Consider the following 115,343-nt stretch of genomic DNA (forward strand, 5'->3'; position numbering starts at 1 on the left):
TACTAACAAGCTTTCTTTCGCTATCTGACTTGGCAATATAGTCTTTTATGTTTTCAATAAAGTCTTCACAACCCAAAACCGACAATAACTTTTTAGCACTATAAAAAGCACTTATTTCTTTATTATTTTCAAATTCAACAAACTGTTGATAAGCAGCATATTTACGCTTTTTACCTTGCAGCGAAAATATAAAGTCTCGGACGAGCCATTTAGGTATCGCTACCCTTTTAATGAAAGCTGAATAGCTAGACCATGTATACTTAGCAAGGTCATCTACCATCGGGGTGCTCGTTTCAATTGGGTTACGGTGAATGTACCGACTAACATGCAATAAATAGTTACCTGCATCCACCAGCACCGCTTTGTAGCGCCCTCTAAACAGTGCACCATCTGTGTTATGTGCTCTATTAAAGTATTGAGTATAAAGGCCATTAATATGCTTCATGGCTCGGCCTAAATTTGCATCCGGGTTTTGATTAGTCGGTGGTAATGATTGGTCATTAAACAATAAGAATGCACTTCAATATTAAAGCGAAGGCTTGCTTGCTCAATACAATATAAAAAATACTTAAAGTCGCCATCGCTCAAAAAGGTATTTTCACGCCCTCTTCCACGATTCATCACATGGTAAAACGCATCCTCATACTCTATTCGCAGCGGCCTAGACATAGCAATTCACTCAATAAGCAGTAAACTATAAATCTAGACTCTTGATGTCTAAAGTCAAGACTTGATAATCATATAGAAAGCTCCTCGAGTTTTTCGATACAGTTGTGGAAATGGTGGGAAATGGGGTCAAATCTTGACTTCAGACATCAAACAATCTCGAAGTTTTTCCAATTGTAATTTAACCTTTTCATCTTCAACCATTAATTTATTCAACCTACCTACAGATTTCGATATCGCCGAATAATGCTCAACATTAAAAACAGCTGCTAATGCCTGCAAATTTAACCCCGTTAAATCTTGGCATAATTTAATAGCAAACCAGCGTGGTAAATTTTTCTCTTTTCGCCCCTTTTTAACCGTTATAATCTCATTAACCTCAACATTAAAGTATTGAGCTAAGTAAGCTATAACTTCATCTGCTGAGTGATTTTTACTAACAAGCTTTCTTTCGCTATCAGGCTTGGCAATGTAGTCTTTTATACTTTCAATAAAGTCCTCACAACCTAAAACCGACAATAACTTTTTAGCACTATAAAAAGCGCTTATTTCTTTATTATTTTCATATTCAACAAACTGTTTGTACGCAGCATATTTACGCTTTTTTCCTTGAAGCGAAAATATAAAGTCTCGAACTAACCATTTCGGTGTCGCCGCTTTTTTGATGAAGGCTGAGTAGCTAGACCATTTATAGTCAATGAGTTCATCGACTAGCTGTGTACTTGCTTCTATAGGGTTACGATGTATATAACGGCTAACATGGAGTAAGTAATTATCAGCATCCACCAACACCGCTTTGTAGCGACCTCTAAACAGTGCACCATCTGTATTATGGGTTCGGTTAAAGTATTGAGTATAAAGGCCATTAATATGCTTCATGGCTCGGCCTAAATTTGCATCAGGGGTTTTGATTAGCAGGTGGTAATGATTGGTCATTAAACAATAAGAATGCACTTCAATATTAAAGCGAAGGCTTGCTTGCTCAATACAATATAAAAAATACTTAAAGTCGTCATCGCTCAAAAAGGTATTTTCACGCCCTCTTCCCCGATTCATTACATGATAAAACGCATTCTCATACTCTATTCGCAGCGGTCTAGACATAGTAATTCACTCAATGAGTAGTAATCTATAAATCTAGACTCTTGATGTCTAAAGTCAAGACTTGATAATCATATAGAAAGCTCCTCGAGTTTTTCGATACAGTTGTGTTGGCCAAAACATAAACAGTATCACGAGGAGCTTGGTATGAAACTATATGGTGGAATTGACTTGCATTCAAATAATAGTGTCATTGCTATCATTAATGAACACGGTGAAACGCTTAACTGCAAGCGTTTAAATAATGATATGTCTGTCATTTTATCTTTTCTAACCCCTTATAAAGACAAGTTAACAGGGCTTGTTGTCGAATCAACATTTAATTGGTATTGGTTAGTCGATGCTTTAATGGATGAAGGGTTTACACTTCACTTAGCAAACCCCGCTGCAATTCAACAATATTCAGGCTTAAAATATGCAGACGATCATAGTGATGCACGCTGGTTGGCTGAAATGTTACGTCTAAAAATTCTGCCAGAAGGCTACATTTATCCTCGTGAGCTCAGAGCTGTTCGCGACTTAATGCGTAAACGAATGGACATTGTTCAACAGTCCACTAAAAACTTATTATCAGTGCAAAGTTGTTACATGCGTCATCTTGGATATAAGCCCAGTAGCAACAAAATCAAACAAATGGCCGCTATCAGAAAAGGCGTCAATGTTGAGCAAGTACACACCGACTTTAGCTCAACGAATACAGCATTGTCAGTCATTTCTAACCTCTCATTAATACGCTGTGCTCAACAGCAAATCAATGCAATAGAGAGCGCTATATTACAACAAACATCGCTCTCCCCTGAGTTTATAAACCTAACCAGTATCGATGGGATTGGGAATACGTTAGCACTGACCATTATGTTAGAGACAGGCACTATTAAACGTTTTGATAGCCCAGGTAATTTCTCCTCCTATTGCCGCTGCGTTAAAGGTGCAAAATACAGCAATGGGAAGAAGAAAGGCGCTACAAATCAAAAGAATGGTAATCGTTACTTAGCGTGGGCGTTTACTGAGGCCGCTAACTTTGCTATTCGGTATAACCCAACAATTAAAAAGTATTATCAACGCAAGTTAGCTAAAACAAACCAAGTTATCGCGATTAAAACCGTTGCACATAAACTGGCAAGAGCGTGTTACCACGTGCTAAAAGACAACGTCCCATTTGATGAACACAAGGCGTTTGCTTAGCGTCTATAAAACAAATTAGGTTAACGTGTTGAGCTAGTAATGGGGTTGGTAAAACCATTAGATTTGATTAAGCCTACACGTTAACCGCTCATATTTTAAATACTGGATATGCCCAATATTTGAGCCACAAAGGGTTGGTTATGTGTAAGCATAAACCACAGACTTGTTACAGCGCAGTGTGTAAACACAGCCAGAAACTGGACTGACATTGGTACTAAACGATGACTGAGGCGAAAGCCAAGGGCCTTAATTAATCATCAATAATGCTTAATTAAACTGCCTAAATTCATATGGGTGACTGGTGCATATTCACACCAATCGACGTCATTACTAGGTGCGTAGTCATATTTAAATTGAGTTAAATAATAAAAACACTTGGTTTTTTGAATAAAAAGATCAAGAAAACGCAGCTGCCTGCTTGACCGGAACTTTCTAATAGGTGACCCCTTTGGCTTTTTAAATAATTAAACGCAGTAATGAAGCTCAATGCAGTGTAAAAGTGCCTAAAGTCGTCATCGCTTAAAAAGGTGTTTTACATTCCTTTGTGCGGTTAACCACATGATAAAACGCATTTTAATACTCTATTCGCAGTAGCCTAGACATAGAAATTAACTCAATAAGCAGTAAACTATTAATCTGAATTCTTGATGCCTAAAGTCAAGACTTGACCCCTTTGGCTCACTCTATCCGCAGCGGTCTAGACATAATAATAAACTCAATGAGCAATAAACTATAAATCTAGACCATTGATGTATGAAGTCAAGATTTGACCCCTTTGTTTTTTTTGATGTATGAAGTCAAGATTTGACCCCTTTGTTTTTTAAGTTCGTACTAAATTAGCATAGAGTTTCTTAATTTTTTTGTCTGTTAAGCTGGCTACGTAGTCTTTAGCAAGAACAATGTCATAAACGTTGATATCCTGAACAGAGTTCGCAAAATTGATAGTTTTTTCTTCTCCAATTACACGATCCATTGGCATAAATTTAAAAATATCAGTATTAACTTTAATTTGTTTATTTTTACCACTCCCATATGAGTTATAGAACTTCATGTATGCTGAATCTTGACTACTTAATCTTATGTGCTCTTTTCTGAATTCATTATCGATTAAGCTAGGAAATGCGATGTACAAAATAGTGAGTTCTGAAACCATTCTGGAAGCATTTAAATTGGCTGATAAAACTCGTGGATCTTTATGTAATTTTGCTACTTGAATTTTCGTCCATACTTCATCCATATCTGCATCAATAGTTGGACTATGGAATATGGCGTAATCCCCTAATGAAAAAACGTCTTTTCTACTTTTAATTTTGGATAACCTCTTAGAAGACTCAAGAATAACGTCTTCCATTAATAGTTTTATAATGGAACCACGCTGCTCGATGAATTTTAAATATAGAGACTCACCTTCTCGAAGGCGAAAATCGACAGGACTTCGATGAAATAGTCTGCAGGAAATCAAATCTGTATATGTTATCGCGTTCAGTTTAATACCATCTTCTATATCTGATAATAGATAAGATATTTTGTCCGCAGCTCGGACTGCTTGACCTTCTAAGTGAGAGTAACCACCCTTAATTATGTCTTGATGCTTGGAATTGGCGTATATACTGTCTTTGTCTTCACTACCATGATGGCAATATGTGTGTTTCAAAATGCAATCACAGACTTCTGGTGTTAAATCAAGCCCTGCGTGAGAATCAAACCCTCTGTTTTGATAAGGGCCTTCAAGGTATCGAACGACATCTACACCGTGCTCATAATGATTAAAACCACAGTCAATACTTAGATGATTTTTAAGTAAAATATCTAATGCATGCTCTCCTGCATGCCCGAAGGGGGTGTGACCTATATCGTGTGCTAATGCACCCGCTTCAACCAAATCTTTATCTAGTCCAAAGCTTGCAGCAATAGTTGAAGCCAACTGAGAAACTTCAATACTATGAGCTAGTCTTTGTCTAAGGTGCTCATCTTCATCTAATGGGAATAGTTGTGTTTTATCGGACAACTTACGAAAGCCTGATGACCAGATTATTCTATCTCTATCCCTTTGAAACTCGATTCGGTAGCCGTCACTGGAATTTAGATGTTCTCTTTCAGATGGTGGGGAAGCAAAGTTATCGTCATTAATTGATAAAGTTAATTCTTTAATTTTTTCATCTGTACGCCTTATATCACCTTCTGAGTTTTGATTCCAAAGATCTAATTTTGACTCGTACTCATCAAAAAGCTCTTGCGCTTCTGCTTGGGAATTAACATTTCCTAATGACGCTAATTCCCCGATAGTTTTTACTTTCGTTTTACCGAATGCCCAACACTCTAGTATCTTTTCACCTACATCTATATCGCTGATGTAAAATGCTTTTTTATTTGATGTCCATAGGTTAAAGTTATCAACGACATCTCTTTTACTTACAGTCTCTGAATACTTGGTGATTTCCTTTATGGCATTAACGGATGAAATATCATTGTTAGAAGTATCTAAAAATACTCTGAATAATGCTTGAGACTTTTGTCTAGAAAATAGCTTAACACGTGATTCCGATATATCGGTGTATTTAGACTCTAATTCAAGTTGATTTCCATTGTTTACCTTAATAGCTATTAAATCAGAGCTTCTCCAGGGTTTTATTTCGAACTCGTCATCGATGCTACTTAAAGCTTCTTCTTCAAATTTTGGAACAATATACTTGATAGTGCCTTTTTGAATAAATAAAAGTTCATGTCCTGCTCTTGATAGAGAAATAATTAGCTCTTCTCTTTGTTTTTGTACATTATCCCTCGTTAAAACTTTTGGTATCGAACAGAAAATAATTCCATTATTTTTTAGTGAAGTGATAGCTCGGTTGATGAACTTTATAAAATAAGGTTGATACCAAGGCGGATCGATTACAACATAGTCAAACACATGTTCAAACTGACTTTCAATTTCATGGTAAACATCGTATTCATAGGCTAAAATGGTTTGATCATTGTTAATTTTCGACATTACTTGTTTGTAACAAGTAATAATATCACTATCAATATCCAATAATGTTGTATCTACATTCATAGAGTGCAAATAGGCTGCTATTGTTGGGGTACCTAGGCATAAACCTTTCATAGCTCTGATATCTAAATGTTCGGAAATAATGCTCGCAAGTTTTTCTTGTGATTCAAGTGTGTACCACCATTGAAAGAACTCGGGGTTAGCTGCAGGAAGTCTAAAAAAGAAATTGGATTGAGCTTTGAAATCGATTTTTCTAACACCTGATTCCAACTCTTTTTCTGATATCTTCTCAAGTATTTTAGAAATGTCTTTTGGGCTTGCTCCTTCACAGTATTCAGCAAGTGCACTAGGTGATAGAGTCCCGATAGAATGGTATGCGCTAATAATTCTAGTTTTTAATTTTTCTTCCCAAGTTCCAAGCTCTGACATAGTTTCGTCTCCCTATGATATTTTTGCCAATTATTATGTTTTATACTTATTTGTCAAATATATAATGGCTTTATCGAAGCCTTTTGCTATTTAATTATTTTCTAGAGCTTTACGGAAGTAGTAACTTGATTGCGTGGTAGGAAATTTATATCTACTTTAAGTGCCTAAACTTACCCTATTTATACCGAACAACTGATATGCAATCCGTTGCTGCCCTTGATAAAAAAGGCTATAAAGCCATAAGCAATATGATCTGAGCCCGATAAAGTAGACACGGGGTTTTAATTCATTGATTCATATTGTATGAGGCTAATATTTCCAATGTTAGCCCACGTATTCTCACTGAGTTGTAGTAATTTTCAGTAACAATAAATTATTATTGGACAAGAACGAGGACAGGTCTTGTTTCTTGCCAAGAGCAAACACTAATCTCACGTTTAACACCCTCCCCCGTCATCGCGCCCTGAAAATAGCAATTGATGAGTAATGTCGCGCATGGATGCGCGATAAGGTGAAACTACGCCATGGATGGCCTATCTTCGCCGTTTACGTTCACATCAATTGTGATTTGAAGGAAACAGCGTGATGCTCGGGGCGCCGTGGGATTCCAAGGGGCGGTCGGCGGTAGCCGCCCCTTGGTTGCCGCCAGCAATCTAGCAAAAACCTTGAATAAGGTTTCTAATCTTTAAAAAAGTGCGAAACGTATTCGCGCTATCTGTAATAGTAATTCCAAGTACCTATTCAAATACTTATTCGGGCTGCCGCCCGCGCGTCAGCAAGCTAAACGCCTACAACTAATAACACATACTCTTGGCTTTTGAGCGAGTAAGTATATTTGGGTTTCGTATCACTCTACCCAACCTACGTTCATATAATTTATGGCGAATCACCACACACAAAAAAGCCGCTGCATTGCTGCAACGGCTTTTATAATTTTGATAAATTTTCAAACTATAATGGAGCTTACTCCCCATTAAAGGTCAAAAAATTAGTCTCTGCTCTTAATCACGGTATGTCTCAACCGCTGGGCATGAACATACCAAGTTACGGTCGCCGTATACGTCATCTATTCGTGTAACGGTTGGCCAGAACTTGTCTTTTGCTACTGAAGGCACTGGGAATGCAGCGTAAAAACGGTCGTACGCGCGGTCCCATTCGTTACCTAACACGTCAGCTTGTGTATGCGGTGCAAATACAAGTGGGTTGTTTTCAATTGACCATTCGCCAGAGATTACTTTGTCGATTTCGCCTTTAATTGACACCATAGCTTCGATAAAGCGGTCTATCTCGCCTTTTGACTCAGATTCAGTTGGCTCAATCATTAACGTGCCCGCTACAGGGAACGACATGGTTGGTGAATGGAAGCCGTAATCTTGCAAGCGCTTAGCTACGTCCATTTCGGTAATGCCTGATTGCTCTTTAAGTGGGCGTAGGTCAACAATACATTCGTGCGCAACGCGGTTGTTACGGCCACGGTATAAAATTGGGAAGTGCTGGCTTAACTCGTGCGTTAAGTAGTTAGCATTCACTATCGCCATTTCAGTAGCTTGTTTTAAGCCCTCTGAGCCCATCATGGTAATGTAAGCCCATGAAATAGGTAAAATAGCGGCTGAGCCGTAAGGCGCTGCTGATACTGCACCGTTGTTAATGTTTGTACCCGGTACGTTAATTACGCTGTGGTTTGGCATAAATGGCGCAAGGTGCGATTTAACACCAATTGGGCCTACACCTGGGCCGCCACCGCCGTGCGGAATACAAAACGTTTTGTGCAAGTTTAAGTGCGATACGTCTGAGCCAATAAAGCCTGGGCTTGTTACGCCTACTTGCGCGTTCATGTTTGCGCCATCCATGTAAACTTGGCCGCCGTGCTCGTGCACAATGTCACAAATTTCACGAATGGTTTCTTCGTAAACGCCGTGTGTAGATGGGTATGTGATCATAATACACGATAAGTTTTCAGACACTTCTTCGGCTTTCGCTTTTAGATCGCCCATGTCTACGTTACCGTTTTTATCGCAATCAACCACTACAATTTTCATGCTGGCCATTTGCGCAGATGCAGGGTTAGTACCGTGCGCTGAGCTTGGAATTAAACATACGTTACGGTGCGCATCGCCGCGTGACTCGTGGTATTTACGAATAGCAATTAAGCCTGCGTATTCACCTTGTGCGCCAGAGTTTGGCTGTAGTGAAACTGCATCGTATCCAGTAATATTAACTAGCCAGTCGTGCAGCTCGTTAATCATTATTTGGTAACCTTCGGCCTGATCGAGCGGGCAGAATGGGTGCAAGTTTGCAAATTCAGGCCATGTAATTGGGATCATCTCAGCGGTCGCGTTTAGTTTCATGGTACATGAACCTAACGAGATCATTGAGTGGTTAAGCGCTAAATCTTTGTTTTCTAGGCGCTTAATGTAGCGAAGCATGTCTGTTTCGCTGTGGTAGCTGTTAAAGTTTGGATGCGTTAATACTTCGTCATCACGTACTAAACTAGCTGGAATAGAGTCGCTACCGTTTGCTTCAATATCGGCTGCAATACCATCTACGCTTAGGCCATGGCCTTCACCTAGTACAATATCAAATAGCTCAGCTACATCGGCGCGTGTGGTAGTTTCTGAAACCGAAATAGAGTATTCGCCGTCGTGGTTTGTGGCAAAGTTAACGCCTTTGGCAAGTGCACGCGCTATTACGTCGTCTTTGCTGTCGCTCACTACTGTTAGCGTATCAAACCAGGTGCTGTGTTTAAGTGCTACACCTTTAGCTTTTAGGCCAGTTGCTAAAATATCAGCAAAGCGATGTATACGCTGCGCGATAGTTTTTAAGCCTTGTGGGCCGTGGTACACCGCGTAAAACGCGGCCATGTTGGCAAGTAGTACCTGCGCTGTACAAATGTTTGAGTTGGCTTTGTCGCGGCGAATGTGTTGTTCGCGCGTTTGCATGGCCATACGCAGTGCATCGTTACCTAAACGGTCTTTAGATACACCAATAATACGCCCTGGTAATGAGCGTTTGTATGCGTCACGCGTTGCAAAAAATGCAGCGTGTGGTCCGCCGTAACCCATAGGTACACCAAAACGCTGAGCCGAACCAAGTACTACGTCGGCACCTAATTTACCCGGTGCTTTTAATAGTAATAAGCTCATAATGTCGGCAGCAACACAGGCAATGGCCTTTTTGCTTTGTACGCCAGCAATTAGGTCGGTTATATCGACTACTTCACCTGATGTAGTTGGGTATTGGAAAAGTGCGCCAAAAATGTCGTGGTTAACGGCATCTTCTGCTTTACCTACAATGATTTCAAAACCAAACTGCTCAGCACGGGTGCTTACTACGTCGATTGTTTGTGTGTGTACGTCATCGGCAATAAAAAAGGCATTGGCTTTTTTAGCTTTAGATACGCGTTTTGCAAGGCCCATAGCCTCAGCAGCAGCGGTTGATTCGTCAAGCAACGAGGCACTTGCTAAATCTAGGCCTGTTAAATCTAGGGTCATAGTTTGAAAATTTAATAACGACTCTAAACGCCCTTGCGCAATTTCTGGCTGGTACGGCGTGTACGCAGTATACCAACCTGGGTTTTCTAGTACGTTACGTAAAATTACGTGCGGTACGTGCGTTGGGTGGTAGCCTTGGCCAATGTACGATTTGAAAACTTTATTTTTGCTTGCTACCGATTTTAAGTAGCTTAGTGTTTCAACTTCAGTACGGCTTTCGCCAACTGTTAATGGCTGCGCTAAGCGAATGCTTGCAGGTACAGTTTGGTCGATCAGCTCTTGCACACTTGATACTTCTAAAGCACTTAGCATATCGCTTACTTGTGCTGGGCTTGGCCCAATGTGGCGGCGAATAAAATCTTGCTTTTGCTCTAACTGTTCAAGAGATTTGGCGTTTGACATGCGTCTAGATTCCTATGATCCTAAATACTAACGGGTAATTAGTATTGATTAAAATATGTGATGATTTAATAACGTACTGTGTATGGGAAGTAGGCCGTTAAATCATAAAAGCCCCAAAAACAGTGAATGGGGCTTTTGTCATCTACTTAGAGTATTACTCTTCGTCGATTGTGTTAGCGTAGTCTTCTGCGCTAAGTAGGTTTTCAAGCTCTGACTCGTCAGTTGCTTTAATGCGGAATAACCAGCCGTCACCGTATGGGTCGTTGTTAACCGTTTCTGGTGCGTCTTCTAGCTCTTCGTTAATCGCTACAATTTCGCCGCCAACTGGTGCGTAAATGTCTGATGCAGCTTTAACCGACTCTGCTACTGCACAGTCTTCGCCTGCATCTACTGCATCGCCTACTTCTGGTAGTTCTACAAATACCATGTCGCCAAGCAGCTCTTGCGCATGCTCAGAAATACCCACAGTAAATGTACCGTCACCTTCGTTGCGAACCCACTCGTGAGAAGAGGCGTATTTTAAATCGCTAGGGATATTGCTCATTATTTTGTTCCTTTGGTTTAGATTGGGAGGATACCAATCACAATAATTATTGTGATTGGTATAACCAAATTTTTAAATGATTGATTTGCCGTTACGTACAAAGCTAGGCTTTACTACTTTAACGTTAACTAATTTTTTGCGCATTTCTACTTGGGCTGTATCCCCTGTTGAACGCGGTACACGTGCAAGGGCTACACTAAAACCAAGTGTTGGTGAGAAAGTACCTGAGGTAATTACCCCTTCACCACCTTCAACAATTACTTTTGAGCCGCTACGCAATACGCCTTTTTCTTCAAGCACTAAACCAACAAGTTTATGGGTGCTTTTTTCGGCGCGTTGCTTAACAAGTACGTCACGACCAATAAAGTCACGATCTTCTGGTTCCCATGCAATAGTCCATGCCATGTTAGCTGCAAGTGGCGATACGCTTTCGTCCATATCTAGGCCGTAAAGGTTCATACCTGCTTCTAAGCGTAGCGTGTCACGTGCACCTAAACCGGCTGGCGCTACACCTGCATCTAGCAGTTGTTGCCATAAATCGGCTGTTTGCTCGTTCGGTACTACTATTTCGTAACCGTCTTCGCCAGTATAACCCGTTGTGGCAATAAATAAATCACCTACTTGTACACCAAAAAATGGCTTCATGCCTTCAACGGCTGCTTGTTGCTCGGCATTTAAAAGAGTGGCTGTTTTTGCTTTAGCGTTAGGGCCTTGTACTGCAATCATTGCAAACTCTGGGCGCTCAGTTACGGTTACTGTAAAGTCGGCAGATACTTTAGCTAAGTGAGCTAAATCTTTTTCGCGGGTGGCAGAATTTACCACTAAGCGATAAAACGTTTCGCTAAAGTAGTAAATAATTAAATCGTCGATTACGCCGCCTTGCTCGTTAAGCATGCCAGTGTAAAGCGCTTTACCTGGTACGGTTAATTTTGCTACGTCGTTTGCTACTAATTTACGTAAAAATGCTTTTGCTTGTTCGCCTTCAATATCAACAATGGTCATGTGTGATACGTCAAACATACCTGCATCGGTACGCACTGCATTGTGTTCTTCTATTTGTGAGCCGTAGTTGATTGGCATTTCCCAGCCATGAAAATCAACCATTTTTGCGCCTGCTTCAAGGTGCTTAGCATGTAGTACAGTTTTAGAAGTCATAACATTCCTTCACTTTTAAATTAACCCTGTGCGGGCGTGGCTTAAATAGATTTAACTCAACAGGTAAACACGGTTATGTTTACCGGTTATTTTATGTATTAGGCAGCTTCGTTTTGCATTAGGGCAAAACCTTGTGCTTGTAAGTGCTGTTGCCATTTTTGTAGTTCTTGTTGCTTGGCTACTAACACAAAGTGCTGTTCGTCGTTTTTATCTATGGCGGTAATAAATACTTCACCGCTTTGCGCGCCATAACATAGTAGTGGGTTAGATAAACGCAGCCCTGGCGTTAATTTAAACGCGCTAATTAAGGTATCAAATGCGTTTGCTCCACACAGCGCAAGAGTTGCAAGGTCGCTACGTAGTACATAATCAATATCAAAACGAAGTTGCTGCTCGTTTATCAGTGCTTGTAATTGCAAGCTTGCGCTGTGCGGTAATACAAATCTAAATGCGGTTTCGCTAAAGTAATAAACGGCAAAGCTGTAATCAGAATTTAAATCGCCATCAAGCGTGCCTTTTAGGCCTAAGCCGCTGGCTGTAAGCTTTGTGAGATCTAACCCTAAAATAGTGCTTAAAAATACACTGGTTTCACTGCCACTAAAATCCATTACAACGAGGTTGTTATTTGCTTGCACGGCATTGGTAACTGCACTTGCAGCATTGCTGTGGCGGGCAAACATTATTGGGTTAAAAGTCATAACAAACACCTGTGTATTTTTGATACCAAAAGTATATTGCGCCACTGTGACAACAACAAATTGTAATTATTTATCAATTGATAAATAATACTTATATATATAGCTATATAAATTGTAATTTTAAATATGAAAAACATATCAACCGACAGTTTGCGTACCTTTGTAATGGTTGTTGAGGTAGGTGGATTTGCAAAAGCCGGCGACCTACTGGGGTTATCGCAACCTGCGGTAAGCTTGCAAATTAAACGCCTTGAAGATTTACTCGGTTATAAATTATTTAAAAAGCAGGGCCAGCGCCAGGTGCTTAATCAGTACGGTGAGCTACTTTTGCCTATGGCAAAACAAATGATGCAGTATAACGATGCTATTTTGCAGCAGTTCACCTCAGAAAGCATAACCGGTAAAGTGCGCTTGGGTATTCCTAGCGAATTTGCAGCACGTATTTTACCCTCTATTATTGGTGATTTTGTCTCGCTTTATCCTGAGGTATCGCTGGAGGTTAAATCGCGCTTAAGTAAACATTTACTGTCAGCCTCAAGGCAAGATCAATTTGATCTTGTTTTAGCACTTAACGAGCGCCTTAATTCAGACAAGTTCCCTATTTTTATGCAAGACGAGCTAGTATGGGTGGGCGACCTAGCACAGGCAAAAAATGAGGTAGTAACCTTAGTCACCGCGCCCGAGGGCTGTATTTATAGGCGCCGCGCTACAGATGCACTTAAAAGTGCCAATATAAAATACCGAATTGTTTACAGCAATGCCGATTTAACCGGCCTTATTGCCGCTTTAAAAGAAGGCTTGGGTATTACTGTACTGGCTAAAAGTACGGTGCCAAGCGATCTTAATTTTCAGGCGCAAAGTAAATATTTACCAGCTCTTGGTAGCATAGGTATTAGCTTAATAAAAAGCGGTGGGGAGTCGGAGCATGCAGTAGACAAACTTGCTGAGTTTATCGCATTACGTTTAGGCTATTAGTGCGCGTTGGCGATTTGCTTAACCTGTAAAATTACCAACTACGCTACATAAAAAACGCCGAGGTTAAAATAACCTCGGCGTTTTGTAAGCTAAACCTGGCGCTAACTAAAACCCTCATTTAAACGATTAAATAACGAGTTTTTGTCTATCGACACGCTTAGCTGCCTAATAATAAAAATATTAATTAAGCAAATGGATATTAGTTATTTACGTTACGTTGGCGTAGCACTTCAAATAAACAAATACCGGTGGCTACCGATACATTTAAGCTAGAAACACTTCCTGCCATCGGAATTTTAACTAACACGTCGCAATGCTCACGCGTTAAACGGCGCATGCCCTCGCCCTCTGCTCCCATTACTATTGCCATTGGCCCAGTAAGGTTTGCATCAAACACATGGGTGTCTGTTTCGCCAGCGGTGCCCACAACCCAAACACCTGCGTCTTTAATTTCGCGAAGCGTACGCGCCAGGTTTGTTACCTGAATAAGCGGTACGGTTTCGGCTGCGCCACAGGCTACTTTACGTGCTGTGCCGTTAAGCTTGGCCGACTTATCTTTAGGTACAATTATAGCGTGTACACCTGCTGCATCTGCGCTACGTAGGCAGGCACCTAAATTATGTGGATCGGTTATGCCATCTAGTACTAATAAAAACGGCGTATCTTCGCGAGCAATGATCTCATCTAAATCTTTTTCGTTGTAAACACGCGCAGCTTTTACATTGGCAATAATGCCTTGATGCTGCTCATCGTTTGCTTTGTTATCTAGCGCTTTTCGCTGCATAAATTGTACAGAAATACCAAATTTACGTGCTTCATTAATAATCGGGGATAAGCGCTTATCATCACGACCTTTTAGGGCATAAATTTCTAAAAAACGCTCTGGCTCTTTTGCTAAAATTGCTTCAACAGAGTGAAAGCCAAAAATTAATTCATTACTCACGTATTGTTTGCTCCTGGGCTATTACGTTTACGGGCATTTTTGCCTGGTCTTTTAGGCTTTTTAACTGCCTTTTTTTTCGGTTTTTTCTTAGCGGTGGTTTCAGCGGCTTTTTTACCGGCTGGTTTTGCGCCAGACTTACCCGCTGGTTTGCCTTTGCTTTTACTGGCTGGTTTTTTGCCAGCTTTGGGTTTTTCATCGCCTGATGTGTTTTTTCCAGGGATTTTACCCGCTTTAAGCTGCGATCTTACACTTGCTGGTGCATGGCTTGATTTACCGCGCCCTGCTCCTTTAGCTGAGCCACGGCGACGCGCGTATCTATCTTGAGCCACATCACCACTGAGCGTTAAATTTATACGGCGCTCATCTAAACTTACCGAAGCAACTTGTACCGTTACTTTATCGCCAAGGCGGTAAACGGTATGTGTATGCTCGCCAATTAGGGTGTGTTTTGCACCATCATGATGGAAGTATTCATCACCTAAATTAGTAACATGGATCAGGCCATCAATTTGTAAGTCGTCTAGGCGTATAAATAAGCCAAAGTTAGTAACGGATGAAATAACCCCGTTAAACTCATCACCCACGTGATCTTGCATAAACTCACATTTAAGCCAGTCGGCAACTTCACGCGTTGCGTCGTCTGCGCGGCGCTCGGTGGTTGAACATTGCTCGCCTAGTTGGTCTACTTCATCATCGGTGTACGCGTATGCGCCCGATGTTTGCTGACCTTGTGCTTTTATTACCGCTTTAATTGCACGGTGTACCACTAAATCAGGGTAACGACGAATCGGTGAGGTAAAGTGTGCGTACGCAGGCAGCGCTAAGCCAAAGTGGCCTATGTTGTCTGGCTGATAAACCGCTTGCTTCATTGAACGAAGTAGCATGGTTTGAATAAGCTCGGCCTCAGGGCGGTCGCCTAAACGGGCTAACACTTGGGTAATTTCTTTCGGTGTTGGCTCATCGCTTAATGTGCTTTGAATGCCAAGCTCACTTAAAAACTGAGTAAAGTTACCTAGTTTTTCTTGATCTGGCTCATCGTGCACACGGTAAAGCGCGCTGGCTTCGTGTTTTTCTAATAATTTAGCCGCCGATACGTTGGCTAAAATCATACATTCTTCAATCAGTTTGTGCGCGTCGTTACGAACAACCGGCACAATTGACTCTATTTTACGGTGTGCGTTAAATACAAAACGCGTTTCGAGCGTTTCAAACTCAATAGCACCACGGGTTTGGCGCGCCGATTTAAGCGCCATATACATTTGCTGTAAGTCAGTTAAATGTGGCACTACGGGTGCGTATTCTTCGCGTAGCTTTTCATCACCTTGTAAAATGGCATTTACTTTGGTGTAGGTTAAACGCGCATGCGAGTTCATCACCGCTTCGTAAAACTTATAACCCGAAAGCTTACCTGCGTCTGATACCGTCATTTCGGCCACCATACACAGGCGGTCTACTTTAGGGTTAAGCGAACATAAACCGTTCGACAACACTTTTGGCAGCATTGGAATTACTTGCTCAGGAAAATACACTGAGTTACCGCGAGCAATCGCTTCTTTATTTAGCGGCGTGTTCATACCTACATAATGCGATACATCGGCAATGGCTACCCATAAGCGCCAGCCGCCAGATTTTTTACGCTCACAATATACGGCATCATCAAAGTCGCGGGCGTCTTCACCATCTATGGTGACCAGTGGCAGGTCGCGTAAATCTACACGGCCTTGTTTGTCGGCTTCATCAACAAACTCACCTAAATGAGCAACTTGTTCTTCCACTTCTTCTGGCCAAACATGAGGAATATCGTGATTGCGCAGTGCCACCTCTATTTCCATACCTGGCGCTAAATGCTCGCCCAGTACGTCAATAATTTTACCTACCGCGTTCATGTTACGGCTAGGGTTTTGAGTGATTTGCACTTGCACCATTTGGTTATGGCGCGCGCCGTTTTCACTGCCTGGCAGAATAATAATATCTTGGGTAATACGTGGGTCTTCGGCTACCACAACTGCAATACCATGCTCAACAAAATAACGCCCTACAATAGGTGCGCGCTCGTTGGTGAGTACTTTAATTATGCGGGCATCACATTTTGAGCCTGAGCCACGTTTTGTGCCTTTAGCAAGTACGATGTCGCCGTGCAGCACCATGTTCATTTGATGCTTGGCTATAAACCAATCTTTGCTCTCGCCTTCAACTTCTAAAAAGCCAAAACCGTCTCTGTGGCCAATTACTTTGCCTTTGGTTAAACCGGCTTCGTCAATTAGGGCGTAACATTTAAACTTATTAAAATACAATTGGCCATCGCGCTCCATGGCACGAAGGCGGCGCTTAAATGCAATTTGGCGTTCGGTATCGTTTACAGCTAATTCATCACAAAGTTGCGTGAAGTTAGCAGGTTTTGAACGCTCTTGAAGGTGAGTAAGTATAAACTCACGACTAGGGACTGGGTTTTCGTACTTTTCTTGTTCTCGGCTGAGATTTGGATCTTGGTTTGACATTCACTATCTTGTTAGTTGGTTATGTAGGTATTTTAACCCATATACGTAAAATGAGACAGGTAAAAGCGTATGAAACTTTTAATAAACCGCTTTAATAAGTAAAACATACGCTTAATGGCCTTAATCATCACTTAATATAAGCGCGATTATAACCAGCCTTTTTGCTTTGCAATACGCGCTGCATCTACGCGGTTAGTGGCATTGAGTTTTGCGATAGCATCGGATAAATAATTACGTGTTGTGCCTTCGCTTATAAACAGCTGTTTGGCTATCTCGCTTGTTTTTAAGCCATCGCTTGCAAGCTTAAGTGCTTTGCGCTCTTTATCGGTGAGCGGGTCGGCATCGTCAAGCGCGTTAATGGCAAGCTCTGGATCTATAACTTTTTGCCCTTGCATTACTTTTTTAAGTGCATTGATAAGCTCATCACTTGGCGCTTCTTTTAAAATGAAACCTTTAACGCCTAGGGCGAGCGAGCGCCTAATATAACCAGCTCGCGAAAACGTGGTCATAATAACCATTTTAATGGTTGGGAACGTGGCCGCTATTTGCTCACTTAGCTCTATACCGCTCATGTGTGGCATTTCAATATCGGTTAAAATTATGTCTGGCAATGCCTCATCGGCCAGTGCTTTTATTGCATTAAGGGCATCTTGGCCGTTACTGGCTTGGCCTATCACTTCAATATTAAAATCAAGGCTTAACAATGCCCCTACTGCGTCACGCACGAGTGCTTGATCTTCCACTAAATATACTTTGATCATTGTTAATCCTTAGCTGAAATTGGCAGCATTACGTTTAAAGTAAACTTATCGCCACAGGTAAACGCGGCATGGCCATTAAGTTGCTCTGCACGCTCTTTAATACCATTTAAACCGTTACCTGCGTTTAACGTGCTGCAAGGTGCGTTATCAACCACACTTATATGCAGCTGATGCTGTGTTTGCTCTATACTTATTTCGGCGTTTTTATTACTACTATGGCGTAATAAGTTAGTTACCGCTTCTTTAATTATAAGCCCTGCGATCCCTTCTACTTTAGGAGGCAAAGTATTTAATACAACATTAAAGTTAACGTTAAAGTCTTGCTCTATTAGCCTTTGTTTAAGCTGGGCTATTTGGCTTATTAAATTAAGTTGTTTTAAATCGCTTACGGCGTTTCTTACATCGCTAAGTAACTGCCTTGCCAGATCTGCTACTTGTGCTATTTCGTTATTGGCTTGTTCGTAGCGCTCTCCTTGATTTAGCTTATTAGCAAGCTCAGCTTTTAAAGCAATAGATGATAGTGAGTGGCCTAAAATATCGTGTAGGTCGCGCGCTATACGTTCGCGCTCAGCAATAGCAGCTAATTGCTCTAATTGGTTAGCGCTTTCTTGTTCGCGCTTTTTATGCAGGCGCTCTTTTTGGGTTGCAATGCCAAAAGCCAGCAGCGCTCCTGAAATTAATAAAGTGCCGGCTAAAAAGTATTTTATGTTTGCTATATCTGCCAAATAGGCGCTTAACGCCACCGTAAATATAAGGCTAAAAACGGCATATAATCTGCTTTTTTTAGCGTATGACTCACCAGCTATAAACGCGATAAAACCAAATAATGTAGAGGTCCCGGTGGTATAAAATGTGGCGCTAAAACACACCACTAACATAATAACAAACAGCGTTGTTATACGCTTTGTTTCACAGTGCATGGCTTTTATGTAAAGCAAAATAAATACAATATAAAACGCCACGCTCATTACAATGGTATTGACTGGCAAGTTAGATAGATTAAAAAGAGTCGGAAGCAAATAAAACCCAGTAAAAATTAAAGGTGCGTATTCCCAAAATTTTTTATTACTGGGCTTTGAAAGCGTATTTGTTGTACTCATGCCACTGCCCCTAGTTCATTGTTATTGCTTATAACATTATTTTTATTAATAAATATAAATAACACAAAAATACTAATGAGTATAAAGTAATCATTTATTGAAACACTAAAGCTAAGTGATTCTAAAAACTCGCTAATAGCGAGACTTATTAAAATTAACGTATTCATAGCCACCTCCCATTAAGATAAGTTAACTATGCCAAAGCCAAAAAATAATAAGAGTGTGAAATGTCATTAACTTTGCTGACATTTGTCATGTTTTAAAAATTTCATCCTGTGAGTTCGCACCCAGTGATAAGATAATAAAAAAAGGAGTTCTCATTTAAATGCAGCCACAACAGCAAAGCCTGATTTACTTACATATTGCCGTGTTACTTTTTGGGGGCACCGCCCTTTTTGCAAAGTTAATAGGGTTAAATGCAATTGATATTACGGTGTACCGTACCGCTATTGCTGGCATGGCAATTTTGGCTATGCTGTATTTTCAAAAAAAACAAATTAAGTTAAACAAACCAAAAGATTACCTCATTGCGTTATTTTTAGGTGTGGCAGTAGGCATGCATTGGGTTACTTACTTTGCAGGCATGCAAATGGCGGGCGTAACTGTGGGTATGCTGGCTTTTTTTAGCTACCCAGTAATGACGGTGTTTTTAGAGCCCTTGTTTAATAAAAGCAGGCCCCAAGCAAAAGATATTATAAGCGCAGCTGTGGTTGTATTTGGTATATATTTACTCGTACCCAGCGCAAATTTAGGCGACGATGTAACCTTAGGGGTTATTATGGGTGTGGTTTCGGCTTTGTTTTTTTCGATTAGAAATATTACCCATAAGCGCTTTTTTAGCCAGTATGGCGGTCCACAAACCATGTTTTATCAAACCTTAGTGGCAAGTGTTATGCTTTTCGCATTTATTAAGGTCCCTGTGTATGAGGTGAGTAACCACGACCTTATTTTAATTGCTGTGGCGGGTATTATTTTTACCGCTACACCGCACTCGCTATTTGCAGCGAGTTTAAAGCACTTATCAGCAGCTACTGCGGGGTTAATTTCGTGCTTGCAGCCGCTTTACGGCACTTTGTTGGCTATTGTTATTATTCATGAGCGCCCAACGCTACTAACACTTATTGGCGGTGCACTTATAGTCAGTGCAGCCTGTTTTGAAACGTGGTCTATTACTCAAAAGGCTAGAAAATGAAAATATTTGCGCACCGCGGGGCAAGCGGCAATTACCCAGAAAACACTAAAAGCGCTATTTTAGAAGCGTTAAATGTAGGGGTGGATGGCATTGAAGTTGATATTCAAAGTGCGCTTGATGACTATATGCTCATACACGACTCGTGGCTAGATAGAACCACCAGCGGGCACGGTAAAGTAAGCGACTTTACCGCGCAGCAACTTAGTCTGTTGGATGCCGGTAACGGCGAGCAAATCCCCACTCTACAGCAATTACTTGATTGGAATAACAATAAAACATTACTCAATATAGAGCTTAAACATACCTTTGAGCTGGAAAAGTTTGCCACTATTTTAAACAACAATATTGCTAAAGGTGTTATTACTAAAGGTAATATTTTAGTGTCGTCGTTTGATCACCATCAAATTCACTGGCTTAAAAATAGGTTACCGTGGTTACAAATTGGCGCGTTAACCTCATCAATTCCGTTAAATTATGCACAGTTTGCTCAACAGTTAAATGCGTATAGTGTTCATGTAGACAAAAGCTTTGTAAATAAAGCTTTTGTAGATGATGCCATAGCACGAGGCCTGCAAGTTTATGCCTACACCGTAGATAGGCCAGAAGACATGGATTTTATGATAAAAATTGGGGTGCATGGTATTTTTACTAATTACCCCGCTCGTTCTAAAAAATATTTAGCAAACATTATTACTTGAGTTAACGGTAACTTAGTCGATAATCTAGCTAGGGCGTGATGATCTTTGCGGATTGAAATTTGTTCAATCTAGGGGCGATTAAATCGCGGCGCGAGGCTTGTAACCTAGTGGGCTAAGTAAAAACCGAGTAAAGCTTCCGCGTCCTGCTCACGCCCCTTACCTACATCCATGTAGGCAACAAAGAGTTTATCGCCCTTAGGCAGAACCCAAAGGGCAGCGCATGTTTGGCATTTATGCAAGCGTTATCGCCTATTTATGGGGAATAACCACACTTCATAGGCTCTGCCTTGCCTAAAAGCCAAACATATTGCTGCAAATTCAACCATCAAAGGTCAACACGCCCTAGATGGGTAAGCAAAAAATGAGTGGTGTAATGCAATTTTATAATTATATTGAGCGAACATTTTTTTATACGCTTACGCGTAAAATAGTGGGTAATTTAAGCTTTGTTTTTTTGTTTCAGGCCATTACCTTATTTTGGTTATATCAAAGCTTAAGCGAGCAGCACAGTACTAGCGCATTTTGGTTGTTAACCTTGGTTATTGTAGCGGGCTTTGCCTTTACTATTTTTTATATGCGCTATTTAATAGTGCGCCCTGTAAAAGCTATGTGCGACACTTTAGTAAACATAAACCAGCAAGAGGCTAATTTAGCCGCCAACTTACCGCAATTTTCTTTTGACGAATTTAAAGAACTAAGTACGCAATATAACTTATTTACTAACCACTTAAGTGATTTACTAAGTACAACTCACGCCAGCGCTAAAGCCAGCGAGCAAAGTAATCTTGATGTAAATACCGCTATGCAAAATACACAGCAGTTAAGTGAGCAGCAAACTCAGCTAAGCCACAATATTATTAATGCGAGTAACCAAATAGTGCAAAGCTTAGAGGGCATAGTGAGCAATACCGACAGCGTGCATAGCGTTAACAGCGAGCACTTAGACTTTGTTAAGCTTTCGTCGCAAGAGCTTGCAAGCTTAGTCGATAAGGTGTCGCTTATTGGTACCTTGCTGCAAAGATTTTCTAAAACGGTGTCTGGCCTTAAAGAAAACAGCGAAAATATTCGCAGCATTTTAAAAATGGTTGAGGAGTTTTCGGATCAAACTAATTTACTGGCACTAAACGCTGCCATTGAAGCGGCACGCGCTGGTGAAGCTGGCAGAGGATTTGCTGTTGTTGCTGATGAAGTACGTACATTATCGGTAAAAGTAAGTGGTGCAACCCGACAAATAAGCGACTTTATTAACCAAATGAATGAGCTGGTTAACGAAACCAATCAAGAAAGTGAGCAGTTAATTAGCCACTCAAGTACCGCACAAAGCGCCATTAGTAATACCTCTGAAGGGTTTAAAACAATGCTAGGTGAGTTTGAACAAAACCAACAGCAGCTACAGCAAATAGCGGATGCGGTGCATACGCTAGAGCAAGCGCAGCAGCACACTCACCAATCGGTAGAGCAAATTGTTACCTTAGGCGAGCAAGCTAAAAGCGCTATTGATCATGCACTAAGTAATAGCCAGCAATCACATGCACTTAGCCAACAAACACAACAGCAATTAAAGCGTTTTGTGCAATAAGCAATTACAAAACAAAAGCCGAGCGGTATATTGCCTTAATATTTTAACTGGCAACATTCAACAGCGCTTTATAAATATGGTAAATTACGCAGCTAATTATTTAAGTGTGTAATGTGTGTGAGTAACTCAACCCCTAACTATCAACAGCTAGCCAAAAATATTAAAGCCTGGGGCCAAGAACTCGGCTTTAGTGAGGTGGGTATTACCGATATAGACCTATCTAAACACGAAGCACAATTACAGCGCTGGTTAGATGCGGGCTACCATGGCTCTATGGATTATATGGCAGCCCACGGCATGAAACGCGCACGCCCTGCTGAACTAGTCCCTGGCACCCAGCGGGTTATTTCGGTAAAAATGAACTACCTGCCCCCTGATGCTAGTTTTGCCAAAACACTAAAAAACACTGAAAAAGCCTACATTAGCCGCTACGCATTAGGGCGTGACTATCACAAATTAATGCGCAACCGACTAAAAAAGCTGGGCCAAAAAATAGAGCAAGAAATTGGCGATTACGGTTTTAGGCCATTTGTAGACTCTGCGCCTGTGCTTGAGCGCCAGCTTGCTGAAAAAGCGGGATTGGGCTGGCGAGGTAAACACTCTTTATTAATAAACCAAGAAGCTGGGTCGTGGTTTTTTTTAGGTGAGCTTTTTGTTGATTTACCGCTGCCAATAGATAATGAAAACACGTTTGAAGGCTGCGGAAAATGTGTAGCTTGCATTACGCTTTGCCCAACAGGCGCAATTGTAGAGCCGTATGTGGTAGATGCTCGCAAATGTATTTCGTACTTAACCATTGAGCACCAAGGCCCTATACCTGAGCAATACCGTGCATTATTGGGGAACCGAGTTTATGGCTGCGACGATTGCCAATTGGTTTGCCCATGGAACCGTTATGGTCAAATTACCGATGAGCAAGACTTTCATCCCCGTACGCAATTAAAAAACAAAGACTTACTTGAGCTATTTACCTGGGACGAACCTACATTTTTAAAAAATACCGAAGGCAGCCCAATTCGCCGTATTGGACACGAACGTTGGTTGCGTAATTTAGCGGTGGGTTTAGGCAATGCCGATTTTAGCCCTAGCATTATTAACGCTTTAGAAAGCAAACATGAGTCTAGCTCGCAGCTAGTAAAAGAGCATATAGAGTGGGCGCTTGAGCAACAAAATAATAAACAACGAGAACAACTTCGTAAAACACAGCGCCTAATTAGAATTGTCGAAAAAGGCTTACCTCGTGATGCGTAAATCACTCAGGTGAGCCTTATTGTGAAAGGTTTATTTTTTAAGTAACAAAGATAAATCTTGTTCAATTTCAGCAAAGGCGGCTTTAACTTGTTTAACCGACTCTTCTCTGGCAATTGAATTTTGAATAGTTTCGTCCACTTTTTTATAAATAAATACCTCTTGGTCTTCATCTAACCCCATTGTGGGTATGCGTACTTCTAAGTCTTCTTGTAATTGCTTGAATACCTTTTCGTTACTTTCGCGGTTTTCGTTTAGTAACCCAATCAAGCCATGAAACTTACTATGCACTGTGCTGGCTACATCATTTAGCTTTTGCTGCTGCGACTCAAGCATTTGCTTGGTCATAATTGCACGTAACTGCTGTTCAGTCACACTGACAATAAAGCAAACGTGGTCACGAATACGCCCGTGTTTATCTGGGTCGTGATCTGGCATATTCAGAATTAATAAGCTTATCATCTCGTAGTTAACTAATATTCGGTGAGAAAACTCATGTAAGCGACCTTTGTTTTTAAGCATATCAAACAGCTCAATTACAATAGGCGAACACACTCCGCTAAGAGCAAAGTGCTCTATTGTATCGCCATGTCTAAATTCAACATTACTTTGTAGGTCAAACGTTTGTAAGCAGTCTATTAAGGCTTTACCTAAATCTTGCGGATTATTAATAAAACCAATGTTTTCAATGTAATTAACTATTTGCCCCATTTCGCTACTGTTTGCCATAGCGTTAAATGCCGTAGATGTTGCATCTTCTACTTGTTTTTCAAGGCTTTGTTTTTCTATTAATACTTGGTTTAAGTTTTTAAGTTTTGATTTAAGCTCATCATGCCCAAACGGTTTTACAATGTAATCCTCAGCACCGACTGAGTAACCTTCCATACGCTCTTCAACCGTTCCTCTGGCGGAAACAAACATAACAATTATATGCGCGGTATTCGGATTCGCCTTTAATGCTTTACACACTTCGTAGCCATTCATTTGCGGCATACTTACATCAAGTAAAATAACTTGGGGCATGTAGCCTTCAACCATGGCTAAACACTCAGGGCCGCTTGTGGCAACTTGTAATTCGAAATCAAGATCTTCTAAAATTTCTTCAATAATTTCAAGGTTGAAAGGTTCATCATCTACAGCAAGAATTTTAGTTAAGGCCATATTTTCATCATCCAATTAAATATCATTTAAACATTACTTACACATATAATTAGCTATCTTGCACTGCTAGCTTATCATCGGCTAAATGCTCATCTAAATCTATTTCTAGGGGTACCTGAATCCTAATTGTTGCACCACCATCGCTATTATTACTTGCCGTAATTTCGCCTTGATGAAGTGCTACAAACTCTCTACAAAGCGCAAGCCCTAAACCAGTACCACCAGCGCCACTGTTCGTTTTGCTGCTTTGTACAAATTTAGTAAACACGTGCTCTAATTCATCCTCAGGTATACCTATTCCATTGTCTACTACATCAATAATGGCGCTATCTTGATCAGCCATTAAGTTCACTTCAATACGACTTTTAGGTTCGCTAAATTTAAGTGCGTTACCTAACACATTGCGCAATAGCTGATTAATTTGCTCTTCATCACACTGCACAACCACTGGCCCGGGTTTTGAAAAAACAATTTCAATTTCTTTTTCCATAGCCGTACCAGAGACATCATCAATACTGGTTTTTATAATGCTTTCTATATTGTATGGACGTGGGTTAAATGGAAATTTCCCTACATCCAATTTAGATAAATCAAGTAAGTTGTTTAATAACGACAGTAAACGCTCGCCGCTGCTTTCAATACGGGATAAATATTTTAAGAGTTTATCTTTAGCAAAATCGCCCGCTTCTAACTTACTCAAACCAAATCGAGAAAAGCTTAATATAGAGTGCATAGGGGTGCGTAACTCGTGCGACATGTTAGCCAAAAATTCCGATTTGCTTAAATTGGCAGCTTCGGCCACATTTTTAGCATGCTCTAGCTGCGAAGTACGAGCTCGCACTTGCTCCTCAAGTAGGTCTTTGGCTTCAAGGAGTAATTCTTCTTTTTGTTTTAAGTGAGTTACATTTTTAAATATAACCGCTAACGCAATTTCGCCATGGTGGTCTATTTCGTTAAACGAGCCAACCAGCGGAATATACCCGCCGTCTGTTTTTTGCAAACGTAGGTCGCTACTAAATTGGCGGTTACGATTGAGTGTGCTGATTTTATTTTTTATTTCAGCACTTGATTCCTCATCTAAAAATTCAAATACCGAAAAACCCGCGAGTTTGTCAAAGGGCAGCTTAAACAGCCTTAAGCAGGCATCGTTTGCTTCTATTACTTTGCCGCTGCGCTCAAATAACATAATGGCGTCAGGCGTATTTTTATAAATAACTTGTAGTAGGCTGTCTTTTTCGATTAATGCATCAACGGTATCTTGCAAACGCTCAACTAGCTCAGCGTTACGGCGTTTTAAAAGCTCTGTTTGCCACAATTTATGTACCGATTGCAGCAGTACGCTATCGGTTAGAGGCTTTATTAAAACATCTTCGACCCCTTTACGAATTGCCTCAATCATTGAAACTTGCTCAGGGCGTGCGGTAAACAATAAGCATCGGCAATCTGGCTGAGACATTTTAATAGCAGAAAAAATATTTAAACCGGTGCCATCTTCAAAGCTAAAATCGCTAATTAAAATATCTATACTGTTTTTATTAGCCACTGCCACCGCTTCGGTAGCACTAGTTGCGGTTAGCGTTTTGATATGCGCCCCGACTAAATTACTTTTCATTTTTTCAAGGCGCTCAGGCATATGATCAACAAGTAAAATAGTGGGGAGTTTTAGAACGTGACTAGAGCCAAGCTCTAAGAGGTTTTCGAGTAATGAGGTAATTTCTTTATTTGAAAAAAACGGATAAATAACCGTTGCATCAGGGACTAACTTATTAAGCTCGCTAAAGGCGCTAAGTTGCTCACCGCTTTCGGCTTTAGGGGCAAGTAATACACATCGGTCTTGTGAGATTTTTTGAGCTAACGACTTTATTACTTCACACGGCACTCCGTAAGCACCAATTACCAAGTCATACTGGCTGGTGTTAGAGTATAAATCAATCATAGAGTAATGAACGAGCTCAGCCTCACAACCTATCAATTCTAGTAAAACTTTCACTCTCATTGCGATAACACTGCTGCTATCTACAATTAAAATTTTTCGACTCATTAAGCCACACTATCGTAAACACTTTATATGTTAATAGCGTAGCCTATAATTTCTTAGTTGGTATAGGTTGTTAGACTTAATTTTGATTTTTTTACCGATAAGCTCCACAACTATTTTGGTAGATGCTTACCGAATATTGTTAAACTGTAGCGCGTGTTATCCATTACCGCGATATGAGGCAACTCACCCCATACGCTAAAACCAAAGTGCTTGAATAACTTAATACTTGGTAAGTTGTGGCTAAATATAAAACCAAGCAATACATCAATTTCGAGCTGTTTAGCCTCTATTTGGGCAAACTCCATCAGCTTTTTGCCAAGTCCTTTACCTTGCGCCGCTTTGGTAATATAAATGCTCATTTCGACGGTGCCATCGTATGCGGGGCGCCCATAAAACGATTTATAACTTAGCCAGGCAAGTACTTGGTCATTTTCGCAATAAACATAAATAGGCCGTTTATCGGTGTGGCTATTAAACCACTCACGTTTGCTCTGTACCGATACTTCTTCGGTATCGGCGGTCACCATACGCGAGGCGATCGTTTCGTTGTATATTGCGACAATGGCAGGTAAATCTTCTATAGTGGCTAAACGTGTAGTCATAACAGCTTAATATTGTTGATCACTTTTGTGCATATTAGCGTAAGATAGACTAGTCAAACAATTATAAATTTAGGCGTTGAGTATGTTAAAAAAAACGATACTAGGGCTCAGTATTTTTATTACGAGCTTAGCTGCCCATGCAAATGACACGTTACCCAGCAAACAACAGCAGCAACAATGTGAAGACTTTACAAATGTAGAGATACTTAAGCTGCGCTCAAAAGAATCCTTAAACTTATGCCAATTTAAAAACCGCCCTTTGCTCATTGTAAATACGGCTAGCAATTGTGGTTTTACATCTCAATTTGAAGGTCTTGAAAAAGTACACCAACAATACAAAGACAAAGGTTTAGTGGTATTAGGTTTTCCATCTGATGATTTTTTTCAAGAAGAAAACGATGAAAAAGACATAGCAAAAGTGTGTTTTATTAATTACGGCGTTACTTTTACTATGTTTACTACCAGCAAAGTTCGCGGCAGTGATGCAAATCCAATATTTAAACACTTAAACGCGCAAACCAGCTCACCTAACTGGAACTTTTATAAATATTTAGTTTCAGCTGATCGCAAAACAATTAAACGCTTTAACAGTAAAGTAGCTCCTAATTCAAAAGAATTAATTGATGCAATTGAAAATACGCTACTCATCAATTAAGTTTATACTGGTACTGCGAGTTAAAACTAACTAGACTGGCTTTAATGGTTAAATACACCAACTTTAAACAGGAGATTTTATGGCAGTGGCAAGTGCAAGGCACATTTTAGTAGACAGCGAAGCAGAGTGCTTAGATTTAAAAGCTAAGATTGAACAAGGCGAAGACTTTGCAGAGCTTGCAAAAACATATTCAAACTGTCCTTCTGGTCAAGACGGCGGAGCACTTGGCGAGTTTGGCCCAGGTATGATGGTACCTGAGTTTGATAAAGTTGTATTTTCAGCGCCAATTAATCAAGTACAAGGCCCTGTACAAACACAGTTTGGCTATCACTTACTAGAAGTGACAAGCCGCTCAGAATAACGTTGACTTATCGCAACGCAAAAAGCCGCTTATGCGGCTTTTTTTAGGAGCAATTATGAAACTTATAGGATCTAACCCTTCTCCATTTGCGCGCAGAGTAAGAATGTGGGCAGCACAAAACAATGTTGACTTAGCGCTAGTAAACCTAGATATTTTTTCTGAGCAAGACCGCCCTACCTTAGCCAGTAACAACCCTGGAAGAAAAATACCGGTTTTAATTGATGGTGATTTAACGCTAAGCGATTCAACCATTATTTTACGTTACCTTATCGCCAAGGCTGGTAAAACACCACTAAGCTGGTCGCAAGAGCACCTACTTAATATTATTAACGCCTGTAACGACTCGTTAGTAGAATTAGCACTTAGCAGACGCTCAGGATTTGATACTAGCGACGATAAATTATTTTTTAATCTGCAAAACGAACGAATTGCTGAAACATTAAGCTATTTAAATAGTCATTTAAACGATGATGAATTTAAAGGCTGTGAATGCCTTAACATCAGTTTATACTGCCTACTTGATTGGATTTGCTTTCGTGAATTAACAGACTTTAGCCAACACGCTGCTTTAGTCAGTTTTTATAACGACTATGGCACGCGTCAAGCTGCAGTAAGCACCGATCCCAGACTCTAAACAAATAAGGTAAACACATGAGCGATATTGAAATTGAATCACAACTAGTTAGCTTTGTAGAAAAAGTACGTTTAAGCGAGCAAGTGTGGGCGTTAGGTGGCGACGACGGCGGCTTTGTAGTGTGCGAATCTAACCAGTTTGCCGAAACGGATGTACTGCTTTTATGGGAAAGCGAAGACGCAGCAAAAGCCCAGTGTAAAGAAGAGTGGCAAGAATTTACGCCTGTAGAAATTAATTTAGATGAATTTTTAGATGAGTGGGTAGAAGATTTAAACGAAGACAGCGCATTAGTTGGTTTAAATTGGAATGACGACCAAGTGTGTGTAGAAATAGAGCCTGTTGGCTTAGCACGCGCACTTAGCGAATAACTGCCACTATAAATTAAATAGTGAATACAACACCTGCTTTTTAAGTGGGTGTTTTTGTTTTGTAGCTAAAAACATAAATACTAAAATCGATACTCGCATGTTTATCTGTTTTAAGTATAAAATATAACATGTCATTAATTTCAAGGGATTACGTTGAAAACCCATCTTGGCCGCCGCCCTTTTTCAGCAATGGAACTGCATACGCTTTATAACGGCTATATTTATGGCGATTTTAAAGTAGCAAGAGAGCAAGCAAAGCACTGGCATTTTTGGTTGCCTTTAATTGCCTATTACAGTGGCGCATATAGCGATGAAATTGGCTGCTTAACGCTTGACGATCTTGAGCTTAAAAATGGCATTTTATGTTTTAATTTTCATACTAATGGAAAAATAAAAGCGCGTTTGGTTCCGGTGCATCAAGCCTTAGTTGATGCAGGGCTTAACGACTTTATTGCCTTTGTTAAAGCACATAATCACACACGTTTGTTGTTTGATTTACCGGCTAAGTCTGGCCGTTACAGCGAAAAAGTACGCATTTGGTTTACTGGTGAAGGTGAGCGTGCGGGTTATTTGCAAAAATGTGCCATTCCCACTGTTGATCAACTTGGTATGAAAACCGCCATAAGTAGCCTACGACTTAATTTTGAGCAACAAGTACGTATTTACGCATTACAGGCTAATTCAAAAGACGCCTTTAATTATTTAATGGGGTTTAACGAATACCCCAATGATAAATTTGACGATACCGCCTTACTAAACAACGTAATACAGCAAATTCGCACCATTAACCCACAGCTGCATTGGCAGCGCTTTAAGCAGCGCCAGAGCCACTGACACTATTTGTTACTATTTTAAATCCAAGCAGCCACTTTATTAAATTACTCTCATAAAAAAAACTGCTAGGATATCTAAATCTCAATTTTTAAGGGCATAGAAATGCCTGTTTGAGTCAGTTTCTAACAACAACAATCTAGGGATCACTATGTTTTTAAAAAGCCTATTAACAGTAAGTGTTGCTTTAGCAATGACTACTGCCAACGCTAACGAGTTCGTTATCGAAAAGCTTGCTAAACCAAGTTCACAAAAGGTGTCGTTAACACTCGACCCAAGCCAAGACACCTTTACAGGGATGACAGAAATAGCCCTAGAAGTGTTAAAACCCACTCATTACATTGAACTTAACGGCGTGGCTTACGCTGTTAAAATGGCGCAGTTACTAGGCGATGAAAACTGCGACTTAAATAACGAAATGCTAAAAACAGAAAAAGTAAAATTTAGCTGTGATGAGCAAATTCAGCCGGGTAAGTACACCCTAAAAATAGATTTTTCTGCGCCGTATAATCGCCAAAGTGTGGGCTTATACAAAACAATTGATCAGGGCACACCTTATTTATTTACTCAGTTTGAAATGAATGATGCACGCCGTGCATTTCCAGTATTTGATGAGCCAAGTTATAAAATACCGTTTCAGTTAACAATTACAGCGCCAACGTCTCAAAAGGTTTATGCCAATACGCCAGAGCTTAAAACCGCAGTTAACGGCGAGATGACAACGCATTACTTTGATAAAACGCCACCTATTCCTTCTTATTTAGTGGCTATGGCCGTGGGCCCTTTTGAAGAACTTGAAATACAAGATATGCCAATTCCAGGGCGTGTTATTACCCCGCAGGGTAAAATTCATTTAGCTGATTACGCAAAAGAGAACATGCCAAAAGTACTTGCTGCACTTGAGGCATATTTTGGTATTCCTTATATTTATAAAAAGCTCGACTCGGTAGCAGTACCCGAGTTTCCTTTTGGCGCAATGGAAAACTCAGGCCTAGTAACCTACCGCGAAGATATATTACTGGTTGATTTAGCAGCCGCTACACGCAGTAAAAAACAGCGTAATGTGTCGATTATTGCTCACGAGCTTGCCCATCAATGGTACGGTAACTTAGTTACCATGAAGTGGTGGAACGACTTATGGTTAAACGAAGCATTTGCCAGCTGGATGGCGGCAAAAATTACTAAGCAGCTTAATCCAGAATTTGAATCTCACCTCGATTTACCACAAAACAACGTAATGGCATTAGATGCTCGCTTAAGCACTAAGCCGATTCGTAAACCAATTAAAACCGAAGCCGATATTATGGATGGTTTAGGGCTTGCCTACAGTAAAGGCAGCGCAGTACTGGCTATGGTTGAAAACTGGATTGGTGAAGACGCATTCCAAAAAGGGATTCAAAGTTACTTAAAAAAATTCTCGTATAAAAACGCCGAAGCAGCCGATTTATGGGAAGCACTAGGGAAAGCTTCTAATAAAGATGTTGCGAGTGTTTTAAAATCATTTATTGAACAGTCTTCTTTTCCGCTTGTAGATGTAAAACAAGACGGTAAAAAAATTACTATATCGCAAAGCCGCTTTGCTAATGCCGGTGTAGATGCACCCGCACAGCTTTGGAATGTCCCTGTTGGGATAAAATATGGCGCTGGTGATAAAGTAAAAACAGCCAGTATTTTACTCAATAAGCAAAGCCAAACCTTAACACTTGATTTTGAGCCGCAGTGGATTTATCCCGATGAAGGGGCGCTAGGTTATTACCGCTGGGTAATGGACGATGCGCAGTTTGATTCACTTATAAAACATGCTCCGCAAGCACTTAATGATCGTGAGCGCTTAGCGCTGCTCTCTGCCACTGATGCACTACTTGATGCGGGTGTAATATCGGCGGCTAAGTTAATGCAAACCTTAGAAGTATTTGTGAGCGATGATCACCCTCGTGTTGCAAATACAGCGCTGGGCTACTTGGTATCGCAAAAAAATACCTTTAAAGATGAAAGCAACGAAGCGTTATGGCCTGAGTTTATTCGCAGTGCAGTAATGCCTGCAGCTAAAAAATACTCACTTGAAGCACAAGCTGGCGAAGACGGTGCAGTATCGCAACTACGTGCGGGTGTTGTGTCCTTACTAGGTTTTGATGGCGAAGATCAACGTGTGATCAGCAAAGCAAAAGAGCAAACGCAAGTGTACTTAAACGATCCGCAAAAAGTGGATCCGTATTTAGCAGCTACCTATTTAAAACTTGCCGCCTATAATGGGGATAAAGCCTTACTTGATCAATTTATGGCAACCTTTAAAACCACTAAAGATCCACAAGTACGCACAAACATGCTGGCTGCAATGGGCTTTATGGGTAAAGCGCAGTTACAAAAGCAAGTATTAGCGTACACCTTAACCGACGAAGTAACCGCGTCTGATATGCGCACTATTTTAGCAGGTCAAAGTTATAGCGAGCCACGCCAAGCATTATTTATTGAGTGGATATACAACAATTACGACAAGGTAACACAAAGCTTACCGCCGTTTTTTGTGCCTAACTTACCGTACTTTACAACCGCGCGTTGTGATGAACAAAGTTTAGCAACCACGCAAGCATTCTTTAAAGATAAAATTGAAGAAACACCGGGCTACGCGCGTACGCTAAGCAAGCTTGAAGAAAGTACCCATGATTGTATTGCGCTTAAAGAGCGTGAACTGGCATCAGTTAATGAATTTTTAAAAAGCAAATAAGTATAATTAAAAATAAATATGCATAATTAAAAAAGCCGCTGAGTTACTCACTCAGCGGCTTTTATTTACCCATTAATAATCTGTGTTAGCTTGGCAATAAAGTCTTTTGCTGCTTGCTCTGAGTTAATTTTAAAGGCCACACCATAGTGAATCGGCTGCGCACTTTTGTGAATACGTGTAGGAAAGCGTGTCATCTCGCTACTATGAAAATAACCTTGTACTCGTGTTACCTCATCAATTGTTGCAAAATCATCGCTAAACACCTCAAAGGCTGGGCGAATAATTATTTTGCCTTTACCCGCTTCGCTGTGGGTATAAATTGCTTCTTTAGAATTTGCTAACATGTACTCAGCAATGTTTTTAATTTTAAAGTTGCTTCTGCACTTTAACTGAATGAGCTGCTCTGTTAACTCATCTGCACTATAAGCCACGTGGTGATCCCTTTAATGTTTAATTGTGCATTACATTAGCCTATACGCGCTGCAAAGTCCGAATTATTTTACATCGCATACAAAGGCAAGTTTGTCGTTTTTATAACTCATTCGCGTTATGTTTGTCTCGCAATATGGGCTTAAGTTAAGCCATTGAGAAACCTCATCGGTGCCACTTAAATTACGCATATATACACGGTTTTTAACCGCATAAGCCACTGTATTAGCATCTTTTAAAATAAAGTCTTGTACTTGCTCTGGCAATCTAAGTAAATCTTCTACCTGTTTAGATTGCGGGTTAAAACTTGCTAAAATATGCTGATCATTTTTTGTGTAACTAAATAAAAATGTTGCGGTTTTACTGTTATAAATAAGCGTACGCCCTATGTTACTTGCTACCACCTCGCCTTTTGCCGCAGCAACCGAAGTATATTGCAATGTATGTGGCTCACCTAAAATAAACATCACTAAATCGCTTTGAGCGCCCCATGCGTGGTAGCCAACAGGTTCAATCCAATCAAAAATACGGCTCGGCGCTTGCTCAGTATCGAGTGGGTATTGCCACAACTTTTGTTTGCTATCTTGCTCTACCACAATGGCCGATAAACTTTGTTTTGAAGGCATAACAGTGGGCGAATATTCGCTCACTGGCGTATTTGTTATGTTGCTTACTTGCTTGGTTGCTAAATCATAATAGGCAATATCGGTTTGACTTTGCTCGCTTGAAATAACTTCATGGGTGAAATAAATACCCTTGTTTGTTAAATAAGGTTGGTTGTTATAGCTATTTTTGTCGCTCACTATACTCACTTGCATACCGTAGGGTGTATTTAAATCAGCAAGTAATATTTGGCTTTTAGGCATGCTAGCCTGCGCTGTAGCAAGGCTTAGCGCCGCTAAAGAGACTAGCCCAAGCCATGGTTTAATAAGTTTCATGCTTTCTCTCGTTTTATTTTTAAGCACCTCATGATAACGTTATTTGCCGATGGCGTCACTTGACCTAAGTCAGTCAACTCTTTATAACTAACTTGGTCCTAAAAAAGAGAAAATACATGTCAGCTAAACATCCTATCATTGCTATTACAGGTTCGTCGGGTGCGGGAACTACCACTACCACCAATGCAATTAAACATATTTTTCGTAGCCTCAACATTGATGCGGCTTTTATCGAAGGAGATAGCTTTCATCGTTACACGCGCCCAGAAATGGATAAAAAAGTACGCGAAGCACAACAAGAAGGTAAACACATAAGTTATTTTGGCCGTGAAGCCAATGACTTTGGCGCATTAGAAACCTTATTTGGTACCTACGGCGAAACAGGCCAAGGCAAGTTACGCCGATACTTACATACCTTTGATGAAGCTGTACCTTATAATCAATTACCGGGGACGTTTACCCCTTGGCAAGATCTTGAAACAAACACTGATTTAATGTTTTACGAAGGCTTGCACGGGGGCGTGGTTGATCAGGATCATGATGTAGCTAAGCACGTGGATCTGCTTATAGGCATGGTGCCTATTATTAACCTTGAATGGATCCAAAAATTGATCCGCGATACGCAAGACCGCGGCCACTCTCGCGAAAAAGTAATGGACTCCATTGTACGCAGTATGGATGACTACATTAACCACATCACACCGCAGTTTTCGCGCACCCATATTAATTTTCAACGTGTGCCAACGGTTGATACGTCAAACCCATTTAGCGCAAAAGATATTCCTTCGCTAGATGAAAGCTTTGTGGTTATTCGCTTTAGAGGAATTGATGACGTTGATTTTCCGTATTATTTACAGATGATTGAAGGCAGCTTTATGTCGCGTATAAATACCCTTGTGGTGCCAGGCGGTAAAATGGGTTTAGCAATGGAGCTGGTGCTTACTCCGCTAATTAAAGACATTATTGTTAAAAAGCGTGCTCTTGAAAACCTAGCCCCTTTAGATATACCCATTTAGCCCCTCTTTTATGATTTACACTTCTGACGTACACTGCTGCTTTTGCTAACAGTGAGGGAAAACGTGTCGCACTCATTAAAAATTATTGTGGGCTCTAAAAACCCAGTAAAAATTAACGCTGCAAAACATATTTTTGCAATGTACTTTCCTAGTTACGAAATTGATTGCCAAGGCGTTGATGCTCCCTCAAATGTTCCCGATCAACCAATTGGCGAGGAACAAACCCGTATAGGCGCACAAAACCGAGTTACTTACTGTAAAAGCATGTACCAAGCAGATTACTACTGTGCAATGGAAGGCGGTGCAGAGCAATTTAGCTATGGTGCTGCAACCTTTGCCTATGTTGTTATTAATAATGGCTCTGAGCAAGCGATAGGACGCAGCAGTAACCTGCCGTTACCGCAAGTGTTATATAACGCGCTGCTAAGCGGAGAAGAGCTTGGCAATGTAATGGATAAAGCATTTAACACCCATAATGTTAAGCAAAAAGGCGGCGCGATAGGGCTTCTCACAAACAATCATGCCACTCGCCAAAGCACCTACACCCAAGCGCTTACCTTAGCTATGGCTCCTTTTTTACACCCTAGCCTTTATCAGGAAAATTAATGAAATACAGTTATGTACTGTTTGATGCAGACGAAACACTATTCAGGTTTGATATTTTAGCGGGAATGACCCGCATGTTTAAAGCGTACAACATTGAGTTTACCCAAGCCGATTACATCCATTACCAAAAAACTAATAAGCAGCTGTGGATAGATTATCAAGATGGAAAAATTAGCGCCGATTACTTACAAGTAACCCGCTTTAACGAGTGGGCTGTAAAATTAGGGGTACCCGCTAAAGAGCTAAACGACGCATTTTTAGATGCTATGGCACAAATTTGTGAACCACTCCCTGGCGCAATCGATTTACTAAATGCACTCAAACCGCATGCACAATTGGGTATTATTACTAATGGCTTTGCCCGTTTGCAAGCCCTGCGCCTAGCGCATACCGGCCTTGAAAATATGTTTGATTGGCTGGTTATTTCGGAACTGGTAGGCATTGCTAAGCCTAACAAGGCTATTTTTGAGCACACATTTGAGCTTATGGGTAACCCAGACAAAAGCAGAATATTAATGGTGGGCGACACTGCCTCTAGCGACATTTTAGGAGGCAATAATGCCGGTATTGATACCTGTTGGCTACAGCACCCAGGCGAGCAGTTACCAGCAGGCATAAGCCCAACCTACACCATAACTGAACTGGCACAGTTACCAACAATTTTAGCGCTTTAAGCTGCGCGTTAATTATTAAAAATTAATAGTAATTAGCTGCAACTCGCTAATTTAAGGCAAAAAAAATGACGCTATTAAGCGTCATTTTTTATAACTGTTTGTGAGCGTGTATTTTTAAAAAATACTAAATTAGGCCGTCGCTAATTCAAGGCCGGGTGCAGGCATCGTAACAGGCGTTTCAAATGTTGCCCACTCCCATGCTGACTCTGTTGCCATAATTTTGCGAAGTAACTTATTATTTAAATCGTGACCCGATTTATAAGCCGTTACTTTACCTAGTAGGTTATGACCTGTCATAAACATGTCGCCCACACAGTCTAATATTTTGTGTTTTACAAATTCATCGCTGTAGCGCAAACCATTTGGGTTTAGTACTTTAAAGTCATCAAGTACTACTGCGCTGTCCATGCTGCCACCAAGTGCTAGGTTATTAGCATGCATGTATTCAATGTCTTTCATAAAGCCAAACGTACGTGCACGGCTAATTTCTTCAGTAAAGCTTTGCGCAGTAATATCTAAACCAATGCGCTGGCGGCTTTCATTAATGGCCGGGTGATCGAAGGCAATTTCAAAGTCGATATGAAAACCATCATATGGTTCTACTTCGGCCCATTTATCACCTTCTTCAATACGTACTTTTTCTTTTATACGAATAAAGCGTTTCGCAACATTTTGCTCTTCAATGCCGCCTTTTTGTAACAAATAAATGAACGGTAATGCACTACCATCCATAATCGGCACTTCTGAGCTGTCTAATTCAACAATTAAATTATCGATACCCATTGCAGCAACCGCTGCGATTAGGTGCTCAGTCGTAGATAAGCGAACGCCATCTTTGTTAATTAAACAGGTACACAGCTGCGTATCACCAACGGCTTCAGGTGTTGTTTCAAAATCAACAACCGGATCAAGGTCGACACGACGAAATACAATCCCGGTATTTGCGCTCGCAGGTCGGAGAGTTATTGTGACCTTCTCACCTTTATGAAGTCCAATTCCTATGGCTTTGACTACTTGTGCAATCGTACGCTGTTTAATCATAGGTTCGCTCACTTTTAAATCAGTTACAGTTAGACGGCGGAGTTTAACATAAATCCTTTTGCCTTTCAATATTTGTACATATTTCAAACAAAAGCATTAGTAAATGTTAATCAGCCTGCTTACGTAAAAAAGCCGGAATATCAAAATAATCTCCGCCTTCTGATTTATCCGCTTTTTTACTGTTTTGCGCTGATGAACTTGCCGTGTTGCTTGAGCTTGTAGATGGCGCTTGTTCTTTGCTTTCTACTTGCGTGCTTGGCGTCGTTTCTTCAGTGCTTGTGCCTTGGCTTGCAAAGCTTGGTACGTACATGCTGCTAGATTGGTTTGATGAACTTGCTACATCAGAACCTGATGCCTTTTTAAAGCCGTTATCAACAATACCAAACTGCGGACGACGATCGCCGCCTAAACCCGTAGCAACAACAGTTACACGTAACTCGTCGCTCATTTCTGGGTCAATAACCGCACCTACAACCACAGTTGCATTTTCAGACGCTAGCGCTTTAACGTGGTTACCCACAATTTCAAATTCTTCAATCGCAATGTCCATACCCGCGGTAATATTAACCAAAATACCTTTAGCACCGGTTAAATCAACGTCTTCTAGTAATGGGCTTGAGATAGCCGCTTCTGCAGCTTCTTGAGCACGATCTGGGCCTGATGCAGAGGCTGTGCCCATCATGGCAGTACCCATTGCTGACATTACGGTACGTACGTCGGCGAAATCCACGTTAATTAAACCAGAACGTGTAATTAGCTCCGCAATACCTTGAACCGCACCAAAAAGTACATCGTTTGCTTTAGCGAAGGCATCTAACAGTGTAGTCCCTTTACCTAAAACTTTAAGCAATTTATTGTTCGGAATTGTAATAAGTGAGTCTACAATTTCTGACAATTCGTTAATGCCTTGTTCAGCAGCTGCTGCGCGCTTTTTGCCTTCAAAGTCAAAAGGACGCGTTACTACAGCAACCGTTAAAATACCTAATTCTTTGGCAATTTTAGCAACCACTGGTGCAGCACCAGTACCTGTACCACCACCCATGCCGGCAGCAATAAATACCATATCTGCGCCTTCAAGGCTGGCACGGATTGTTTCTGCATCTTCTTCAGCCGATTCGCGGCCTACTTCTGGGTTTGCACCTGCACCTAACCCTGAGGTTATTTGCGTGCCTAGTTGTACGGTAATATCGGCAGCGGAATTACGTAATGCTTGTGCATCCGTATTTGCGGCTATGAAGCGCACGCCTTCTATTTGTTGTTTTACCATGTGCTCAACAGCGTTACCGCCGCCACCGCCCACGCCAATTACCTTAATTACAGCTTCTTCGCTGTGTTGTTCCATCATATCAAACATGTTTACTCTCCGACTTGAGTACTTTAAAACTCGCCTTGGAACCATTTAGTAATGCGGTTCCACCAATTATTATTATCCTCTGCTTTCGACTTTTGTGCATTCATCGATTGCATAGTGCGCCCGTATTGTAACAAACCTACAGCGGTTGCGTACGAAGGATCGTCTACGTAGTCTGTCAAACCAACTATCCCGATTGGTTTGCCTATTCTCACTGGCATTTGGAAAATGTCTTCAGCCACTTCCATTGCGCCAGTCATTTTAGCGGTCCCGCCTGTAATAACGAGGCCTGCCGCAATTTGGTCTTCTAAACCTGAGCGACGAATTTCTTCCATCGCTAATTCAAATAATTCTCTAAAACGAGGCTCTACCACTTCAGATAAAGTATGGCGCGACATTAATCGTGCTGGTCGCCCGCCTACACTTGGTACTTCTATGGTGTCTTCGTTACTGGCCATTTGGCTACTTGCACATGCATATTGTACTTTGAGTGACTCAGCATGTGATATAGGTGTACGAAATATTTTTGCAATATCACCGGTTACTTGATTACCCGCCACTGGGATAACCGAAGAATGGCGTAATGCCCCGTTAATATAAATAGTGATATCCATTGTACCACCACCAATATCAAGTACCGCTACACCAAGCTCTTTTTCGTCATCGGTTAAAACGGAGTAACACGATGCGAGTGCAGTAAATATAAGCTGATCAACCTCTAAACCACAGCGTTCAACACATTTTTCAATGTTTTTAGCCATGTCGTTTGAGCAGGTAATAATGTGTGCACGTGCTTCCATACGTACACCGCTCATCCCAAGGGGGTTTTTAATGCCCTCTTGCATATCAATGCTGTATTCTTGCGGTAATGCATGCAGCATTTTACGCTCGGCCGAAATAGGCACAGAGCGCGCTATATGAATTACATTTTCAATGTCTTCATCGGTTACTTCTGTATTATTGATAGCAACCACGCCGCTTTCGTTTTGACATTGTATGTGCTTGCCAGAAATCCCTAAGTACACTGAGCTAATACGACAATCAGCCATTAACTCGGCTTCATCTATTGCTCGGCGAATCGACTCAGACACTAAGTTTAAATCGTTAACGCCGCCTTTATCCATACCATGAGATACTTGGCTGCCCACACCAACAATGCTGAGCTTGTTATCTGCGGTGATTTCACCTACCGTGGCCACCACTTTTGAGGTACCAACGTCTAATCCAATCACTAGGTTTCTTTCTGCTGACTTAGTCATGCCTTACTCTTATTTTGTAATTGCTGTTCTTGCACAGGCTTATAGCTAACTGCAAGGCCGGTATCATAGCGTAAATCTATTGCATCTATTTGTGCATCTGCACGCTTTTCCATGCGCGGGTACACATCTATAAACCGCTGTACTCGCTTTGCTTTGTCTTTGCGCCCTAAATTTAAGCGCACACCATTATCTAACCATAACTGCCACGAAAAACGCTCCGAAAGTGCTAAGCTTTTTAGCGTTAATGCATTTACCTTTAGCATTTCGTCAAACTGCTTAAAGGCAATCCACGCTTCTTTTTCGCTGCCTTCTGGGCCGTAAAGTTGCGGTAAATCATTAGCGAGTTTATCGCTACTTGCTTCAAAGGCATCGCCACTTTGATTTAGCAGTAAATCGCTATTCCAATGGGCTACGGCTTCGTGTTCAACTACGTACACTTGTATTGTATCGGGCCATTGCTTGCGTACCGATACGGTTGCAACCCAAGGTAAATCTTTTACCAATTGCTGTACGCGTTTTACATCTAGCTCAAAAAAACTGCTTAAATCGGCCTTTTTTATTGCTTTTATTATGGCCTTTTCGTCAGTGTATTTGGGCTTTCCTAGCACTGTTAAGTGCTTTATTTGTGCATCTTTGTTCTCTACTAGCCAATCAGATACACCGGTAGTTATTTGCACGAGCCCAATCACTACCACCAGAAAAAAGCTCACACCAAAAATTAGCGACCAATTAAAGTTAAGTTGCTGTTTTAACTGTTGAGCTTTTTCTAAAAGGGGATGCATATTAAAGCGTTTGCCCCAAAATGCGAACAACTAATTGCTCAAATGTTGCCCCGTTTGCTTTTGCCGCCATGGGCACCAGCGATTTTTCGGTCATGCCAGGGACTGTATTTACTTCTAATAAATAAAAATTCCCCTGCTCATCTTGCATGGCATCTACACGGCCCCAGCCGCTTGCACCCACTAAATCAAACGCCTCTAACGAGATAGCCTGTAAGTGCTGTGTATCTTGCGCCGATAAATCTGCAGGGCAATGATACTGTGTTGTGTTCGATTGATACTTAGCTTGGTAATCGTAAAAACCATTTGGAGTCGTCATTTCAATCACAGGCTGTACTTCATCGCCTAATACCGTCACGGTAAATTCGCGTCCAGTTATCCACTGCTCTACTAACACTTGGCTATCAAACTTAAAAGCGTGTGTAAGGGCATCTTCAAGCTCTTGAGCGGTACTTGCTTGCGCCATACCTATGCTTGAGCCTTCGTGCGATGGCTTAACCATTACTTTTTTAAACTCATCCATAATGGCTTTTGCATCAAAGCCTTTTTTAGCATCAACAACTGCATAAGGCGCAGTGCTTAGCCCTGCAGATTTAAATAAACGCTTACAACGGACTTTATCCATTGCCAAGGCTGAGCCTAATACAGTGCTGCCCGTGTATGGCAAGTTCATAAATTCAAGCGCGCCTTGCACTGTACCATCTTCGCCACCACGGCCATGCAAAGCAATAAAAACACGATCGACCTGTAATTCTTTTAGCTCCCACAAAGAGCGATTTTGCGGGTCAAAAGCAATGGCATCAACGCCGGCATTTTGTAGTGCATTAAGCACCGCTTGCCCTGAACGTAGTGACACTTCGCGCTCTGCTGAGTTACCCCCAAGCAGTACTGCTACTTTACCAAATTGCGCGTTTTCTTGCGTCATACTTCACCTTGCTTTAATTTTTCCACCGACATACCTGTTGCCGCTAATGTTTTAACCAATTGTCCTATATTACCAGCGCCTTGCGTTAAAACTAAGTCGTTATTTTGTAAGTTATCGGCCAGCACACCAGCAAGCTCTGCGCTCGTTGCTACATGTAGAGGCTCTTTTCCGCGCTGACGTAAGCTGCGGCACAGGCTTTTACTGTCTGCACCAACAATAGGCTCTTCGCCGGCACTGTACACATCAAGTAATAAAAGTTGATCTACATCTGCTAATACTTTTACAAAGTCTTCGTATAAATCGCGTGTACGGGTAAACCTGTGCGGTTGATAAACCATAACTAAACGCTTTTCTGGCCAGCCTTCGCGTACCGCTGCAATGGTGGCAGCAACTTCTGATGGGTGATGTCCGTAATCATCCACCAACATGACATTGCCGCGCTCGTTTTCAAAGTTGCCATAATGCTGGAAGCGTCGTCCTATGCCTTCAAATTTTTGCAGCGCCTCTAAAATTGCGTGGTTAGCAATGTTTTGATCTTTAGCCACTGCAATTGCCGCCGTGGCATTAAGTGCGTTGTGCTTACCTGGCATATTAAGCGTTGCACTTAAGCTTTCACCGCTTTTATGTGTCACTGTAAAAGTACAAGTACTTGCTGATTGGCTAAAATCGCTCATGCGGTAGTCGGCATCTTTTGACTCGCCATACGTGATCACAGGGCGACCAAAACGCGGGATCAGCTCACTTGCTACTTGCGAGTCTATGCACACTACGGCTAAGCCATAAAATGGCAGGTTATGAATAAAGTCCACATAAGTGTCTTTCATTTTCTCAAGACTGCCGCCATAGGTTTCCATGTGATCTTCTTCAATATTGGTGATCACCGATACCATAGGCTGTAAATGTAAAAACGATGCATCGCTTTCATCTGCCTCAGCAATTAAAAAGTCGCTTTTGCCCACTTTTGCGTTACTGCCCGCGCTATTTAATAAGCCGCCAATAATAAAAGTAGGATCAAGCCCTGCCTGAGCATAAATGCTGGCAATTAAACTGGTTGTTGTGGTTTTACCATGTGTGCCCGCAATGGCAATGCCATGGCGAAAACGCATTAATTCGGCAAGCATTTCTGCACGGCGAACTACCGGTATACGCGCTGCTTTTGCAGCAATAATCTCAGGGTTTGTTTCGTCAATAGCACTTGAAACAACAACTACGTTGGCATCTTTTACGTTGTTTTCGTGATGGCCTATAAATACTTCTGCACCGGCTTTAATTAAGCGTTCGGTCATTGCGCTGTGCGCTATATCTGAGCCTGTAATGCGGTAGCCTTCAAAAGCCAGTACTTCAGCAATACCGCCCATACCCGCACCACCAATACCAATAAAATGGATGGTTTCTATTCGACGCATAGCAGGTCGAGTTTGTTGTTCTTGTATTGACTTATCTTTCACTTATTTTCTCTTATTTGTTACTTGCTCACAGTGCGAGGCAACGCTTGCTGTGGCATCTAAAATGGCTTGCTGCTTAGCATTGCTGGCCATTTGTTTAATTAATATAGGCTTTGCCAAATACGGGTTTAATAGCTCAACTATTGAATCTTTATTAAACTGCGGCTGAGGCATTAAAAGCGCGCCATTTGCGGTTACTAAATATTTTGCGTTGGCGGTTTGATGATCGTCTACCGCATGTGGAAACGGCACAAATACAGCCATTTTACCCGCGGCGGCAATTTCACTAACAGTCAGTGCACCAGCACGGCAAATAACAATATCGGCCCACGCGTAGGCGGCGTCCATATCATCTATAAATTCAGCAACTTTTAGGTCTTCATCTGTAATATTGTTTTGCGCATACGCGCTTTTCACGCCCTCAATATGGCCTTTACCTGTTTGGTGCCACATTTTAATTGGCGCTGTTTTAGCAAGTAAATTAAACGCCTCTGGCAGTGTTTGGTTAAGCACTTGTGCGCCTAGCGAGCCTCCCACCACTAAAATATTAATAGGGCTTGAAACATCACGTTTAGCTACATTAGCAACGCTTGCACGTACTGGGTTACCGACTAATTCGGCTTGCCCTGGTGCAAAGGCGCTTGGAAACGCAGCAAGTACTCTGTTAGCAAATTTTGCCAACCACTTGTTGCTCATTCCTGCTACTGCATTTTGCTCATGAATCACCAGTGGAATGCCTAAACTTTTAGCGGCAATGCCGGTTGGCCCAGTTACATAGCCGCCCATAGCAAGCACTACATCTGGTTGCTGAGATTTCAATACCTTACGCGCCTGCAATATTGCATTAAGTACCATGAATGGGGCTTTAATAAGACGCTTTAAGCCATTACCGCGTACGCCCTTTACATTAATAAAATCAATCTCAATGTTATGCTTTGGTACAACATCCGCTTCCATTCTGTCTGGCGTGCCTATCCAGCTTACTTGCCAGCCTTGCTCTTTTAAATAATCGGCTACAGCAATACCTGGGAATATATGTCCGCCTGTACCACCGGCCACAACTACTAATTTTTTACTCATCGCTTACCTCCGCGTGAGGTGGCTTGTTTGGTTGCCATTTTAGTTTCAAAATCAACACGCAATAAAATACCGGTGGCAATCGTCATTATTAATAAACTTGAACCACCATACGAAATAAACGGCAAGGTTAACCCTTTAGTCGGTAATAACCCTGCACTGGCGCCTACATTAACCATGGTTTGAAACGCAAACCAAATGCCAATAGCAAACGCAAAATAGCCTTCGTATTCTTTGCCACATTTTAAAGCTTGTTGGCCTATTAAAAGCGCCCTAAATACAAACACAGCCAACACACATAAAATACTTGCTACACCTACAAGGCCTAGCTCTTCACCTATAACGGCAAAAATAAAATCGTTATGCGCCTCGGGTAAATACTGTAACTTTTGCACGCTGTTACCTAACCCTTGGCCAAACCAGCCACCTTGGCTGTAAGCCATAAGCGACTGTACTAACTGATACCCTTTACCAAATGGGTCTTCCCAAGGGTCTAAAAAGCCCACCACTCGCGCCATTCTGTATGGCTCTACAATAATCAGTAATACAACAAGCCCTACGCCCGTTAAAATAAGTACAAAAAACTGCCATAACTTTGCGCCGGCCAAAAATAACAGCCCCACAGTTGTTACAAACATAACCACCACGGTTCCTAAATCGGGCTGCAGTAAAATAAGTAAGGCATATACCGCAAATACAGCGATAGGCTTAGCAAAGCCTTTAATATTTTCTTGTACTTCTTCTCGTTTTCTTACTAAGTAGCCTGCTATATAACTGAAAAAGTATAATTTAGCGGCTTCGGCCACCTGAAAACCAACAGGTCCAATGGGTATCCAACGTTTAGCGCCGTTGACTTCGCGGCCTATTATTAACACAGCAATAAGTAGCACCATACCAAGCAGCAACAAATACGGGTTTGAGCGTTTCCACCAATCCATAGGCACGCTGGCAGCAATCCAAAATAAAACAAATGCCATCGCTAAAAACATGCTGTGGCGAATGGTAATATGGTATGAGTTATCAAACAGCCTTTCGGCTGTGGGCATTGAGGCGCTGGTCACCATTATAAAACCCACCCCTATAAGCATTAACATGCAATAAAGCAGTGGCACATCGTAAAGCTGTGCTGAGGGTTTTGGGGTGAGTGTTTCTTTTAAATCGGCAAAGGCAATCATAATTGCCCTTCCATTACACATTGCACAAAGTCATCACCGCGTTGCATGTAGTTGTTATACATATCAATGCTGGCACAGGCAGGCGCAAGTAATACAATGTCACCGCGCTTGCTAAGTACTTTAGCGAGCGATACCGCCTCTTGCATTGTGTTTACCAAGTGCGATTTACTCGTTAAAGCAGCAAGCTCTGCTGCATCTTTACCAAAGCATACAAGCGCTTTTACATGACTTTTTATATATGGCTTTAACGCACTTAAATCAGCGCCTTTAGCATCACCACCGGCTATAACAATCAGGTTTTCGTGATCTGAGGCCAAACTATCTATTGCCGCTATAGTGGCGCCAACATTGGTGGCTTTAGAGTCGTTAAAGTATTGAACACCATGTTGCTCATCAACAAACTGGCAACGGTGCGCTAAACCATTAAATTGACAAAGCGCCGCTGCGTACTGTTCTTTACTAATATCAAACGGGCTTAATAACGCCATAACCGCAAGTGTATTTAAGTAATTGTGCTTACCAACGACCGCAAGCGTGCTAACAGGTAAGTACGCCTCGCCTTTTACTATAAAATGCAGCTCATTATTGCGCTCAGCTAAGTGATAATCACCGTGGTCGATGCCAAAGCTCATTTGCGGCGCTAAAGCGCGACTAATAGGCTTAGTTTGAATATCATCTGCGTTGGTTACTAAAAGCTCAGCATTGTTATAAATGCTTAATTTAGAGTCGATATAGGCTTGGTAGCTGTCGTAACGATCTAAATGATCTTCAGATATATTTAATACCGCTGCGCTTATTGGTTTTAAGCTTGAGCAGGTATCTAGCTGAAAACTCGAAAGCTCCAGCACATACACGTCAAAATCATCACTTAGTAAATCCAATACCGCAGTGCCAATATTGCCACCTAATGCCACCTTATAACCTGCTGCTTTTAATACCTCGTAGGCTAAGGTAACAACGGTTGATTTACCATTAGAGCCTGTAACAGCAACAACCGGTTTTGTATTTATACGAGCAAATAGCTCTACATCACCAATTACTTCAATGCCTGACTCTATTGCTTGAGCAATTGCGGGAATTTTTAAGCTAAGCCCGGGGCTTATGATGATCATGTCGGTTTTACAAAGCGCGGCGCTAGCTAAATCACCAAAATGCGTATTAAGCTCAGGAGCATGCTCGCTAAGCCAATCCATACCTGGTGGCGCAACCCGGCTATCAACGACCTTTGGTGCAAAACCATGAGATAATAAAAAACGCACAATGCCCAGACCGGTTACACCGAGTCCGAGCACTGTTATATGTTTGTTTTTTATCTCGTTTAAATACTGCATTTATCGAATCTTTAATGTCGCAAGGCCAGCAAGTACTAGCACAATTGAAATTATCCAAAAGCGCACAATAACACGTGGCTCTGGCCAACCTTTTAGCTCGTAATGATGATGAATCGGCGCCATTCTAAAAATGCGCTGTCCGCGTAATTTGTATGAGCCCACTTGTAAAATTACCGATAAAGCTTCCATTACAAACACACCGCCCATAATAATAAGCAGTAGCTCTTGGCGTACTAAAATAGCAATAATGCCCAGCGCGCCGCCAAGTGCCAGCGACCCTACATCACCCATAAACACTTGTGCTGGGTATGTGTTAAACCATAAAAAGCCTAACCCTGCGCCAACAATAGCGGTACACACAACCACCAGCTCACTAGCAAGCGGTAAATGCGGGATATGTAAGTAAGCCGAAAAGTTAATATTACCGGTTAAATAAGCAATTATGGCAAGTGCTGCCGCCACTAAAATAGTCGGCACAATCGCCAGGCCATCTAAGCCATCAGTCAGGTTTACCGCGTTTGAAGTGCCCACTAATGCAAAGTAAGTAATTACAATGTAAAACAAGCCTAATTGTGGCAATACATCTTTAAAAAATGGCACAACAAGTGAGGTTTCTGACGCTTGTGTACTCGTTGCATACAGTGCAGTTGCCACCGCTAGAGCAATAACCGATTGCCAAAAATACTTCCATTTAGCAATTAACCCTTTAGGGTCTTTGCGTATTACTTTGCGGTAGTCGTCTATAAAGCCCACTAAACCTAATGAGCCAATTACAAATAAGGTTGCCCATACGTATTTGTTTGATAAGTCAGCCCATAATAAGGTGCTGGTAAATATGGCGCCTAAAATAAGTAAGCCTCCCATAGTAGGAGTACCTTTTTTAGATAAGTGAGATTCTGGGCCATCATCTCGCACTACTTGGCCAATTTGCATTTTTTGTAACGAACGAATGAGCTTAGGGCCAAAATAAAGCGACATCATTAACGCTGTTAATATGCCTAAAATGGCACGTAGGGTTAAATACGAAAAAACATTAAAGCCACTGTAATATTGGGTTAAATACTCTGCCAGCCAAACTAACATTATGATACTCCATTGATGGCTTGTTGCTGGCCATTTACTAAATCGGTTACTAATAATTCCATGCGAGAACTGCGCGATCCTTTCACCACAAGCGTGGTTTTATTGTTTGTGTTATTAAGACTGGTTTGAATTTGCTTGAGCATCTCTTCGCGGTTAGAAAAATGACGGTTTGGCTTATCAAATACATCGCTTGCGTATTTACTTAACACACCCAGCGTATACAGTTCATCAATGCCTTGTTGTTTTGCGTACTCGCCTACTTCTTGATGATAAGTTCTGGCTTGCTCACCAAGCTCTCCCATATCGCCCAGTGCTAAAATACGGTGCCCTTGAATATCACTTAATAAATCAATTGCTGCTTTTACCGACTTAACATTTGCATTGTAGGTATCATCAATAACGGTCAGTGAATCACTCACTTTTATTAAATTTACCCGCCCCTTCACATCGCCCATGGTGGCAAGTGCGGTGGCTATCTCTTCAAGTGATACATCAAACTCGCTGGTTAAAGCCGCGGCAATAAGCGCATTGCTCACGTTGTGCTTACCTGGAAGAGCAAGCGTTACTGGTACTTTTTGATCTTGTGTACACAATAAAAAGCTCGCGCGAGCGTTTTCGTCTAGGCTGATATTTTCAGCCCAAATATCAAGTTTTTCAGTACTTGAAAAACACTTAACAGTGCGCCCTTTTAATTTATAAAGCCAGTATTGGCTAAATTCGCTATCGCAGTTAACAATGGCAACGCCATCGTCTTTTAGGCCATCAAAAATCTCACCTTTTGCCTTAGCAACCCCCATTAGGCTACCAAAGCCTTCTAAATGCGCAGCGGCCACATTGCACACCACAGCTACATCGGGTTTTGCCATGGCGGTAGTGTAAGCAATTTCGCCTAAATGATTAGCGCCAAGCTCTATAACAGCAAAACGGTGCTGCGGCTCTAAACGTAATAGCGTAAGCGGTACGCCAATATCGTTATTAAAATTACCTTTTGTAGCAAGCACATCTCCGTGCACCGATAAAATAGCGGCGCACATTTCTTTTACCGTTGTTTTACCCACGCTGCCCGTAATAGCAATGGTTTTAGGGTTAACCTGCGCCATAACTGCCGCACCTATATTGCCTAATGCAATACGGGTATCGCTAACAACAAACTGCACAATATCTACATCTACTTTATGCTGAACAATAACGCCAATAGCGCCTTTTTGTTTAGCGTCAGCAATAAATTTATGGCCATCAAAATTAGGCCCTTTTAAAGCTAAAAACACCTCACCGTCGCAAATACTGCGGGTATCGGTATTAATATTTACTACATTGAGATTATCACCTAGATAATCGGTTGCTAGCACATTTGCCAGCCAATCAAAGTCCATTGGGATCATTGAGTTATCCCTCTTACTGCTTTTTTTAGTTGTTCTTTTACATAACTGCGATCGCAAAAGTCGATACGTTGATCGCCAATAATTTGGTAATCCTCGTGGCCTTTGCCGGCAATTAAAATTACGTCATCCGCATTTGCATTTTCTATTGCATAGCGAATGGCTTTTGCTCTATCAGCCTCTAAATGGGCTTTTTCAGGCTGCGATAAACCCGCTGCCACATCTGCTAAAATAGCATCTGGGTTTTCTGATCGGGGATTGTCGCTGGTAACAATAACCTTATCTGCATTTTGCTCTGCCGCTTGCGCCATTAAGGCACGCTTGCCTTTATCTCTGTCGCCGCCACAGCCGAAAACACAACTAACCCCACCAGGCACATGCTTTTGCAATGCTTGTAAAGCCAGAGCAAGTGCATCAGGCGTATGGGCGTAATCAACAACGCACGTGGGTAAATTAACTTCACTAAACGCTTGCATACGCCCAGCAACGGGGTGCAAATGCGCGCATCCGGCGGCTAACTGCTCAAGCGGATAACCTAGCCCCAACAACGTTGCCAGTGCCGCAGTTAAATTATATAAGTTAAACTCACCAAATAGAGGCGATGTTACGCTAATATCACCCCAACTTGTGCTCAATTGCGCCGAAATACCATTTTTAGAATATTCAACATCAGAAAAATACACATACTGTGCATTTTTAGGCGCTAAATTTTTACGACCATAACAAATAAGGTTATTAAAACTGTATTTCTCAAGCCATTGCTCTGCTTGCCCATCGTCTTGATTTAGCACCACTAGCTGTGGGTCAAAATCGCGAAACAGCGTAAGCTTAGCGTCGCCATAACTTGCCATATCGCCATGGTAATCAAGGTGATCGCGCGATAAATTAGTAAATACCGCCGCTTTAAATTGGCATTGTGCCACACGCTGTTGCACTAACCCGTGCGATGAAACCTCCATCGCCACAAGCTTTTTATGCTGCTGTTTTAAGTCATGCAATATGTGCTGCACGTCAACAGCCGAAGGCGTGGTATTAATAAGTGGCGTAAGTGTATCGGGGTGGCCATAACCTAATGTGCCTATAATGGCCGAAGGAGTACTACAAAACTGCGCTAAATGCGCCATCATGGCCGTTGTTGTAGATTTGCCATTAGTGCCCGTTACACCAATTAAATCGAGAGATTGGCTTGGGTTTTGATAAAATTGACTCGCCAGTTCTGGGAGTTTTTTATCAAGCTCAGTTACTAAATACAGTGGCTCAAAAGTGACATCAAATTCGCACAGTCTATCGGCAATAATGGCTGTAGCGCCGTTTTCAATTGCTTTGGCAATAAACTGTCCGCCATCAAGCGCATGGCCTTTTATAGCCACAAATACATCGCCTGGCGTTACATCCCGGCTATCAAGGCGTAAATCTTTAACTAGCTGCGAAGGTGCATCTATGTCGATGTATTTTAAAATAGCCTTTAAATCACGCATCGTTATCTTTACCTTTTACGTAAGCCACTTCTTCCTTATCAGGGGCTACGTTTAATATTCTTAATGCGTTAGAGACGATTTCTGCAAATGCAGGGCCTGCGGTGGCACCTCCATAGTACACATCGCCACCGGGCTCATTTATCATCACTACCACAGCCAAGCGTGGATTACTTGCCGGTGCTACACCTGCAAAATAACCTACGTATTCATCACCGTAACCACCAGCAACCGCCTTTTTAGAAGTACCGGTTTTGCCTGCCGCGCGATAGCCATCTACTTTTATGTTTCGGGCTGTACCGTCTTTTTCAAACACGCTTTCCATCATGTGAACAACGGCTTCTACGTCTTTTTGTTTAAAAATACGCTCGCCTTCTGGCACACCGTCTTGCTTTAAAATCGTTAACGGACGATTAATCCCACCGGCACCTAACATGGTGTAAAAGCGGGCCATTTGCGCCGTACTTACCGAAATAGCATAACCAAACGATAACGTGGCAATTTCAAAGTCAGACCAGCGGCGGTTTGGATAAAATAAACCACTACTTTCGCCGACCATGCCTGTGCCGGTATCGCTACCAAAGCCCACTTTTTGATATAAGCCAACTAAGTAATCTTTAGGTACTTGCTGCGTTACCTTCGCCACGCCCATGTTTGATGAATACTTTAAAATTTCGCGAAGCGTCATTTCACCGTGGTTACGGGTATCTTTTACTAAACTGCCGCCTAAACGCATCCAACCTGGGTAGGTATCAATGGTGTCGTCGGCTTTAATTGCGCCGTAGTCTAGCCCAGCTAAAATGGCTAGTGGCTTAACAGTTGAGCCTGGTTCAAACAAATCGGTAATTGCGCGGTTACGGCGTTTATGTGGTTGTGCATCGTTCAAATTATTTGGATTAAATGATGGGCTATTTACCATGGCCAAAACTTCACCGGTTTTAACATCAACTACCATGGCCGACCCCGATGTCGCTTTATACGTAAGTACGGCAGATTTTACTGCTTTATAAGCAATTGCTTGAATACGTTGATCAATACTCAGCTGAATATTTTCAGGCTCTACACGCTCACGTTCATCTAATACTTCAACTTCGCGGCCTTGGGCATCTTTACGAATAGTGCGGCGGCCTTCTTCGCCTGTTAAGGCATTTTCGTAGAGTTTTTCAATGCCTTCTATGCCTTTCCCATCAATATTTGTAAAACCAATAATGTGGGCCGTTACCTCTCCTGCAGGGTAATAACGTTTAGACTCATCTAACAAATGAATACCAGGTAAGCGTAATTGGTTAATGTAGTTGGCAACAGCCGGTGTAACTTGGCGCTTTAAATACACAAAACGACGGGTGGGATCATTTAATAATCGCGAATTTATTTTTTTAGGATCGATACGTAATACATCTGCCAGCTCACGCCAACGCAGATCATTTTCATAATAAACAGAGGTACGCTTATCAAGCTCAGCGGCATTTTCTGCAAGCGTTTTATGATCTTCACCGTTTTTACGTGCTTGTTTTATAACTTTAGCAACAAGTGACTTATGCAATGCTTTAGGATCGGCATACACACTGACTACAGGCACACTTACAGCAAGCTCTTTGCCTTGACGATCGAAGATCATACCGCGTTGTACATGTAGTTTTTCTACACGAACGGTGCGTTTATCGCTTTCTGAACGGGCTTTATCTGGCTCAATAACTTGTAAATAGGCAGCACGCGACACCAGTGTTACAAACACTAAAAACACCACAGTGCACACCAACATAAAGCGCCATGTGATTAAGTTATTGACCTGTTTTTTGCCGCGATTTCTCATTGTATTATTATTACCTGTTCATCCTGACTGGTAGGGCGCTTCATTTGAAGCTGCGTGGTAGCAACTTCTTCAATGCGCGCATGCTGCGAATAAAACTCTTCTTCTACAAGTAAATAACGCCATTCAAGGTCGAGCTCATCTCGCTCTTGTAGCAGCGTATCTTGCTTAATCAGCTGCGCACGAGCCGAGTGCGTAACCTGCACTACTGCAAAGCTTGAAGCGAATATCACAACCAACAAGGCCGAGGTTAGCTTGTTAGCTCCTAGGCCTTTTAATATTTCTAAAAATAAATTGGGTTGGCGATGATTCGCTTTAGTGTTCATCCAAGCCTCTGTGCAATCCTAAGTACTGAGCTGCGAGAGCGTGGATTACGCTCAATTTCTTCAGCACTTGGTTTAATAGCTTTACCCACTGCTTTTAACGTCAGGTTTTTATTTATTTGTGCGTCGGTTAAAGGCAGACCTCTGGGTATCGCTTCTCCCTTACTCTGTTTTCTAATAAATTGCTTCACTATTCTGTCTTCAAGCGAATGAAACGAAATAACCACTAAACGTCCACCTGGCTTTAATACTTTTACAGCGGCTTGCAGTGCGGTTTGAATTTCTTCCAGTTCACTGTTTATGTAAATTCTGATTGCCTGAAATGTACGTGTGGCTGGGTGTTTAAATTTATCTTTAACGGGCACCGCTTCATCGACTAAATCGGCAAGTTGCTTGGTTGTAGTAATTGGCGTGTGCTCTCTTACCTCAAGTACTTTGTGGGCAATACGCTTACCAAATTTTTCTTCACCGTAGGTTTTAATTACATGGGTAATGTCTTCAAGCTCAGCTTCGGCTAGCCACTGCGCTGCGCTGCGCCCACTTGTTGGGTCCATGCGCATATCAAGAGGGCCGTCCTTCATAAAGCTAAAGCCACGCTCTGCGTCATCAAGCTGGGGGGAGGACACGCCAATATCTAATAAAATGCCATCAACTTTACCTAACAGATCGTTTTGCTCTGCAACATCGTATAAGTTAGAAAAGCGGGTGTGAGCTATAGCAAAGCGAGCGTCATCGGCAAATTTTTCAGCCGATTTTATTGCTTGTGGGTCTTGATCAATGGCCTGTAAACGCCCTTGCTCACCAAGTCGAGCAAGTATTTGACCTGAGTGTCCGCCACGTCCAAAAGTACCATCCATGTATATGCCGTCTGGCTTAATTGCAAGAGCATCGATGGTTTCGTCCATTAATACGGATACGTGTTCAAATTGCGCAGTCATTAGCTTGTGTTTGCCTTTTTTAGTGCCGTTAGAGTGTGAAATTATCTAAATCTTGGTTTGCTTCAAAATCGCCGAGCCTTTCCAGCTCAGTGTCTTGGCGCATTTGTTCGTGCCAACGCGCTTCATCCCAAATTTCAAATTTATTCATTAAACCAACTAGCATGATCTTTTTGCCAAGTTCTGCGTGGCTACGCAATGAAGGCGCCAGCAAAATTCGACCATTTTTATCAAGTTGATACTCTGTGGCATTACCTAACAACATACGTTGCATTCGGCGAGCGCGTGGATTCATATTAGAGATTTTAGATAAGCGGCTTTCTATTTCTTGCCACTGTGCAAGAGGATACAACCATAAACACGGCTCGTTTAGCGCAATGGTACATATTACCGTTCCTTGATCTTCAGACAGCAAAGCGTCTCGGTACTTAGTCGGTACCGCAAAACGTCCTTTATCATCCAAGCTCAGTGAACTAGCGCCACGAAACATAAAAAGCCTACTTTTAAATTGTGTAATCGAGTTTCGATTAATTTGATCCAGTTAGATCCACTAAAAACCACTTTTTACCACAGTGCTCCAGTTTAGGGCTTGACAAGCCTTTTTGTCAAGTAAGCTGACCAGCTTTAACGTCTCGCTAAGCTAGAAAAAATAAGGCTTTACGCAAAGCGATTGAATTACGTGGGAAAAAGTGGAGGTAGTAGATAAAATTTTTTTAAAGCGTTGCTAATAACGTTTGGTTTACATAATTTGCTTACTGAATAATCAATGAATAATTACAAAAAAATGAATCTAGGGCCTGTTGACCTTTAAGGATTATAATTTGTTCAATCTAGGGGGTATTTAATCGCGGCGTGAGGTTTGTAACCTAGTGGGCTAAGTAAAAACCGAGTAACAAAGAGTAAATGCTCCCTAGGCAGAACCCTTCGGGCAGCGCCTGTTTGACATTTATACGTCGTTATCGCCTATTTATGGGGAATAACCACACTACATAGGCTCTACCTTGCCTAAATCCCAAACAGACTGCTGCAAATTAAATCTCGAAAGGTAAACAGGCCCTAGGTTTATAGCCATGTAAAATTTACTTAGCACAGCAGCAATACTTACTTCATACTGCTTTTTATTTAATCTTACGCACCCTACCTTAAATATATAAAATTAATAAAATCAATTGGTTAAATTATTTTTAATGGTTGGTTTAATCGTTGCATCTGCTATAGCACCAGTTAAATTTTTTTATTTTATTTATTAAGGATTGATTATGGCTACTGCAACAAATACAAAACCGAATACTGAAACAAACATGAAACCTGATCTTAAACAAAAAGAGAGTGAGGCACCGTTGACTGAAAAAGCAACGTCTGTAGCACACGATGCAGTAGATGCACTTTCAAGCAAGGCATCAGTTGCTGAGTCAAGCGTACGTAAAGGCGCTTCAAGCTCTGCAGAAGCACTAAGCGAAAAACAACTTATTGCTCGTGAAAAACTAACTGAGTGCAGCGCAAAAACGCGTGCTTTTGCCTCAGAAAATCCGCTAGCAACAGCGGGTATTGCTTTTGCGGCGGGTATGCTTGTAACGTCACTATTTCGTCGTAAGTAATAAACAATGAGTAGCTCACAAACAACAGCAACCACGGACGGTAATGCTCAAAATCAAACAACAGATGACCCTAGCCAAAAGGATGATTGGCAGGATCATATAGCAAAGATCATTGAATACTCTGACCAGCTCAAGGAGGATTATAAAACGCAAGGAAAGCTTACCCACCAACTTGCAAAGGCTGAGTGGAAGCTGTCGTTACGATCAATGGCGTTGATCACTATATTCTTAGGATGTTTTGCCAGTGGTTTGATTTTGTTGTGGGCCGGCTTATTAGGTGCAATTGGCTACGGTGTATATGATTTATTTGGCTCGGTTTGGCTTAGCTTTGCTACTGCTGCACTCGCGCAAATAATTTGTTTAATTTGGCTTTGGCGAAATACCGTATACCTAAGCAATAAAATTGGCTTTAGTAAAACGATTAAAAGTTTAAAGCAACTTTTAAATCTATAAGGAAATAACCATGCTCGTTAATTTTCTAATTAAAGAACCCAATGAGAACGTTGACACGTTAAATAAGCAAATGGATTTACAGCATGCATTAAAACGCCAGCACCATGCAGCAATAAAGTATCGCTTTAAGCGCTTTGCAGCCACCAAGGTAGGATTGGCATCAGCCTTTTTAGCCGGAGCAACGGTTCAAGCTGGCAAAAGCGAAACCAGCTTTGTGCGAAAATACGGCTGGCTGGTAAAGTTATTTGCATAGCAGCAATTGCATTTATAAAAGCTTTTTTAAAAGTGCAATTGCCGCTTACTTTAATGCCTTCTAATACCTCTTAGCCCAACTTGTCTCTATTATGATTTTGGCTAAAGTTTAACGCCGGCCCTTTTGGAATAATTTGCGTTGGGTTGATCATCGTGTGGCTAAAATAGTAATGTCGCTTAATATGCTCAAGGTTAACCGTACTGGCTACTCCCTCTATTTGGTATAACTCACGTACATAGTTACTCAGCGCTGGGTAGCTTTCAATGGTGCGTAAATTACACTTAAAATGCCCTACATACACGCTATCGAACCGAATGAGTGTGGTAAATAAACGCCAATCCGCTTCAGTTAATGTGCTCCCCATCAGGTAACGATTTTTACTTAGTATGCCCTCTACTTTATCAAGTGCTTTAAATAACGCAGTAAATGCATCTTCGTATGCTGTTTGTGTGGTTGCAAAACCCGCTTTATATACCCCATTATTAATATTGGTATAAACAAGGTCGTTAATTTCGTCAATATCAGATTGTAGTGATTGTGGGTAATAGTCATCCGTATTATTCGTAATTTCATTAAATGCGGTATTAAACATACGAATAATATCTGCAGATTCATTACTAACAATTTTATTTTGCTGCTTATCCCAAAGCACAGGCACAGTTACTCGCCCACTGTAATTTTCATCGTGCTTAGTATAAATTTGATGTAAGTATTCACTATTAAATAAATCATCGCCGCTACTGAGGTTATCTTCATCAAAGCTCCACCCCTTATCTAACATATCTGGGCTGACTACCGATACGCTAATAATATCGCTTAGGCCTTTTAGCTGTCTGAATATAAGTGTGCGATGCGCCCACGGGCACGCTAAGGCAACATATAAGTGATAGCGATTAGCTTGCGCTTTAAACCCACCACTTCCTGTAGGTCCAGGGCTGCCATCTTCTGTGATCCAATTACGAAGCTGCGCTGCTTCGCGTTTGAATTTACCATTATTCGAGTCGGTGTCGTACCATTTGTCTTGCCATTGACCATCAACTAATAAACCCATAATAACCTCCTCAATTAACTATTAAATGTTGCCAAATTCACCGTTTTGATAATCACGCACCGCTTGTTTAATTTCCTCTTGCGTGGTCATTACAAATGGGCCCATATGTGCAATAGGTTGCTCAAGTGGGTTACCCGCTAAAATAAGTATCCCCGCCCCCTTTTGTGAAGATATATCAATGTCACTGTTTTCACTTAATATAAGCAACTTGCCAGCATTAAATGTTTGCTCGTCACCTGTAATAAGCTCACCTGTATGAACATAGATCATCACTTTACGTTGTTTAAGCCCTGCTAACTGCATGCGTGTATTAACGGGGAGAGTAACATTGGCCAGTGCAGCATTGGCCGCTAAGCTTTGCAAACTCGACGTTAACGTACAATCTTCAAACTGCCAATTACCCGCAAGAGCTTTAAAGCTCACGCCGTGCTTGTTAGTGACTTCAGGCGCTGGATTTTGTGTAGTATCTTGATAACGTGGCGCACGCATTTTTTCGCCACTGGGCATATTGATCCAAATTTGAAAGCCATGCAGCCCCTCTTTTGCATCTGTCAGTGGCATTTCACTGTGCATTACGCCTCTACCTGTACTCATCCATTGTACATCACCAGATCGGATCGCTTTTTTGTTACCCATTTGATCTTGGTGTTCAAAGCCACCTTTAATAATGTACGTAAAGGTTTCAATGCCGCGATGAGGGTGCGGTGGAAAGCCACCAATATAGTCACTTTCATTGTTAGACTTTAGCTCATCAATCATTAAAAAAGGGTCGAGATATTTGCCATCAAAACCAGGTATTCGACTTATGTTTACACCATCACCATCTTGGGTGGCGTAAGCAGTTAACACTTTTGCTATGTTCATATTTAAAATACTGTAGTAGATTAATTAATGAGCTTATTAAAGCATTCATAAAACAATACGACTATGTCTTTAAATCGAGCAAAACATTCTATTTTTTAGAAAGTTGAGTGCTTATTTTGATAATTCGTTTATTTGGCATAATAAGCTTCATGATTAAAAACACAGACTTAAGCTGATTTCTAATAACTTTTTAGTGCAACCCTATATTTTGTATGGTTATTTTTGGCTTTTATGTCTACAATCACTTTTTAGGGACGCAGAGCTTAAGGAAAACTTATTTTTACTTCATCGCTTAAAAGCCAGCTTTACAGGTTACTCATCCTACTTAGCATTCCCGGCGCCGCTGTGACGGTATTTACGCTATGGTATGAGCGTGATGCTGCCATTGAAAAAAGTGGAGAAAGAATAGTAAACATCGCTAAGCAATTGACACAACATCAAAAAACAATGGTTGATGATGTTAAACGTATTACTATTTATTTAGCCGATAAAACAGCAAAAAATGAAACACTCCCCACAACCTGCCCTAATTACTTTTACGAAATAAAAGCCCTTTATAAGAATATTGCAAATATAGGTATTGTTGATAAAAATGGCGACCTACAGTGCGTGACAAATGGTCGTAGTAAAAATATTAATATTAGCGATCGTACTTATTTTCAAAATGCCATTAGTAATAAAAGTTTTTCGGTGGGGTATTTTCAATACGACCGAAGTATTCAAGCGCAAAGTGTCAATTTTGCCTACCCAATTATAGATAGTAATAACCAACTAAAAGGCACACTGGTTACCGTTATTGCATTGAATTGGTGGAATATCGCCTTAAGCGAAGCTAAATTACCTAACAATGCCAAGGCCGTTATTGCCGACTCTAATGGCTTAATACTGGCCAACTACCCTAATCAACCACGTAATTTAGGCCAAAAAATTACCGACATAGATTTACTTCACAATAAAAGCTCGTTAACCGTGTTTAAAAATGCAGAAGGCGAAAACCAGGTTTTTCATCGCTCAGTTATATACAAAGACGGCCATGATAATAATTTAGATATTTATATAGCCGTTTCAGTTGAAGACTTTATTAATACAGTTAATGAAAGCTTTGCTAAAACCATTTTTGCGTTTTTATCGGCTATTGCCCTGTTGGTGCTGCTAGCTAGGCGCTTAATTAAACAAAGTATATTTAAGCCTATCGCTAATTTAACCAAAGCCACAGATGAACTGGCAAATGGCACTATGCCCAAACATATTAAAAAGCCCAATAGCCCAGAGCTGCGCGCGCTTTATGACCGTTTTGCTGTGATGGCACAAACCCGGCTATCTGCAGAGGCTAAATTAAAAAATAAGCACAACGAATTAATGAGCTTATTAAATGCTTTACCCGATACCTACATACGTATAAATGCCCAAGGCAAAATCCTTTATATTGGCGGCTATATTAGCCCTGTGCTAAATGTTGAGACAGGCAAAGCTTTAAAATTAGTGGATGTACTCTCTGAGGCCAACGCAGAGTTACTGCTTTCTCAATTAGGTACTTTAGATGGCTCACAAACCATTGAGTTTACATTGTTTAAAAAATCTAAAGAGCACTTTTTTGAGGCAAGAATCAATGCACTCACTAATAATGAATACATTATTGTTCTTAGAGATATAAGCCAAAAAAAGGTCAACGAAAAAGCACTTCATTTAGCGTCGCTTGTTTACAGTAATAGTAGTGAAGGGATGATGATTACAGACCCCGACGGCATTATTTATGACGTAAACCCTGCGTTTTGCGAAACAACCCAATACAGCAAAGAAGAAGCGATAGGTAAAACCAGTCGTATTTTAGCATCTGGCAAACACTCAAAAGCATTTTATGAAAAAATGTGGGCAGAGCTCAGAGAAACTGGCCGTTGGCAGGGTGAGATAATTAATCGTAAAAAAAATGGCGACACCTATAGCGAATACCTCATTATAGATACCGTGTACGATGATAAAAACATGCCTACTCGCCGGGTGGCCATTTTTACCGACCTAACAGAAAAAAAACAAGCCGATGAAACCATATGGCGAAAAACTCACTTCGACCACTTAACTGATTTACCAAATAGGCTAGAGCTTAAAGAGCGTTTAAATAAGCGTTTTGATGAAGTAACTGGCGACAAATGCGAACTTGTTGTGATGCTGCTCGATATTGATCACTTTAAAGATATTAACGACACGTTAGGCCATCATTATGGCGATAATCTACTTAAGTTAGTTTCTCAACGGATAATTCAAGCTGCAATAAACGCCAGTTTTGTCGCACGTATTGGCGGTGATGAATTTGTGATTGTATACGACCACGTTAAAAGCAGTCGCCATATAAACCAAATTGCCAGCAATATACTGCAAAGCCTTTCATCAAGTATACAGCTTGAAGACGAGGAGCTATTTATTAGCGCTAGTATGGGCATTGCATGCGCACCTAGCGATGGCCAAAGTACAGAGCTGCTATTAAAAGCTGCCGACCAAGCCATGTATAAAGCTAAAAATAACGGCCGTAATGGGTTTGAGTTTTTTTCAAAAGATATGCGTATTCATGCGCAAGCGCGTATGCAGCTATTAAAAGATTTACGCTCCGCCATAGAGCTTGAACAATTTGAGCTATTTTATCAGCCTATTGTGGCATTAAACGATTTGCACATTCATAAAGCCGAAGGGCTTATTCGCTGGCACCACGCTAAAAAGGGGTTAGTCTCGCCGGCGACGTTTATACCGCTTGCTGAGGAAACTAGGCAAATAAATGCGCTGGGCCAATTTGTATTTACGCAAGCAATACACACCCTAAAAGAAATAAACACCACCATGGGTGAGCAATTTCAAATTAGTATAAATGTCTCTCCTGTGCAGTTATCAACAATCGATAGCGGAATTGACGATTGGTGTGAGATTTTAAAAGCAGCCAAACTACCCGCCTCCTCTATTGTGGCCGAGATCACAGAAGGCCTTATGGTAAACCCAGAGCCACTAACTCAAAGTCGCTTAAAAACATTAGTCCAGTCAGGTGTACAATTAGCGCTAGATGACTTTGGCACCGGCTATTCATCGCTCGCGTACCTGCAAGAAATGGATACCGATTACCTAAAAATAGATAAACGCTTTATTGATAATATTAAAGCAGGGAGCCAGGAGCTTGCTTTATGTGAAGCCATTATTGTGATGGCCCACCAGCTTGGCCTAAAAGTTATTGCTGAAGGAATTGAAACGCAGCAACAAATGCAACTACTACTAAAAGCAGGATGCGACTACGGGCAAGGTTATTTGTTTTCAAAGCCAGTGCCTAAAAAAGAGTTTATGACGTTGCTGAGCAGCAAAAAAATGGTTATTGCCAATAATAAATAAGTAGTTACGCAATAAATAGAGTGTCTACACGGTCAGGTAGTTTAATCAATAGTAAGTAGTAACAAGGTTTAAAATGGCAAAGGCAACACTCGAGCAATGGAGAATGTTTAAAGCTGTTGTAGAGCATGGTGGGTTTGCCGGTGCTAGCAGCGCTGTATTTAAAAGCCAATCAACCGTGCACCATGCAGTGCAAAAGTTAGAGTCGGCACTGCAAGTAAAATTGCTTGAAGTAAAAGGCCGTAAAGCGTATTTAACCGAAAACGGTAAGCTTATATTGCGCCGCGCCGAATTTTTAATAGATGAAGCCAGCAAAATAGAATCGGTTGCTAATACGTTAAGCGAAGGTATTGAAAGCACATTAAAAATAGCGGTAGATGAAGTGTTTCCGCAGCATTTATTGTACCAAGCGCTAAGCCATATTAATGAGCAATACCCATTGGTAAAAATAGAACTGATAGAAAGCGTACTTAATGGCGCAAACGAATTACTTACCAATGCAGTGGTCGACTTAGCAATTACCTCTATTGCGCTTTATGGCATTAATTGCCATAGCTTGTGCGACATAGAATTTATTGCCGTTGCGCACCCGGATCACCCCCTGCACCAGCGCACTGAACCACTGACCTACAGAGAGCTTAAATTACACAGGCAAATAGTTGTTCGCGATTCGGCCACCCACACCAGCCACGACGACGGCTGGCTTGGGGCAGATATGCGCTGGACAGTAAGTCACTTACGTAACTCTATTGATATGGTTAGCCAAAACTTTGGTTATGCATGGCTGCCTAGTGCACAAATTAAACCTTATCTTAAAAACAACACACTTAAGCCCCTTAATTTAGAGCAAGGTACAACCCGCTCCTTAAAGCTTTATTTAATGTGCACCGACAATGACCGTTTAGGCCCCGTTGGCCAAGCATTTACTCAGCATCTCATAAGCTTGTGCAATAACGAACCGGGCTAAGAGTTTGTCGGCTCATCTACATCAAGGTGATCAGCAACGTAGGCGCCGCGTTTACCGCGTTTTTTAGCGGGGCCTTTGGTACTATCTTTCGCTGTTTGTTGTTCGGTTGCCGCATTTATTACCGCCCCAAGCGTAATAATATAGGCACTTATATAGAGCCACATTAGCATAATCACTACCCCGCCTAACGAACCATACGTTTCGTTGTAGCTTGCAAAGTGAGACACATAAAACGAAAAACCAATTGAGGCTAAAATCCATAATACAGTCGCAATACAAGAACCAAGTGTGATCCAGCGCCATTTAGCGGGTTTTCGGTGTGGTGCATAGCGATACAAAAGCACCAATGCAAAATTAAACATAAAGGCGAGTAATGGCCACGATATTAACTTTATTAGTAAGTCTATACTTTCTTTTAAGCCTACTAAATTAAGTACTATGGGTAAAATACCTATAATTAGCAAAGCAAAAATAGCCACTAAAATAGCCCCCACCGAAAATAAAAAACGTACTAACTGAGCATGAAAAAAAGAGCGCTTTTCGTATTCATGATAACTAATATTACAGGCAGTAATAAGCGCTTGGCTGCCTTTAGAGCTACTCCAAATAGTAAGAATAAGTGTACCAATTGCACTTAAGCTTAAACTGGCGTTAGAGGTTTGAGCCAAGCTCGAGACCTGAGATAAAATTAAATCGCTCGTGCTTTGCGGTAATAAGGTAACTATTTTACTCAGGTGTTCACTAATATCGGTGGGCGATGAAAAGTACGCATACACAGAAACCATTGCAGCAATAGCAGGAAAAATAGCAAGTAAGGCATAAAACGCAACGCCCGCTGCAACCAGCGATAAGTTGTCTTGGCTCATTTGCTTAAAAATACGTTTGGCTATGTCCCACCAACCAATAACCGGAATGTGCACTGGCTGCTCGGCATGTTGTCCCCGTTTAGGTTTGCTCATTGTTTGCTCCTTTTTAGCCTATTATCGAGCAAAAAGTTTGCCAAGCTGTGCTTGTGGCATTGGTATTAAACTTGCTGCTTGCTAGATTATTTAAAATACCAAGGTAATACGCCATGAACAGCCTTATAACTATGCTAATTGCAGTGAACACCACGGCTGTGAATGCCTTAAATACCCCAGAAAGCGTGCTCAGTTGGCAGTATTTATACGCCCAAAGTTTGCAATTACTTCACGCAACAGCGCAAATATTACCCACTCTTTTATTAGGTTTTATACTTTTAACTATTAGCTACTTTGTCGCCAGTCCCTTGTCTAAGGTGTTAGTAAAACCGCTCATTTATATGACCGACAGTAAACTTGTGCACTTAGTGGCCAAACGCGGGATTAGCATTTTAATTTTATTGCTGGGCGTGTATTTATTTTTACGTTTAGCAGGACTTACCGAATTTGCTATTGCCATTATGAGCGGTACCGGATTAATAGGCTTAATATTGGGCTTTGCCTTTAGAGACATAGCAGAGAACTTTATTGCTAGTTTGCTGTTGAGCGTTCAACGGCCATTTAAAATAGACGATGTAATAGAAGTCGATGGCCGCTTAGGTGTGGTTAAAAAGGTCACCGCTCGCGCAACCACCTTAGTTGATTACGATGGCAACCATATACAAATACCTAACGCCACGGTTTATAAAAATACCATTAAAAACCTAACTGCAAATCCAAAAATGCGTGCCAAGGTGGTGATTGGCATAGGTTACGATAACGATATTCGTTACTGTCAAACGCTCGCCCTTGAAATTGCAAACAAGCAAACGGGTGTGATTACTGAGCCACCAGCACAAGTGCTGATCAATAATTTAGGCAGCTCAACAATTAACTTTAATCTGTTTTTTTGGGTTAACAGCGAACAACATAGTCCGTTAAAAGTGGCCTCGCAGTTAATGCGTGAGCTAGTAACCGAATTTACAGCGCAAAACATCAGTATGCCAGATGATGCCCGCGAGCGTATTTTACTCAGTGCACCTGATGAGAGTGATACACAAAAGCCCACCAATAAAGCTGAGCAACCTTTAACTGCTCAGCAAAGCTCTAAGCAGCTGCAGCAGCAAAATGAAACGGTTGATGATGTAAGTAGTGATACCGACGAAATTCGTGATCAAGCTGAAAAATCACGGGATCCTGAACAGGGTAAAAATATTATCTAAGCTAAACGTATAAGAAAAAATAAAACCACATACAGCCAATTTACAACTTAATAATGTTTTAAACCCTAAAAAATCAAAAAATATGATTAATTAATGCATTAAATATAACTTTTGTTATATCAATAATAAAAGTTATACACCTATCAACTCATTGATTTTAAATGAGTTATTTATAAATCATCATTTAAGCCGCCTTTAACCCGCCTTTCATTATTAATAATTATTCAAAAAGTTATATTAACAAACCACCAACCAAAAACAATAAAACCAATAACATTCAATACGTTATTAACAAAACCGTGCTTGGCATTATTAATGCAATAACAATAATCTAACAACTTTAGAGCTTAATTATGCACGTGTACAAACAACCCCTATCTAAAAAGGCTAGCGAAAGCTTGTCCATATCATTGCAAGCCCCTTGTGTGGCCTGTGCACGTGCCAGTGCAATATGCGCGTTAACGCCCTAAGCAAAAGTTAAATAGCTCCCACTAAATATTATAAATAATTGGAATAACACTATGACCAGTACAACAAGTATTAATAACAACGAGCCTAAAAAAATGGCGCTCTGGCTAAAAATACTCATAGGTATGATAGCGGGTATTATTGCCGGCATGCTGTTAGGCAATAATGCTGAATATATAAAACCAATTGGCCAGCTATTTATTAGCGCCATTAAAATGTTAATTGTACCGCTTATATTTTGCTCATTAATTGTTGGTGTTACCTCAATGAAAGACACCACTAAAATGGGGCGTATTGGTGTTAAGTCAATCGTATTTTATTTAGCCACCACCGCAGTAGCCATTTCGATTGGTTTGGGTCTTGGGTTGTTGTTTGAACCTGGCGCAGGCTTAAATATGGTTGCAACCACAGTGGCTGATGCTAAACCAAGCCCTACCTTAGTAGACACCATTGTAGGTTTAGTACCAAAAAACCCAGTGGGCTCATTAGCCTCAGGTAATATTTTACAAATTATTGTGTTTGCGTTGAGCTTAGGCATTGCTTTAAACCTAATTGGTGAAAAAGGCGAACCCGCTAGCAAAATGTTTGAAAGCCTAGCCGATGCAATGTACAAGTTAACTGAGCTTGTAATGAAGCTGGCGCCATACGGTGTATTTGCATTAATGGCTTGGGTATCTGGCAAGTACGGACTGGATGTTTTACTGCCACTTATAAAAGTAATTGGCTTAGTGTACCTAGGCTGCATTATTCACGTTTTAGTGTTAGGTGGCGGCTTTGTAGGCTTACTAGGCAAGCTTAATCCACAGCGTTTTTATAAAGGTATTATTGAAGCGCAAATTATTGCTTTTACCACCACAAGTAGCTCAGGTACTTTACCTGCCAGCATTAAATGCGCCACCCAAAACTTAGGTGTATCGCGTACTGTATCAAGCTTTGTACTGCCTGTAGGCGCCACTATTAACATGGATGGCACCGCTTTATACCAAGGCGTATTAGCACTGTTTATTGCCCAAGCCTTTGGTATTGACCTCACCACAACAGATTACTTAACCATTACAGCTACAGCTACTTTAGCCTCTGTAGGCACCGCTGGTGTACCCGGTGCAGGCCTTATTATGCTTTCGCTAGTACTGACCACCGTTGGCTTACCACTTGAAGGCATTGCAATAGTTGCCGGTATTGACCGAATTTTAGATATGGCGCGCACTACCATAAATGTAACTGGCGATTTAATGGTTACTTTATTAATTGGCAAAAGCGAAGGCGAGCTTGACGAAACCCTTTACAACCAAGATAACACAGCGGCTCAACCCGCTAAGCAATAACCCTCGATTTAGTAATTTTATAGAGTACAAACCATGACTAGTAAACTTATCTATTTACCCGTTGCATTAGGTGTTATTGCCTTAGCTAAGCCAGCCCACGCTGATATTACAATTGAAGGTTTAAATGGCCTTGAAGCCGTTAAGCTATTTGGCGATATGCGTATGCGCTTTGAGCGCACCGAAGGCGATACAATTGACTCAACAAGCCGCGCCCGTTTGCGTGCCCGATTTGGTATTAAATACGCGGCTACCGATAACTGGTCTGCGCAAATGCGCTTTAGAACAACCTCAAGCCAACACGATTCAACCCATCAAACCTTTGGTATCACCGATACCAGCGATAACGATGACTTTGGTTTAGACCGCGCCTTTATGAAGTACACAGGGCTTAGTAACACCCAAGTATATATTGGTAAAGCGGCACCCGTTTATATGCATTCATCAGAGCTGCTTTTTCGTGACGATATAGCACTAGAAGGTGTACAAGCTAACTGGAGTAACAATACGTTTAGCGTTAATGCGGGGCATATTATTCTTGAAGAAAATGTCGATAATGGCGAAGGCAAGCGCGATGCTAGCTGGCAACAGCTACAAGGTGTATATGCTACAAGTTTTAATAACATTAACCTTAAAGCCGGTATTGGCGGAATTTTTGTTAGCGCCTCAGATACGGCTTATGCCAGTGCTGAGTCGGGTCTTGATAATGACCAAGCAGGCAACGTAATGACCTATAACCTTGATGTACGTTATGGCGCAGTGCGCTTTGCAGCCGATTACTACACAAGCGAAGCCGATAGCGAAAATACAGCGTTTACTGTACATGCTCGTTATCAAATTAATAAACAGTTTGGTCTGCGTTTTTACGTGCTACGTACCGAAGCCTATGCATTACCTATGAACGGCGCGTTTACGCAAACTAATACTCCGGGTTCTTATACCAATATTAAAGGCACACGCGTACAGCTAGATTACAAAATTGCAGAGAACCTAAATGCCGATTTAAGATGGTTTAGCGTGGATAATATTAATAACGATATACCCACTAACAACAATGGTCGCGATCGCATTCAAGTAAACCTAAACATGAAGTTTTAGTACTAAGGCATGTTGACCAATCGTGATTAAATTTACAGTAGTGGTTTTGATATTTAGCAAAAGCGATTATTAAGCCCACTCGCTTAAAAGCCAGCGCCTTGCTTAAACTGCCCTAGCTTGAAAAACGTTAATCTACACAGGTCAACATCCTCTAAATAGGCCCAACCAATAAAAGCGATTTAATAGCCGATATTAAATCGCTTTTATTTTATTAAACAGCCTTAAAAAGACATAACTGCCTTACAAAAAACCTTAATTAACAATTAATTTATTCTTATTTAGTTTAAAGTATAAATAGATAAGACTTGAAACCATGATAAATTCGTTAGTACCTAATTTATATAAAATTAAAATACAGACTATAGTCCCCTGCTGCCAACTAAAAACAACCTTTTTGCGGCTGTAAAAGGAACATAAACGCCATTTTATTTGTACTGTTTAGACAATTTACTAACGCACTACCACAACTAAAAAATGCAGAGGTTTACTCACTTGTTTATTAAACAAAACGCTTGGTTTTATGTATTAAAAATAGCGCTACTAAGCCTACTGGGTTTCAATAGCCTAAACTGCATTGCACAAGCTAATTTATCGCAGCCTAAACAAATTATAGTGGGCGGAGATTTTAACTACCCCCCTTATGAGTTTATTAACGAAGGTGGTGAACTTACAGGTTACAACGTAGAACTTAGCCAAGAAATAGCCGCTGTAATGGGGCTTAATATAAAAATAAAGCTAATGCCCTGGGCCGAAATAAGAGCCGAGTTTGACCGTGGAAATGTGGATATTTTACAAGGCATGGCCGCCACACCCGAGCGCACCGATCTGTATAACTTTAGCCCGCACACGTTTGTTAACCACTCTATATTTGCGCGCGACAATAGCCCTAAAATAACGCACTACAGCGAGCTTGAAAACTACCGCGTTATTGTACAAAGCAATGGCTCAGCATTTGATATGCTTAACCACTCAGGCTTAAACATTACCCTTATACCGGTTGAAACCCATGCCGATGCCCTGCGCTTGCTTGCCTCTGGCCGCTATGACTTTGCAGTGGTTTCAAACTTACCCGGTTTATATTTAAGTAAAAAATTGGGGCTATCAAACATCACTGCTATTTCTAGCCTAGAAAGAAACCGGCTTTATGGCTATGCCACTAAAACCGCAGATGAAGCGCTGTTATCGCAATTTACTCAAGGCTTAGCTATTTTAAAAAACACCGGCCGCCAGCAAGAAATTTACGACAAATGGTTTGGCCCGTTAAACGTATCACCTTGGTCAAAAGCTGGTGTAATAGCGGGTATATGTGTAGTGGTGCTGCTACTAATTAGTACCGTGGTGATAATTTGGAACAAAGCCCTGCGCAAAAAAGTAGAAAGCCGCACCAAAGAGCTACAAGCGCAGCAGTTACAGCTACTTCATGCAGATAAAATGGCCTCACTGGGGGTACTGGTTTCGGGAGTCGCTCACGAAATAAATAACCCATGTAGTATTTTAACGTTAAATTTTCCGTTTATAAAAGAAGCCTTTGAAGATGCAACAGATATACTTGATGAGCATCAAGCACGCCAAGGCGATTTTCTTGTTGCCGGTGTAAGCTATCAGCGCTTTAAACATATGCTGCCAGAAATTTTAGACGATATGCACATTGCCAGTAACAAGGTAAAGGGCATAGTAGAGGATTTAAAAAGCTTTGCCGTAAAAGGTGAAGCATCGCATGAGAAAACTGAGCAGCTAGATTTAAACCTACTAACAAACCGCTCTATTCGCTTAGTCACAAATCAAATTAAAAACTCGACAAACCACTTAGAGGTTAACTTAGCCAACTCACTGCCTGCGTTTAAAGGCAGCGGCAGCCGCATCGAGCAAGTAATCGTTAATTTAATTTTAAATGCCTGCCAAGCGCTTGAAGACAAATCGCAAAAAATTATTATCACCAGCTATTTCCATACTAAACACAATCAGGTTGTGCTGAGCATTGAAGATCAAGGCGTAGGCATTGATCAACAGCACTTAATTAAGCTCACCGACCCGTTTTATACCACCAAACGACAATCTGGCGGCACCGGCTTAGGGCTTTCTGTATCAGCGGGGATCGTGGCAGATCACCAAGGCCAACTCACCTTTAAATCAACCCTCGGTAAAGGCACAAAAGTAAAGCTATCACTACCCTTATTACAACACGAGAGTGAACTATGAATACTAATTTATATCCTAGTTTTGAGGTCCTCATTTGTGATGACGACAACAGCTTTTTACGAAGCATATCGTTTGCAATAGAGCGCTACTGCGGCATTAACAACATTGTACAATGTAATGATAGCCGCGATGTAATTGCCAAACTAAACCAAGGGAATGTTCGCGTTGTATTGCTTGATTTAAACATGCCACATATCAGCGGTGATGAGCTTATAGCGCAAATTACAGAGCTTTTTCCGCATATTTCGGTGGTGATCATCAGCGGCATTAACCAAGTAGAAGCCGCTGTAAAATGTATAAAATTAGGTGCTTATGGTTATCATGTAAAAACAGAAGATCCAGAACGCCTAAGTAATAGCATAATGCAAGTGGTGCGTTTTCAAGAGCTAAACCTAGAAAACCAAGCCATGCGCGGCTATCTGCTAGAAAACCAAACAAGCCTGCATCCTGCGTTTTCTAAAATTATCAGTGTAGATCATCAAATGCATTCGGTGTTTAATTACATTGAGTCTATATCAAATAGCCAACAACCCATTCTTATTACCGGAGAAAGCGGCGTAGGAAAGGAGCTTATAGCCAGAGCCATTCACGAAACCAGTAGCTGCAGTGGCGAACTTGTGTGTGTAAACGTAGCCGGCCTTGACGATAACTTATTTTCGGATACCTTATTTGGCCATAAAAAAGGCGCTTTTACAGGCGCTGAGCAAGCCCGCAAAGGCATGATAGAACGCGCATCAGGCGGGATACTATTTCTTGATGAAATTGGCGATTTAAACCTGGCCTCGCAAGTAAAGTTATTAAGGCTTTTGCAAGAAGGCGAATATTACCCAGTAGGCAGCGATACCCCAAAGCGCATCAACGCGCGCATTATTGCAGCCACGCATCAAAACTTACTCACTAAAAAAGAAAATGGCGAATTTAGAAACGACTTATACTACCGTTTAAAAATTCATCATGTAAATATTCCGCCGCTTAGGGAGCGCAAGCAAGATATAGCCTTATTACTCGAGCACTTTTTAACGCTTGCCGCACAAGAATTTAATAAACCGGTGGCAAGTATTCCAAAAGAATTATTAATTTTACTCGAAAACTACGCTTTCCCGGGCAATATAAGAGAGCTGCGCGCCATGGCCTTTGATGCAATGAGCACCCACCAAAGCGGCGCACTGTCTATGAAAGCGTTTGAAAGCGTACGCAGCGCCGTGCCTAAATTAGATATGCAAGCCCAGCTTGCAAAGCCCTTATTTGAGTCAACATCAACGCTACCCACTTTAAAACAAGCCGCAGAATTACTGGTAGCAGAAGCGATGAAACGTAGCAACTCAAATCAATCAATGGCAGCGCAACTACTCGGTATATCGCAGCCAGCACTCAGTAAGCGACTTAAAAAAGGACAGCCTGAGCCTTAAAAAAAAAGTACTTCATCAAATTTTAGGCACAAAAAAGCCCGCAGCGTCAACTGCGGGCTTTTTTGTTGAATGAGTGAGTTAGCCTATAAGCCGGGTTCTGTCCTTTCCGAAGAAAGTGATAATCATTCGTCTAGGCCATAAATCGCTCTATGGCTCAAGCAACCTACCCGGTTCCAACGTGGGCCACGCCATAAGGAACCCTATTTGGTCTTGCTCCGAGTGGAGTTTACCTTGCAACCAACTATTACTAGCGGCCCGGTGCGCTCTTACCGCACCCTTTCACCCTTACCAACCCGAGGGTTGGCGGTCTCCTCTCTGCTGCACTTGTCGTGGGCTCACGCCCCCCAGCCGTTAGCTGGCACTCTGCCCTGTGGAGCCCGGACTTTCCTCCCCCTGATCATTTTCGTCACAGGCAGCGATTATCTTGGCTAACTCGGCGCGCATTATACATGAGCTGTGCCTTGTACGCAGTAAAGATTTACTCTTTTTCGTCAATAATTGTTTTATACAGGGCGTTTTTCTTCATTCCAAAGTATTCAGCAACAATACCACAGGCTTTTTTCATCGGCATTTCGCTTTCAAGTAGCGCCAGCATTTTACGCGCCTCTGGCGGTATATCGTCTACTTGCTTGGGTTTACCTGGCAACATGAGCACTATTTCGCCGCGTTGCTTGGTTGGGTCATCAGTTAAAAACTGCTTTAACTCACTTACGCTACCATTAAAAAAGGTTTCAAAGGTTTTGGTAAGCTCTTTTGCAAATACCACTTGTTGCTCACTACCTAAGGCCGCTTCTAAATCATCTAGGCTTGCCATAATACGGTGGGTGCTTTCGTACATTATGCTGGTAATGCTTGAGTTTACAGCTTCTATGAAAAAATCTTGGCGGGCTTTACTTTTAGCCGGTGTAAAGCCAATAAACTGAAAACGATCTGTTGGCAGGCCTGAGCAACACACTGCAGTAATAGCAGCACACGCGCCGGGCACGGGTGTTACATGCGCGCCTTGCTCGCGGCACAGGTTTACAACGGCATAACCTGGGTCGCTTATCAGCGGCGTGCCGGCATCTGAGACTAGCGCGATATTTTTGCCTTCGTTTAGCCAATCAATAATTTGCTGCGCTTTTTGTTTTTCGTTATGGTCATGTAATGCAAAGGTTTTAGCCTTTATACCAAAGTGGCTTAGTAGCTTACCGGTGTGGCGCGTGTCTTCAGCAGCGATTAAGTCAACTTGCGATAATGTCGCGATGGCACGCTGGCTTAAGTCGTCAAAATTGCCAATTGGGGTGGCAACAATGTAAAGAGTGCCAATTTTCTGTGAATTCTCCTCATTTAACATTGAGGTCTCCTGCGTCAGTCAGTAATATAAGCAAATCGCGTTAACGTATTGGGAAATCATTGTGCGACTTAAACTTGTTAGTCTATTAATTATATTGTCAGGGTTATCGGCCTGTAGCACAACCGAAAAACCAACTAAAAATAGCGATAGCATTAACACCAGTGCGAATGCGCTGCAAAATCAAGCAACCAGTGCCGATGCTATTTATAAATTAGCGCTTAATCGTACCGGTGCCGACAAAATTCAATTGCTTTATAGTGCGCGTGATGCGGCTATTTCGGAGCAAAGCTGGCCGTTACTTGAAAACATTTGTAATGAGCTTGAGCAAACCCCAAGTGTAGATAAAATTCAAAACCGCTTATACATTGCTTATGCACAAAAGCAGCAAAATAAAAACGACCAAGCGCTCGTTATTTTGCAATCGCTCGATGGCCAACTTAAACAGCCTGAACACTTTGCTTGGCATCAATATTTAACTGCTAGCATATATGCATCGCAAAACTTTCCTAAGCGCGCCGCACCTTATTTTTTTAGAGCCTCAGAAACTGCGAATAAAAATAATATTGAGATCCCTGCTCTGCAAAGTGCGCTGTGGGATAACTTAACAAAGCTGTCTTCTTATGCGCTGGAGCGCTTTAATCGTGGCTCTGTTATACAACAAGGTTGGACTAACTTAGCTTTATACCACCAGGTATATGCAAATAGCGATGTAGAGCTTGACCAAGCCATTAATAATTGGCGCCGTCGCTACCCTGGGCACCCTGCCGTAGCTATTTTACCCGAGCAAGATGAAGCCCTAGCCGACCTAGCACCAGTTAATATAGAGCGTTTAGCTGTACTTTTACCGCAATCAGGCGCAAATGAGCGTTTAGGTGACGCCCTAAAGGCCGGCATTTTGGCAGGGCTTGATAAGCAAACTATTAGCGACACTGTTTTTATAGATGAAAACCTTGCAACCCAAGTGCTAAGCGAGCAGCTGAGCCAATTTAATCCAGACTTTGTGATTGGGCCATTATTAAAAGCGAATATAGATAAACTTGCGCAAGCTAAAACACTTATTGATACCCCAACTTTACACTTAAATACATTTGATGGTGAGCGACTCTCGCTGCAACATTACTTTTTTGCTTTAAACCCTGAGCATGAAGTGCAGCAAGCGCTGGAGCACTTTTTAGCTAAAGGTTATCAAAAGCCTATGTTATTAGCGCCTAATAATGCCAATGGTCAACGTTTGGTTGATTACTTTAATATTCAGTGGCAGCGCTATAGCGAAACAAAACCGCAAATTGGGTTTTATAACGATAACAAAGACATGCCTAACACAATTACAAGCTTGTTAGAGGTTGATAAATCTAAGCAGCGTATTAAAACGGTTAAGTCTTTATTTAAACAAGAAGTAGAAAGTGAAACCCGCTCTCGTAGCGATATTGATGCGATTTACATTTTAGGCGACGCTATAGAAACACGCCTGATAAAACCTTATTTAGATGTAAATGTAAGTACTTTTGCACAGCGGATACCGCTTTATGCCAGCTCTAAAAGCCATAGTAAACAAATAGATCGCACCGATAAAGGCGATTTAGAAGGGCTTTACTTTACAGAGCTTCCGTGGATGCTTAATGCGACAGTTAAACAACATAATTTACGCAACCAATACAACACGCTGTGGCCTGAAAATGCCGATATAAGCCAACGCCTATTTGCCATGGCTTACGATGCCGTGTCGGTGCTAAGCGACATTAGGCAATTGAGTGTAATGCCCGGTAATAAGTTTACAGGTTTAAGTGGAAAGCTTTCGGTAAATACAAGCGGACACATAGAGCGTACGCTTGATTGGGCACAATACACAAATAGGCGCATAAAAGCCGTACAGCTAGAAACAAAGCAGCCCGTGCCTTTATTTATGCAATCAGCCAACGAAAGCACTACGCTTACGTTTGATTAATCTGGAGCGGCTATGTCGTGGTTTAAAGAGCTGTGGCAAAATAGCCGAGAAAAAGGCCAGTACTATGAACGCCAAGCAGAAAAATACTTAACCCGTGAAGGGCTTACGCCTATTGAGCGTAATTATTATTGCCCCTTTGGTGAGCTTGATGTGATTATGAAACACGGCGATACGCTTGTATTTGTAGAAGTTAAGTTTCGTAAAAACAATGCGAGAGGCGGTGCAAATTATGCCCTTGGCGCACAAAAACAAGCACGACTAAAACGCACTATTTATCACTACTTGGCAGCAAAAAACTTAACTAATCAGCCTATAAGAGTCGACTATGTTGCCATTACAGGTGAAGGCTCTGGCAATATAAATTGGATCAAAAGCGTACTTTAACACCACGCAAACAGATTAGTAAAACGCCCAGCAACAAACAAAAATGACGAATAAATTATTGGTAGTCTATGCAAGATACAATTAAAGAAATTTTTACAGAAAGCATTCAAGTACAAATAGCAGCAGGCGAAGTACTGCCAAGCGCACTAGAGTCTGCGGCATTTACCATTGCACAAAGTTTAATTAATGGTAACAAACTCCTTTGCTGTGGCACGGCAAACTGCCATATGCTAGCGCAGCACATGGCCGGCGTATTAGTTAATCACTACGAAACAGAGCGCCCCTGCTTACCTGCTATTGCGCTATCTCAAGAAAACATCAATTTAGGGCAAAGTAGCCAAGTAGATGAGCATGATACCTTTGCTCGCCAAGTACGTGCCTTTGCACAACAAGGCGATTTACTGCTTGCGTTAGCAATTAATGGCAACGAAAAACATATTATTTCTGCTGTAGAAGCGGCACTTACTAAAGATATGAAGGTCATAGTGATGGTAGGTGACGATGGTGGAGAACTCGTTGGCTTATTAGGCCCTAATGATGTAGAAATTCGTACGCCTTCTAAGCGCCCTAGCCGCATTATTGAATCTCACTTAGTTAACTTACATTGCTTAAGTGAACTGGTTGATTTAACTCTTTTCCCGCAGGATGAAAATTATGTTTAAACGCTCTCTTATTGTTTTAGGTACTGTTGTTTTACTGCAAGGCTGTGCAGCCGCAGTGGTTGCAGGAACAGCTGGTGCAGTAACAGCAGCAAATGATCGCCGCACCATTGGCTCACAAATAGACGACAATAATATAGAAATTAAAGCCAGTATTGCGCTTAGTGAAGTTGAACGACTAGAAAAGTTCGCCAATGTAGACGCTATAAGCGTTAATGGCATTGTTTTACTAGTAGGTCAGGTTGCCAATCAAGAAATGAAAAACCAAGCTCAGCAGAGCATTGAGGGGCTCTCAGGTATACGTAAAATACATAACCAAATTAGAATTGGCTCAAATATTGGAATTACCACACAAACGCATGACTCGTGGCTAACCTCTAAAGTAAAAGCGCAGCTTTTAACAGCTAAAGATATACCGAGTAATAATATTAAAGTAGTGACCGAAAACGCTGAAGTATTTTTAATGGGATTAGTATCTGAATCTGAGTCTAACCAAGCGGTTAACATTGCACGCAATGTATCGGGTGTAGAGCGCGTTATTAAAGTGTTTGAATATTTATAAAATACATAAGAAGCCGTTTATGGGCACATAAAAAAACCGCTTAATTAGCGGTTTTTTTGTATTTAAGCGTTACTTGATAACGCGTAAATGTGAGCCTTTTTTCTTTTCTGGCTTTTCTGGCGGGGTTTCATCAATAATTTCATCTGATGTTTCCACACTTTCAAGGTCAGGTGCAAAATCGTCTTCGTCCTCTAAAAACTCATCTGCAGTAAAGACTGTTCCTTCGCCATTTTCACGCGCGTAAATAGCAAGCACCGCACCTAAAGGCACATATACTTGCATTGGCTGTCCGCCAAAGCGCGCATTAAAGCTTAGTTGTTCCATATCTAACGAAAACCCAGTAACGGCAGAAGGGCTAATATTAAGCACTATTTGGCCATCTTGTACAAACTGCGTAGGCACTTGTACTGCTGGGTACTGCGCATCAACCACTAAATGTGGTGTGCAGTCGTTATCTACGATCCAATCAAAAAAAGCACGTAGTAAATAAGGACGATTAGGCGTCATTATAAACGGATCTCACGCTCTGCTTCAGTTAAAGAAGCTTGGAATGACTCACGCTCAAATAAGCGGATCATGTACTCTTTTAGCTCTTTAGCGCCAGAGCCATTAAGCTCAATACCAAACTCTGGTAAACGCCATAATAGTGGTGCTAAATAACAATCCACTAAGCTAAACTCTTCACTCATAAAGTATGGAGCTTCGTTAAAGATTGGTGCAATTGCAAGTAACGCTTCAGTTAACTCTTTACGAGCTTGTGCAGCATCTGCTGTATTGTTAATGATTTTTTCAGCAAGGCTGTACCAATCAGTATCAATACGGTGCATCATTAAACGGCTACGACCACGCATTACCGGATACACAGGCATTAGTGGAGGATGAGGGAAACGTTCATCAAGGTATTCCATGATGATGTTTGCCTGATATAAGCCAAGCTCACGGTCAATCAGTGTGGGTACTGTACCGTAAGGGTTAATTTCGTGAAGTGCCTCTGGCAAGTTATCCTTTTCAGCCAAATGAATATCTACACTTACACCTTTTTCTGCAAGTACAATACGTACTTGGTGGCTATACATACAGTTAGCACCAGAAAAAAGGGTCATTACAGGGCGCTTATTGGCAGCTACGGCCATGCCTATACCTCCATTAAATAACTAAAACAGCAATAGGGGCTTAAGCCCCTATTGCAAAATTACCTTGTAAAATGCTCAAATTAATGAACATCTCTCCAGTATTCTTTCTTAAGCATAAATGCCAAGATAAACAGGATAACTAAAAATCCAATTACCTTAATACCTAACGCTTCTGACTCAAGGCGTGTAGGTTCACCTACATACTCTAAGAAATTCGTTAAATCACGAACCGCTTGATCGTATTCATCAACGCTTAATTCGCCCTTACCATCTGTTTCAGTACCAACAACTTTAGTCACTGTTTGACCATGTTGTTCAACTTCTTCAATGATAGGTGTTGGTAAACCTTGTAGTTCTTGAAGAACATGCGGCATACCCACCGATGGGAATAACGTATTATTTACGCCAAACGGACGAGATTCATCTTTATAAAACGATTTTAAGTAAGTGTAAATCCAATCACTGCCACGCACACGCGCCACATTGGTTAAATCCGGCGGAGCCGCACCAAACCATTTAGCAGCATCTTCTTTTGCGATAGCGTTAAGAATATGGCCACCTACTTTCGAACCATCAAAAATCAATTGCTCTTTGCCAAGCTCGGTTGGAATACCAATATCACGGAAAGTACGTTCATAACGTTGATACTGCATTTGGTGACAACCAAGACAGTAGTTCATGAACAACTTTGCGCCGCGCTGCAAAGAAGGCTGATCAGATATATCGTTACCCGCTTCCATAAGAGGAACCGAAGGGCCCGCAGCCATAACCATGTTAGGCAGCAAGTTTACTGATAAAGCAAATACACCAATAAGTAGCTTTTTCATCATTTCGTTAACCTCTCAGGCAATGGCTTAGTTTTTTCATTCTTACTGTATATAAATAACAGTACGAAGAACATAAAGTAAGTCACAGTACAGATTTGAGAAATTATCGTTTTCATATCAGTTTGTGGAGTTGCACCCACCCAACCTAAAAGAACGAAAGTTACAACGAAACCTGCAATGTTCCATTTGTGGAAACCACAACGGTAACGAACCGATTTAACACGACCACGGTCAATCCACGGTAACAATGCGAGTACCACAATTGACGCACCCATTGCCGCAACACCGATAAGCTTATCAGGGATTGCACGTAAGATTGCATAGAATGGCGTAAAGTACCAAACTGGGAAAATGTGCTCTGGTGTTTTAAGTGGGTTTGCTGCTTCAAAGTTTGGCGCTTCTAGGAAGAAACCATTCATCGCAGGCATAAAGAATACAACCCAACAGAACAAGATTAAGAAACCAACCACGCCCACAATATCTTTTACTGTGTAGTACGGGTGGAACGGTATCGCATCAACAATGTCTTTTTTGTCGGTGTAATACTCATGGAATTTAAATTTAGACTTATCTTCTTCAGCCACAGTGCCTTTTTTGCGTTTTATTTCAACACCGTCAGGGTTGTTAGAGCCCACTTCGTGTAGCGCAACAATGTGTAAGAACACTAAAATTACAATAACCAATGGTAGTGCAATAACGTGTAATGCAAAGAAGCGGTTAAGCGTTGCACCCGATATTACGTAGTCACCACGGATCCAAAGTGTTAAGTCATCACCAATTACCGGAATAGCCCCGAATAACGAAATGATTACCTGCGCACCCCAGAACGACATTTGACCCCATGGTAGTAAGTAACCCATGAAGGCTTCAGCCATTAATGCTAAGAAAATAAACATACCGAACAACCACAGTAATTCACGTGGTTTTTGGTAAGAGCCGTAGATCATGCCACGGAACATATGCATATAAACAACGATGAAAAACGCAGATGCACCCGTTGAGTGTAAATAACGTAATAACCAACCGTATTCAACATCACGCATGATGTACTCTACTGATGCGAAAGCGCCTTCAGAAGAGGGAACAAAGTTCATCGTTAACCAAATACCAGTAAGTATTTGGTTCACTAGTACTAACATGGCTAGCGAGCCAAAAAAGTACCAGAAGTTAAAGTTTTTAGGTGCTGGATACTGTGCAATGTGCATGTTCCAAACACGTGTCATTGGGATACGGTCGTCAATCCAACTAACAATTTTACCAAACATTAGGCTACCCCTTTTTCTTCGCCCACTAAAATAGTGGTTTCATCAAGAAAAGTATAAGGTGGTACTTCTAAGTTCAATGGTGCAGGAACTGATTGAAATACTCGCCCAGCCATATCAAATTTAGAACCGTGACATGGACAGTAAAAACCATCATCTGTCCCTTCAACTTTTTCACTAAAGTTACCTTGGAAAAAGCCTGGAGAACACCCTAAATGCGTACAAATACCAACAGCGACAAAAATCTCTGGGCGTAATGAACGGTAATCATTTGTTGATGATTCTAGTTGTTGTGGCTCTTGCGATTGCGGATCACGAAGTTGACCTTCATGTTCTTTCATCTGCTCAAGCATTTTAGGGGTACGTGATACAACCCATACAGGTTTACCACGCCACTCGACACGTATTAATTGTCCTGGCTCAAGTTTGCTGATATCTACTTCTACAGGCGCACCCGCAGATTTAGCTCGCTCACTTGGATTCCAAGACGCAATAAAAGGAACAGCAGCCCCAGCCGCACCAACACCACCTACAACAGAGGTAGCTATGGTTAAAAAGCGACGTCGGCCATTGTCTACAGGCGCATTGCTCATCCACTTATCTCCACTATGATTCTCAACACTTGCTATATTGAGAACATCAGTTACAGCAGGTTAATTTTTCGAAATTTTTAAAATAGAAGCGATCATAATTAAAACCCTTGATTAAAACAAGGTTATTCACAGCCTCACGCTCGAATAACCCGACTTGATCAATAGTTTGATAAAGTAAGCTCGAGAATAAAGCCGAATGACTATAATAGCGCTTCTGTAAAAACAATATACTGACCAAGATCAACCCCACTACGAGGAAACAGATAAACTGTACATGGTGATGTTGAACTTGCTCATACTACTTGCCAGCCAATTGTAGCAAAAAATTCCACCAATTAACTGATGGATTTACACTAATTGCGATAATTATTTAACTTTTTTGCAGCGAAATGGGTATTTTAAAGCTTTCGTACATTAAATACGCAGTATTTATAAAATATGATCAGCGCCTAGCCTTAAAAAAGCGGGCTTGAGGTAGGTAAGTACTTAAATTTTAATGCCAAAAACAAAAAACCCAGCATAAGCTGGGTTTTTGAATTCTTGATAACGTAAAAATTAACGTTTTGAGAACTGTGGACGCTTACGCGCTTTCTTAAGACCCACTTTCTTACGTTCAACTTTACGTGCATCACGTGTAACAAAACCTGCTTTACGAAGTTGTGGACGTAATGACTCGTCAAACTCCATAAGTGCACGAGTGATACCGTGACGGATAGCACCAGCTTGACCAGTTGTACCACCACCGGCAACGGTGATGTGAAGGTCAAATTTTTCAGTCATGTCAACAAGCTCAAGAGCTTGACGAACAACCATGCGTGCTGTTTCGCGACCAAAGTACTCTTCTAAAGAGCGCTTGTTGATTACGATGTTACCAGTGCCTGGGCGTAAGAATACGCGAGCACTTGAACTTTTACGACGACCTGTACCGTAGTATTGATTTGCCATGATAGTGCTCCTTAAATGTCTAGAACCTGAGGCTGTTGTGCAGCATGGTTGTGCTCAGTACCTGCGTAAACTTTAAGTTTACGGTACATAGCGCGGCCTAAAGGACCACGTGGCAACATGCCTTTAACAGCTTTTTCGATGATCATTTCAGGCTTTGCAGCTTGAAGTTTATCAAAAGTAGTAGACTTAAGACCACCTGGGAAACCAGTATGAGCGTAGTACACTTTATCTTTGAATTTGTTACCAGTTACAGTAACTTTCTCAGCGTTGATAACGATGATGTAATCACCAGTATCTACGTGTGGAGTGTATTCAGCTTTGTGCTTACCGCGTAGGCGATGAGCGATTTCAGTAGCGATGCGACCTAAAGTTTTACCTTCAGCGTCAACTACGTACCAGTCACGTTTTACTGTTTCTGGTTTAGCAACAAACGTTTTCATTTATAAAAATCCAATGTTTTTCAATTAAAACCACAGGCAGTTATTATTAACTACCGCTCTAAGTATGCTATAACCCCTTCGAGTTTTAGACTTTAGCGCCGCTCACAAGTGGCTAAACTATATGAGGACATAGAACGCAACGTGGCAGACGCGGGAGTATACCAGCACTTAAAACACATTGCTACCGAGCGGTTGTTTTTTCCACAAGAAAATTACAAAAATTTATGCATTTATATAAAAACAACAATAAGGCCACTTTAAAGAGTCGATACAGTCGTATTAGCGCTATGCTAAATGCTCTTTTGCTAAATACTCTAAAGACTGCATTTCTTGCAGGCGGCTAATGCAGCGCTTAAATTCAAAGTTAAGATTACCTTGGGTATAAAGCTGCGTGATCGGTTTTTCAGCCGAAATAATTAATGTTACATGTCGCTCGTAAAACTCATCCACTAAAGCGATAAAGCGCCTAGCTGCATCATCATTATTTTGTCCAAGCTGTTTAACATTAGAAATAATAACAGTGTTATATAAGCGGCTAATTTCCATGTAGTCGACTTGGCTACGTGCGGTTTCGCACAATTCGCTAAATTCAAACATCACTACACACTTAGCCACTTTGCGTGTGTTGATTAAGCGCCCTTCTATTTCTATGGGTTGATCAAGCTCCCCCGCCTCTGGCGAGAGCTTATCAAAATATTCAAATAAGTTTTTATCGGCTTGCTCATCTAGCGGGCTGTGAAATATTTCGGCTTGCTCAAGTGTACGCAAGCGATAATCAATACCAGAGTCTACATTTACTATTTCTGTGTTCGCTTTTACCAGTTCAATGGCCGGAACAAAACGCGCACGCTGTAAGCCGTTTTTATATAAATCATCAGGCACTATATTAGAGGTGGCGACTAATACTATATTGCGTGCAAATAATGCCTGCATTAAGCCGCCGAGTAACATGGCATCTGTAATATCTTGAACAAAGAATTCATCAAAACAGATGATATCGGTTTCGGCTTTAAATATGTCGGCAACAATTTCCAGTGGATTGCTTTTATTATTTAGCTTTTTTAGTTCATCGTGAACTCGGTGCATAAAGCGATGAAAATGCACACGCATTTTACGCTCACCTGGCAGCGCTTCGTAAAAGGTATCTACTAAATAGGTTTTACCACGCCCTACACCACCCCAAAAATAAAGCCCTTTAATTGGCTCAGGTTCGCTTTTATTAAACAACTTTGCAAAAAAGCCTTGTTGCTGTGGTTTTTTATTTGTGAGGTCATCGTATAAACGTTGTAAATGGCGCACTGCATTTTCTTGTGCTTGGTCATGTACAAAGTCATCGCGCTTGAGATCTTGCTGGTAAGTTTGCCAAGGAGTCATATCTAATTACATTTTAAACACAGTTTAATTTGCACAACATATTAACACGCATCTTAACTCGGGGTATATTACCCACAGGATGATTTATATTTGAATCAGGCATTATTAGATATTTTTTCCCAAAGGGGTAAAGTTATGGGCACAGTTACGTGGGTAGGTTTAATTATTATTACTGCTGTAGTGGCATTTTTTGTTGGTGCATTCGTTACTAAAAAGCAATTTAAGCAAGATGAATTAAAAGAGCAAGCCGAGCAAGCACAAAACGCGCTTGAGCAGTATCGCCAAGATGTGGCCGATCATTTAGCAAGCACAGGTAAGCTTGTGAATAAAATGAAAGAAAACTACGACCAACTACTCAGCCATGTTGAAGAAACCAATCAACTCTTACTTGATGATAAAAACAAAGCACCTAGCGAGCCGTTTTTCTCTAAAGAAACAACAGAGCAATTACAAGCGTCTTTAAAAGAGCGCGAGGTTGACCGTTCATCTGCACAAGCACAACCTGCCGATTACGTCTCGGGTGAGTCTGGTTTATTTGCAGGGCAAAATGGCGATACAAAACCTGCTAAAGCTTCTTAAAACACTGAGCACGCTAAAATGTTAAAGCTATCTTGAGGAACTTTTTTTTGACCCCATAGTCTTTAAATGTAACAGCTTTATATTTAAATTCGAAAAGGCTGCTTATGCAGCCTTTTTGCTTTTCCTGTGATGTGGAGTACACCCTGACTATGAAAATGAAATTATCACTTATTAGTGCTGCAATCTTATCTACAAGCTTATTACTAAGCCCAATGGCCTCTTATGCAAAACTGCCTATTGCAGTTAACGGCCAACAATTACCCACACTTGCGCCTATGCTTGAGCAAATTACCCCTGGCGTTGTGAGCATTCAGGTTTCTGGCTCAAAAGAAGTGCGCCGCCGTGCAGACCCGCTTGAATACTTTTTTGGAAACCCTCAACCACGTAGTCAAAAGCGCCAATTTAGCGGTTTAGGCTCAGGGGTTATTATTGATGCCGACGAAGGCTATGTAGTAACAAATAACCACGTAATTCAAGATGCCGAAAAAATGGTGGTAACGCTAGAAGACGGCCGTGAATTTGAAGCCACCAAAATTGGTACCGATAAAGAGTCTGATATTGCGCTATTACAAATAGATGCAGATGACTTAACCGAAGTTAAACTGGCAAATTCAGATAAATTGCGTGTCGGCGACTTTGCAGTAGCAATTGGTAACCCATTTGGTTTAAGCCATACAGTAACCTCGGGCATTGTAAGTGCATTAGGGCGTAGTGGTTTAAATATTGAAGGCTACGAAGACTTTATTCAAACCGATGCAGCTATTAACCAAGGTAACTCAGGAGGCGCTTTAGTTAACCTAAATGGTGAACTTATTGGTATTAATACTGCTATTTTAGGTGCCTCGGGTGGAAATGTTGGTATTGGCTTTGCCATTCCATCAAATATGATGAAAAACTTAGTTGACCAAATTATTGAACATGGCGAAGTTCGCCGTGGCTCACTGGGTATTTCTGGCCGCCCACTTGATGCAGGCCTTGCAAAAGCACAGCAACTTGACGTTAAACAAGGTGCTTACGTTATGCAAGTAATGGATGATACCGCAGCAAGCAAAGCAGGTATTAAAGCCGGCGATGTTATTATTAGTATTAATGGCAGCGATATTAGTGGCTTCCACGAGCTGCGTAGTAAAATAGCAACGTTAGGTGAAGGACGCGAAGTTAAATTAGGTATTTACCGCGATGGCAAAGTAAAAACCATTAAAGTAACGCTTGATGGTGCTTCGGGTGTAACCGCCGCAGGCGATGAACTGCATCCTGCATTCCAAGGTGCAACGCTTGAAAACGTGCAAAAAAATGGCACTAAAGGTATTGAAGTCGCCACAGTAGATCCGCGCTCTCCTTCTGCACGTGTTGGCCTTGAAGAAGGTGATGTGATTGTACAAGTTAACCGCCAACGTGTAGAAAACATTCGTCAAATGAACAAAATTATCGAAGATACCCAAGGTAATATTGTACTTGGCGTTAAACGTGGCCGAGAGTCTATCTTTGTACTTATCCAATAAGTAACACGTTATAAATAAGCAATAAAAATAACAGCAGCACTTGCCGCTGTTATTTTTTTTGTGCCATCATAAAGAATTGCTCACTAACAATAAGAATCTCGTGCTGAAATTACTAAAATTTGTACTTCCCCCTTTGTTTGTCGGTTTAGGTATCGCTTTTTTAGTGGTTTTTTTCAGCCCTAATATGCGCGCCTCTTTACTCCCTAATGTTCCCTTGCCCAGTGCTATGAGCTCAAATCACCTTAGTTTTGCTGACGCGGTTAAACGTGCTGCACCGTCGGTAGTAACTATTTTTTCAGAAAGCATTTCTAAAGAGCCTCGCTATAAGCAACAAAACACCGTTCAAGAGCTTGGCTCTGGCGTAATTATGGCGCAAGATGGCTACATATTAACTAACTACCACGTTATAAATAATGCAGATCAAATCTTGGTTATATTAACCGATGGCCGACGCTTTTTTGATGTGCAGTTAATTGGCTTTGACACCATTACCGATTTAGCCTTATTAAAAATTAACGCCGACCACCTGCCGGTGATCCCCGTAAACGATAATTACACCACCAGTGTAGGTGATGTAGTGCTGGCCATTGGTAACCCACTCAATTTAGGGCAAACCATCACCCAGGGTATAATTAGTGCCACCGGTAAACAAAAAATTACCGATAGCCCTTATAACAACTTACTGCAAATGGATGCAGCTATAAATGTAGGTAACTCTGGCGGTGCTTTGGTTAATTCAAATGGTGATTTAGTGGGGATCACGTCTGCGCAGTTTAAAACTCGTGAAAATCTTAATATCCAAGGAATCTTTTTTGCTGTTCCCTATTCGCTCGCCAAAGAAGTAATGGCAAAGCTAATACGCCATGGCCGTGTAGTACGTGGCTATTTAGGCTTTGAAGGCACTGCGGTTGATAGCACGGGCAAAGAGGTAAACGACAGCCTTACTGAGGTTGCTGGTATGCGCATCACTAATTTAGACCCATTAGGCCCTGCATGGCAAGCTGGCATTGAAGAGCAAGACATCGTTATTAAAATTGCAGGGTTAAGTGTGGCCAACCCGCAAAAAGTACTCGAAAAAATAGGCAATACACAACCCGGTAAAGAAATAGAATTTGAGCTGTACCGTAACGGTAAAGTAGAAAAAATAATGGTTACAGTTGCAGAGCTCGAAACTAAACTCTAACCAAAATGGCAATAAAAAGGTCGGATAGCAATACGCGTATCCGACCTTTTTTATGTCTAAAGTAAACTGTGTTTAACTCAGCGCGCTTAATTTAGGAGCAAGTGTGCTCTCACCTCAAAACAAATAAATATTATTGCGAATGGGTATTAGCTACTTCTGCGCTTAATATTGGCACCTAAGCCACTGAGTTTATCTTCAATGCGTTGATAGCCTCGGTCTACGTGGTAAATACGATCGACTACCGTTTCACCTTGCGCCACAATACCGGTCAAAATTAAGCTTGCAGAGGCGCGTAAATCGGTTGCCATTACTTGTGCGCCACTTAAACTTTGCGTTTCACCACAAATAGCGGTGTGCCCTTCTAAACGAATATTAGCGCCCATGCGTTGTAACTCTGGTACGTGCATAAAGCGGTTTTCAAAAATGGTTTCGGTAATTGTTGCACTACCATTAGCCACTACATTTAACGCGGTGAACTGCGCTTGCATGTCGGTTGGAAAACCAGGGTGTGGCATGGTTTTAATATTAACGGCTTTGAGCTCACGATTACGCATATCTAAATAAATGCTGTCATCGTTTACTTCAACTAATGCATTTGCGGCACGTAATTTTTCAATAACAGGCTCAAGTGAATGAAAATCTGTTTTTTTACAAAGTACTTCGCCTGCAGCCATCGCTGCTGCAACTAAAAAAGTGCCCGTTTCAATGCGGTCAGGTAAAATACTGTGCTCACAGCCGCCTAAACGCTCTACGCCATCAATTTCTATACGGCTTGTACCTGCACCAGTAATTTTTGCACCCATAGCAATTAGGCAATTGGCCAGGTCAATAATTTCGGGCTCGCGTGCTGCGTTTTCAAGCACCGTTTTACCATCAGCAAGTGCTGCGGCCATTAGTAAGTTTTCGGTTGCGCCAACACTGACCATTTCCATGAAAATTTCAGCGCCTTTAAGGCGGCCTTCTACCTTTGCATTGATATAACCATTTTCAACGTTTATTTGTGCGCCCATGCGCTCTAAACCTTGAATATGTATATCAACCGGGCGTGCGCCTATAGCACAGCCACCAGGTAGCGATACCTGCGCCTCACCAAAACGCGCCACTAAAGGCCCAAGCGCCAAAACAGAGGCACGCATTTGCTTAACTAAATCATAAGGAGCAAGCGTTTTATTAACGGTCGCGCCATCAATATACAGTGTATCGCCTTGCCAATTTACAGTTGCGCCTAAGGTGCTTAAAAGCGCCTCAGTGGTCACAATATCGCGAAGGCGAGGAACATTCGTAAATGTACTTTTACCATCGGCAAGCAGTGCGGCAAACAAAATTGGTAATGCGGCATTTTTAGCGCCAGAAATAGTTACTTCACCCGCAAGTGAAGTGCCACCTTGAATTACAAACTGATCCATTAAGAGGCCTTAACTATTGAGGTAAAATAAATTTTTGTTCACGCTTCCACTCAGTTGGCGTAAATGCACGAATTGATACAGCGTGAATTGTACCGTCTGAAATAGTATTCATTAATGGGCCATAAACTAGCTGTTGCTTTTTAACGCGGCTTAAACCGTCAAAGCACTCACCTACTGCAATTACTTCATAATGGCTACCATTGGCTTTTACTTTTACTTCAGATAATTGAAGTTCGTCGCGTAATAATGTTTCGACTTGGCTAGTTTCCATAACTCTCACTCAAATAAAGTTGTTACCTGACCCAACTGCATTAAATTTTGCAATTGCTCAGGTGGATTTTGCAATTCAAGGCGTGTGCCTTGTTGCTTAAATTCAGCAAAAGAGTGAATTAACCAAGCTAAGCCCGCTGTGTCAACCCTCATTACCTCACAAAGGTCAAAATAGATGGTTTTATGCTTACTTAATGACTTGGCGTTCAGAAGCTGTTCATTGCCAATTGAGCTGCGGGTAAGTTCACCACTTACCCTATAGTGCTGCTCATCTACTTGGCTAATTGCCAATTTAGTCATTGCTGTTGTTGCCTCTAAATTGCACAGGTAACTGGCTCTTTTGCTCTAGTAATTTACTTACGTGTGCAATACCTTGCTGGCGTAAAATACCTTGTAGCTCACTTTGTTTTGCATCGAGTAAGCTAATTCCTTCTGCAATCATATCGTATGCGCGCCACTCGCCGCTGCGATCTTCACGCACTTTAAAATCAATTTTTATGTCAGGCTTGCCATCTTCTGTAATTTTAGTTTTTACTACAACTACATCTTTGCCTTTAAATGGTTGCTCTGCGCCAAATTCTACATGTTGGTCAGTGTATTGAGTAAATACCCCCGCGTAAGTAGCAACTAAATAGCCTCTAAACGCGCCAATAAATTCTTGGATATCTTTAATTGCTTTGGCTTTTTCGGCTTCATCGGTAATTGCACGTACTTTAGACACTTCACTACCCAACACACGAAGTGCTGCATATTTGTAGTCTATGTAAGGCATCAGCTCTTCTTCTACAATAACACGAAGGTGCTCTTTATCTTTAGTGATAAGCGGTTGATCTTTTTTAATGCGCTCAAATGTATGCTCTGCTACCTGACGCACCATTTTGTTAGGATCTGTCAGTTTAACTTCGGCTGCGCTAACACCTTGCACAGCTAGGGTTGCACCAAGTGCAATAACGGCTAAAAACTGTTTCAACATAATAATTACTCACTACCTTGGTTGAATAAAAACTGCCCAATTAACTCTTCTAAAACAAGTGCAGACTTAGTATCTGTGATTGAATCACCATCACCTAACGCTTTGCTCTCTACGCCAAATAACTCATCGATTGCTTGATCTTGTGCGTTTTCGGTCACTGTCTCACCTAAACAGCGCTGCTCTGCTGCATTAGGAGAAATAACAGGGTGAATACCTAAGTACTGCTCCCCTAAAATACCCGATGTTAAAATTGAGATTGAGCTAGTGTCTGAAAAACGACATAAATACTGTGCATCTATCGTCATATTTACCACAGGCAAAAACTCCTGTGGGTGTACATAAATAGATTCAACACGGCCAATCACTACACCGCCTACTTTTACCGGTGCACGCGCTTTAAGTGAGCCGATATTTTCAAACTTTGCATTTAGCGTGTAGGTTTCGCCCGACCCGCTAATACCCGAATTAGCCACTTTAAGTGCTAACATTGCAAACGCTAAAATGCCTAATGCGACAAAAAAGCCAACTAAAATCTCTAATTTCCGTGAATTCATTATCTATACCCTATTAGCTGGTAAACATTACCGCTGTCAAAATAAAGTCAAACCCTAATACTGCCAGTGATGAGTGTACGACTGTTTCTGTTGTTGCTTTACTGATCCCTTCTGAGGTTGGGATACAGTCGTAGCCCTTATAAAGCGCAATCCAGGTCACTACCATGGCAAATACAAAACTTTTTATCATGCCGTTTAATACATCTTCTTGAAACGATACTTGCGATTGCATTATCGACCAAAAGCTGCCGGTATCTACGCCTAACCAATCAACCCCAACTAAATGAGCACCGATAATGGCAACCGCAGAAAAAATAAGTGCAAGCAATGGCATACTAATAAAACCTGCCCAAAAGCGCGGTGCAATAATGCGCTTGAGAGGGTCAATGGCCATCATTTCTAGTGAAGAGAGTTGCTCGGTGGCTTTCATTAAACCTATTTCTGCCGTTAGCGCACTTCCAGCGCGCCCAGCAAATAATAGCGCTGTAACCACAGGGCCTAGTTCGCGTAATAAACTAAGCGCAACTAATGGGCCTAGGCTGTCTTCGGCGCCATAGCCAACCAATACAGTGTAACCTTGCAGCGCAAGCACCATACCAATAAACAGACCCGACACCATAATAATTAATAATGATTGCGAACCAACCATATAAAGTTGGCGCACTAACAGCGGTGTGCCTTTTTTAAAGTTAGGTACATTCCACAATGCATTAAAAAGCATGTTGGCAGAGCGCCCTAATGCAGCAAAACGCCCCAGCGTTTTATGACCTAACTTTTGAAATAAATCCAACATTAAGCGTTTTCTCCTAACAGCTCATCAGCATACGTTTGTGCAGGATAATGAAATGGCACAGGCCCATCCGATAACCCTTTTAAAAACTGCTGTACTAATGGAGATTCATGATTACGCATTTCATCCGGTGTCCCTGCCCCTATTACGCCTTGATCGGCAATAATAATAACGTGATCGGCAATACTCATTACCTCCGTCACATCGTGGGTTACAATAAGGGATGATAAACCTAGCACTTCATTTAACGACTTAATAAGCTTTACCAATACACCCATAGATATTGGGTCTTGGCCGGCAAAAGGCTCATCATACATAATAAGTTCTGGGTCCAGTGCAATAGCACGTGCAAGTGCTGCTCGTCTGGCCATACCGCCAGAAAGCTCAGAAGGCATTAAATCTTTTGCACCGCGTAAACCCACCGCTTGCAGTTTCATTAATACGACTAGTTTAATTAACGCTTCACTTAACTTGGTGTGCTCTCGCAGAGGAAATGCAATGTTGTCAAATACCGACATATCAGTAAATAACGCACCGCTTTGAAACAGCATGCTCATTTTGGTTCGTGCCGCATATAACTCTTTGCGCGACATACTAGGAATACTGCCACCTTCGAATAAAATATCGCCGGCGTCAGGCTTAAGCTGCCCACCAATTAAGCGTAGCATTGTGGTTTTGCCAATTCCGCTTGGCCCCATAATCGCTGTTATCTTACCTTTAGGAACACTAAAACTCATATTTTTATATATGGTTCTATCGCCTCGCGAAAAGCTAACATCCTTGACTTCTACTATTGATTGCGACAAGTCGCTCTCCGTAACAATGTTCACTCGTGCTCCTATTTTAAGGGTTTTTTAGCCAAGATGGAAAAAACAATTCGTAAGATTTTGTAATACGCTTACAAAAAGCGCTCTAAGGCTGAAGTAAATTGCCTTAACCTTTGCTTAAGCGCATAAAATTCACGCACTGCAATAGTAGACCCTGCTCTTTTGCTTATACTTTCATGTTGGCTTTTGTTACTATTCGCGCCATCTGTATTTTGAACATCTGGCTTAACATAATGGTTACCTCGTTTGTTATTTTAATTCTTGGTTTTGCTGCACTTGTGTGGAGCGCCGACCGATTTGTATACGGTGCGGCAGCGCTTGCTAAAAACTTTGGAGTCCCTACTTTAATTGTTGGCTTAACGGTTGTTGCTATGGGTTCTTCGGCCCCTGAAATGATGGTATCGGCCTCGGCTGCTTTGGCAAATAAAACCGACACAGCGGTCGGTAACGCGGTAGGTTCAAATATAACAAACATATTACTTGTGTTAGGTATTACTGCGCTGCTACGCCCTTTGAGTGTGTCATCAAGCACTTTAAAACGCGAAATGCCGCTTGTTATGCTGGTATCCTTGGCTACGTGGTATGTATTTTCAGACAACTACTTCTCGCTCACCGAAGGGGTGGCGTTGCTAGTTGCATTTGCTGTATTTATTGGCGGTTTGATTGTGGTTTCTTTGCGCGCAAAAAATCAAGATGACCCTTTTGTTTCAGAAGCCTGCGATGAGGTTCCTAACGATGTACCAACTAAAAAAGCCGTTTTATGGCTAATTGTCGGCATGGTTTTATTGCCTGTTAGCTCACACTTTTTAGTTGGTTCAGCAGTCGATATTGCTAAATACTTTGGTTTAAGCGACTTAGTAATTGGCTTAACCATTATCGCCATTGGCACAAGCTTGCCTGAACTTGCAGCTTCTGTAGCGGGTGTACTTAAAAACGAAGATGATTTAGCCCTAGGTAATATTGTGGGCTCAAATATATTTAATATTTTAGCGGTATTACCGCTTGCAGGTATTATTAACCCATCAGTGGTTGACCCGTCACTTGCAAACCGCGACATACTTATTATGTTAGGTGCTACGCTTGCGCTTATTATTATGTCATTGAACTTTAGAGGTTCTCAGCGTATCAATAGAGTAGAAGGTGGCCTATTACTCATCGCATTTTTGGCGTACCAAGGTTATATTTTTAGTCAAGTAGGGTAACAATGGCACAACTAAATTTTATAGAGCAAGGTTTACGCGTATTAAACATTGAACGCCAAGCGCTTGCTGATATTACACAATACGTTGACGAAAACTTTCATAGTGCGTGTCAGCTCATGTTTGATTGCCAAGGCCGCATTATTGTTATTGGCATGGGTAAATCAGGCCATATTGGTAATAAAATTGCTGCTACCCTTGCAAGTACAGGCAGCCCTGCTTTTTTTGTTCACCCAGGCGAAGCAAGCCATGGTGATTTAGGCATGATAACCAAAAATGACGTGGTTATGCTTATATCAAACTCGGGCGAAACCAGCGAAGTACTTAATATTATTCCGGTGCTTAAACGCCTTGGTGCAAAAATAATATCGATGACGGGCAACCCGCTCTCTACTATGGCAACACTTGCCGATGTGCACGTATGCATAAAAGTAGAACAAGAAGCCTGTTTATTAGGTTTAGCGCCTACAGCAAGCACCACAGCTACTTTAGCAATGGGTGATGCAATGGCGGTTGCGCTTTTAGAAGCACGCGGCTTTACCGCCGATGACTTTGCACTCTCTCACCCTGGTGGCAGTTTAGGTAAGCGATTGTTGCTCACTTTAAAAGATGTAATGCACAGCGGCACAAACACCCCTATTATAGGTGTAACGCAAACAATTAAAGACGCGTTAATAGAAATGTCAGCCAAAGGGCTGGGTATGACCGCTATTGTAGATAACAATCAACAGCTTGCAGGCCTTTTTACCGACGGTGACTTACGCCGTATTTTAGAGCAAAGAGTGGATATACATAGCACCGCTATTAGCCAGGTTATGACTAAGTCATGCACAACCGCCACGGCCGATATACTTGCAGCTGAAGCCCTAAACATAATGGAAAATAAACGTATTAATGGTTTAATTGTTGTCAATGATAAAAACCAGCCAATAGGCGCCTTAAATATGCAAGACCTCTTAAAAGCAGGAGTATTATAAATGCAATTTGAAGATCTCTATCAACCGCTAAGCGATGATGCCAAAGCACGCGCCAAAAAAGTAAAACTACTCATATGCGACATTGATGGTGTATTTTCTGATGGCCGAATTTACCTCGGTAACCAAGGCGAAGAATTAAAAGCATTTAATACAAAAGATGGTTTTGGCATTAAAGCGCTGATCAATAGCGGTTTTGAAGTTGCGGTCATTACGGGGCGTCACTCAAAAATAGTGCAAACTCGCATGAGCAGCTTAACCGTACAGCACATTTATCAAGGCCAAGAAGACAAACTTATTGCTTATCAAGAACTCAAAAACACTTTAAAGTTAACTGATGAACAAATAGCCTATATTGGTGACGATGGCCCTGACATGCCAGTAATGGAGCGCGTTGGCTTTGCCGTTGCAGTTAACGATGCGCACCCGCTAATTAAGCGCTTATCGCATTACACTACGCAAATGCCTGGTGGCTTTGGCGCCGTTAGAGAGCTCACAGACTTACTTATGCTAGAGAACGGCATAGCGCTTACAACACAAGGCACCAGTTCATGAATGCAGCACGCGTTATACTCAGTGCGTTATTCATCGGCTGTATGGTTTGGCTTTGGTACCCTTATTTTACCCAAACCAATGTAGCGCCAGAGCAAGAACCTGAAGTAATTGCAAAGCCCGATTACACCGCTATAGAGCTTAAGCAAACAGCCTATGACGAGCAAGGCAAAATAAGCCATAAAGTCACAGCGGCTAAAATGGAGCTGTACCAACAGCTTGGTTTTACGTTTTTTGAAAAACCTATTTTCACCTTGTATAACGAAAAGCAAACATGGCGAATAAATGCAGACGAAGCAACGCTTTACGAAGATAAACAACTTATTTTAGAAGGCAATGTGGTTGCTAAAAATTTAGTTGATAATGCCATGATAGATAACATCGATGCCGATAACATCGAAGTCGACATTAAAGCGCTAACAATGCGCTCTGAGCAGCCAGTGGTTGTCACTGGGCCTAATTTAAAAATTGTCGGTAAAGGCCTTGAAGCCGATTTAAAAACCGAAGTAATAAAACTAATTAACCATACGCGAACAATATATTATGACCAATAAACTCACTAAAATACTTATTATCCCATCGCTAATGCTTGCATTTAGCGCCTCTGCTGCTGAGCCTGCTGCTCAACCGCCAGCAAATCAAATTTCTATTAGTGCAGACCGTCAAGAAGGCCAACTTAAAGAAAACGTAGGTATTTTTGAAAAGAACGTCGAAATTGTGCATGGTAATCGCAAAATTACAGCCGACCGACTCGAAGTACATAAACGTGAAGACTTAGGGGATAACAAACAACTCCTTATTGCCACTGGCAGCCCAGCCTACTTCGAAGAAAAACAAGACGACGGTACCGTAATGAGTGCCAGCGCAAACGAAGTACGTTACGACGTAGCAAAGCGCTTTTTAACGCTTGTTGGCGATGCTGAAGTCGCACAAGCCGGTCAAAAAATTAATGCTAAAAGTATTACCTACGACATGCAGCAGCAGCTTATTAGCGCAGAAAAAGACGAAAACTCTACGGATCGTGTCCACACAATTTTAGTGCCTGTTGAAGCAAAAATTAAAGAAAAAACAGGTAACGAAGGTCAACCATGAGCACCTTAAAAGCAGAACTATTAGCAAAAAGCTATAAAGGCCGCCAAGTTGTAAAAAATGTAGGCCTTGAGGTAGAAGCCGGCAGCATTGTTGGCTTATTGGGCCCTAATGGCGCAGGTAAAACCACCACCTTTTACATGATTGTAGGGTTAGTACCTAGCGACAAAGGTAAAATTTCTATTGATGATAACGACATTACGTTATTACCTATGCACAGCCGCGCCCGTTTAGGCATTGGCTATTTGCCGCAAGAGTCATCAATATTTAGAAAGCTGACAGTTTATCAAAACCTAATGGCTATTTTAGAAACGCGTAAAGAGCTCAATAAAGCCGCACGAGAAGAAACGCTTAACAACTTACTTGATGAATTTAGTATTCAGCATATTCGCGATAGCCAAGGTATGGCGCTTTCTGGTGGTGAACGCCGCCGTGTAGAAATTGCCAGAGCACTGGCAGCAAACCCTAAATTTATTTTATTGGATGAGCCTTTTGCTGGTGTTGATCCGATTTCAGTGTTAGATATAAAGAAAATAATAGAACATCTTAAAAACCGTGGCATTGGCGTATTAATTACCGATCACAATGTAAGAGAAACCCTTGATGTTTGTGAAAAAGCCTACATTGTTTCTCATGGGGAGCTAATTGCATCTGGCACCCCAGAACACGTATTAAATGACAAAACTGTACGCGATGTTTATTTAGGCGAGCAATTTAGGCTGTAACATTTAAGCCACACCTACAAGCATCTGCTAATATTAATTATAACAACATAAAAGGATTGTTAGAGATACATGAGGCAATCATTACAGCTGCGCATGGGCCAGCAACTTACAATGACTCCACAATTGCAACAAGCGATTCGCTTGCTGCAGCTCAGTACATTGGATCTCCAGCAAGAAATACAAGAAGCACTTGATAGCAACCCGCTATTAGAAGTAGAAGAGCAAGATTACACGGAAGAGTCGGCTGGAAAAAATGAACAAAAAGCAGATACGGATGATGTAACCGTAAGCGCATCGGCTGACGATACAACTAGCGAGTACGAGCAAGACAGTGGCGAAGCTTTAAATAAAGACACCGTTAGCGATGATATGGCAATGGATGTAACTTGGGATGAGTACATGAGCGCAGCCCCTGCGGCATCCTCAGGCCCAATGCCAGAAGATGAGTCTATTTATCAAGGTGCCTCTACTGAAACGCTACATGAGTATTTAATGTGGCAGCTTCAGCTTACTCCTTTTAGCCCCACTGATGAAGCCATTGCTATTGCCATTGTAGAAGCTGTAGATGACTCGGGTATTTTAACGCTAAGTTGCGAAGAAATTTTAGAAAGCTTTAACCAAGAAAACGATGACGAAGTTGAAGTTGAACTTGACGAAATAGAAGCCGTTTTAAAGCGTATTCAGTTATTTGACCCTGTAGGTATAGCCGCGCGCAGTTTACAAGAGTGCTTGTGTATTCAGCTAAACCAGTTTGATAAAGACACCCCTTTTATAGAACAAACTAAAATGATCTTAACCGATCACATTGATCTATTAGCGGCACGCGACTATCGTACATTAATGAAAAAGACTAAGCTTAAAGAAGACGAGCTTAAAGAGGTCATGACCCTAATACATACCCTCAACCCAAAACCTGCAGATACAATAGTAAGGGAAGAGTCGGAGTATGTAATACCAGATGTGTCGGTTAAAAAAATAAAAGGCCGCTGGGTGGTAGAGCTAAACCCAGATAGCATGCCAAAAATACGCGTAAATAGTCAGTACGCGGCTATGTCACGTACCGTAAAATCAAGTGGTGATAGCCAATTTATTCGCTCTCACTTACAAGAAGCTAAATGGTTTATAAAAAGCCTTGAAAGCAGAAACGACACGCTGCTCAAAGTAACAAACTGTATTGTAAAACAGCAACAGGCATTTTTTGAACATGGCCCAGAAGCCATGAAGCCAATGGTTTTAAACGATGTTGCTGAAATGGTAGAAATGCATGAATCGACAATTTCGCGTGTTACTACGCAAAAATATATGCATACGCCACGTGGTATTTTTGAGCTTAAGTATTTTTTCTCAAGCCACGTAAGCACTGAAAATGGCGGCGAGTGTTCATCAACCGCAATACGTGCCCTAATTAAAAAGCTAATTGCCGCGGAAAACTCAGCTAAACCATTGAGTGATAGTAAAATTGCGGATATATTGGCAGAGCAAGGAATTAAAGTAGCTAGACGCACAATAGCAAAATACCGTGAATCGCTAGCTATTCCACCGTCAAATCAGAGAAAGAGTTTGATATAAGACGTAAAAAACAAAGAGGAAATGCTTATGCAACTAAACCTAACTGGTCGTCACGTAGAAGTAACTGATTCACTTAGAGACTATGTAAATAATAAATTTGCAAAGCTAGAAAGGCACTCAGATCATATTAGCAATGTGCATGTCATTCTCGATGTAGAAAAACTCAACCAAAAAGCAGAAGCGACTATTCATGTAAGTGGCGCAGATTTATTTGCCTCAACAGAGCACCAAGATATGTATGCCGCTATAGACTCGTTGATTGACAAGCTCGATCGTCAAGTCATAAAACATAAAGAGAAGCTTGCTAGACACTAATATTATGAAATTAAGTACATTAGTATGCCAGGACTGCAGCAAAGCTGCGGTCCTTTTTAGTAGTAAAAAAAGAATTTTAGAGTTTATCAGTGAGCTAGCTCATGAAAAGCTCCCCTACTTACCACAACAAGATATTCTTAATGCGCTGGCAAGCAGAGAAAAGCTAGGCAGTACTGGTATTGGCCGGGGTATCGCCATTCCTCATGGCAGAATGGGTGGCGTAGAAGAGCCGCTGGCTTTAGTACTTGTTAGCGACACGCCTGTTAACTTTGATGCTATTGATAACTGCCCTGTTGATATTTTTGTTGCACTCATCGTACCAGATGGCGATAACCAACAGCACCTAAAGACTCTGGCAACCATAGCTGATAAACTGAGCAACAAAGAATTTTGTAAACAGCTGCGTAGTGCTAAAACCGATGCAGAGCTGTATCAAGTAATTGTTGATCAATCGTAGTAAATACTAAGGGCTATAAATGGAGTTAATTATCATAAGCGGCCGTTCTGGTTCAGGTAAGTCGGTTGCTTTACGCGTGGTTGAAGATTTAGGCTATTATTGCGTAGATAATATTCCGGTCAACCTACTGCCCTCTTTGGTGCGAAGTGTTTCAGATAACTATGACAAAATAGCCGTTAGTATAGATGTTCGTAATATCCCCAAAGAACAAGACGAATTTAACGATATTCTCGAGTACCTTCCTGACTTTGCTAAACCCACACTGTTTTATTTAGATAGTGATGATCAAACACTGATCAAACGTTTTTCAGAAACACGCAGATTACACCCTTTATCCATCGATTCGCTGCCGCTTGATTTAGCAATAAAAAAAGAAAAAGAACTGCTTGATGTACTTGTAACGCGCGCTGACTTTATGCTTGATACCACCGATTTAAGTGTGCACCAATTAGCAGAGTCAATTCGCGAAAAAATACTGGGTAAAAAAGATAAGCAACTTATTGTAACGTTTGAATCGTTTGGCTTTAAACACGGCATACCTAAAGAAGCTGATTATGTTTTTGATGCTCGCTTTTTGCCAAACCCCCACTGGGAGCCTGAACTTAAACCGCTTACGGGCCTTGATCAACCAGTAAAAGATTTTTTGGCAAATCACAGCATAGTGCAAAAATTCACTTGGCAAATTCAAACCTTTGTACAAACTTGGCTGCCACACTTAGAGCGCAATAACCGTAGTTACCTCACTATTGCAATTGGCTGTACTGGTGGTCAACATCGCTCTGTTTATTTAGCGCAAGCCATTGGTGAGAGCTTTGCTATGACGCATCCGAATGTCAAAATTCGTCATCGTGAGCAAGAAAAGTAACCTTAAAATAATAACCTGTTCAGTTTAGGTATAGTAATTTATGCGCTGTGAAGACACATTTCTAATAAAAAATAAATTAGGCTTACACGCCAGAGCGGCAACGGTCCTTGCGCAATTAGCTGTGCAGTTTGATGCTAAAATCACCTTACACCAAGATGATAAAGAAGCTGCAGGCGACAGCGTATTAGCTTTAATGCTACTTGAAAGCAGTAAAGGTAAAGAAGTTAAAGTAGTCTGTGAAGGCCCTGATTCAGAGCAAGCTTTGCATGCGGTTGGGCAATTAATTGCACAACGATTTAACGAACAAGAATAATTTAAAGCACCATAGCCTTATAAGTTAAAGACTTATCAGGCTGAACTATAAAGATTTAGTAAGTTAGGGTATTCCGACTCGCCTAATTTAGTGCTTTAATTTAGGGTAATAAAGCCATGCCCCAGCTAAATTTGGTTACTTAATTTTAAACACTAATTTAGTCCTAGCATTGGGTTTAGCACAAAAAATAAAGAAAATAACAGTGGGCAAAACCACTTACTAAACACCTTTCCATTACACAAAAATATTTAGGATGCCAATGCCAGAAGCGTTTGAACAAGACTATCCACTACAGCAACTAAAACAAGTGACTAAATCACTTAATAGTGGGCAATTTGTTCAAGTAAGACGCATGCTAGCAAAAACAGCACCTTGTGATACAGCACTGCTGCTTGAATCCTCTCCGCATAAAATTAGACGCATGCTTTGGCAACTGGTTGACCCAGATGTGCAAGGGGATGTGCTAGAAGAGCTCTCTGAAGATGTACGTTTAGGCATCATTGCACAAATGGAACCTGAGCATATTGCCGCGGCCACTGAGGATATGGGCCACGATGATTTAGGTGAAGTCCTACGTAGCCTACCTGACACCGTGTACAAAGATGTGGTTAGCGCTATGGATACGCAAGACCGCGAACGCGCTACACAGGCTTTATCTTACCAAGAGCGCTCAGCAGGCGCGCTAATGAACACCGATACGGTGACCATTCGCCCAGACGTTACACTTGATGTTGTGCTGCGTTATATTAGGCTACGCGGTGAGCTGCCAGAGGGCACCGATGATTTATACGTTGTTGATAAACATAACTGTTTTTTAGGTGCATTATCACTTAGTACACTGTTAACTAATCCGCCTGAAAAAATTGTTCAAGATTTAATGGATGAAGACTGTGAGTCTATCCCTATTTCGATGGATGAAAGTGAAGTTGCTCAGCTATTTGAGCGCCACAACTGGATATCGGCCCCTGTAGTCGATGATAACGCCCACTTGCTTGGACGTGTCACCATTGATGATATTGTTGATGTTATTCGTGAAGATGCAGAGCACAGCTTATTAAGCCTTGCCGGCCTTGATGATGAAGAAGACACCTTTGCACCTGTTTTAAAAAGCTCAAAAAAACGCTCAGTATGGCTTGGCGTTAACTTACTCACAGCCTTAGCTGCCGCCTTTGTGGCCAGCTTTTTTGAAAGCACCTTAGATATATTACCTATTTTAGCTGTACTCAATGGCATTGTGCCCTCAATGGGTGGTGTAGCAGGTAGCCAATCTTTAACTCTGGTTATTCGCGGTATTGCCGTGGGCCATATTAACCAAACTAACCAACGATTTTTAATGGCTAAAGAGCTGGCGATAGGCGCATTAAACGGGGTTATTTGGTCAATACTTATAGCCAGTGTAATTGCGCTTTGGCAATGGGATTTTATGCTTGGCGGCGTGCTCGCATTTGCAATGTTTATGAACCTCGTAGTAGCTGGTGTTGCTGGCGCATGTATTCCTATTTTATTGAAAAAAATGAATATAGACCCTGCACTTGCAGGTAGTGTTGTACTTACAACAGTAACTGATATTGTCGGTATTTTTGCCTTTTTAGGCACCGCAACGTGGCTACTTATTTAGCAACCTGAACTGAGGTTAAGTAGCCACTACACACTAAAACATATAATTAAATTGGTGAGCCCGGTGGCATTGGTAAACCACTGAAGTTTTCAGGCCACTTACCTACTTTTAAAAACTGTTTTATTTGCTCTGCTAAATACTGTTTAAATGCGCTTTCTCCTACACTGGTATTACTTAACATTGAGTTTTGATTGTACTCTTTGCTTAATTTTACCAAGTAGAAACGTAACTGCGCCTGCACCTCTGGGCTTACCTTGTCACTAGTGACTAAATCAGCCATATTTTTTGCAGTTAAAAATTGCACCCGCTGGGTGATTTTGCCTTTCATTGTATTAGGTGATGACACATTAAACACTTGGCTGTAAAGCTGCTCTAACAACTCATCTAAGCTGTAAAAATTATAATTACGTACTTGTTGTTGAGCTAAACGATTTAAACGCTGTGGGTTTAATAATAACGATAAACTATGCTGCGCAGCTACTTCTGGCAAGGCCATCGCATCAAGTGTTACACCCGTACGCCCTGTTATGCTTTCACGCGATTTAGACTCGCCATACGCTTTTGGCGGAATAAGCGCTAATACCGACTCAGGCAAAATTAAATTAGCCGGTTTTAATGTTGTTAAAATAGCACTAAGCGCCGCTTGCTGCTGCGCTTTTGCAACCACTTGCGCGCCCTTAGCAGGTGAGTTGTTACGTGTTTCGTATTCGTAGTTAACCCCCGCAATTAGCTTAACTGCAGCCTCTACTTGATAGCGATGAAATAAATAAAGCGGCACGAGTTTTTCTTCTAACTGCGAGAGTGCCTCGCCCGTTTTAATGTTGTTAATACCAAATTGCGAAAGCGCTTTTTTACGTACATCAAGCACTCTAAGTAACTCTTGCGCTGGGTTAGTACCGTTATCCCATAAGTGCGCTGTAGGGTGTGCCCCGCCCTTTGCGCGTGCGTCGCTATCAGATATAAACTCAAGGCCCTTTGTTTTGTTCTCTTTTAATATTGCTGCAAGCTCAGCACTTTCATCTTGATTAGTAAAGTCGCTGTAACCATACTTAATAACTTGGGTATCCCATACGCCCATACCGCTTGCATAGCCGCGGGTTACATCAAGCTCGCCTTGCTCGTTAAAGCTAAGTAGTGGGTGCGGGTAATCCATAACTGACGCTCTACCCCCCACCGAGGCTGCAAAGTTATGTGCAATGCCCAGCGTATGGCCAATTTCGTGTGCACTTAACTGGCGAATCCTATCAAGTGCCATTGCCTGTAAGTTCTTAGCCACCTCGTTACCTTTTAAATAAGGCGCACCAAGGGCTTCTGCAATTAAAATATCTTGGCGTACACGCAATGAGCCAAGTGTTACATGCCCTTTGAGTATTTCGCCGGTACGAGGGTCTATAACAGAGCTTCCGTAAGACCATCCGCGTGTAGCACGATGCACCCACTGAATAACGTTATAGCGAATATCCATAGGATCAGCATTGCTCGGCAATACTTTGACTATAAATGCGTTTTTATAGCCGGCTGCGCTAAAGGCATCATTCCACCACTTACCGCCTTCAAGTAACGCGCTTTTAACCGGCTCAGGCACGCCAGGATCTAGGTAGTAAGTAATGGGCTCTACGGGTTCACTAATCGGTAAACTTGGATCTTTTTTAGCTAAGCGATGGCGCGGTATATAGCGCACAAACATAGATTCACCAAGGGGGGCTGCATAGTCTTTATGCTCAATGCTCCAATACCCTGATTGCGGGTCAAATTTTCGCGGCGTGTATTTATCATCAGGTAATTTAATAAGTGAGTGGTGCATATGTACAGTAAGTGAGTATGCATCGGCACTTACTTGGCGCACAAATTTACCTGGTTTAGTGCCCTTAAACGTTAATACTGCTTCAAGCTCGGTATTTTTTACAAACGCTTTTGAGCGATTCATATATACAGCGCTGCGTGATTCATCAAGGCTAAAGCTGCCTTGCTTGCGCGCTGCAAGCGTACGGCCTACCCCGTGTACATCGCTTAATAAATAGGGTGTGTAATCAATCAGGAGCGTTTTTTCGCTTTGCGCTACCACTTTAAAGCCCGCTAAAATACTGGATGCAAAGGCCTCTTTAATACTTTGCTGCTCAGCTTTGTTAGTGGTATTAGCGCGATAATATGTATTTAGCGCGCGCAACATTACTTTATCGCCAAAACGCTCAAACTGAACTAAATGCGTGTTACCAAGTTGACCTCTATCTAAGCCTATATCGTTAGAACCAACTCCATAAGGTAAGCTTTGCTGAAGCAAAAATTGCTGCTCTAATTTATCTACTTTTAAAAACACTTTGCCGTTTTGAGTATCGTAGTAAAACGAAAAGTACCCAGGAAAGTGATTCATTTGCGCAGTAAATTCATCTATAGGCTTAATTGCTGCGTGCGCTTGGGTTATCATAGAGCACAGCACAGTAAAGAATATGTAACTTATTAGTGGTATTTTTTTCATAATCTTATCTTTGTTATTGGCGTTTTAAGTACGATTAGGTGGCACCATTATTACAGTGCTATTTAAACAATACAGGTATTTAAGACGAAATTCAGCGCACTAAGTTAATCTCTCTCACATTTAGATTAGCTAGTACACGTTATCAGGAAAATAGAATGCGTAGACTCCCACCAGTATTACTAGAAGACGGTTGTCCTAGAGAACTTTTATCGTTAATTAGAACCATTTTAGCAGCATGTAAAGAAATTTCGTTTCGTGTTGGCCAAGGTGCGCTTTCTGGCGTATTAGGCTCAACGCTTGATGAAAACATTCAAGGCGAAACCCAAAAAAAGCTCGATGTATTATCTAATCAGCTTTTAAAAGATATTTTACTGGAGTCTGGGTCAGTTAAAGCCATCGCCTCAGAAGAGGAAGACTACACAGTAGCTGGCAACCAAGACGCTAAATACATTGTGGCGTTTGACCCGCTTGATGGCTCATCAAATACCGATATTAACTCGCTAGTGGGTACTATATTTTCAATTATGAAAGCCCCTGAAGGCTCAGATGCCGCCGATCAAAGTATATTTATGCAGCCAGGCCACAAACAAGTTGCTGCAGGTTACGTGCTTTACGGCCCATCAACTATGCTTGCACTTACTACAGGTAAAGGCACACGCATGTTTACGCTAGATAAAACCCAAGGTAGCTTTTTACTGACACAAGACTTTGCCACTATCCCTGCTGATACAAACGAATTTGCTATTAATGCGTCAAACCAGCGTCATTGGCAGCCAGCAATGCAAAACTATATTAATGACTTACTCGCTGGCGATACCGGCCCACGTGCTAAAAACTTTAACATGCGCTGGATTGCCGCTATGGTTGGCGATGTGCACCGTGTACTTAGCCGTGGTGGTTTATTTACCTACCCAACCGACACCAAGGATGCAAACAAACCTAATAAACTACGTTTACTGTACGAAGCCAACCCCATGGCTATGCTAGTTGAGCAAGCAGGTGGTATCGCCTCTACGGGTACTGAGCGTATTATGGATATTCAACCCGATGCAATCCACCAGCGTGTGGCGGTAATATTAGGCTCTAAAAACGAAGTAGAAACGTGCTTGAGATATCATAAGTAAACAAGTTGCTATTGCCGGCACAGTAAGCTGTAAAAATAATGACCTTGTGGGTTTTACCTGCAAGGTTTTTTTATGCCTAAATTATATCTGTTGATTTAATAAAATATTTTAGGGGCTGTTTAATATTGATAAGTGCTAAAAACAAAAAACCCAGCATAAGCTGGGTTTTTACAATTCTGAAAGAAAACTAAATTACTTGATTTTAGCTTCTTTGAAAATCACATGTTTACGAGCCTTAGGATCGAACTTTTTGATTTCCATCTTTTCAGGCATGTTACGCTTGTTTTTGTCGGTAGTGTAGAAAAAACCAGTACCAGCAGTTGAAACTAAACGGATTTTATCGCGCATGATTCAGTTCCTTAAACTTTTTCGCCGCGAGCACGGATATCTGTAAGTACCGCGTCGATGCCTTTTTTATCGATAATACGCATACCTTTAGTAGTAGTGCGTAGTGTTACAAAACGTTTTTCACTTTCAACCCAAAAACGGTGTGTTTGTAGGTTAGGTAGGAAACGACGTCTAGTCGCGTTTCTCGCGTGTGAACGGTGATTACCAACCGTTGGACGCTTACCTGTAACTTGACATACTTTAGACATGTCTATATATCTCCAATAACTTCGCTCGAGCTTAATTTAACCTAAGGCCATGTATTTGTGCCCTAGATAAATCGAAGGGCGCTCTTTATACAGCTTTTACAGGCAAAGATCAAATACTGATCTATCCAACCAGCTCATATGTAAATTTGATAGCGGCTAATTATAAAGATCGAATGCCTTTAGGGAAAGTAAAAACTGCATTTAAATTAAACTAATTTGCTAAAACCGTCCAAACCGCTCATTTTTAACACACTTATTCATCAAGCAACCTTAAATCAAGCCTCGCTGTGCAAAAGAAACACACGTTTCTCCTCCTACAATGATGTGATCAAGCACATTTATGTCTACTAATTGCAGTGCTTGTTGTAATTTATTAGTGATAAGTTTGTCTGCTTGGCTTGGTTCGGCAATCCCGCTTGGGTGATTGTGTGCCAAAATAATGGCCGCAGCATTATTTTTTAAGGCCGCTTTTAGAACTTCTCTGGGGTAAACGCTGGCTGAGTTTATCGTGCCATAAAACAAAATTTCGTCTTTTACTAAACGGTTTTGGCTATCGAGATAAAGCACCATAAACACTTCTTGCTGTAGCCCACGCATTTGCAGCGTTAAATATTCATACACCGCATTTGGCGAATTAAACACCGCATCGCGCTGGCAACGCTCCTGCATGTAACGCTGACTCAGCTCAAGCACCGCTTGCAATTGCACATATTTTGCCATCCCTAACCCTTTTTGTGCACAAAACTCATCTTGGCTGGCGTTAAATAAATTATGCAATGTTTTGTTTTCGTTAAGCAGGTGCTGTGCAAGCTCAATCACATTCATACCGGGTAAGCCTGTACGCAAAAATATCGCTAATAACTCAGCATCGGTCAATGCTTTAGGGCCTTTTGCAATGAGTTTTTCGCGTGGGCGAAGTGAGTTAGGTAACGATGTTAATTGCATTATTCATCCTTGATGATTAAAAAACAGTCTTATAACTGTAATGCAATTTTTAAAATTAGCCTGATTATTTAATCCTAAAAACTTAGCTCAAAGCACAAAGATTTGTTATTTTAGCCTGCATATACACTCAAGCAAAAAACACTCATGACTAACTTAACAAACAAAAAAATCGTACTTGGTATCACCGGCGGCATCGCAGCCTATAAATGTGCCGAGCTCGTTAGGCGCTTAAAAGAGGCAGGTTGCGAAGTAAAAGTAGTTATGAGCGAGTCAGCTAAGCATTTTATAACCCCATTAACCATGCAAGCGGTGAGTGGTGAAATGGTGTCTGATTCATTGCTTGACCCCTCAGCAGAGGCTGCAATGGGCCACATAGAATTTGCCAAATGGGCTGATTTAATTTTGGTCGCGCCTGCAACGAGTAATACCATTGCCAAAATGGCCGCAGGCATCGCCGATGATTTACTTACCACACTATTACTGGCAACCCCTGCTAAAGTGGCAATAGCCCCAGCAATGAACCAGCAAATGTATGCACACCCTGCAACACAAGCAAATTTAGCCACTTTAAAAGCACGTGACGTACTTATTTGGGGCCCAGGCAAAGGTGAGCAAGCCTGTGGCGATGTAGGTGCTGGGCGCATGCTAGAGCCGCATGAGCTTGTGGCTTTGTGCACTGCCACAGAGCAGCCGCAATTATTAGCAGGTAAAACCATTACAATTACGGCAGGTCCAACCCGCGAACCGCTTGACCCTGTACGTTTTATCTCTAATCACAGCTCTGGAAAAATGGGCTTTGCCCTGGCTGAGGCCGCTTTAAAGCTTGGTGCTCATGTCAATTTAATTTCAGGGCCTGTCACTATCAAAGCCCCTGTTGGCGTTAATTTAATAAACATTGAAAGCGCTGAGCAGCTATTAAATGAGTCATTAACCTATGCCCCACTCTCTGATGCTTTTATTGGCTGTGCAGCCGTAGCCGATTATAGAGCGGCGAATGTAGCGACTCAAAAAATGAAAAAACAAGGCGATGAGCTTACCCTCACCCTTGTTAAAAACCCTGATGTAATAGCCGCCGTGGCAAACTTAACGCAAAACCGCCCTTACACTGTGGGTTTTGCTGCTGAAACGCAAAATGTGGAGAGCTATGCAAAGGGTAAACTTAAAAATAAAAATCTCGATATGATCTGCGCTAACGATGTATCGCAAAGTGGTTTAGGGTTTAATTCCGATCACAATGCTTTAACACTTTACTGGCAAAATGAGCAGTTAGCACTGGCGGTAAATAGTAAAACACGCATTGCTCTTGAGGTAATTAAACAACTTGCCAAGCAACTATAAAGTGCTGGAAACAAACTGAATAAAACATTAACATAAGCCACTCATTTGAACAAAAAATGATTAGCAGCTAAAAATAACAAATAAAAAAGGAAGGTTCATGCCTGCGACAAAAAGAAGTAATCGCAAAGAGCAAATACTGCAAGCCCTCGCGCAAATGTTAGAAACCAGCCCAGGACAACGGATTACAACTGCAAAGCTTGCTGCTGAAGTGGGTGTGTCTGAAGCTGCGCTTTACCGTCACTTTCCAAGTAAAGCACGTATGTTTGAAGGCCTAATAGAGTTTATCGAAGACACGCTTTTATCGCGCATTAACCTTATTTTAGAAAACGAAAAAGAAAGCCAAACACGCGTTTATAATATTTTGTTGTTGCTACTAACGTTTGCAGAAAAAAACCCAGGTATTACACGCATACTTACCGGCGACGCCCTGCAAGGCGAGCAAGAGCGTTTACGAGAACGTGTACAAGGGCTATTCGAAAAGCTAGAAACGCAATTTAAACAAGTACTGCGCGAGCGCAAACTTCGTGAAGGTAAAACCTTTCAAAGTGACGAACTCACCCTTGCTAACTTTTTACTAGCCTATGTTGAAGGTAAAATGAACCAGTTTGTACGCAGCGACTTTAAAGTAAAGCCAAGTTCGCAATTTGAAAAACAATGGCCAGAACTACAAAAAATTTGGTTATAACCTTACTTTATTATTTTACCGTTAGCGCTAGTTATTCGCGCTAACGTTAACCCTTTCGTCCCTTTTCTTATACCGCTTATCTGATCCGCTCGAAATATAAACCAAACTCGCTACAATACTTATTACATTAAAAGTACTGTGAAAAACGAGAATCAATAATGAAAACAACGCTCACCTTTTTAAGCTCAGCACTGCTTGCAAGCTTAGCGAGCCCGGCTGCTTGGGCTCAAAAGCCGTTAGAATTTAAAGACGTATTCGATTTTAAGTACGCAAAAAACACCCAACTTTCAGATGATGGTAAAATCCTCAGCTTTAGCGCTAAGCCTTACCGTGGCGATGCAAATGGGCAAGTTTATGACTTAACAACAAACACCCTCATTAGCACCGTGGAGCGCGGCACCAAGCCCGTTATTAACAAAGCGGCTAATTGGGTGGCATTTACACAAGTACCCACCCTACTTGAGCAAGAGACCAGCGAGAAAAAGTCATCACTTAAAAACAACCTCATTTTAGTCAATACCCAAACCGGCGAAAAACAGCAATTTGCCGACGTAAAAGACTATGTTTTAGGTAACAATGGCCAGTGGCTTGCTTATCGAGTTGATAAAAAAGCAGAAAAAGACACACCCGTTGAAGATAACAGCGAAGAAAAAAGCGCTATCACACCAGATAAAAAAGATAAAAGCTTTGAGCTAGTAATAATAAACTTAAAAAACAGCACCACCCACAGCTTAAATAATGTATTTAGTTATGCGCTAAGCCCTAGTGGCGCTCAGCTACTTGCCAGCCAAAGCTTTAGTGATGGCAACAACAATCAGCTTGTACTGCTTGAACTTAATAATAACTTTGCGCAAAGCGTATTAATTGATGAGCCAGGCGTGGTTGCACAATCAATTAGTTGGCACCCTGATAAAGAAATAGCCGCATTTAACCTCGGTAACTACGTAAACGATGATGAGCGTCGCAGACAATACTCTCTAAAGCTTTGGCAAAATAACACCCTTAGCACCATCGACTCCCCTAATAAAGAATGGGTTATAGGTAAAACAGCATCGATTAGCTGGTCTGAAAATGGCGAGCGCTTATATTTTGAAAACCACCCAAAGCTGGCCGCTAAAATAAAAGCAAAAGAGTACACCGACCAAGCATCACTGTATGACTTTGACACGATTCGTGAACATAAAGCGCTAAACGTGTGGCACAACAACGATGCCCAAATAAAACCACGAGAAGAGCAACAGTGGAACAAGGTTAATAAAAATCGCCATTACAGCGCTGTTTTTCATTTAAAAAGCCAAAAAGCAGTACAACTAAGCAATGAAAAAGTCAGCGATTTAGCGCTTAACACTAATCGTAGCCAAAGTGTATTAGGCTATTCTGACCAAGCCCACCTAGAAAAAATTATGTACGGTGGCTTTTTTGCCGACTACTACAGCATAAACACTAATACCGGTGAGCAAACTCCCATTATTAAAAATTCACCGTTTACACCAAGCCTTGCACCTAATGGGCGCTACGCAGCCTACTTTGCACAAAGCCAAGTACAACTTAAAGATTTAAAAACCAACAAAGTTACCGCCCTTAGCAAAGCTATTAATGCCACGTTTGCCGATGACAAACACGACTATCCATCACCGCAACCTGGCTATGGGTTTGCCGGTTGGTTAAATAACAGCAGCCAAGTATTGGTTTATAGCAAATACGATATTTGGGCGTTTGATGTCAACACTCAACGCGCTGAGCGTTTAACTAATGGTAAACCAAGCAATACGCAATATCGCGTTATTAAGCTTGATAAAAAACAAGTAGACTTTGCCCAAAACGATACATTGCTTGTATCAGCCGTTAACTTACAATCAAAGCAACGTGAAGTAGCCAAGCTTGATTTAGCCTCACAAACGGTTACTAATGTACTGAGTGGCAAAAAACGTATTGATGTAGTTAAAAAGGCAAAACATGCCGATAAATACCTCTTTACCGAGCAAACTTATCATCAGTTTCCTGATTACTACCAAAGCGACTTTAGCTTTACAGCGCCTAAAAAAGTTACCAACTTAAATCCACAAATGGCGGATTTTGCCTGGGGCGAAAAGCCAGAGCTAATTAGCTACAAAGGCTTTGATGGCGAAGACCTACAAGGGGTATTAATTAAACCTGCAGGCTACAAAAAAGGCGATAAAGTACCCGTTGTTGTGTATTTTTACCGCTATATGAGCCAGCGCATGTATGATTTTCCTAAAATGGAGCTAAATCATCGTCCTAACTTCCCTATGTTTACCTCAAATGGTTATGCAATCTTTTTACCTGATATTCGCTTTGAAATAGGCCACCCAGGTAAATCGTCAACGCAAACCATGATCAACGCCACGCAAAAGCTTATAGACCTAGGCATAGCCGACCCAGATAAAATAGGCCTACAAGGGCATTCATGGGCAGGTTATCAAAGTGCGTTTATGATCACTCAAACAGATATGTTTAAAGCGGTTGTATCGGGCGCGCCGGTATCAAACATGACCAGCGCCTACAGCGGCATACGTTTAAAGTCGGGCCTTGCGCGTCAATTTCAGTACGAAACAGGGCAAAGCCGCATAGGTAAAAATTTATTTGAAGCACCCGAGCTATACATCGAAAACTCACCAGTGTTTTTTGCCGATAAAGTAAATACCCCTATTTTAATTATGTTTGGAGACAAAGACGACGCAGTGCCTTGGCACGAAGGCGTGCAATATTACTTAGCCCTGCGCCGTGCGGGTAAAGACGCCACCTTTTTACAATACGAAGGTGAACCACATCATTTGAAAAAGTTTCCTAATCAGGTCGATTTTTCAGTGCGTATGATGCAGTACTTTGACCATTACTTAAAAGGCAAGCCAGCCGCTAAGTGGATGACAGAAGGTGAACCGTTCGTTGAAGAGTAAAACCCATTCGTAATAATACTTAGTTAAGAATTTGGTTTAAATACTAAAAAAGCCGATATTGTATAAATCAATATCGGCTTTTTGTTTTAAAGTTTCTATTATTAAGCTACAAACACAGCTCTCTAAATGGCAAAGTGGCTGCACCAATCGAGACCGGAAAATTATTAATGTTTGAGACCACCAGCTTAGGCATTGGGCGTTTAGCACCGCGTCTAAATTGTGCGTAAACCTCAGTACGCGCTATTACTTTTTCGGCCAGCTCTTTAGGTATATGGCCGCCAATAATAATCGCTTCTGCATCTAATAGCGCCGAGCAACAAGTTGCTACTAAATCAAACGAGTCTTGAACTTTAAATAGCCACTCTTCTACGCCTGGCCATTCTGGGTCAAAGTTATCGTGCAGGTCGTAAATTGAATCAACCGCTACACCATTTTTTTTCAAAATGCGCTTTAGTAACTCTAAATTGGGATGAGCGTATAACTTGGGCGGCAACATATCGCCAAGCTCGCCTGCATTACCGTAAGTACCACGTAGTACATCGCCGTTATTTACGATTCCGCCACCAAATGCCGCCGAGACAAACATATAAACAAAGTTTTTATACTCGCGGCCTATACCTGCAACCCCTTCGCCAGCGGCGGCGCCTGTAGCGTCATTCACCACCCACGTAGGGAGTTGAAAATGCTTAGAGACAATATCGATAATATCAACCTGCGACCACTCCTCTAGCATATGGTGGGTATTCATTTTACCGTCCATAGAGCTAAAAAAGCCCGATATACCCACGCCCATCCCCAGCACTTTTTCGCTTGCAATGTTATGCTCTGCGCTTATATCGTCCACCAGCTTTTGCGCACTTTTAAGTACGTTATTAATACTCATGTCTGACATAAGCTGCATATGGGTGTAAATAACTTTACCGGTAAAATCCATAACCGCTACAGAAATAGCATCAAGCAAAATAGCTAAACCAAAGGTAAAGCCGTATTCGGGGTTAAGCGCAATACCAAACCCAGGCTTACCCTTTTTATTAGGTATTAGCGTATCGGTTTGCATTATTACGCCATGCTGAGTTAACGATTTAAGTAAACGCGAGACAGTTTGCTGCGGAATTCGGGTGGCGCTCACAATATGGCTTTGTGTTACGCACTGCTCCCAAAACACCACTTTAATAATATCACGTTCAATGTCTTGAAAAAGTTTGTCGCCTTTTCCAAGCTCAAATCCTGAGCGTAATAAGTTACTGTTATTTAGCGAAAACATAGCTATTAACCCTAATAAAATTGGAGCACAAGGTTACGTTAAACCACTTTAAAGAACAAGTAGGCGAGCGCCTACTCAATCACTATCACTCTAAAATCGTTAACGTTAGTATTGGTTGGCCCAGTAATAATTAAATCATCAATGGCTTTAAAAAACTGATGGCTATTATGGCCTTCTAACTGAGCGTGTAAGTTTTCGCCAGCATCAAGTGCGCGCGTAATCGTGCTGCTATTTATATACGCACCGGCAACGTCTTTACTGCCATCTACACCATCGGTATCACACGCTATGGCATAAATACCCGCCTCGGCGTTAAGCGCCTCAGCCAATGCCATTAAGTACTCTTGATTAGGGCCGCCATCACCATAAACATCGGCTACCGTTACTGTAAGCTCACCGCCTGAGAACAACATAACGCGCTTACCTTGCGCTTTTTGCTCAAGGGCAATTTTAGCATGTGCGCGGGCAACCTCTTTTGCCTCACCTTGAATGTCGTACCCAAGTACTTGCGTATCCCAGCCTTGGTGCTGTGCTACATCAATAGCACTGTCAATCGCGTGCTGGGCATTAGCCACAATAAAGTGTTTGCCTTGAGTATCTGCCGCACGTGGTTGCTCAGGCTTTAATAAATGCGCTTCAATTTCGTTAATAACCGGCCAATTGTACTTTTGTAAAATAGCCAGCGCATCGGCTTTAGTGCTGTTATCGCTAATTGTGGGGCCTGATGCAATATCACTTGGCTTATCCCCTACTACATCCGAAATAATCAGCGTGACATAATCCGATTTAGCCGCTTGTGCTAACTTACCGCCTTTAACAAGCGAGAGCTGTTTGCGCACAACGTTAATTTCATCAACGCTTGCACCACTTTTAAGTAAAAACCGATTAAGTGCCTGCTTTTGCTCAAACGGCACATCATCTACCGGCAAACACATAAGCGACGAGCCGCCGCCTGAGATAATAAACAAAATAGGAATATCGGCCGGATTATTTTTTACAAACGCCAATAACTCTTTACCTGCTGCTAAGCTGTTATCATCTGGCGTTGGGTGATTAGCACTAAGCACTTTAATGCGCCCAGTATCGCCGGCACTTTCGTAACCGTAACGTGTCACTACCGCACCAAAGCATTTATCACCATAAAAACGGTTAACCTCTGCGGCCATTTCTGCGGCGGCCTTACCGGCACCCACCACGCATAAGCCATTACTGGCATCTATATTTTCCAAGTACTTGCTCATACACGCACTGGGTTTACAGGCATTTACCGCCGTGGTAAATAAATCGATTAAAAATGACTTTTTAGAATCCATGGGTTAACGCTCACGAAAAAATTGATGGAATAGCAAGGCAAATTAATACCATCACAACAAACATGCTAAGCAGCATAACGATATCTTTACCGGTTACAATTGAGTTTGAGATAGTCTCAGCGTTTTGCGCTTTAGCAACCTCGTTTACTTCGCGTGGAATAGCAACGCTTGTCGTAAGGGTAATCACCGCTGTAGCCACAAAGCCAATAAAGTTCCACCAAAACCAAAATACGTCTGGCGCAAATACCGACACCAACAAGTTAATTAACACACCACTAATTAAGCCTATGTTTGCATGCAGCGCAGCACTGCGCTTACTAACTACGGCAATTAAAAATACCGCCAGTATTGGGCCATAAAATAACGAGCCTACTTTGTTAATGGCTTCAATAATAGTAGGTGCTATATCACCGGCATAAAGCGATAAAATTAACGTAATTGCACCCCAAATAAGCCCTAAGTATTTAGCTAGTTTTAAGTACGTTGGTTGGTCTAGCTCTTTATTTGAAATACGGCTGTAGTCTTCAATACTTACCGCCGAAAGCGAGTTAATAGCAGAGCTAAGTGATGACATAGCCGCCGATAAAATAGCCACCACTAATAAACCAATTAAGCCATGTGGTAAGTAATCTAAAATAAAGATTGGCATCATCCAATCTGGGTTATCGGCTGGAATTTTGGCTAAAAACTCAGGATTGCTCATAGCCAGTGTGCCTACAATTAAGCCCGACACACAATATAAAATAGTAATAGGAAAACGTACTACGCCGTTGGCTAAAATCATGTAGCGTAAGTTTTTAGGATCTTTTGCACTAAGTGCACGTTGCGCTTGTGTTTGGTCACATCCATAGTAAGAGGCGTAAAGCACCACACCACCAAAAATCATAGGTAAAAAGCCAAAACCATCGCCACTAAATCCAAACGAATCAAATTTTATGGCTTCTAATCGGCTCGAATCAACATTAGCAATAAAGGTATCAACCCCACCTAAGTGATAAAGTCCAAAGCCAATACAAGCAATAGTACCTAGTACAATGATGATCATTTGAATTGCATCACCATACACCACGGCTTTCATACCGCCTTGCAGTGAATATAACACCGTGATCACGCCGGTAAGCACAATGGCTTGCCATGCTTCTATGCCCATGGTGCCTTGGAGAATAAGCGATACCGCATAAATCATAATGCCGGTGGCAAATGCGCGGCTAAACTGAAACACCACACTAATAAGCACACGGGTAGAACGACCAAAGCGCATTTCTAAGTAATCATAAATACTTACAATGCCGCTTTTATAAAGCTTAGGTAAAATAGTCGCTAAAATTAAAATCATCGCCAGCGGCACACCTAACTCATACGAGAGCCATTGCATACCACCGCCTTCACGCAAACCAACAAATGCAGGAGCCGAAATAAAGCTAATAGCCGAAAGCTGAGTGGCCATTACCGACAAAGCTAAAGGTTTCCACCCTAAGCTTTTGCCTCCTAAAAAGTAATCACTTTTATTGGTTTGTTCGCGTAGCATAAACCCCATTACCAATAAGGCACCAAGGTAAAGAGCAACTATTGAAAAATCTAATATATTCATAATTATTTCGCGTATTCACATTAAGAAAACACAGCGCCTTCTCAAAAATAAAAAACTAAACAGCTATATGCTTACTTCTAAAACAGTCCCTAAAAACAAGCCTATCGCTAACTTAGCTGAAAAATGCATCACAATGCAAAAAGCCTATTAACCCCAAAACAGGTTAATAGGCGTAAAGCATTTATTTAAAAGTCGTATTTGACTCTAAATGTAACGCGTCGTGGGAGAATTGGACGGCCTACAAAGTAAGGATTGTCTGACGTTTGGCTATTACCTAAACGCGGCGAGCCTTCGGTAACACCATCAGAGTCAAACAAATTAAATACCCCTACGCTTAAACGTACGGTTTGCTCTGGGGCGATTTGCCAGTTATAACCCGCATCAAATCTAAACAAGTGGAATGAATCAAGCTCTACAGAGTTTGCATCGTTAGCAAAGTTTTTACCTGTAAAGTTATGATACAAAGCAGCATCCCAATTATCTGCGGTGTAGCTTATAGAAGAGTTAAATAATACTTTTGGTTTACGACGTAACTCGTTACCAATAATAGAAGGGTCTGAGTCAAACTCAGTAAATTCGTGATC

At 41.5% G+C, this 115,343-nt stretch carries 109 protein-coding genes, 1 other RNA gene and 1 pseudogene (1 of these 111 only partly in view); 48 read left to right on the plus strand and 63 right to left on the minus strand.

What is annotated here, in order from left to right; genetic code table 11:
• From OIZ54_RS12460 to OIZ54_RS12470, 3 genes are all read right to left on the minus strand, one after another.
• Nucleotides 1-445, minus strand: a 445-nt coding sequence (locus OIZ54_RS12460; protein WP_413680533.1) for a transposase, incomplete at its 3' end; no start/stop codon positions are given.
• Nucleotides 446-453: 8 nt separating this feature from the next.
• On the minus strand, nt 454-669 hold the full coding sequence (locus OIZ54_RS12465; protein ID WP_264390519.1) for a transposase: 216 nt from the start codon (nt 667-669) through the stop codon (nt 454-456).
• A gap of 126 nt (nt 670-795) precedes the next feature.
• The gene (locus OIZ54_RS12470; protein ID WP_264390520.1) at nt 796-1,770 is read right to left on the minus strand and encodes a transposase; all 975 of its coding nucleotides are present in this window, start codon (nt 1,768-1,770) and stop codon (nt 796-798) included.
• A gap of 144 nt (nt 1,771-1,914) precedes the next feature.
• Here OIZ54_RS12470 and OIZ54_RS12475 point away from each other — a divergent pair, with 144 nt between their 5' ends.
• Complete coding sequence (locus tag OIZ54_RS12475; protein ID WP_264390521.1) at nt 1,915-2,952, plus strand: IS110 family transposase; 1,038 nt, start codon at nt 1,915-1,917, stop codon at nt 2,950-2,952.
• Between the two features lie 820 nt (nt 2,953-3,772).
• Here the strand turns inward: OIZ54_RS12475 and dgt are convergent.
• The 5 genes from dgt to OIZ54_RS12500 form a co-directional block, all read right to left on the minus strand.
• Nucleotides 3,773-6,370 carry a dGTP triphosphohydrolase gene (gene dgt / locus OIZ54_RS12480; RefSeq protein WP_264390522.1) on the minus strand — a complete coding sequence of 866 codons (2,598 nt, stop codon included), beginning with the start codon at nt 6,368-6,370 and terminating at the stop codon, nt 3,773-3,775.
• 1,001 nt (nt 6,371-7,371) lie between these two features.
• The gene (gene gcvP, locus OIZ54_RS12485; protein WP_264390523.1) at nt 7,372-10,263 is read right to left on the minus strand and encodes an aminomethyl-transferring glycine dehydrogenase; all 2,892 of its coding nucleotides are present in this window, start codon (nt 10,261-10,263) and stop codon (nt 7,372-7,374) included.
• A 154-nt stretch (nt 10,264-10,417) separates the two neighbouring features.
• Nucleotides 10,418-10,807: a glycine cleavage system protein GcvH gene (gene gcvH / locus OIZ54_RS12490; protein WP_004587592.1), complete on the minus strand. Its 390-nt coding sequence runs from the start codon at nt 10,805-10,807 to the stop codon at nt 10,418-10,420.
• Nucleotides 10,808-10,879: 72 nt separating this feature from the next.
• Nucleotides 10,880-11,962 (minus strand): glycine cleavage system aminomethyltransferase GcvT, encoded by a 1,083-nt coding sequence (gcvT, locus tag OIZ54_RS12495; RefSeq protein ID WP_264390524.1) that lies wholly within the window; start codon nt 11,960-11,962, stop codon nt 10,880-10,882.
• 98 nt (nt 11,963-12,060) lie between these two features.
• On the minus strand, nt 12,061-12,660 hold the full coding sequence (locus OIZ54_RS12500; RefSeq protein WP_264390525.1) for a hypothetical protein: 600 nt from the start codon (nt 12,658-12,660) through the stop codon (nt 12,061-12,063).
• Nucleotides 12,661-12,786: 126 nt separating this feature from the next.
• Between OIZ54_RS12500 and OIZ54_RS12505 the strand changes: the two genes are divergently transcribed.
• Complete coding sequence (locus OIZ54_RS12505) at nt 12,787-13,635, plus strand: LysR family transcriptional regulator (RefSeq protein WP_029772013.1); 849 nt, start codon at nt 12,787-12,789, stop codon at nt 13,633-13,635.
• Nucleotides 13,636-13,834: 199 nt separating this feature from the next.
• Here OIZ54_RS12505 and rlmB read toward each other — a convergent pair whose 3' ends face one another.
• The 5 genes from rlmB to OIZ54_RS12530 all read right to left on the minus strand — a co-directional run bounded on the left by rlmB (nt 13,835) and on the right by OIZ54_RS12530 (nt 19,104).
• Nucleotides 13,835-14,578 carry a 23S rRNA (guanosine(2251)-2'-O)-methyltransferase RlmB gene (rlmB, locus tag OIZ54_RS12510; RefSeq protein WP_029772012.1) on the minus strand — a complete coding sequence of 248 codons (744 nt, stop codon included), beginning with the start codon at nt 14,576-14,578 and terminating at the stop codon, nt 13,835-13,837.
• Nucleotides 14,575-17,076 (minus strand): ribonuclease R, encoded by a 2,502-nt coding sequence (gene rnr / locus OIZ54_RS12515; RefSeq protein WP_029772011.1) that lies wholly within the window; start codon nt 17,074-17,076, stop codon nt 14,575-14,577. Before rnr ends, rlmB begins: the two co-directional genes overlap by 4 nt.
• 146 nt (nt 17,077-17,222) lie before the next feature.
• Nucleotides 17,223-17,837 carry a DNA-binding response regulator gene (locus OIZ54_RS12520; RefSeq protein ID WP_029772010.1) on the minus strand — a complete coding sequence of 205 codons (615 nt, stop codon included), beginning with the start codon at nt 17,835-17,837 and terminating at the stop codon, nt 17,223-17,225.
• 2 nt (nt 17,838-17,839) lie between these two features.
• Nucleotides 17,840-18,937, minus strand: a complete 1,098-nt coding sequence (locus tag OIZ54_RS12525) for a sensor histidine kinase (RefSeq protein WP_264390526.1) — start codon at nt 18,935-18,937, stop codon at nt 17,840-17,842.
• A complete protein-coding gene (locus tag OIZ54_RS12530) occupies nt 18,934-19,104 on the minus strand; it encodes a hypothetical protein (protein WP_264390527.1) in 171 nt (56 codons plus the stop codon). The genes OIZ54_RS12525 and OIZ54_RS12530 overlap by 4 nt, the downstream gene beginning before the upstream one ends.
• A gap of 158 nt (nt 19,105-19,262) precedes the next feature.
• Between OIZ54_RS12530 and OIZ54_RS12535 the strand changes: the two genes are divergently transcribed.
• The 4 genes from OIZ54_RS12535 (at nt 19,263) to queG (ending at nt 23,657) form a co-directional block, all read left to right on the plus strand.
• A complete protein-coding gene (locus OIZ54_RS12535; protein WP_264390528.1) occupies nt 19,263-20,129 on the plus strand; it encodes a DMT family transporter in 867 nt (288 codons plus the stop codon).
• Entirely contained in the window at nt 20,126-20,827 is a 702-nt protein-coding gene (locus OIZ54_RS12540; RefSeq protein WP_264390529.1) for a glycerophosphodiester phosphodiesterase, read from the plus strand. Before OIZ54_RS12535 ends, OIZ54_RS12540 begins: the two co-directional genes overlap by 4 nt.
• Before the next feature lie 361 nt (nt 20,828-21,188).
• Nucleotides 21,189-22,406: a methyl-accepting chemotaxis protein gene (locus OIZ54_RS12545; protein WP_264390530.1), complete on the plus strand. Its 1,218-nt coding sequence runs from the start codon at nt 21,189-21,191 to the stop codon at nt 22,404-22,406.
• Between the two features lie 117 nt (nt 22,407-22,523).
• Nucleotides 22,524-23,657, plus strand: coding sequence for a tRNA epoxyqueuosine(34) reductase QueG (gene queG / locus OIZ54_RS12550; protein ID WP_029774050.1), 1,134 nt, complete (start codon nt 22,524-22,526; stop codon nt 23,655-23,657).
• Nucleotides 23,658-23,687: 30 nt separating this feature from the next.
• Here queG and OIZ54_RS12555 read toward each other — a convergent pair whose 3' ends face one another.
• The 3 genes from OIZ54_RS12555 to OIZ54_RS12565 all read right to left on the minus strand — a co-directional run bounded on the left by OIZ54_RS12555 (nt 23,688) and on the right by OIZ54_RS12565 (nt 27,458).
• Nucleotides 23,688-24,815: a response regulator gene (locus OIZ54_RS12555; RefSeq protein WP_064384744.1), complete on the minus strand. Its 1,128-nt coding sequence runs from the start codon at nt 24,813-24,815 to the stop codon at nt 23,688-23,690.
• 49 nt (nt 24,816-24,864) lie between these two features.
• Nucleotides 24,865-26,856 carry an ATP-binding protein gene (locus OIZ54_RS12560; protein WP_264390531.1) on the minus strand — a complete coding sequence of 664 codons (1,992 nt, stop codon included), beginning with the start codon at nt 26,854-26,856 and terminating at the stop codon, nt 24,865-24,867.
• Nucleotides 26,857-26,966: 110 nt separating this feature from the next.
• A complete protein-coding gene (locus tag OIZ54_RS12565) occupies nt 26,967-27,458 on the minus strand; it encodes a GNAT family N-acetyltransferase (RefSeq protein ID WP_264390532.1) in 492 nt (163 codons plus the stop codon).
• A gap of 82 nt (nt 27,459-27,540) precedes the next feature.
• Here OIZ54_RS12565 and OIZ54_RS12570 point away from each other — a divergent pair, with 82 nt between their 5' ends.
• From OIZ54_RS12570 to OIZ54_RS12595, 6 genes are all read left to right on the plus strand, one after another.
• Nucleotides 27,541-28,113, plus strand: a complete 573-nt coding sequence (locus OIZ54_RS12570) for a glutathione peroxidase (protein WP_264390533.1) — start codon at nt 27,541-27,543, stop codon at nt 28,111-28,113.
• Between the two features lie 79 nt (nt 28,114-28,192).
• Nucleotides 28,193-28,474, plus strand: coding sequence for a peptidylprolyl isomerase (locus OIZ54_RS12575; protein ID WP_004589432.1), 282 nt, complete (start codon nt 28,193-28,195; stop codon nt 28,472-28,474).
• A gap of 55 nt (nt 28,475-28,529) precedes the next feature.
• Nucleotides 28,530-29,108: a glutathione S-transferase family protein gene (locus OIZ54_RS12580; protein WP_024033292.1), complete on the plus strand. Its 579-nt coding sequence runs from the start codon at nt 28,530-28,532 to the stop codon at nt 29,106-29,108.
• Between the two features lie 17 nt (nt 29,109-29,125).
• Nucleotides 29,126-29,476, plus strand: a complete 351-nt coding sequence (locus tag OIZ54_RS12585) for a DUF2750 domain-containing protein (RefSeq protein ID WP_004589430.1) — start codon at nt 29,126-29,128, stop codon at nt 29,474-29,476.
• A 153-nt stretch (nt 29,477-29,629) separates the two neighbouring features.
• Nucleotides 29,630-30,310, plus strand: coding sequence for a hypothetical protein (locus OIZ54_RS12590; RefSeq protein WP_004589429.1), 681 nt, complete (start codon nt 29,630-29,632; stop codon nt 30,308-30,310).
• Nucleotides 30,311-30,458: 148 nt separating this feature from the next.
• Nucleotides 30,459-33,032 (plus strand): M1 family metallopeptidase, encoded by a 2,574-nt coding sequence (locus OIZ54_RS12595; protein ID WP_264390534.1) that lies wholly within the window; start codon nt 30,459-30,461, stop codon nt 33,030-33,032.
• A gap of 65 nt (nt 33,033-33,097) precedes the next feature.
• Here the strand turns inward: OIZ54_RS12595 and OIZ54_RS12600 are convergent, their stop codons facing one another.
• Together OIZ54_RS12600 and OIZ54_RS12605 are read right to left on the minus strand one after the other, a co-directional pair.
• Nucleotides 33,098-33,463 carry a hypothetical protein gene (locus OIZ54_RS12600; protein WP_004589427.1) on the minus strand — a complete coding sequence of 122 codons (366 nt, stop codon included), beginning with the start codon at nt 33,461-33,463 and terminating at the stop codon, nt 33,098-33,100.
• Between the two features lie 63 nt (nt 33,464-33,526).
• Nucleotides 33,527-34,399 (minus strand): hypothetical protein, encoded by an 873-nt coding sequence (locus OIZ54_RS12605; RefSeq protein ID WP_264390535.1) that lies wholly within the window; start codon nt 34,397-34,399, stop codon nt 33,527-33,529.
• Nucleotides 34,400-34,515: 116 nt separating this feature from the next.
• Here OIZ54_RS12605 and OIZ54_RS12610 point away from each other — a divergent pair, with 116 nt between their 5' ends.
• The 3 genes from OIZ54_RS12610 (at nt 34,516) to yjjG (ending at nt 36,695) form a co-directional block, all read left to right on the plus strand.
• A complete protein-coding gene (locus tag OIZ54_RS12610) occupies nt 34,516-35,415 on the plus strand; it encodes a phosphoribulokinase (RefSeq protein ID WP_004589425.1) in 900 nt (299 codons plus the stop codon).
• A 63-nt stretch (nt 35,416-35,478) separates the two neighbouring features.
• Entirely contained in the window at nt 35,479-36,021 is a 543-nt protein-coding gene (yjjX, locus tag OIZ54_RS12615; protein ID WP_248451257.1) for an inosine/xanthosine triphosphatase, read from the plus strand.
• Complete coding sequence (gene yjjG, locus OIZ54_RS12620) at nt 36,021-36,695, plus strand: pyrimidine 5'-nucleotidase (RefSeq protein ID WP_264390536.1); 675 nt, start codon at nt 36,021-36,023, stop codon at nt 36,693-36,695. The genes yjjX and yjjG overlap by 1 nt, the downstream gene beginning before the upstream one ends.
• A 129-nt stretch (nt 36,696-36,824) precedes the next feature.
• Here yjjG and lpxC read toward each other — a convergent pair whose 3' ends face one another.
• The 16 genes from lpxC to mraZ all read right to left on the minus strand — a co-directional run bounded on the left by lpxC (nt 36,825) and on the right by mraZ (nt 54,573).
• Nucleotides 36,825-37,736 (minus strand): UDP-3-O-acyl-N-acetylglucosamine deacetylase, encoded by a 912-nt coding sequence (lpxC, locus tag OIZ54_RS12625; protein ID WP_004589422.1) that lies wholly within the window; start codon nt 37,734-37,736, stop codon nt 36,825-36,827.
• Nucleotides 37,737-37,842: 106 nt separating this feature from the next.
• Entirely contained in the window at nt 37,843-39,090 is a 1,248-nt protein-coding gene (gene ftsZ, locus OIZ54_RS12630; RefSeq protein ID WP_004589421.1) for a cell division protein FtsZ, read from the minus strand.
• 23 nt (nt 39,091-39,113) lie between these two features.
• The gene (gene ftsA, locus OIZ54_RS12635; protein ID WP_004589420.1) at nt 39,114-40,346 is read right to left on the minus strand and encodes a cell division protein FtsA; all 1,233 of its coding nucleotides are present in this window, start codon (nt 40,344-40,346) and stop codon (nt 39,114-39,116) included.
• Nucleotides 40,343-41,128 carry a cell division protein FtsQ/DivIB gene (locus OIZ54_RS12640; RefSeq protein WP_004589419.1) on the minus strand — a complete coding sequence of 262 codons (786 nt, stop codon included), beginning with the start codon at nt 41,126-41,128 and terminating at the stop codon, nt 40,343-40,345. Before OIZ54_RS12640 ends, ftsA begins: the two co-directional genes overlap by 4 nt.
• 1 nt (nt 41,129) lies before the next feature.
• The gene (locus OIZ54_RS12645; RefSeq protein WP_264390537.1) at nt 41,130-42,050 is read right to left on the minus strand and encodes a D-alanine--D-alanine ligase; all 921 of its coding nucleotides are present in this window, start codon (nt 42,048-42,050) and stop codon (nt 41,130-41,132) included.
• Nucleotides 42,047-43,456 (minus strand): UDP-N-acetylmuramate--L-alanine ligase, encoded by a 1,410-nt coding sequence (gene murC, locus OIZ54_RS12650; protein ID WP_051063459.1) that lies wholly within the window; start codon nt 43,454-43,456, stop codon nt 42,047-42,049. Before murC ends, OIZ54_RS12645 begins: the two co-directional genes overlap by 4 nt.
• A gap of 42 nt (nt 43,457-43,498) precedes the next feature.
• Entirely contained in the window at nt 43,499-44,575 is a 1,077-nt protein-coding gene (gene murG, locus OIZ54_RS12655) for an undecaprenyldiphospho-muramoylpentapeptide beta-N-acetylglucosaminyltransferase (protein ID WP_264390538.1), read from the minus strand.
• On the minus strand, nt 44,572-45,747 hold the full coding sequence (ftsW, locus tag OIZ54_RS12660) for a cell division protein FtsW (protein WP_004589415.1): 1,176 nt from the start codon (nt 45,745-45,747) through the stop codon (nt 44,572-44,574). The genes murG and ftsW overlap by 4 nt, the downstream gene beginning before the upstream one ends.
• Nucleotides 45,744-47,078, minus strand: coding sequence for a UDP-N-acetylmuramoyl-L-alanine--D-glutamate ligase (gene murD, locus OIZ54_RS12665; protein ID WP_264390539.1), 1,335 nt, complete (start codon nt 47,076-47,078; stop codon nt 45,744-45,746). Before murD ends, ftsW begins: the two co-directional genes overlap by 4 nt.
• Nucleotides 47,079-48,161, minus strand: coding sequence for a phospho-N-acetylmuramoyl-pentapeptide-transferase (gene mraY, locus OIZ54_RS12670; protein ID WP_121637953.1), 1,083 nt, complete (start codon nt 48,159-48,161; stop codon nt 47,079-47,081).
• Nucleotides 48,161-49,543: a UDP-N-acetylmuramoyl-tripeptide--D-alanyl-D-alanine ligase gene (locus OIZ54_RS12675; protein ID WP_264390540.1), complete on the minus strand. Its 1,383-nt coding sequence runs from the start codon at nt 49,541-49,543 to the stop codon at nt 48,161-48,163. The genes mraY and OIZ54_RS12675 overlap by 1 nt, the downstream gene beginning before the upstream one ends.
• Nucleotides 49,540-51,018 carry a UDP-N-acetylmuramoyl-L-alanyl-D-glutamate--2,6-diaminopimelate ligase gene (gene murE, locus OIZ54_RS12680; RefSeq protein ID WP_264390541.1) on the minus strand — a complete coding sequence of 493 codons (1,479 nt, stop codon included), beginning with the start codon at nt 51,016-51,018 and terminating at the stop codon, nt 49,540-49,542. Before murE ends, OIZ54_RS12675 begins: the two co-directional genes overlap by 4 nt.
• Complete coding sequence (locus OIZ54_RS12685; RefSeq protein ID WP_264390542.1) at nt 51,011-52,828, minus strand: penicillin-binding transpeptidase domain-containing protein; 1,818 nt, start codon at nt 52,826-52,828, stop codon at nt 51,011-51,013. The genes murE and OIZ54_RS12685 overlap by 8 nt, the downstream gene beginning before the upstream one ends.
• Nucleotides 52,825-53,151 carry a cell division protein FtsL gene (ftsL, locus tag OIZ54_RS12690; protein WP_024033306.1) on the minus strand — a complete coding sequence of 109 codons (327 nt, stop codon included), beginning with the start codon at nt 53,149-53,151 and terminating at the stop codon, nt 52,825-52,827. Before ftsL ends, OIZ54_RS12685 begins: the two co-directional genes overlap by 4 nt.
• Complete coding sequence (gene rsmH, locus OIZ54_RS12695; protein ID WP_004589408.1) at nt 53,148-54,086, minus strand: 16S rRNA (cytosine(1402)-N(4))-methyltransferase RsmH; 939 nt, start codon at nt 54,084-54,086, stop codon at nt 53,148-53,150. Before rsmH ends, ftsL begins: the two co-directional genes overlap by 4 nt.
• Before the next feature lie 28 nt (nt 54,087-54,114).
• On the minus strand, nt 54,115-54,573 hold the full coding sequence (mraZ, locus tag OIZ54_RS12700; RefSeq protein ID WP_004589407.1) for a division/cell wall cluster transcriptional repressor MraZ: 459 nt from the start codon (nt 54,571-54,573) through the stop codon (nt 54,115-54,117).
• A gap of 769 nt (nt 54,574-55,342) precedes the next feature.
• On the opposite strand from mraZ, the gene OIZ54_RS12705 reads away from it, so the two are divergent.
• Genes OIZ54_RS12705 through OIZ54_RS12715 form a run of 3 tightly spaced genes read left to right on the plus strand, consistent with a single transcriptional unit; the run spans nt 55,343 to nt 56,387 of the window.
• A complete protein-coding gene (locus tag OIZ54_RS12705; RefSeq protein ID WP_004589131.1) occupies nt 55,343-55,681 on the plus strand; it encodes a hypothetical protein in 339 nt (112 codons plus the stop codon).
• A gap of 6 nt (nt 55,682-55,687) precedes the next feature.
• Nucleotides 55,688-56,134, plus strand: coding sequence for a hypothetical protein (locus OIZ54_RS12710; protein ID WP_004589130.1), 447 nt, complete (start codon nt 55,688-55,690; stop codon nt 56,132-56,134).
• Nucleotides 56,135-56,144: 10 nt separating this feature from the next.
• On the plus strand, nt 56,145-56,387 hold the full coding sequence (locus OIZ54_RS12715; RefSeq protein WP_004589129.1) for a hypothetical protein: 243 nt from the start codon (nt 56,145-56,147) through the stop codon (nt 56,385-56,387).
• 70 nt (nt 56,388-56,457) lie between these two features.
• On the opposite strand, the gene OIZ54_RS12720 is transcribed toward OIZ54_RS12715, so the two are convergent.
• Entirely contained in the window at nt 56,458-57,438 is a 981-nt protein-coding gene (locus OIZ54_RS12720; RefSeq protein ID WP_264390543.1) for a glutathione S-transferase family protein, read from the minus strand.
• Nucleotides 57,439-57,459: 21 nt separating this feature from the next.
• On the minus strand, nt 57,460-58,302 hold the full coding sequence (locus OIZ54_RS12725) for a pirin family protein (protein WP_029774067.1): 843 nt from the start codon (nt 58,300-58,302) through the stop codon (nt 57,460-57,462).
• A gap of 345 nt (nt 58,303-58,647) precedes the next feature.
• Between OIZ54_RS12725 and OIZ54_RS12730 the strand changes: the two genes are divergently transcribed.
• Together OIZ54_RS12730 and OIZ54_RS12735 are read left to right on the plus strand one after the other, a co-directional pair.
• Nucleotides 58,648-61,668 (plus strand): EAL domain-containing protein, encoded by a 3,021-nt coding sequence (locus OIZ54_RS12730; protein WP_264390544.1) that lies wholly within the window; start codon nt 58,648-58,650, stop codon nt 61,666-61,668.
• Nucleotides 61,669-61,741: 73 nt separating this feature from the next.
• On the plus strand, nt 61,742-62,632 hold the full coding sequence (locus tag OIZ54_RS12735; RefSeq protein ID WP_004589125.1) for a LysR family transcriptional regulator: 891 nt from the start codon (nt 61,742-61,744) through the stop codon (nt 62,630-62,632).
• Here the strand turns inward: OIZ54_RS12735 and OIZ54_RS12740 are convergent.
• Nucleotides 62,629-63,591, minus strand: coding sequence for a YihY/virulence factor BrkB family protein (locus OIZ54_RS12740; RefSeq protein ID WP_096042306.1), 963 nt, complete (start codon nt 63,589-63,591; stop codon nt 62,629-62,631). The two genes, OIZ54_RS12735 and OIZ54_RS12740, sit on opposite strands and share 4 nt — an antisense overlap.
• Before the next feature lie 131 nt (nt 63,592-63,722).
• Between OIZ54_RS12740 and OIZ54_RS12745 the strand changes: the two genes are divergently transcribed.
• The 5 genes from OIZ54_RS12745 (at nt 63,723) to OIZ54_RS12765 (ending at nt 71,289) form a co-directional block, all read left to right on the plus strand.
• A complete protein-coding gene (locus OIZ54_RS12745) occupies nt 63,723-64,793 on the plus strand; it encodes a mechanosensitive ion channel family protein (RefSeq protein ID WP_264390571.1) in 1,071 nt (356 codons plus the stop codon).
• 521 nt (nt 64,794-65,314) lie between these two features.
• Nucleotides 65,315-66,586 (plus strand): dicarboxylate/amino acid:cation symporter, encoded by a 1,272-nt coding sequence (locus tag OIZ54_RS12750; RefSeq protein ID WP_264390545.1) that lies wholly within the window; start codon nt 65,315-65,317, stop codon nt 66,584-66,586.
• A gap of 33 nt (nt 66,587-66,619) precedes the next feature.
• Nucleotides 66,620-67,681 (plus strand): putative porin, encoded by a 1,062-nt coding sequence (locus tag OIZ54_RS12755; protein ID WP_264390546.1) that lies wholly within the window; start codon nt 66,620-66,622, stop codon nt 67,679-67,681.
• A 492-nt stretch (nt 67,682-68,173) separates the two neighbouring features.
• Entirely contained in the window at nt 68,174-69,880 is a 1,707-nt protein-coding gene (locus tag OIZ54_RS12760; protein ID WP_248462239.1) for a transporter substrate-binding domain-containing protein, read from the plus strand.
• On the plus strand, nt 69,877-71,289 hold the full coding sequence (locus tag OIZ54_RS12765) for a sigma-54-dependent transcriptional regulator (RefSeq protein WP_004589118.1): 1,413 nt from the start codon (nt 69,877-69,879) through the stop codon (nt 71,287-71,289). The genes OIZ54_RS12760 and OIZ54_RS12765 overlap by 4 nt, the downstream gene beginning before the upstream one ends.
• A gap of 70 nt (nt 71,290-71,359) precedes the next feature.
• Here the strand turns inward: OIZ54_RS12765 and rnpB are convergent.
• Nucleotides 71,360-71,725: RNase P RNA component class A (gene rnpB, locus OIZ54_RS12770), an RNA gene on the minus strand.
• Between the two features lie 42 nt (nt 71,726-71,767).
• Complete coding sequence (gene rsmI, locus OIZ54_RS12775; protein ID WP_024033320.1) at nt 71,768-72,625, minus strand: 16S rRNA (cytidine(1402)-2'-O)-methyltransferase; 858 nt, start codon at nt 72,623-72,625, stop codon at nt 71,768-71,770.
• Nucleotides 72,626-72,686: 61 nt separating this feature from the next.
• Between rsmI and OIZ54_RS12780 the strand changes: the two genes are divergently transcribed.
• From OIZ54_RS12780 to dolP, 4 genes are all read left to right on the plus strand, one after another.
• Complete coding sequence (locus OIZ54_RS12780) at nt 72,687-74,570, plus strand: penicillin-binding protein activator (protein ID WP_264390547.1); 1,884 nt, start codon at nt 72,687-72,689, stop codon at nt 74,568-74,570.
• Nucleotides 74,571-74,582: 12 nt separating this feature from the next.
• On the plus strand, nt 74,583-74,954 hold the full coding sequence (locus OIZ54_RS12785) for a YraN family protein (RefSeq protein WP_004589112.1): 372 nt from the start codon (nt 74,583-74,585) through the stop codon (nt 74,952-74,954).
• Between the two features lie 68 nt (nt 74,955-75,022).
• A complete protein-coding gene (locus OIZ54_RS12790; protein ID WP_004589111.1) occupies nt 75,023-75,616 on the plus strand; it encodes an SIS domain-containing protein in 594 nt (197 codons plus the stop codon).
• Nucleotides 75,609-76,175: a division/outer membrane stress-associated lipid-binding lipoprotein gene (gene dolP / locus OIZ54_RS12795; protein WP_004589110.1), complete on the plus strand. Its 567-nt coding sequence runs from the start codon at nt 75,609-75,611 to the stop codon at nt 76,173-76,175. The genes OIZ54_RS12790 and dolP overlap by 8 nt, the downstream gene beginning before the upstream one ends.
• A gap of 69 nt (nt 76,176-76,244) precedes the next feature.
• On the opposite strand, the gene OIZ54_RS12800 is transcribed toward dolP, so the two are convergent.
• The 9 genes and pseudogenes from OIZ54_RS12800 to OIZ54_RS20345 form a co-directional block, all read right to left on the minus strand.
• A complete protein-coding gene (locus tag OIZ54_RS12800) occupies nt 76,245-76,682 on the minus strand; it encodes a ClpXP protease specificity-enhancing factor (RefSeq protein WP_004589109.1) in 438 nt (145 codons plus the stop codon).
• Nucleotides 76,682-77,308, minus strand: coding sequence for a stringent starvation protein SspA (sspA, locus tag OIZ54_RS12805; RefSeq protein WP_004589108.1), 627 nt, complete (start codon nt 77,306-77,308; stop codon nt 76,682-76,684). The genes OIZ54_RS12800 and sspA overlap by 1 nt, the downstream gene beginning before the upstream one ends.
• 80 nt (nt 77,309-77,388) lie before the next feature.
• Nucleotides 77,389-78,138, minus strand: a complete 750-nt coding sequence (locus OIZ54_RS12810; RefSeq protein WP_024033324.1) for a cytochrome c1 — start codon at nt 78,136-78,138, stop codon at nt 77,389-77,391.
• Nucleotides 78,135-79,400, minus strand: coding sequence for a cytochrome b (locus tag OIZ54_RS12815; RefSeq protein ID WP_004589106.1), 1,266 nt, complete (start codon nt 79,398-79,400; stop codon nt 78,135-78,137). Before OIZ54_RS12815 ends, OIZ54_RS12810 begins: the two co-directional genes overlap by 4 nt.
• On the minus strand, nt 79,400-79,990 hold the full coding sequence (gene petA, locus OIZ54_RS12820) for a ubiquinol-cytochrome c reductase iron-sulfur subunit (RefSeq protein ID WP_004589105.1): 591 nt from the start codon (nt 79,988-79,990) through the stop codon (nt 79,400-79,402). The genes OIZ54_RS12815 and petA overlap by 1 nt, the downstream gene beginning before the upstream one ends.
• A 555-nt stretch (nt 79,991-80,545) precedes the next feature.
• Nucleotides 80,546-80,938 (minus strand): 30S ribosomal protein S9, encoded by a 393-nt coding sequence (rpsI, locus tag OIZ54_RS12825; protein ID WP_024600778.1) that lies wholly within the window; start codon nt 80,936-80,938, stop codon nt 80,546-80,548.
• A gap of 8 nt (nt 80,939-80,946) precedes the next feature.
• Nucleotides 80,947-81,375 (minus strand): 50S ribosomal protein L13, encoded by a 429-nt coding sequence (gene rplM / locus OIZ54_RS12830; protein WP_004589103.1) that lies wholly within the window; start codon nt 81,373-81,375, stop codon nt 80,947-80,949.
• Between the two features lie 285 nt (nt 81,376-81,660).
• Entirely contained in the window at nt 81,661-82,749 is a 1,089-nt protein-coding gene (zapE, locus tag OIZ54_RS12835; protein WP_064384781.1) for a cell division protein ZapE, read from the minus strand.
• Between the two features lie 95 nt (nt 82,750-82,844).
• Nucleotides 82,845-82,973 (minus strand): annotated as a pseudogene (locus OIZ54_RS20345) (hypothetical protein); the annotation flags it as partial.
• Here OIZ54_RS20345 and OIZ54_RS12840 point away from each other — a divergent pair.
• From OIZ54_RS12840 to OIZ54_RS12850, 3 genes are all read left to right on the plus strand, one after another.
• Complete coding sequence (locus tag OIZ54_RS12840; RefSeq protein WP_223230608.1) at nt 82,918-83,328, plus strand: YhcB family protein; 411 nt, start codon at nt 82,918-82,920, stop codon at nt 83,326-83,328. The pseudogene OIZ54_RS20345 and the gene OIZ54_RS12840 sit on opposite strands and share 56 nt — an antisense overlap.
• Nucleotides 83,329-83,477: 149 nt before the next feature.
• Nucleotides 83,478-84,830 (plus strand): Do family serine endopeptidase, encoded by a 1,353-nt coding sequence (locus OIZ54_RS12845; protein ID WP_004589100.1) that lies wholly within the window; start codon nt 83,478-83,480, stop codon nt 84,828-84,830.
• 100 nt (nt 84,831-84,930) lie between these two features.
• Nucleotides 84,931-86,013 carry a trypsin-like peptidase domain-containing protein gene (locus tag OIZ54_RS12850; RefSeq protein WP_264390548.1) on the plus strand — a complete coding sequence of 361 codons (1,083 nt, stop codon included), beginning with the start codon at nt 84,931-84,933 and terminating at the stop codon, nt 86,011-86,013.
• 146 nt (nt 86,014-86,159) lie between these two features.
• On the opposite strand, the gene murA is transcribed toward OIZ54_RS12850, so the two are convergent.
• The 7 genes from murA to OIZ54_RS12885 are packed head-to-tail and all read right to left on the minus strand — an operon-like array spanning nt 86,160 to nt 90,812.
• Entirely contained in the window at nt 86,160-87,419 is a 1,260-nt protein-coding gene (gene murA / locus OIZ54_RS12855) for a UDP-N-acetylglucosamine 1-carboxyvinyltransferase (RefSeq protein ID WP_004589098.1), read from the minus strand.
• A gap of 13 nt (nt 87,420-87,432) precedes the next feature.
• Nucleotides 87,433-87,690 (minus strand): BolA family protein, encoded by a 258-nt coding sequence (locus tag OIZ54_RS12860; protein ID WP_004589097.1) that lies wholly within the window; start codon nt 87,688-87,690, stop codon nt 87,433-87,435.
• 5 nt (nt 87,691-87,695) lie between these two features.
• Entirely contained in the window at nt 87,696-87,989 is a 294-nt protein-coding gene (locus OIZ54_RS12865; protein WP_024033329.1) for a lipid asymmetry maintenance protein MlaB, read from the minus strand.
• On the minus strand, nt 87,982-88,662 hold the full coding sequence (locus OIZ54_RS12870; protein WP_264390549.1) for a phospholipid-binding protein MlaC: 681 nt from the start codon (nt 88,660-88,662) through the stop codon (nt 87,982-87,984). The genes OIZ54_RS12865 and OIZ54_RS12870 overlap by 8 nt, the downstream gene beginning before the upstream one ends.
• A gap of 5 nt (nt 88,663-88,667) precedes the next feature.
• Nucleotides 88,668-89,216 carry an outer membrane lipid asymmetry maintenance protein MlaD gene (mlaD, locus tag OIZ54_RS12875; protein ID WP_004589094.1) on the minus strand — a complete coding sequence of 183 codons (549 nt, stop codon included), beginning with the start codon at nt 89,214-89,216 and terminating at the stop codon, nt 88,668-88,670.
• 13 nt (nt 89,217-89,229) lie between these two features.
• Nucleotides 89,230-90,009 carry a lipid asymmetry maintenance ABC transporter permease subunit MlaE gene (mlaE, locus tag OIZ54_RS12880; protein WP_024033330.1) on the minus strand — a complete coding sequence of 260 codons (780 nt, stop codon included), beginning with the start codon at nt 90,007-90,009 and terminating at the stop codon, nt 89,230-89,232.
• A complete protein-coding gene (locus OIZ54_RS12885; protein WP_004589092.1) occupies nt 90,009-90,812 on the minus strand; it encodes an ATP-binding cassette domain-containing protein in 804 nt (267 codons plus the stop codon). Before OIZ54_RS12885 ends, mlaE begins: the two co-directional genes overlap by 1 nt.
• Before the next feature lie 254 nt (nt 90,813-91,066).
• Between OIZ54_RS12885 and OIZ54_RS12890 the strand changes: the two genes are divergently transcribed.
• The 12 genes from OIZ54_RS12890 (at nt 91,067) to mgtE (ending at nt 100,509) form a co-directional block, all read left to right on the plus strand.
• Nucleotides 91,067-92,035 carry a calcium/sodium antiporter gene (locus tag OIZ54_RS12890; protein WP_004589091.1) on the plus strand — a complete coding sequence of 323 codons (969 nt, stop codon included), beginning with the start codon at nt 91,067-91,069 and terminating at the stop codon, nt 92,033-92,035.
• Nucleotides 92,036-92,037: 2 nt separating this feature from the next.
• Nucleotides 92,038-93,009, plus strand: coding sequence for a KpsF/GutQ family sugar-phosphate isomerase (locus tag OIZ54_RS12895; protein ID WP_004589090.1), 972 nt, complete (start codon nt 92,038-92,040; stop codon nt 93,007-93,009).
• Nucleotides 93,010-93,561 (plus strand): 3-deoxy-manno-octulosonate-8-phosphatase KdsC, encoded by a 552-nt coding sequence (gene kdsC, locus OIZ54_RS12900; RefSeq protein ID WP_054982306.1) that lies wholly within the window; start codon nt 93,010-93,012, stop codon nt 93,559-93,561.
• Nucleotides 93,558-94,112, plus strand: coding sequence for an LPS export ABC transporter periplasmic protein LptC (gene lptC, locus OIZ54_RS12905; RefSeq protein WP_054982305.1), 555 nt, complete (start codon nt 93,558-93,560; stop codon nt 94,110-94,112). The genes kdsC and lptC overlap by 4 nt, the downstream gene beginning before the upstream one ends.
• Complete coding sequence (gene lptA / locus OIZ54_RS12910; RefSeq protein WP_004589087.1) at nt 94,102-94,650, plus strand: lipopolysaccharide transport periplasmic protein LptA; 549 nt, start codon at nt 94,102-94,104, stop codon at nt 94,648-94,650. The genes lptC and lptA overlap by 11 nt, the downstream gene beginning before the upstream one ends.
• Nucleotides 94,647-95,372 (plus strand): LPS export ABC transporter ATP-binding protein, encoded by a 726-nt coding sequence (lptB, locus tag OIZ54_RS12915; RefSeq protein ID WP_004589086.1) that lies wholly within the window; start codon nt 94,647-94,649, stop codon nt 95,370-95,372. Before lptA ends, lptB begins: the two co-directional genes overlap by 4 nt.
• 69 nt (nt 95,373-95,441) lie before the next feature.
• The gene (locus OIZ54_RS12920) at nt 95,442-96,941 is read left to right on the plus strand and encodes an RNA polymerase factor sigma-54 (protein WP_004589085.1); all 1,500 of its coding nucleotides are present in this window, start codon (nt 95,442-95,444) and stop codon (nt 96,939-96,941) included.
• A 27-nt stretch (nt 96,942-96,968) separates the two neighbouring features.
• Complete coding sequence (gene hpf, locus OIZ54_RS12925; RefSeq protein ID WP_004589084.1) at nt 96,969-97,256, plus strand: ribosome hibernation promoting factor; 288 nt, start codon at nt 96,969-96,971, stop codon at nt 97,254-97,256.
• A gap of 4 nt (nt 97,257-97,260) precedes the next feature.
• Nucleotides 97,261-97,713, plus strand: coding sequence for a PTS sugar transporter subunit IIA (locus OIZ54_RS12930; RefSeq protein ID WP_004589083.1), 453 nt, complete (start codon nt 97,261-97,263; stop codon nt 97,711-97,713).
• 19 nt (nt 97,714-97,732) lie between these two features.
• The gene (gene rapZ / locus OIZ54_RS12935) at nt 97,733-98,578 is read left to right on the plus strand and encodes an RNase adapter RapZ (RefSeq protein WP_004589082.1); all 846 of its coding nucleotides are present in this window, start codon (nt 97,733-97,735) and stop codon (nt 98,576-98,578) included.
• A gap of 40 nt (nt 98,579-98,618) precedes the next feature.
• A complete protein-coding gene (locus OIZ54_RS12940; protein ID WP_004589081.1) occupies nt 98,619-98,891 on the plus strand; it encodes an HPr family phosphocarrier protein in 273 nt (90 codons plus the stop codon).
• A 259-nt stretch (nt 98,892-99,150) separates the two neighbouring features.
• Nucleotides 99,151-100,509: a magnesium transporter gene (mgtE, locus tag OIZ54_RS12945; protein ID WP_004589080.1), complete on the plus strand. Its 1,359-nt coding sequence runs from the start codon at nt 99,151-99,153 to the stop codon at nt 100,507-100,509.
• 46 nt (nt 100,510-100,555) lie between these two features.
• Here the strand turns inward: mgtE and OIZ54_RS12950 are convergent, their stop codons facing one another.
• Complete coding sequence (locus OIZ54_RS12950; protein ID WP_264390550.1) at nt 100,556-102,985, minus strand: zinc-dependent metalloprotease; 2,430 nt, start codon at nt 102,983-102,985, stop codon at nt 100,556-100,558.
• A gap of 155 nt (nt 102,986-103,140) precedes the next feature.
• Between OIZ54_RS12950 and OIZ54_RS12955 the strand changes: the two genes are divergently transcribed.
• Nucleotides 103,141-104,109, plus strand: coding sequence for a class 1 fructose-bisphosphatase (locus OIZ54_RS12955; RefSeq protein WP_264390551.1), 969 nt, complete (start codon nt 103,141-103,143; stop codon nt 104,107-104,109).
• Between the two features lie 192 nt (nt 104,110-104,301).
• Here the strand turns inward: OIZ54_RS12955 and rpmG are convergent, their stop codons facing one another.
• From rpmG to radC, 3 genes are all read right to left on the minus strand, one after another.
• Nucleotides 104,302-104,457, minus strand: coding sequence for a 50S ribosomal protein L33 (gene rpmG, locus OIZ54_RS12960; protein ID WP_004587947.1), 156 nt, complete (start codon nt 104,455-104,457; stop codon nt 104,302-104,304).
• Nucleotides 104,458-104,468: 11 nt separating this feature from the next.
• Nucleotides 104,469-104,705, minus strand: a complete 237-nt coding sequence (rpmB, locus tag OIZ54_RS12965; RefSeq protein ID WP_004587946.1) for a 50S ribosomal protein L28 — start codon at nt 104,703-104,705, stop codon at nt 104,469-104,471.
• A gap of 270 nt (nt 104,706-104,975) precedes the next feature.
• Nucleotides 104,976-105,650: a RadC family protein gene (radC, locus tag OIZ54_RS12970; RefSeq protein ID WP_024033348.1), complete on the minus strand. Its 675-nt coding sequence runs from the start codon at nt 105,648-105,650 to the stop codon at nt 104,976-104,978.
• A gap of 144 nt (nt 105,651-105,794) precedes the next feature.
• Here radC and coaBC point away from each other — a divergent pair, with 144 nt between their 5' ends.
• The 3 genes from coaBC to OIZ54_RS12985 all read left to right on the plus strand — a co-directional run bounded on the left by coaBC (nt 105,795) and on the right by OIZ54_RS12985 (nt 110,591).
• The gene (gene coaBC, locus OIZ54_RS12975) at nt 105,795-106,988 is read left to right on the plus strand and encodes a bifunctional phosphopantothenoylcysteine decarboxylase/phosphopantothenate--cysteine ligase CoaBC (protein WP_004587944.1); all 1,194 of its coding nucleotides are present in this window, start codon (nt 105,795-105,797) and stop codon (nt 106,986-106,988) included.
• Nucleotides 106,989-107,085: 97 nt separating this feature from the next.
• Nucleotides 107,086-107,673 (plus strand): nucleoid occlusion factor SlmA, encoded by a 588-nt coding sequence (slmA, locus tag OIZ54_RS12980; RefSeq protein ID WP_004587943.1) that lies wholly within the window; start codon nt 107,086-107,088, stop codon nt 107,671-107,673.
• 158 nt (nt 107,674-107,831) lie between these two features.
• Nucleotides 107,832-110,591, plus strand: a complete 2,760-nt coding sequence (locus tag OIZ54_RS12985; protein WP_264390552.1) for a prolyl oligopeptidase family serine peptidase — start codon at nt 107,832-107,834, stop codon at nt 110,589-110,591.
• 106 nt (nt 110,592-110,697) lie between these two features.
• On the opposite strand, the gene OIZ54_RS12990 is transcribed toward OIZ54_RS12985, so the two are convergent.
• The 4 genes from OIZ54_RS12990 to OIZ54_RS13005 form a co-directional block, all read right to left on the minus strand.
• Nucleotides 110,698-111,855 carry an ROK family transcriptional regulator gene (locus OIZ54_RS12990; protein WP_024031368.1) on the minus strand — a complete coding sequence of 386 codons (1,158 nt, stop codon included), beginning with the start codon at nt 111,853-111,855 and terminating at the stop codon, nt 110,698-110,700.
• 71 nt (nt 111,856-111,926) lie between these two features.
• Nucleotides 111,927-113,168: a glycerate kinase gene (locus tag OIZ54_RS12995; protein ID WP_264390553.1), complete on the minus strand. Its 1,242-nt coding sequence runs from the start codon at nt 113,166-113,168 to the stop codon at nt 111,927-111,929.
• A 10-nt stretch (nt 113,169-113,178) separates the two neighbouring features.
• On the minus strand, nt 113,179-114,759 hold the full coding sequence (locus tag OIZ54_RS13000) for a sodium:solute symporter (RefSeq protein ID WP_004587939.1): 1,581 nt from the start codon (nt 114,757-114,759) through the stop codon (nt 113,179-113,181).
• Nucleotides 114,760-114,944: 185 nt separating this feature from the next.
• A protein-coding gene (locus OIZ54_RS13005) for a TonB-dependent receptor (protein WP_264390554.1) crosses the window boundary here: on the minus strand, nt 114,945-115,343 show its end. It continues 2,043 nt past the right edge of the window; the window shows 399 of its 2,442 coding nt (coding positions 2,044-2,442); the start codon falls outside the window, past its right edge; it ends in the stop codon at nt 114,945-114,947.

The sequence above is a fragment of the Pseudoalteromonas sp. A3 genome, from assembly GCF_025942345.1.
Classification (GTDB): domain Bacteria; phylum Pseudomonadota; class Gammaproteobacteria; order Enterobacterales; family Alteromonadaceae; genus Pseudoalteromonas; species Pseudoalteromonas atlantica.

What these genes read in the sequence shown, in the direction of transcription:
- OIZ54_RS12465 (WP_264390519.1), bottom strand. Translation starts at nt 669, where the DNA reads ATGTCTAGGCCGCTGCGAATAGAGTATGAGGATGCGTTTTACCATGTG.
- OIZ54_RS12470 (WP_264390520.1), bottom strand. Translation starts at nt 1,770, where the DNA reads ATGTCTAGACCGCTGCGAATAGAGTATGAGAATGCGTTTTATCATGTA.
- OIZ54_RS12475 (WP_264390521.1), top strand. Translation starts at nt 1,915, where the DNA reads ATGAAACTATATGGTGGAATTGACTTGCATTCAAATAATAGTGTCATT.
- dgt (WP_264390522.1), bottom strand. Translation starts at nt 6,370, where the DNA reads ATGTCAGAGCTTGGAACTTGGGAAGAAAAATTAAAAACTAGAATTATT.
- gcvP (WP_264390523.1), bottom strand. Translation starts at nt 10,263, where the DNA reads ATGTCAAACGCCAAATCTCTTGAACAGTTAGAGCAAAAGCAAGATTTT.
- gcvH (WP_004587592.1), bottom strand. Translation starts at nt 10,807, where the DNA reads ATGAGCAATATCCCTAGCGATTTAAAATACGCCTCTTCTCACGAGTGG.
- gcvT (WP_264390524.1), bottom strand. Translation starts at nt 11,962, where the DNA reads ATGACTTCTAAAACTGTACTACATGCTAAGCACCTTGAAGCAGGCGCA.
- OIZ54_RS12500 (WP_264390525.1), bottom strand. Translation starts at nt 12,660, where the DNA reads ATGACTTTTAACCCAATAATGTTTGCCCGCCACAGCAATGCTGCAAGT.
- OIZ54_RS12505 (WP_029772013.1), top strand. Translation starts at nt 12,787, where the DNA reads ATGAAAAACATATCAACCGACAGTTTGCGTACCTTTGTAATGGTTGTT.
- rnr (WP_029772011.1), bottom strand. Translation starts at nt 17,076, where the DNA reads ATGTCAAACCAAGATCCAAATCTCAGCCGAGAACAAGAAAAGTACGAA.
- OIZ54_RS12520 (WP_029772010.1), bottom strand. Translation starts at nt 17,837, where the DNA reads ATGATCAAAGTATATTTAGTGGAAGATCAAGCACTCGTGCGTGACGCA.
- OIZ54_RS12525 (WP_264390526.1), bottom strand. Translation starts at nt 18,937, where the DNA reads ATGAGTACAACAAATACGCTTTCAAAGCCCAGTAATAAAAAATTTTGG.
- OIZ54_RS12530 (WP_264390527.1), bottom strand. Translation starts at nt 19,104, where the DNA reads ATGAATACGTTAATTTTAATAAGTCTCGCTATTAGCGAGTTTTTAGAA.
- OIZ54_RS12535 (WP_264390528.1), top strand. Translation starts at nt 19,263, where the DNA reads ATGCAGCCACAACAGCAAAGCCTGATTTACTTACATATTGCCGTGTTA.
- OIZ54_RS12540 (WP_264390529.1), top strand. Translation starts at nt 20,126, where the DNA reads ATGAAAATATTTGCGCACCGCGGGGCAAGCGGCAATTACCCAGAAAAC.
- OIZ54_RS12545 (WP_264390530.1), top strand. Translation starts at nt 21,189, where the DNA reads ATGAGTGGTGTAATGCAATTTTATAATTATATTGAGCGAACATTTTTT.
- OIZ54_RS12555 (WP_064384744.1), bottom strand. Translation starts at nt 24,815, where the DNA reads ATGGCCTTAACTAAAATTCTTGCTGTAGATGATGAACCTTTCAACCTT.
- OIZ54_RS12560 (WP_264390531.1), bottom strand. Translation starts at nt 26,856, where the DNA reads ATGAGTCGAAAAATTTTAATTGTAGATAGCAGCAGTGTTATCGCAATG.
- OIZ54_RS12565 (WP_264390532.1), bottom strand. Translation starts at nt 27,458, where the DNA reads ATGACTACACGTTTAGCCACTATAGAAGATTTACCTGCCATTGTCGCA.
- OIZ54_RS12570 (WP_264390533.1), top strand. Translation starts at nt 27,541, where the DNA reads ATGTTAAAAAAAACGATACTAGGGCTCAGTATTTTTATTACGAGCTTA.
- OIZ54_RS12575 (WP_004589432.1), top strand. Translation starts at nt 28,193, where the DNA reads ATGGCAGTGGCAAGTGCAAGGCACATTTTAGTAGACAGCGAAGCAGAG.
- OIZ54_RS12580 (WP_024033292.1), top strand. Translation starts at nt 28,530, where the DNA reads ATGAAACTTATAGGATCTAACCCTTCTCCATTTGCGCGCAGAGTAAGA.
- OIZ54_RS12585 (WP_004589430.1), top strand. Translation starts at nt 29,126, where the DNA reads ATGAGCGATATTGAAATTGAATCACAACTAGTTAGCTTTGTAGAAAAA.
- OIZ54_RS12595 (WP_264390534.1), top strand. Translation starts at nt 30,459, where the DNA reads ATGTTTTTAAAAAGCCTATTAACAGTAAGTGTTGCTTTAGCAATGACT.
- OIZ54_RS12605 (WP_264390535.1), bottom strand. Translation starts at nt 34,399, where the DNA reads ATGAAACTTATTAAACCATGGCTTGGGCTAGTCTCTTTAGCGGCGCTA.
- OIZ54_RS12610 (WP_004589425.1), top strand. Translation starts at nt 34,516, where the DNA reads ATGTCAGCTAAACATCCTATCATTGCTATTACAGGTTCGTCGGGTGCG.
- yjjG (WP_264390536.1), top strand. Translation starts at nt 36,021, where the DNA reads ATGAAATACAGTTATGTACTGTTTGATGCAGACGAAACACTATTCAGG.
- lpxC (WP_004589422.1), bottom strand. Translation starts at nt 37,736, where the DNA reads ATGATTAAACAGCGTACGATTGCACAAGTAGTCAAAGCCATAGGAATT.
- ftsZ (WP_004589421.1), bottom strand. Translation starts at nt 39,090, where the DNA reads ATGTTTGATATGATGGAACAACACAGCGAAGAAGCTGTAATTAAGGTA.
- ftsA (WP_004589420.1), bottom strand. Translation starts at nt 40,346, where the DNA reads ATGACTAAGTCAGCAGAAAGAAACCTAGTGATTGGATTAGACGTTGGT.
- OIZ54_RS12640 (WP_004589419.1), bottom strand. Translation starts at nt 41,128, where the DNA reads ATGCATCCCCTTTTAGAAAAAGCTCAACAGTTAAAACAGCAACTTAAC.
- OIZ54_RS12645 (WP_264390537.1), bottom strand. Translation starts at nt 42,050, where the DNA reads ATGACGCAAGAAAACGCGCAATTTGGTAAAGTAGCAGTACTGCTTGGG.
- murC (WP_051063459.1), bottom strand. Translation starts at nt 43,456, where the DNA reads ATGCGTCGAATAGAAACCATCCATTTTATTGGTATTGGTGGTGCGGGT.
- murG (WP_264390538.1), bottom strand. Translation starts at nt 44,575, where the DNA reads ATGAGTAAAAAATTAGTAGTTGTGGCCGGTGGTACAGGCGGACATATA.
- ftsW (WP_004589415.1), bottom strand. Translation starts at nt 45,747, where the DNA reads ATGATTGCCTTTGCCGATTTAAAAGAAACACTCACCCCAAAACCCTCA.
- murD (WP_264390539.1), bottom strand. Translation starts at nt 47,078, where the DNA reads ATGCAGTATTTAAACGAGATAAAAAACAAACATATAACAGTGCTCGGA.
- mraY (WP_121637953.1), bottom strand. Translation starts at nt 48,161, where the DNA reads ATGTTAGTTTGGCTGGCAGAGTATTTAACCCAATATTACAGTGGCTTT.
- OIZ54_RS12675 (WP_264390540.1), bottom strand. Translation starts at nt 49,543, where the DNA reads ATGATCCCAATGGACTTTGATTGGCTGGCAAATGTGCTAGCAACCGAT.
- murE (WP_264390541.1), bottom strand. Translation starts at nt 51,018, where the DNA reads ATGCGTGATTTAAAGGCTATTTTAAAATACATCGACATAGATGCACCT.
- OIZ54_RS12685 (WP_264390542.1), bottom strand. Translation starts at nt 52,828, where the DNA reads ATGAGAAATCGCGGCAAAAAACAGGTCAATAACTTAATCACATGGCGC.
- ftsL (WP_024033306.1), bottom strand. Translation starts at nt 53,151, where the DNA reads ATGAACACTAAAGCGAATCATCGCCAACCCAATTTATTTTTAGAAATA.
- rsmH (WP_004589408.1), bottom strand. Translation starts at nt 54,086, where the DNA reads ATGACTGCGCAATTTGAACACGTATCCGTATTAATGGACGAAACCATC.
- mraZ (WP_004589407.1), bottom strand. Translation starts at nt 54,573, where the DNA reads ATGTTTCGTGGCGCTAGTTCACTGAGCTTGGATGATAAAGGACGTTTT.
- OIZ54_RS12705 (WP_004589131.1), top strand. Translation starts at nt 55,343, where the DNA reads ATGGCTACTGCAACAAATACAAAACCGAATACTGAAACAAACATGAAA.
- OIZ54_RS12710 (WP_004589130.1), top strand. Translation starts at nt 55,688, where the DNA reads ATGAGTAGCTCACAAACAACAGCAACCACGGACGGTAATGCTCAAAAT.
- OIZ54_RS12715 (WP_004589129.1), top strand. Translation starts at nt 56,145, where the DNA reads ATGCTCGTTAATTTTCTAATTAAAGAACCCAATGAGAACGTTGACACG.
- OIZ54_RS12720 (WP_264390543.1), bottom strand. Translation starts at nt 57,438, where the DNA reads ATGGGTTTATTAGTTGATGGTCAATGGCAAGACAAATGGTACGACACC.
- OIZ54_RS12725 (WP_029774067.1), bottom strand. Translation starts at nt 58,302, where the DNA reads ATGAACATAGCAAAAGTGTTAACTGCTTACGCCACCCAAGATGGTGAT.
- OIZ54_RS12735 (WP_004589125.1), top strand. Translation starts at nt 61,742, where the DNA reads ATGGCAAAGGCAACACTCGAGCAATGGAGAATGTTTAAAGCTGTTGTA.
- OIZ54_RS12740 (WP_096042306.1), bottom strand. Translation starts at nt 63,591, where the DNA reads ATGAGCAAACCTAAACGGGGACAACATGCCGAGCAGCCAGTGCACATT.
- OIZ54_RS12745 (WP_264390571.1), top strand. Translation starts at nt 63,723, where the DNA reads ATGCTAATTGCAGTGAACACCACGGCTGTGAATGCCTTAAATACCCCA.
- OIZ54_RS12750 (WP_264390545.1), top strand. Translation starts at nt 65,315, where the DNA reads ATGACCAGTACAACAAGTATTAATAACAACGAGCCTAAAAAAATGGCG.
- OIZ54_RS12755 (WP_264390546.1), top strand. Translation starts at nt 66,620, where the DNA reads ATGACTAGTAAACTTATCTATTTACCCGTTGCATTAGGTGTTATTGCC.
- OIZ54_RS12765 (WP_004589118.1), top strand. Translation starts at nt 69,877, where the DNA reads ATGAATACTAATTTATATCCTAGTTTTGAGGTCCTCATTTGTGATGAC.
- rsmI (WP_024033320.1), bottom strand. Translation starts at nt 72,625, where the DNA reads ATGTTAAATGAGGAGAATTCACAGAAAATTGGCACTCTTTACATTGTT.
- OIZ54_RS12785 (WP_004589112.1), top strand. Translation starts at nt 74,583, where the DNA reads ATGTCGTGGTTTAAAGAGCTGTGGCAAAATAGCCGAGAAAAAGGCCAG.
- OIZ54_RS12790 (WP_004589111.1), top strand. Translation starts at nt 75,023, where the DNA reads ATGCAAGATACAATTAAAGAAATTTTTACAGAAAGCATTCAAGTACAA.
- dolP (WP_004589110.1), top strand. Translation starts at nt 75,609, where the DNA reads ATGTTTAAACGCTCTCTTATTGTTTTAGGTACTGTTGTTTTACTGCAA.
- OIZ54_RS12800 (WP_004589109.1), bottom strand. Translation starts at nt 76,682, where the DNA reads ATGACGCCTAATCGTCCTTATTTACTACGTGCTTTTTTTGATTGGATC.
- sspA (WP_004589108.1), bottom strand. Translation starts at nt 77,308, where the DNA reads ATGGCCGTAGCTGCCAATAAGCGCCCTGTAATGACCCTTTTTTCTGGT.
- OIZ54_RS12810 (WP_024033324.1), bottom strand. Translation starts at nt 78,138, where the DNA reads ATGATGAAAAAGCTACTTATTGGTGTATTTGCTTTATCAGTAAACTTG.
- OIZ54_RS12815 (WP_004589106.1), bottom strand. Translation starts at nt 79,400, where the DNA reads ATGTTTGGTAAAATTGTTAGTTGGATTGACGACCGTATCCCAATGACA.
- petA (WP_004589105.1), bottom strand. Translation starts at nt 79,990, where the DNA reads ATGAGCAATGCGCCTGTAGACAATGGCCGACGTCGCTTTTTAACCATA.
- rplM (WP_004589103.1), bottom strand. Translation starts at nt 81,375, where the DNA reads ATGAAAACGTTTGTTGCTAAACCAGAAACAGTAAAACGTGACTGGTAC.
- zapE (WP_064384781.1), bottom strand. Translation starts at nt 82,749, where the DNA reads ATGACTCCTTGGCAAACTTACCAGCAAGATCTCAAGCGCGATGACTTT.
- OIZ54_RS12845 (WP_004589100.1), top strand. Translation starts at nt 83,478, where the DNA reads ATGAAAATGAAATTATCACTTATTAGTGCTGCAATCTTATCTACAAGC.
- murA (WP_004589098.1), bottom strand. Translation starts at nt 87,419, where the DNA reads ATGGATCAGTTTGTAATTCAAGGTGGCACTTCACTTGCGGGTGAAGTA.
- OIZ54_RS12860 (WP_004589097.1), bottom strand. Translation starts at nt 87,690, where the DNA reads ATGGAAACTAGCCAAGTCGAAACATTATTACGCGACGAACTTCAATTA.
- OIZ54_RS12865 (WP_024033329.1), bottom strand. Translation starts at nt 87,989, where the DNA reads ATGACTAAATTGGCAATTAGCCAAGTAGATGAGCAGCACTATAGGGTA.
- OIZ54_RS12870 (WP_264390549.1), bottom strand. Translation starts at nt 88,662, where the DNA reads ATGTTGAAACAGTTTTTAGCCGTTATTGCACTTGGTGCAACCCTAGCT.
- mlaD (WP_004589094.1), bottom strand. Translation starts at nt 89,216, where the DNA reads ATGAATTCACGGAAATTAGAGATTTTAGTTGGCTTTTTTGTCGCATTA.
- mlaE (WP_024033330.1), bottom strand. Translation starts at nt 90,009, where the DNA reads ATGTTGGATTTATTTCAAAAGTTAGGTCATAAAACGCTGGGGCGTTTT.
- OIZ54_RS12890 (WP_004589091.1), top strand. Translation starts at nt 91,067, where the DNA reads ATGGTTACCTCGTTTGTTATTTTAATTCTTGGTTTTGCTGCACTTGTG.
- OIZ54_RS12895 (WP_004589090.1), top strand. Translation starts at nt 92,038, where the DNA reads ATGGCACAACTAAATTTTATAGAGCAAGGTTTACGCGTATTAAACATT.
- kdsC (WP_054982306.1), top strand. Translation starts at nt 93,010, where the DNA reads ATGCAATTTGAAGATCTCTATCAACCGCTAAGCGATGATGCCAAAGCA.
- lptC (WP_054982305.1), top strand. Translation starts at nt 93,558, where the DNA reads ATGAATGCAGCACGCGTTATACTCAGTGCGTTATTCATCGGCTGTATG.
- lptA (WP_004589087.1), top strand. Translation starts at nt 94,102, where the DNA reads ATGACCAATAAACTCACTAAAATACTTATTATCCCATCGCTAATGCTT.
- lptB (WP_004589086.1), top strand. Translation starts at nt 94,647, where the DNA reads ATGAGCACCTTAAAAGCAGAACTATTAGCAAAAAGCTATAAAGGCCGC.
- OIZ54_RS12920 (WP_004589085.1), top strand. Translation starts at nt 95,442, where the DNA reads ATGAGGCAATCATTACAGCTGCGCATGGGCCAGCAACTTACAATGACT.
- hpf (WP_004589084.1), top strand. Translation starts at nt 96,969, where the DNA reads ATGCAACTAAACCTAACTGGTCGTCACGTAGAAGTAACTGATTCACTT.
- OIZ54_RS12930 (WP_004589083.1), top strand. Translation starts at nt 97,261, where the DNA reads ATGAAATTAAGTACATTAGTATGCCAGGACTGCAGCAAAGCTGCGGTC.
- rapZ (WP_004589082.1), top strand. Translation starts at nt 97,733, where the DNA reads ATGGAGTTAATTATCATAAGCGGCCGTTCTGGTTCAGGTAAGTCGGTT.
- OIZ54_RS12940 (WP_004589081.1), top strand. Translation starts at nt 98,619, where the DNA reads ATGCGCTGTGAAGACACATTTCTAATAAAAAATAAATTAGGCTTACAC.
- mgtE (WP_004589080.1), top strand. Translation starts at nt 99,151, where the DNA reads ATGCCAGAAGCGTTTGAACAAGACTATCCACTACAGCAACTAAAACAA.
- OIZ54_RS12950 (WP_264390550.1), bottom strand. Translation starts at nt 102,985, where the DNA reads ATGAAAAAAATACCACTAATAAGTTACATATTCTTTACTGTGCTGTGC.
- OIZ54_RS12955 (WP_264390551.1), top strand. Translation starts at nt 103,141, where the DNA reads ATGCGTAGACTCCCACCAGTATTACTAGAAGACGGTTGTCCTAGAGAA.
- rpmG (WP_004587947.1), bottom strand. Translation starts at nt 104,457, where the DNA reads ATGCGCGATAAAATCCGTTTAGTTTCAACTGCTGGTACTGGTTTTTTC.
- rpmB (WP_004587946.1), bottom strand. Translation starts at nt 104,705, where the DNA reads ATGTCTAAAGTATGTCAAGTTACAGGTAAGCGTCCAACGGTTGGTAAT.
- radC (WP_024033348.1), bottom strand. Translation starts at nt 105,650, where the DNA reads ATGCAATTAACATCGTTACCTAACTCACTTCGCCCACGCGAAAAACTC.
- coaBC (WP_004587944.1), top strand. Translation starts at nt 105,795, where the DNA reads ATGACTAACTTAACAAACAAAAAAATCGTACTTGGTATCACCGGCGGC.
- slmA (WP_004587943.1), top strand. Translation starts at nt 107,086, where the DNA reads ATGCCTGCGACAAAAAGAAGTAATCGCAAAGAGCAAATACTGCAAGCC.
- OIZ54_RS12985 (WP_264390552.1), top strand. Translation starts at nt 107,832, where the DNA reads ATGAAAACAACGCTCACCTTTTTAAGCTCAGCACTGCTTGCAAGCTTA.
- OIZ54_RS12990 (WP_024031368.1), bottom strand. Translation starts at nt 111,855, where the DNA reads ATGTTTTCGCTAAATAACAGTAACTTATTACGCTCAGGATTTGAGCTT.
- OIZ54_RS12995 (WP_264390553.1), bottom strand. Translation starts at nt 113,168, where the DNA reads ATGGATTCTAAAAAGTCATTTTTAATCGATTTATTTACCACGGCGGTA.
- OIZ54_RS13000 (WP_004587939.1), bottom strand. Translation starts at nt 114,759, where the DNA reads ATGAATATATTAGATTTTTCAATAGTTGCTCTTTACCTTGGTGCCTTA.